Genomic DNA, 115,343 nt, shown 5'->3' with positions numbered 1-115,343 from the left:
ATCCGGCATTATACTAAAAATAGTGACAGGTACAAATTTAACGCGGAGCTCATCGTTTATATGCTTGAAATCATCTATTATACCGGGATCCGGCCGGCAGAGTGCCTGGGGCTTGATAAAGCAGATATCGATCTTGACGGCGGATATATAAACATTGACACCGCACAGGGCAGCACCGCTGAGGAATGGAACACGCAGAAGGCGACAAAGACAAAACAGAGCGTGCGACTGGAGCCGATCGTCCCGCAGCTTGAGCCAATCTTACGACAGCTTATCGGCATACAGCCTAGTGAGCATTTGTTTATGCGCTGCGATGATACAGTATGGTCGATTGATGATGTTGCAAACAAGATCAACTATGTCAGCAAGCGTGTGGGTGTCGATTTTAATGTATACCGGCTGCGGCACAAATTTTCCACTGACCTTGTCACCAACAACGTCGATCCACGCACGATCATGGAGCTCATGGGACATAACAATATCAATCAAACATTGGACTATGCCAGGAGCAACGATCAATTAAAAAAAGAGGCTTTGAAAAATCGCAAATACTCATGAATTACTGCCCGGTTATCCGGGCATTTTTCTTTGAACTGTTTTTGAACGATTATTGAACGATTTTACTTGAATTGCATTAAATCGGATTGATTTAACGCATTGTAAAATAAAATAAAAAAGCCCTTTGTTAAAGGCTTTTCTTAACCACATTGAATTGTGGACTTCCTTAAAATGGTGCACCGAACGGGACTTGAACCCGTACGAATAAATCACACGCCCCTCAAACGTGCGCGTCTGCCGATTCCGCCACCGGTGCATTGCTTAATTATTATAGCAAAGTTCCATTCAAAAAGGAAGAATTTTTATTCACACGTCGCTTTTTCGTGAGCAGGAAGAAACAATGGGAAATCATTCAAAAAAAAACAGAAAAAACCGCGGCTGAATCAGACCGCGATTTCCTGTAATCAATCGGGATTTCCGTTTTTTTCCGGCAGCACCCGGCTGAGCACCACATAAAGCAAATCAATATCAATCGGTTTCGCGACATGCGCAGTCATTCCCGCCGCCATGGACGCTTCCACATCCTCCGCAAACGCGTTGGCCGTCATCGCGACGATCGGAATCTGCCGCGCGTCCGGGCGAGGTAATTGACGGATTGCCCGGGTCGCTTCATAACCGTTCATCACCGGCATCTGGATATCCATTAATATCGCGTCGTAATACCCCTCGGGCTTGTCGCTGAAGTTGCTGACCGCCTGTTTTCCATCACAGCAGACCTCAAACCGGGCGCCGGCCAATTCCAGAATGCCGCTGAGAATTTCCGCATTGATCTGATTATCTTCCACGATCAGAAAACGCCGCCGCGCCAGATTTTGATCCACCTGCGGCTTCACGGTCAAAGTCTTTGACGAATCCGGATTATCCGTTTCTCCGCTGAAATCCTGTTCACATTCCAGTTCGACGATAAACGTAGAGCCGTGTCCGACTTCACTTTCCACTTGGAGACTGCCGCCCATCCGTTCGATCAGACCGCGCGTGATGCTTAATCCCAATCCCGTCCCCTCGATCTGTCCGACTTGCGGACTGCGGGCAAACGGATCGAACAAATGGGCCAGAAACTGCGGCTCGATGCCGATGCCGGTGTCGCGGATTGTAAAACGGTATCTCACCTGTCCCGGAGATGAACCGGCGATTTCCTCCACGATGAAATCCACCTGGCCTCCCTCCGGAGTGAATTTGACGGCGTTGCTTAAAATGTTGATCAGAATCTGATTGATCCGCAGCGCATCGCCAAAGAACCGGGTGTGTTCGATCCGCTCGGCATTGATATTCAGCCGAATCGCTTTGGCTCGCGCCTGCGGTCCCATGATTGCCGACAACTGTTCGATCACCTCCGGCATCCGCAGACCAGCGCGGTTCAATGTAATCTGCGAACGCTCGATCTTGCTCATATCGAGAACGTCGTTGATCAAACTCAGCAGATGTTTGGACGAATAGGTAATTTTTTTCAGACAATCCGCCACCCGCCGGGAATCATCCAGATGGGCTCTCGCCAGCGCGGTCATCCCCATTATCGCGTTCATCGGCGTGCGGATATCATGACTCATCGCCGAAAGGAAATCACTCTTGGCCCGGTTGGCTTCCTCGGCCTGGATCAGCGCATTTTCCAGTGTCTTTTTCGTCTGACGTTCCGCGGCGAGCATCTCCGTAACGTCCGCGCGCACAAGACAGACAGTCTGATGATCGGCGTCCCCCCACAGCACGCTGACTTTTTTTATCCGCTCGCCAGCCTCGCTCTGATAAGGAAACAGGAAATCATAGCCTTGCGGCTCACGCTGCAGGCGCTTTAGCATCGTCGCCAGGGCAAATTGCCGGCTGCTCTCCTCCGCGCTGCCGCTCTGACTGTGGCTGCGGGCAAACTTGTCAATCGCTTCGTCGCAGTTTTCAACGATATACGGCGGCAGATTCTCCACAATAGTCTGGCGTGTATGAATGGTCAGCCGCTGCGAAGCGATATCAATGAACCCGGCCAATTCAAAGGTTACGGCGGCTACCCGCAGCAGTCCCTGCTGCTCGCGCACCGACTCGGTGATGTCGGTCCGGGACAGGCAGATCCGGTTTAACCGCCGGTCCGTGACCGACACAGTGACGTTTTTCATGCGCAATTCGCCGCGCGGATCGCACATTGAGAATGTGAATGTAAACGAGTTTTCTTTCGCCAGCCGGGGTTTCAGGAATTCCGGTTTCAAATTGCCGGCGTAGCGTTCCTTATCCTTGGGCAGCACATGGCTTTCCAGCAGCTGATCAATCCATTGAGAATAGCGGCCATGCGTCCTTGCGGTCAGCGCCGTCTGTTCGTTCTGGGTCAGAATCTTAAATGTATCCGCACCCAGGTCGATATCGGCGACAAAATCATAGTTGATTTTTGACAGCTGCTGCAGAATCAGGTTGGCGATTGTCTTTTCCGTGATGTCCGTGACAGTCAGAATCCCCGTAACGTCCCCGCTGTCCGGCGTCGTTACCATGTTCATTTTAATTTCGACATAGCGGCCTTGCGATTCCCTGGGCAGCTGCACGAAACATTCCTGAATCTGCACAGTTTCTCCGGCCGCGAATTCCCGCCGGGCCGGCTCGTTTAAATAATGATCAAGGAAATACCGGCGCTGATCCGGCTCGACGATCAACGACGCCAATCCTTTAAAGAACACGTCGCGGTCGTAGCCGAAAGTTGCCAGCAATTCGGAATCCGTGTAATCCATGATGTCCAGAATCACGCCCTGAGTGATGTTGCAATGTCCCGCTACCAGTGCATTTTCCCCCGGTGTGCGGTAATGTTCAAGAATCAGTTCGTTATACTGCTGGCGAATCCGCTGCTGTTCCAGCCGTTCCCGGGTGATATCGTGATGCAGCGCATAGACGCGGATTTCCCCTTCCTCACCCGGGATCATCGCCAGCTTGCTGCTGACCCAGATCTGACCTTTGTCTGCCGTCAGCATGCGGAAAACAATTTCGCCCTGTGGTTGGCGGTCGGCGATGAACTGAAGCAGCTGGCGGCGGACTCTTGCCTGATCTTCCGGATGAATGTTCGCGGTAAAATCCTTCCGGATCGCCTGACTTATCGCAGCGTAGCTCATCCCCGCCATTTCGGCAAATCCTTCCGAGATGTATTCCGGAATCAGCTGCCCCTTTGGCGTACATTCGATCACCGTCACGCCGCCCGGCAAATTCTGGACGACCGTCTGAAAATACTGCGCCAGCCGTTCGTTTTCCTTGCGGACGCGGACTTCCTCGGTGATCTCACGAACATGCTTGATATAAGCCCCGATCCCGTTCCAATCCGTTTCACGAAAGCGGGTCGCATAAAAACGGCCGGGCTGATCGACGGACATCTCATGTTCTTCATTATCCGGCGCGTGTGTTTTCAGCGTGCAGAAGGCACAGGGCTGCGACTTGCCAAACAGCACTGCGTAGCATTTCCGGCCGGCATATTGTTGATCATTGGAAAAAATTTTATGGTTATCGTTGACATAATAAAGTTCATAGTTCTGCTTGCCGATCACATAAATCCCATCCGAGGATTCATCGGCGATACTCTGGTACAACCGGGTTTCCGCCGACATGCCGGTAAACACCGCATAGAACTGCGTCGATTCCGACAGGGGACCCATCCGCCGGCCGTTCAGGTGTATCCAGACCAGCGAACCATCGCGGTGAGGACTGCGGTAGGAAACGTCCAGCACCTCGCCGCTGACTAATGCCTGCCACGCCGCTTTCTGCACCCGCTCGCGATCCGGCGGATAGATTGCGTTCATCGCATCCTGATGGACGATAGTCTGAAATTCCTGCTTCCCATAACCGGTCAGCTCTGCGACGCCGGCAGAGAAATACGTCGGGATAAAGACCTTGTTTTCCACTTTATAACTGGCGATTCCGCCGGGAATTGAATTGACCAGATGATTCATCTGGAGCTGCGCTTCCTTGAGATCGGAAATATTGTGGAACACGCAGTGAAGCAGCGGACTGCCGTCCTCCTCACCGATCCAGCTGATCTGTACGCGCACCCAGACGAGGTGACCGTCACGGTGAGCCATGCGGAATTCCAGCGTCGCCGGCTCATGCGTGCGCACGACTTCCACAGCCTGGGCCTCGACGCGGCCGCGGTCTTGATCATAGATCAACTTGCCGGCGTCTGCGGCAGCCTGGGCAGAATATTCTTGAGAAGTATATCCGCTGAGCGCGGGCACGCCATCGGAGAAATAAACGGTCTCCAACTTGTCCGTCACTTTATAAACGGCAACGCCGCCCGGGATTGCGTTGATGATCTGCTGCATTTTCTGATTGGCGGCGTTGAGCTGTGTTTTTAACGCGGCCTGTTCGCTGCCGTCCTGAAACAGGCTTACCAGCACCGTTCCCCATTGAGGCAGCGTGCCCATCGAAGCCTCAATCTGAATTGCACAGTAACATCCCTGCGTTTTATCCCACGCCCGCAAGCTGTGCCGCAATGTTCCGCGCTCTGTTTTCAGCTGTTGCAGCGCCCGCTGCAGTGCTGGCCGATCTTGTGGATGCACGGCAGTCTGCGCCAGAAGTCCCTCTGCAGGTTCGCCGAAGTGCTGCCGAAAAGCAGCGTTGGCATACAATGGCGGCGATGCATTGTCCGCAAGCTGATAAATCACGAATCCGCAGGCAAGCGCGTCCCCCAAATTTTCCAGCATTGTGAAAAATGACGGGACTTCCGGTGTCAGTACCAACAGCGTCGCCGTTTCCTCAGCAATCTTCAACGTCTGAACTTCCGTTGTGTAGCGCGCCTGCGTGCGAGGATTTTGCCAGACAGCTGGATTCTGGTTTTCCCCGATGTTCTCCAGCCAGCCGCTGAAGTCGGGATCCTGACTCCAGCTTTGCGCCGCTTCGTTGGCCGGCTGCCATTTCATCTGTGAACCGCGGACAAACAAGATTGTTTTATGGGAATTCATAACGAACACGCGGTCAGCTCGGCATACATCCCTCTGACCTTCTCAAACTCCTGCCCGATCTTTTCCAGCTTTTCTGGATAATCGCCCCGAACTTCCAAGCGCCGCAAAGGCTCCACGATCTCGCAGACCGCTTCGTACAACGACGTTAATCCCAGATTGCCAGATACGCCCTTGAGCGTGTGAGCCGCCTGAAAAGCAGCTTCCAGATTTTTTTCTTCCACCGCTTTCTGCAGCGCCGGCAAGCTCTCATCCTTGAACAACATGCCTAAAATCCGCACATACATGCGTTCCTGCTGCATAAACCGTTCCATTGTCAGCGCATAATCCACGCCGTAGGCCGTCATAATCATTTTAACGTCTGACATCCGAAAACCTCCTTGTTTCCGATAAATTCATTCAGCGTCCGGATCAGTAAGTCCGGATCAATCGGCTTCGCCAGATGCGCGTTCATCCCGGCCGCCATGCTTTTTGCGATATCGTCGTCAAACGCGTTGGCGGTCATGGCGATGATCGGAATCTGTCCGGCGTCCGCGCGCGGACTGGTGCGGATCCTGGCCGCGGCAGTTAAGCCGTCCATGACCGGCATCCGGATATCCATTAAGATTGCATCGTAGTAATTCAGGGCGGAAGCCTGATAAGTCTGCAGCGCCTGTTCGCCGTTTTGCGCCGTATCGACGCTGAAGCCCCTGTCCTGTAAAAGCATAACCGCGACTTCGGTATTGATGGCGTTGTCTTCGGCCAGTAAAATCCGCCGGCCGGTAAAGTCCAGCGTCTTCAGATCCAGACCCCCGGCGTCCCCGGCGGAAACGATGCCGGCGAAAGTTTCATGGACGCCCGCTGCCAGACCGAGCTTGACCTCAACGATAAATTCCGTACCCCGGCCCTTTTGCGAACGGACGCTGATTCTTCCATCCATCAGATCGACGACGCTTTTGGAAATTGCCAGCCCCAGCCCGCTGCCGCCGGATGTCGCCGTCGTCCCGGTTGATTCCTGAGAGAATGGTTCAAACAGATGCGGCAGAAACTCCGGGCTGATGCCGACGCCCGTATCCCGAATCACAAACCGGACGACGGCGTTGTCTTTCTTTGCCTGAAGCTGGCTGACGTGCATCACCACCTCGCCGCCGGACTCTGTGAATTTCACCGCGTTGCTTAAGATATTGACCAACACCTGCTGCAGCTTCATCGCATCGCCCATATACTCCGCCTGCAGCGAAGGTTCGACGATGCATTGATAACGCACGCCTTTGTTCGCAGCCTGACCGGCGCACAGCGTGCTGACTCCTTCGATCAGTTTCCGCGTGGATAAAGGTCCGTTATTTAAAAGCAGCTTGCCGCTTTCAATCCGGCTCATATCGAGGATATCGTTGATCAGTCCCAGCAGAAACCGCGAAGACAGCTGAATTTTTTCAATACAGTCGCCAATGCGGACCGGATCGTGCAGCGACTGGGCGGCGATTGCGCTCATTCCCAGAATCGCGTTCATCGGGGTGCGAATCTCATGCGACATCCGCGAGAGAAAATCCGTCTTCGCGGCGTTGGCCTGCTGCGCGGCGTTCAGTGCGGAAGCCAGCTCTGCTTTCTGAATCTGTTCCTGACGCACGACCTCGGTCACGTCGCTGCGCGTCACGCACAACCGGTCCAGCCGGCGGTCGAGATAGAAAACTTTATACAGTTTGACACGGGTCTGTCCCTGCTTGTCCTGCATTTCAATGGAAAAGGTATAGGATCCCTTTTCCGCCAGCTGTTGTTTCATAAAAGGCAAATCGAGCTGACGGCGGTATTCCGCTTCAAACTCCGGTTTGACATAACGCCGGGCAAATTGTCCGATCGCTTTTGAAAATTGATCCTCCTTTGGAATCATCGGATCGTTGGAAGCATGAATCCGCAGTTTTCCGGACAGCGCGTCGATTTCCGCGATGATGTCGTAATTCAGACTGACGATCTGATCCAGCAGCTGTTCCTGCAGCTTTTGTTCCGTGATGTCAAGGGTATAGAAAAAGACGATGAGTTCTCCGGTTTCCGGATTCAGGCAGGAATGAAACGTTGTATGACTCCAGAACGCGCCTTCGCGCGTACTGCGCAGAAATTCAAAATGATATTCCGTCTTGCCGACGGCGTAATCGGCCTGGACCTGTTCACGCCGCATTTGCTCTTCAATCCGCAAGCCGGTCAGCGGGTCGATGGAGGAATGCGCAAACTGAGCGATCACCTTGTCATAGCTTTCGCCAATCTGAGCAACGGCGAAGTTGGCCGTCGTCAGATAGCTTTCCAGCACATTGCGGGTCAGATTCAGCCGTCCCTGACCGCTCTGATTGCCACTGGCAGCCTCCACAAAGTAACGCAGTTCCCGTTCGTACAGTTCCTTTTCGCGCCGGTGGAGCTGCTTTTCCTCGGTAATATCAATAAACACACAGTCAAGATACGGTTCGTTGTTTTCCATAAACAGCTGAGCTTTCACCGAGACCCACTTCACGCTGCCATCCTTGCAGCAAATCTGGTTTTCAATGTGGACGGTTTTCGCCTGACGCAGCTGTTCGCGCAATCGTTGGGCGATTTCCTGCAGTTCCTGCGGGGCGATGATCAGCGCCAGCTGATTGCCCAGCTCGGCAAATTCAGCGCGGGTGTAGCCGATGAACTCAAACAGTCCGTCGTTGGCGCTGACAACGGTCAGGCTGGCGTCGTAACGGCAGCGGAAAACCGCGCCGGGAATGTTGTTGTACAGCCGCAGCACTTCCTCCTGCGCCTGAATCTGTGCGGTGATGTCATAGCACACCGACGAAATCGCCGGACGTCCGTCCTCCGCCTGCAGCCGCCGACCCAGATCATGAACCCAGATATAACTGCCGTTCTGCTTCTTCATCCGATATTCCACCGTGTATTCATCGCTGGTTTTCAGCTGATCGGCGACTTCCTCATCAACCCGCTGCCGATCGTCCGGATGCATGCAGTTGATGATCCGGCCCTGGATGTCCGCGACGAATTCCGCTTCGTCCCGATATCCCAGATACGCCAGCATCTGATCATTGATGAAATAAAACGGGAAGCCCTCGGCGATATAGCCGCCCATCATCCCGCCCGGGAGCGTGTCGTTCAGCAGCTCTTCCCGCTGGCGGCGCAGCCGTTCCACAACCACCGTCTGCGGGTAGTGCTCACCCGCCTGCTGACTGCGGCCCGGTTCGGCAAAATGCAGACTGACGATTTTCCAGGTCTCCACCTGCCGCCGCAAGATAAAAAACCCCCGAAGATGCCAGGCATACTGGGAGTTTTGAAGAATCATTTCAGTAAAAACAGAACTCAGATCCGCTTGTAAAAAACGGACTTTCATCACAGGAAAAGCGGCCGAAAACGGTTCGGCCAATTCCTGAATATCCGCGACGATATACGCGCGCATCGCTTCCCGCCCGCTGGCGGCTTCCTGTTCGCCAGTTCCGATAAAATCAAGGTCCTCATCCAGATAGCCGACGGTTTTCTCCACATCCCGTGCTTCAAACCAGGCCTCGCAGAACTGCCGGACTATTTTTTCACAATTTCGCTCCTGATCCCCCATACATTCGCTTCCTCCCATAAACGACAGCGGCTCTGACAGCCGACCTTTGCGCATTTCAACGCGCTGTCCGCGCGGGACAGCACCTCATCCAGCGTTTCACTCAGATCCCACATTGCAATCCCGGCGGAGACTGTCAGCGGCACGTCCTGATTCCACCCGGCCTCGACAAACGCCTGGCCCAGCGCTTCGCCCTTTCGGACAACCGCTTCCTTCCGCGCCGTCTTCTTCATGACCACAATAAACTCATCCTGCCCTAATCGGGCGAAAATATCGCTCTGACGGAAATGTGAGCGCAGCAGACGGCTGAACTGACGAATCCGCTGATCGCCGCAATCATGACCAAGCTGGTCGTTGACTTTTTTCAGATTGTCAAGGTCGAACAGGAACAATGCCAGCGGGGCATCGTCCTGACGCAGCGACTGACAAACCGCGTACAACCCCCGGCGGTTTAACAGATCGGTCAGATAATCACGATAGGCTTCCTCGCGCAGGATTTGTTCCTGCCGCCGCAGAACACTTAATCTCTGCGTGCGCTGGACGCGTTTCCACAGACTCATCGGCGTGTGCGGTTTGCCCGCAAAATCATCCGCTCCGATATTGAACGCCGCTTCCTCCCATCGGTCGTCCCAATATCCACTCGCAATGATCGGAATATCGCGGACTTCGATGCGGTGCTGCAGCGTTTTCAACACTTCGACTCCGTCCGGATTTTTTATATCCATACTTAAAACAATCAGCCGGATCTGGCTGGCATAGAGGTCCAGGCACTGGTAAACACTCTGACCGTCGCCGACGCATTGCACCTGATACTGCTGGCTTAAAACGCTGCGCATTTCTTCGCAATAACGAACGTCTCCATCCGCTAACAAAAGCATCGGCTTCTGCTGATCAGGAAGCGGCTGCACATTGTCCAACGCCTGATTCGCCTTCTGTTCGCACTGTTTCTGAAGCAGTTTTTCAAATTCCTCGCAAGGCATCGGCCGCGCAAAATAATATCCCTGCACATAATCGCAGCCGGTTTCCCGCAGCCGTTCCAGCTGTTCCCGGGTTTCCACACCTTCCGCCACGACGCTTAAATTCATCCACCGCGCCAGACTCATGATGAAGCGCAGAATTCCCTGATTGGTCGGCTTAGCCGTTTCGTTCTGAATAAATTTCATATCCAGCTTTAAAATATCCAGCGGCAGCTGGTTCAGCATGTTTAATGAAGAATAGCCGCTGCCGAAATCATCCATTTCAATGACAAAGCCCAGCGTCCGCAGCTGTTCGACCGTCGCGATGATCTGGCCCGGGTTTTCGGTATAGGCACTTTCTGTAATCTCCAGATGCAGCCGGCTTGGCTGCAGCTCATATTTTTTCAGAATCCGGGTCAGAAAGTCGATCAAATCGCTGTTGTAGATATCCGCCCGGGAGACGTTGACGGAAACCGAGATCGGCGGATAGCCTGCCTGATCCCATTGGTGCAGCTTGGCGCAGGTCTGTTCCCACACATATTGATCCAGCTTGGTGATAAACCCGTTGCGTTCAAACAGTGGAATAAATTCGGCCGGCGACTGAAAGCCCCATTGCGGATGATTCCAGCGCACTAACGCCTCGGCGCCTGCCAGCTGATCGTCTTTAATCTGAAACTTTGGCTGCAGATATATCACAAACTGCCGTTCTTTCAGCGCAGCTTCCATACTGTCGGTAATCGCCTGTTCCCGCAGCAGCTTGTTGCGCAGCGTATCGTCATAGGCAGCGACGTAGTGATTATATTGTCCCTTGATCCGGCGCACCGCCAACAAAGCCCGATCGCACATCTGTTCCACCGACACCTGTTTATCGCGGATGACATAAACGCCCCATTTCACAACGACGTTCTGCATGTTCGCCAGCGTGTTGATCTCGCTGTTGGCGTTGATAAAAGATTCCTGTGGATACGCTTGCGGACGGCGCAGCAGACAGGCGAACTGATCGGCGCTCAACCGGCCGCAGATTCCGCGGTCGCCGATTTTTTCCTGAATCATTTCAGCGACGCTGATCAGCAGCTGATCGCCCGCCGGCACACCCAGAATATCGTTGATCAGTTTAAAATTCTCAATATTGGAGCACAACATGTCATATTCCTGATCCGGATGCGCCTGCAGCTCCTCCCGCACCCGCCGGTAAAAGAATTCCTTACTGTAAAGGCCGGTCAGCCGGTCATAGCGGAACTGATTGATCATCGCGGCGTTTTCGCGCAGGTTAATGATACTGGCGACGCGGTGCAGGATAATCTGCGGCCGGTACGGTTTGGCGACAAAATCCGTCGCGCCGTGGGAAAGCGCCGCAACCTCGTCGGATTCGTTGTCGTTCTGCGTCGCCACAATGACCGGAATGGAAGCAATCGACGGATCGTTTTTCAGAATGGATAAAAACGTATAGCCATCCATCACCGGCATCATAATATCCAGCAGGATCAGGGAAACATTATCCTTCTGATCACCCAGCACTTTTAACGCTTCCAAACCATTCTGCGCTTCCAGAACTTTATACTGCGGCTCTAAAATTCCCCGCAGCATGATCCGGTTGATCTCATTATCTTCCACGATTAAGATTATTTTTTGTGAAGTCATCTTCATTACCCCGCTTCATCCGCCTTGCTTGGACTGTCGCCGGAAATCAAAAACAAGATTTTAATTTTCAGATTTCCAACCAGTTGTCTGAACTGCTTAAAGAATTAGGGGAGTGTTTTTATCTCTGCCTGATATCCATTGAAATAATTTTAGCATAGGGTAAAGGGAACCGCAATCTCTTTCCAGGGTGAAAGTCGTTCGAATATGGTAATAATTTCAGTAAATAAGTTTAATTTCATCCGGTTTTCTTTTGAATGACAAACCTGAACATAGATTAATCCGGATTGAATTCCTGACTGATTATAAAATGGAATTGATCTATCTAACCCTGGATAATTATTTCATTTCCCTAACGATTCCCCCGATCCTGCCCGAAAGGAAAAACAACGAAAAGGGCTGGCGAACGCCAGTCCCTGACTCAAACATCTTTTCATTTCAGGCGAAGCTGGATTTAAAGCTGGATCAGCGGAGCATCAGCCGGCTGCCCTGATGCAGGATATCCGCGATCAGGTTCAGCACCGGATTGTATTGATCCAGAAGGCAAAGACTCATGCCTCCAAAAACAAACATCGTCGTGACAAACCAGCGCAGATTCTTAATCATCATCTTCCGCTTCCTTCTGTTTTTTAATCCACCAAAGCAAGCCTGCCGCCACGCCTAAACTGATGAGCAGCCATCCTGTTTTTTTCTTCATGAAGCCTTTCCTCCTTGATTTCTGGCTTCATTATAAGAAATATTCCCGCCGCTCTCCATCGTTTGAGCTTACAGACAGCTTACAGTTTCGTCACCCGTGTAAAAAACATGATTTTCTGAAGCCTCATTCCAGTAAATCAAGCCTGATCGGCCTGCCCCAGTTTGAAAATCGCAGTTTCCTCATAAAAAAAATAGAAATTCGCTTACCGGGCGCCTTTCTATTTCCATTCCAACAGGAATGATTTTTCTATTGCCAGGGAGTCTGGCTTAACGGGGGAAAGAAATTAATCAAACTTCTCATTTGATTGTCTTCATTATAACCTCCGCTTGTGTGAAAAACATGGTCGAATTGTGAAATATTTGTGTAAGTCAAAAGCAGTTTATTCTTCCTTAATGATAATCCCCAAAACCCGGGCCAGATCCACCGCCTGCGCCGGATTCACAATCACGCCCCTCAGCTCGTCGCCGCACAAGGCAATTCCTTCGATCGAACAGGTGGACAGATCGACGCCGCTGAGATGACTGTGGAAAAACTCACTTTCATCCAGCTTGCAGCGTTGAATTTCAAAGCTGGAAAACTTTCCTTCGCTGAATGAAGACTGCGTGCAGATGCAGTCCGCAAAGCGGCAGCTTTTAAAACTGGAAAACGCGAAATTGGAATAATCGAGCGCACAGTTGAGGAATACCACGTCCTGCAGCACGCAGCGCGACAGATCCGCGCCGGTCATGCGGCAATGATCGAACACAACCCGCCGCAGCGTGCTTTCACTCAGCTGACAGTTGGAAAAATCGCAGTGATCGAAAATCACGTCGACAAAATAATTTTTCTCACTCATCGCCGCCATTGTCACTTTCGTCATCCGGCATTCGCTGAATTCCTTGCCCAGCGCTTTTTCCTCCGGCCACAGATCATCGTTGATTTCCAAGCCGGTCAGTTTTTCCTGCGCCGCCAGCGCGGACGTCAGCACAGCGGGATCCAGCTTCAGGGGCAGGCGCGGGGCCTGCAGTTCTTTTTTGATTTGTTTCATGAACTCATCCTTCCTGATTCTTTTAATCTTATCACAGATCCAGTTTCTTGCAATGAAATCCAATGTTGACAGCCCTTGTCTATCGTGATAGACTCAAGACAGAAGGTGTGTCTATCGCAATAGACAGGAGGTGCTTTATGGAACAGGAACTGAAACTGCATGAAGCGGAATACCGTTTTGCCTGCATTATCTGGGAACACGAACCACTCAGCTCCGGCGAGCTGGCGCAGCTGTGCCGCCAACAGCTGAACTGGCAGCGTACAACGACGTATACCGTGTTGAAAAAGCTTTGCACAAAAGGGTTCTTTAAAAATGAAAATGCCGTCGTAACAGCGCTGATCAAGAAGGAACAGGTGCAGCAGTATGAAAGCCGCAAGGTGCTGGAAAATCTTTTCGACAACTCGCTTCCGGCGTTTCTGACCGCATTTATGGCCGGAAAGAAAATCAGCGAGGATGAGGCTGAAGCGCTGAAAGCGTTGATTGACCGCTGTCAGGAGAATGATGATGAACGCGGCGCTTAATTTTCTGATCGGCAACAGCGTCGCCGTGTGCTTCGTCTTCCTCGTTGTCGTGATTCTGCGATGGCTACTGCGGCATACGCCGAAAATCTACGCCTATGCCTTATGGGCGGCGGTGTTTCTGCGGCTGCTTTTGCCGGTATCGATCAGCGCGCCGGTCAGCTTTGTCCCCGCCGGCGCAATGGCCTTGAGCGAACAGACCGCGCAGGCGCTCTCGCTTCCGCGCAGCGATGCCCCTCGCACGTCCTTAATCCCACCGGAAACAGCACCGGCTTCCGCAGCTGCGGAAACCCGCCCTACGTCCGCTTCCCAACCGGCCGCCGGACTTGGAATGTTCTGGCTGATCGGACTGGCCGTGATCGTCAGCGGCAGTCTGCTCCAATACCGCCGGTTTCTTCGCCGCTGTGTCCGGGGAACTGAAATTCAGCCTGGAATCTGGCGGTGTCCCGACCTGGACTCGCCGGTTCTGATCGGCCTGGTTCATCCCCGGATTCTGCTTCCAGAGGGATTAAATGAAATAGAGGAAACCAGCGTATTGCTTCATGAACAAACGCATTCCCGGCGCAAAGACCCGTGGATCAAACTGGCCGCTTACGCGCTCGTCTGCGTCTATTGGTTTCATCCGCTGGTCTGGGCCGCCTTTGCCCTGATGAGTCAGGACATGGAAATGGCTTGCGATGAAGCGGTAATCCGCCGTCAGGACAGTCCGGGAAAACAAGCCTATTCCCATGCCCTGGTCGAACTGGCTGCCGCCTCTTGGCAGCGCTTCCCGCACCCGCTGAACTTTGCGCGCGGGTCGCTGCGCAGGCGAATTGAGAACATCCTGAATTATAAAAAACTACCGTGCTGGGCTGGCGGTCTGCTGACGATGGGACTGGTCGTCGTGCTGATCGTGGCGCTGTGCAGTCCGCATCAACAAAACGCTTTCGACGCGCAGGCAAAAACGCTGGCTGAACAATTCTGTTCAGCCTTGATCGCGCAGGATGACGCAGAGCTGCGGTCATTGCTGCCAGACCAGAGTGCCGCTGACCGGCAGGAGCTTCTGCGTTTCGCGACTCCGGAATGTCAGGTCTGGTCTGAAAAACCGGCAGTTTACCGGGATCAGATCCGGGTTCAGGCAGACATCGTGATCCAGGACAGCACTCTGTATGCCTCCGGCGATGCAACGCTCAGTCTGATGATGCGCTCGCAGGATAAGGATTTATTTCTGGAACGCGTGCAGGTCGGCGAAGCCGCCCCCTTTGATCTCGATCCCGCGGACGCCGACGCGTTCATGCCGCTGAACGATATCGTCGATCGGCTGCGGGCTTATATCCCGCAGGCGGTGCTGGACGGCATCAACAGCCGGACAATCCCTTCTTCGCATTTCTATCTGCTCGCCAGCTACGATGATCCGCAGACCCGAATCGCTGACAGCTACCGCTATAATCTCCAGATCACCGTTGACGCCGACCGGATGACCTCGCTGCACTTCCGGGATTACGGTGCGGACGCCTCGCAATGGCCGCTTGTCAATCTGACGCAGGCGCAGGGGCAGGCGCTGGCCGAAGCCTTCGCCCAGGATTTCCTCAAGCTGGATCAGAATCCTCCATGGGAACCGGCCGGGATTCAGGAAACGATCGGCGGCGACTACGACAGCTGGAAAGCGGTGCAGGACGGAGTCACCTATACGATCTGCATCGATCGGGAACATGCGTTTGTCGTCTACTATTTCTCCGAAGCCGAATAATCCCAAATACATGATAAAACAGGAAAGATCACGGTCTCTCCTGTTTCTTGTTTATTCTTCTTTCGTTTGAAAATCAGCGCCAGCCTTATAACACAAGCTTTACGACCGCGCGGCCGGCTTTCGGCTGGAACGCAGTAATCGTGATTTCCGCACCCTTGCGCGCCTGCACCAGCCAGCGCAGGGTATGGGTCAGCGGCGCGTGCGCGCCGGTGGTGACTTCACAGGAACGATACTCGGCGTTGACGCCGGAATAGCCTTCCAGATCGCCGATCTCCGTAATTGCCTGACCGGCGATGAAGCTCTCAATCTGCCCCTGCAGCGAAACCTTGACCGGTTTGGCCGTGCCCAAAAGCTTCGCTTCCCGGCTTAAATAAGTCGGCAGATAGCCAACGTTAGAAATTGTAGCGGTTACTTCCGCCAGATCCGCACCCAGCCAGTTCACATTTGTCTTGTCGATCTCCAGCTGCGGCAGCGACTGAGCGTAGCGCAGGCAGAACTTCGTCGTCTTTTCCACTTCCTGCAATAAGAACGCATTCGGACAGTTTTCCTCAGTAAATTTCAGATTCAGTCCGCCGATTTCAACCAATCCCAGCTGCGGATGTTGATACGGCGTCCAGGCTTCCATGCTTTCCGGGGCGTTTTCCGCGCACCACGCCAGCACCTTCGCCATCGTGTCCAGACATTCCGCTTCGCTTTTGGCGTCGCGGCGATCCCAGTCGATCTTGCAGCCGGCCCGTTCCAACAGATTCCACAGTTCCAGCGTATAGGCAGGAATGCCCTGATCCTGGAAGCACCAGTCGTCAAACGCGCCGGAGGAATAATTTTCCTGATCCGTCATGAAGTGATCGAAAATGTTGATCGCCGGATAGCCCATTTCTTCCGTCGCCATCGCCGCGATCTCACGCAGCCGGCGCATATCGTCGGGATCCGCGCTCTTTTCCGGGCGGGTTCCCGGCGGATACAGAATCACGCCGCCGCTGGTATGATGCGTTGCGACCGCGCCGATGTTGTGATGGGCCAGGACAAAATCCACTACCGCTTTGTTTTCCGGATTGCTTAACGGGTAAGCCCCGGCCCCGGCCTGGCGGGATTCATGGAACCAGCCGAACGGATAGTTGCGGTTGAAGTCCAGTCCCCATAAGGTGGGAGCCGGCTGAATCTCATTGCCGTTGGCGCCCTTCAGCACGCCTTCACTGACGACCGTGTAGAACTCGCCCTCGCGCTCGTCCGGCTTGCGTTTTTCCATTAACTGCGGGTGCGTCTTGCTGATCTTCCAGGCGCCGTGCTTGTCCTTGATCCGCATCATCCGGATCACGCCGTCCTGATCCATGTCTTCCGGCACTAAACCCGGCTGCTGCACCGGGGTCAGATACGGCCTATCGGCGGAACGCAGATCATACGGCGAAGTCAGATACACCTCGCTGCCGTCCACGCTGATCCGCGGAATGACGTAGAACGTCAGCATGTCCACCAGCCGTGTCAGCTGGGCGTCCTCGCCATAGTTGGTACACAAGACGTCGAGCGTATGCAGCGCCGCCATCGAACCGGTCACTTCCCCGGCATGCGTATTGGCGTCGATATAGAACGCCGGCTTCGCCAGCGGATCGCCCGTCTGCTTATGGGTCAGCGTCAGCGCCCACACATCGCGGCCCTTTTCACTCTTGCAGATTGATTCCATCGTGAGTAAATCTGGATGGTTTTTAACCAGCGTCTGCAGCGCTTCAGTCAGCTCGGAATAAGTATAGTAATGATCGTACTGAAAGGTTGTTTTCATTGAGGCACCTCCGATTTTAGTTTCGTCTTTACGGCTGCGGGGTATTCCTTTTTTATTTCGGTTTGCCCCAAGCCCTGTCCTGATCCTGTCAGAAACGTCTGTTTCTTAAAGCACTTTGCTCAGGAATTCAATCGTCCGCGGATGCGTCGGGTGATCGAAGATTTCCGCCGGACTGCCCTGTTCGGCAATCACGCCCTCATCCATAAACAGCACGCGGTCACTGACCGACCGGGCAAAACCCATTTCATGCGTGACGATCACACACGTCATGCCGCCTTCCGCCAGCTGCTGGATGACCTCCAGAACATCCTTGACCATTTCCGGATCGAGCGCCGAGGTCGGTTCGTCGAACAACATGACGTCCGGCTCCATCGCCATCGCCCGCACGATCGCCAGCCGCTGCTTCTGACCGCCGGAGAGCTTGCGCGGATATTCGTGCGCCTTATCCTCCAGGCCGACCTGCTTCAACAGCTTCATCGCTTTCTCTTCCGCTTCCTTCTGCGGAACCTTCTTTTCCAGCGTCGGGGTGATCGTGATGTTTTCCAGCACGGTTAAATGCGGGAAAACGTTGAAATGCTGGAACACCATGCCGATCTTCTGACGATGGTGGTCGATATTGATCTTTTTGTCGGCAATGTCCACGCCTTCAAAGATGACCTGACCGCTGGTCGGCTTTTCCAGCAGGTTCAGACACCGCAGAAACGTCGACTTGCCGCTGCCGGAGGGGCCGATGATCGAGACGACCTCGCCCTTATGAATCGTTTCGTTGATTCCTTTTAAAACTTCCAGCGATCCGAAATTCTTTTTCAGATCTTTGACTTCAATTAATTTTTCTCCTGCATTAATCACTGACGCTCATCCTCTTTTCCATATATTGAATGCCCTTCGATAAGACAAAGGTCACGACGAAGTAGATCGCGGCAATGATGATCAGCGGCTGCCAGGCATAGAACTTCGTGCTCATTAACAGCGTCCGCGTATACATCAGCTCGCCGATATAGAAGGTGGAAGCCAGCGAGGTTTCCTTGATCATCGTGACAAACTCGTTGCCCAGCGCCGGCAGGATATTCTTGACCGCCTGCGGCAGAATGATCTTCATCATCATGTGCCGGTTGGACATACCCAGACTCTTGGCCGCTTCGCTCTGGCCTTTGTCGACCGCCTGAATGCCGGAACGGATAATTTCCGCGACATAAGCCGAGCTGTTGAAGACCAGCGCGATGACGACGCAGGCATATTTGGACAGGTTCAGCCATGGGAAGGCCATCGGCAAAAAGAAGCGGAAGATATACAGCTGCACGAGAATCGGCGTGCCGCGCAGCACTTCGACATACACCGCCGTGATGAATTTCAGCAGCGGATTTTTCGACAGCTTGATGATCGCGATCAGCGCCCCGAAGATCGTACCGAAGAAGACCGTGATTGCCGCCAGCTTCAAGGTTTCCCACAAGCCGCTCATGAAGATGCCGGAATTTTCCTGGAAGACCTGGATGACGCCCGGCGACTTCTTTGCGACGCCTTCAGAGCCGTCGAATTCAATGCCCAGCTTGGAAGCCAGCGTCTTGGCTTCGTTTTTCCATTGTTCATACAGCCCCTTTTCGTTGATGTCCGCAATTATGTTGTTGATCGCGGCAATCAGCTCCGTTTCGCCTTTTTTGACGGCAAGTACGTTGCCGGCGTGCTGATCTTCCAACGTCGTATCGAAGCGCGCATCCGCCAAGATCAGCGAATTGTCCTTGGATACATAGCCTTTGGCCACGTCGCAGTCGGAAGCCAGCGCATCCACCTTGTTGGTAGTTAAGCTCAGGATACCGATGTCCATCGACGTAATCGTTTCCAGCGTCGCCTGCGGCAGCTGGGTCTGCACATAGTTTTCCTGCAATGAGCCGGCCTGCGCGGCAATCAGTTTCCCATCGAAGCTGGCCAGATCCGGATACTTCTCCGCATCCGCACGGCGGATCATCAGCCCCTGACAGGCCGCTTCTCCGGTTTTGTTAAACCCGTCGGATAATTCAAAGGAATCCTCGCGGTCTTCCTTCCAGCCGAAACCGCTGATCGCCATGTCGCTTTCGCCCAGATCGACTGAGCTGAGCACCATCGCGAAGTCCATCGCCTGAATTTCCAGCTCGACGCCCAGCTGATCAGCGATGTACTGCGCCATCATGATGTCGGAGCCGACATACTGGTCCTGTCCTTTCCTGGAATCGTCGATAAACTCCTGCGGCGCAAAGTCCGGCGACGTCGCGACGATCAGTTTGCCCCGCTGCAGGATTTCCTCCAGCCGGTTGGCGGGATTGCCCTGAGCCGGCTGTTCCTCCTCAGCCGCCAGCGACAATCCGGTTGTGATCCACAGGCAGAAAATCATAACGGCCAGGATCAGCGTGTTCTTCATCTTTCTCATATTACCCCTCTTTTCCAAACAAAAAAGCCGTTCCTCTAATCTAGGAACGACTCACATCGCGGTACCACCCTAGTTGCCGGAAAAAAACATCCGACCCCCTCGTTCGTTAACGCAGACTCACGTTTCAGACTACTGCTTTCATCTGAACTTCTCCCAGGTGCGCTTCGCTTTTGACAGTGCCGCCAAACTTTCACTCTGTTTTGGCTCGCTGATGGATATCTCAAGCTACTCTCCTGTTCGCTGAATTTTGAATATGGATTCAGTTTAAGCGAAACTGAGACGGTTGTCAAGACGGAAATGAACTGCTTCGCGATAAAAAGAGAAATTTTACATCAATCCATGTAACTTCTTACATTCTTTTTTTATTTGTCCGGCTGCGTTTATTTATCATAGATATGGGTGATGTTTTTCAACAGGATGGAAAGACTGCCGTCAGGATTAGTGATGAATTCCACATGGCTCTGATCGTGCATATAATCAATCGGCAAAACGATCGAAATCCCGCTGTCGGTCACCAGCTTCTGCTTTTTCAGCTTGGCGTCGTAGGCGGAGCTGGTCACAACCATCCGCTGCTGATCCAGACCACGGTCCTGCAGCTTCGCCTTCGCTTCAAACAGCGTCGAAGGATCGTCGACGTAGATTTCCTCAAAGACTTCCTCAAGATTGACTTCTTCCTTTTCCTGCAGCGATTCTGCGACTTTCTGCTTGAACTCGACACGGCGGTTCATTTCGGTCAGATCGTCGCTGGGATGAATTTCCTGCACGATTTTCTGCGCCGCCTTGATCTTCTCCTTCGGCGTCATATCAAATTGTTGATTCAGCAGCAGTTCCGAAAGCGGCGTAAAGCCTTTTTCCTTCTTTTCAATCAGCTGCGTCAGCCCGGTGAACAGATCGGTGCAGAACTCAAAGCTCACCCCGGCCGACGCGCTGGGCAGCGTCGTCTGGTATTCGACTAACTCCAGCCGGGTCTGGCGTTCATCCTGGCTGAGATGGTGAATCAGCGAGCTGCGGTAATCCAGAATTCCGACATATAAGCTTAAATGCCGGTCGATCTCCAACAGCGCAAACAGAACATCCGCGCTCTGGCCGCCGTTGCTTTGGCGGTAGTTGAACAGCTTTTCCAGCAGCTGCAGCGTAAACTGGTAAAACGCCTGCCAGTCCGAGGCTTTCAGCACCTCATCCAGCTGGACCCCGCCGATGCTGGCCGTCGTGCTTGTGCGGCAGTGTTCGCTGCCCGTCAGACGCTGCAGCCGTTTTTCCAGATAGGTATTTAAAAAGTCCGTCGGTTCCAATTCCACCTGCGAAACCACAGGCATCCCCAGATTCATATCCAGGCTGTGCAGAATCGCGGTTTTTAATTCGATCGTTTCCACGAGCGATTCCTCCTTTATCCTGGGCTTAGTTTACCTTTTTTTCCGCAAAAAGAAAAGACATCTCGTTTCTGAAATGTCCTGCTTCCCCGTTTTACAGCTGCGTCATACCGCCGACGGCAGCGATGATTTCCTCGGTGTCCAGCGTGCTGAACCGGCTGCGGTTAAACCGGATCGTCTTCGACTGCATATCGACGATGACCGACAGATCCACGTTCATATAGAAACCCTTGACCAGACACGTGCGGATCGAATCCTTGGCCAGATCATGCTTGACGATCGCCAGACTTTCCACATCAGTATAGACTGGAATTCCCCGATCTTCCGAATACATCTGAAGTTCTTCCAGACGGATATAATCGACGACGAATGCGTCTAAATTCGCAATCCGGTCGGCGTACTCCAATAACTGTAAGGTCGCGTTTTCCTCCGCCATCAGCGGCACGGCATATTCTTCCACCAGCGTGTTGCCGATGATTTGTGTTTGTTTCTTATTCATCCTGCTCACCCATCCTGCTCCTTTACTTATCATCATTATACTATGTTTTAGGAAAAGTGAATATGCTGAATTGAATAATATCCTTATTTTTTTAATTTCGACAATGTTCGACATAGAAATGATCACAGCGCTTACATTTCCGTTATTTTCCTGCTTATTTAATTATGCTGAAAACAGTGCCTTTTTCATGCCCGCAGCGATTTAAAAAGTCTGGAATCAAACTCGTTCCAGACCGGTTATCCTGATGAAAGTGACCGAAATCGAGATTGGAAATTTAATTCTATCCTTCCAATCCGTCGATGAACGCCAGTACCTGCGCGACGTCCTGATCCGGCTTTACTTTGTCAAAACGCTTTAAGATGTTTCCCTGCTCGTCGATCACAAACGTCGTACGCGCCACGCCCATCACCTTTTTGCCATACATCATCTTTTCCTGCCAGACGCCATAAGCTTCGATCGCGATCCGTTCAGGATCGGAAAGCAGCGTAAAATTCAGGCTCTGCCTGGCGATGAATTTCTGATGAGACGCCGCGGAGTCTTTGGAGATGCCGATCACCTTGAGATTCCGCGCGGCCAGTTCGGCAAAATGATCGCGATAGCTGCAAGCTTGCTTTGTGCAGCCCGGCGTGCTGTCCTTGGGATAAAAATAGACGACGACCTTCTGCCCCAGGAAGTCATGCAGCGCTACTTCGTTGCCCTCGCTGTCGTTCAGTTTGAAATTATATGCTTTTTCCATGATTGTTCGTCCTTTCTTTGTTTTTTTATTTTTGTCAGCTTTATCATACCCGTTTTTCCGGTTTCTGCCTACTCTGACGCCCGGATTTTCTGATTTATTATTCAAAACAAGTTAACTTTAATCAACGGGAATAAGAAAGCTGCAGCCTGTCTGAATATAAAAGTTTGAGAAGAATTGAAAAATGATATAATCAGAAGAGAGCATATAAAATTCAAAAGAAATGAGGGGATGTTGTCATGCTTCGTCTGGAAACAAGAAGAATGATCCTGCGGGATTATACGGTCGGGGATGAAACAGCGATTCTGAAACTGAAGAGTAATCCTGAAACGATGTTTTATCTGCCTGGAATGCGCTTAAATTCATTGGAAGAAGCAAAGGCAGACCTTTGTCAATGTCTGTTGGATCAGACAGCTGCGAAACGTCACACCGTTTTTTTTCACATGGAGTCAAAAACAACCGTTGAGGTTATTGGAAGCATCGGCTACACGATTAAGCAAAATACGCCGTTAGGCAAACTTGCGGACGTCGGTTATTTTCTGCTGCCCCAGTTCTGGAATCAAGGATATGCAAGTGAAGCTTTAATGCGCGTAATCGAATTTGCCTTTCTTGAGGACAATGTGATACGACTTTCAGCAGGATGTATCAAAGAAAATGTCGGATCAGAAAAAGTAATGCAAAAATGCGGTATGATCAAAGAAGCGGAGCATATCAACTGCACTTGGCATGCGGGTCATCTTCAGACCCGCGTTGAATATCGTTTATTAAAAAACGAATGGTGTACTGATACAATCTCATTAAAGTAAACAGGCGAAATACGGAAAGCAAACTAGAAAAAGAGGCAAATTCATGAAAAAAATCATCGTGGCTGCGGATTCCTTCAAAGGTTGTATGTCCAGCAGCGAGATCGGAGCGCACATTCAGACTGTGACGCATGAACTTCTTCCGGCGGCTGAAGTCACAGTTCTGCCGATCAGCGACGGAGGCGAAGGCTTAGTTGAAGCTGTCGTTAAAAACGGCGGCTTTCTCCGTCAGGAAGGGATGTTCTGCGATCCTCTGCGCCAGCCATGGAGCGCAGTCTGGGCCAGGAAGGGCTCGGAAGCCGTGGTTGAACTGGCTCAATGCAGCGGGCTGGGTTTATGCCAGCCCCGCAATCCTGCTCTGGCTTCAACCTACGGCACAGGTCTGCAAATCAAAGCGGCTTTAAACGCCGGATGCAAAACGATTTATCTGGGTCTGGGCGGCAGCGGCACGCATGATGGGGGATGCGGAATCGCGGCGGCTCTGGGCGTGCGTTTTTTCCATCAGGGAAAAACCTTTCTGCCTACCGGTTTGACATTGGATCAAATCGAAGCGATCGACGTTTCCGGCTGTGAACTGCGAAACTTTGGCGCACAGCTGATCTGCCTGTGCGACGTCACAAATCCATTGTTCGGCAGTACCGGGGCAGCCCGGGTGTTCGCCCGGCAGAAAGGCGCAGATGAACGGCTGATCGGCCAGCTGGATCGCAGCACGGAAGCGCTGACGCGCAAAGTGGAAGCCTGGCAGGCCTGTTCCCTGGCAAATCTGCCGGGATTGGGCGCGGCCGGGGCCTGCGGTCTGATGTTGAAAGGGTTGTTCAACTGTGAAATCCGCAGCGGACTAAAACAGCTTTTACAATGGATGCGGCTGGACGAACAGCTGGCGGAAGCGGATCTGATCGTTACCGGCGAAGGCCGGATCGACGCGCAAAGTTTACAAGGCAAGGTCCCGCTGGGCATCCTTCGTCATGCTCAGCAGGCAAACGTACCGGTTCTGGCGGTATGCGGTCAGCTCGGTATGGCGAAAACAACGCTGCTGGAAGCTGGATTTTGCGATGTGCTCGTATTGCAGCAGCCGTCCATGAGCGAGCAGGAAAGTATCCTGCACGCCCCACAGCGGCTGCAGGAAGAATGGAGACACTGGCTGAAACAGAATTTACCGCGGCAGGAACTGGCTGAAAAATCCGTCAGTGTGTCATAAGCGCAGTCAAGAACATTTTCCCGGACATTGGATTATGATAGAATAAGAAAAAGAGCCAAAAGAGGTATACCATGAAAATCCGTCATTACCCTGCCGCTCAGCGACAGAAAATTCAAGCGCTTTTAGACTTCAGCCGGCGGATGCTGCGCACCCAGAGGCAGACCTGCGTTAAAGCGTGCAGCTGGGACGTATCGGAAATTGTCCCCAATAAACCCTTGCCGCCATGGGAAATTTTTGCCGCGGAGGAGGATGACGGTCAGATCATCGGAGCTTTGGCGCTGGATCCTACCCGCTGGCAAATTGATTTGTTAGCGGTCCTGCAGCACCATCAGGGCGAAGGCTTATCCAGCGAACTGCTGCATCAGGCCCGCCGGTTCGCGAAAAAACATCATCATTTTGAGCTGCAGGTGATCGTCCTGATGCCCTCGCTGCCATTCTTTTTGAAAGAAGAATTTACGCTGATGTCCAGCGATCATCATCCGGTCCAGTTGCAGGAACGGTTCTTCATGCGGCAAACGTTGCGGCCGCGGCTGGTGCTGGCGGCGGAGCCCTTTGACGACGGCTGGGACGCCCGGGCGTTTAATGAGAGCCTGCAGGCGCTCGTACCGATTTCTCAATGCCAGTCGGTTTCCTGCAATCTAAGCGATGGACAACAGGGATATGTCGACGCGCTGATTGGCCAGTCGGTCTGCCAGCGGGTGACCCTGCCCGTTGATCCGGCTTTCCCTGCCCGAAAAATCAGTTATGCCGTGCGGGGCAACAACGCGATTCTGGAACTTTCCGCGCTCGCTGATGAAACCAGTACCCGGCTTGGCGGTCACCTGATCCTTCATGCCCTCAACCAGGGCTGCCGCCGATTTTATCTGGTGCTCAGCAACGCCATACCGCAGGATGGCGGTTTGGGGATGCTGGAAGCGCTGGGCATGAAGTTTGTTTACGACGATCTGGGTGAAATCGTCCGGGCAGACGATCAGGAATTGAAGAAAACGCTGCGCGGATTGACGTTCATCGCGCTGTGCGATCCCAAGGATTTATACCGCAATGCCCTACCTGCTTCGCCGCTCATTCGCTGGCTGCAGCAAACTTCGTCCGCCGCCGAACCGGGTGCAGGCGCAGGTTATGGGCTGGGCTATACGATTCAGGTGCTGCTGCGCGGGAAATGTCAGGACGGCGTCGCTGCCTTGATGTCGACGATCGGTTTTCGAGAACGGCTGCGCCATGCGGACGCCTTGCTTTGCTTCCGCCAGAAATTCCTGTCGCCTTCCTCCTCCAGTTCCCTGCCTCAGGCTGCGGCGATCGCGCATCATGAAGACATGACGACCATCTTAGTGACGCCGGCAAAGACAAACGCCGCTCAGGCTGAAATTCTGGGCTTTGATCATGTTGTCAATCTGCCGGAAGGACCGTTAAGCGATCAGGATGTTCAAAAGACATTAAGCCGGATTCTTAACGAGCTGAACGGTTTGTAGCCGGAATAGCGGTTCAATTTCATGAAATCTCCTTTCATCATGAAGGTGCTGCCCGAAAAACCGGGCATGGGATTCACTGACAATGCAATGACGTGGATCAGCCTGACTCTGGATCATATCGCTGCGTGAAATTTCCGGCAGACTGCGCTCTGTCTCGTTTCGTCACAGATCGGAAAAGTCGGAAGGTGTCAGGTCCACGACGATGATCCCCCCGTTTTCAACAGCCCCTTTGCCAGCCAGAATGTCTGGTTCGGTCAGAATCATCAGAATTCAAACGGTGCCTTCGTTCAACGCTGCTTCGAAGAACTGGTCATAATCGCTGCGGAATCGCCGGGATCGTCCAGATGGACAATCAACAACGCGTGCCCAGGGTAGGAATGTTCTTCGCTTGAAGCGCGGTTGGAAGCCGCGCGGCAAAACCTCGGGGTCACACTCCTGCCTCAGCCGCTGGCCCATCAGAAGATCGAAACCCGGCACTTCACCCCCGTGATCGTCAGTGATTTCCGTTTTGAAAATTCTCTGTCGCAGCTTTGTCATAAACAAAAATACAAAACCCCGGCGATGCTCAAACGCATAAGACTGGCGGAAACGACGGCGCAGGACTGACGCAGGATGAAGGCTGAGAACAACGCCGGGATCCGTGCTTTTCTATTTCATGGATGCCTTTGTTTTTGTGCATCCCTTTGATAAAGGAACGGGATAAAAACAGATAAAAGCCCCGCGGCTTTCGTTTCTGAAAGAACGGGGCTTTTCATTTTGATTTTCTTGATCCGTACCGGTTCTCGTTACAGGGAATACCAACGGATTCTAAATTCCTGCTTACTTGTTCGCTGCTGCGTTAGCGCCCGCAATCCGGCCGAAGACCATGATATCCGCGATCGCGTCAGAGCCTAAACGGTTGGTGCCGTGGATGCCGCCGGTCACTTCGCCAGCCGCATACAGATTTTCAATGACGTTGCCGTCAACATTGACCACCTGAGCTTCCGGATTGATCTTGATGCCGCCCATCGTGTGGTGGATTGCCGGGATCGACTTCATGATATAGTAAGGACCTTCGCCGAAGGCGATCAGATCGCCGCGCTTGTTGAATTCCTCATCCTTGCCCTTTTCGCAGTATTCGTTATACTTCGCGACAGTGGCCTTCAGGTTTTCCGCGTCGATGCCAAAATGAGCCGCCGCTTCTTCGATCGAGTCGGCTTTTACCAACATGCCGCGTTCGATCAGATCATCATATTCGTTTTGATGCTGCTCGCGGACGCCGGAAGCGACCATCGAAGCTTCGTCCCAGAACAGATACGAGAAGCCGTCGGTGGTTTCCGTAACCGCTTTGGAGATGACGTCGCGGCGTTCCAGTTCCTCAACGAACCGCTTGCCTTCCAGGTTGACTAAGATCGCACGGCCGTCCAGACGGACGTCGCCGACATACAGTAAGCGTCCAGTTTCCGCATCGCAGGTCGGATAGGTCTGGATCCATTCCATGTCGACCAGCTTCGCGCCGATCGCTTCCGCCATCGTGATGCCGTCGCCAGTCGATCCGACGCTGTTGGTGGACAGGATTTTTTCATCCATCATCGGGTTGTACTGCTTGCGCATTTCCAGATTGGAGCCAAAGCCGCCGGTCGCGATGATCACGCCGTTGTGAGCGGTGTAGGTCAGAGTCTGGCCGTCATGCTGGGCTTCGACGCCGATCACTTTGCCTGCTTCGTCCTGGATCAGTTTGGTTGCCGGCGTATCGGTCTGGATTTCGATGCCCAGCTCGTCGCATTTAGCCTTTAACTTCTGAATCGGTTCTACGCCGCTGGCGTTCAGCGGAACCAGACTGCGCTTGACAGAATGACCGCCGAAGAATAACATATTATCCTCAAACTGAACATGCACGTCGTCGCGCAGCCATTCCGCAGCGCTCAGGGCATTTTCAGCCAGAACCCGGACCACTTCCGGATCCGCGATATTGTCGCCGCCCTTCATGATGTCTTCATAGAACAGATCGACGGAATCCTCGATCCCTTCCTTTTCCTGCAGCCAGTTGCCCGGAGCGGCCATTTCCGCACCGGAGATCAGCGTGTTGCCGCCGACCATCGGCATTTTTTCCAGCACGAGAACGCTCGCGCCGTTTTCCTTTGCGGTGATCGCCGCCGCCATACCGGCTCCGCCTGCGCCTAAGACGATTACGTCCGCTTCGGTATTGACGTCCGCAGTTTTCGGCTCGTCGCTGGTCTTCGGCTGTTCCGCAGGCTTCTGCGAACAGGCTGTCAGGCTCAGCGCCATGACGCCCGCTAACGCCAGAAGAGTTACTTTCTTCATTTCTTTTTCCTCCCTTTGACAACATCACTTATTTGTGATTACATTAGCATTATAGCCCGGCAGGACTTGTTTGTATTTGCACAAATTTTCGAAAATTTGTACTTTATCAACCTGAGGTGATCCCCATGAAATTTAAAACCCGAATGATCGTGACATTCAGCGCGCTGATCACCGCCGCCTTTGCGGTTTTGATGAGCCTTGTATACCTGACCGTTTCCCATGCCAATCAACAGCTGGTCTCCTCCACCAGCGTCCAGCTGTTCGACGCCAAAGCCCGCGAAGCCGGCGACTGGCTGGCCCAGCGTGTCAGCGAACTGGAAATCATCGCGCTCAGCCCGGCGGTGCAGTCGATGGATTTTGACCGCATCCGGCCGTTTGTCGAAACGCTCAACGCCGACGTCGGACAGCGCTATGGCAATCAATGGGGCACCTTCGCCATCGGCATGCGCGATGGGATCGGCTGGGTGGCCCAGGATAAGACGATCGACGTATCCGGCCGCGATTATTTTGAACGTGCAATGACCGGTGATGAACCATTTATTCTGAGCGAACCGGTCACCTCCAAGACCGACAACGCCCCGATTGCCCTGATCTGTTATCCGCTGCGCAAAGACGGTGTTCCGTATGGTTTCATCAACGGCGCGATCGCGCTCAACCGGCTGACGGAGCTGGCGCAGGGGATTGACTTCTATGACGGGGTATCGTGGATTATGGACAGCGAGGGACGCAACTACACCGTGCTGCCGGAAGCGCTGAGCAGCGCGAAGCTGGCGCAGTTCGCCGAGCATCTGAAAGTGGATCCGCCGACATCCACCCGTTATGTCTCGGACGGCAGTTCGTTTTTCTACTTTACGCCGATCCCGATGACGGAGGATTGGTTTTTATGTACGCAGGTGCCGCGTTCCGTCTTGATGCAGAACACCTATTCTTTATTGGGAACGCTGGCGATGGTATGGATCGTCTTGTTAGGCGTGACGATCTTCGCGGCGATCCTGCTTTCCCGCACGATCAGCCGGCCGCTGGCTCAGCTGTGCGCGACGATGGATCAGGCCGGGACCGGCGATCTGAGCATCCGGGCCGCGGAACAGGGCGGTGATGAAATCGCAACGCTGGCCCGCTCCTTCAACAAGCTGACGGCCCAGATCCAGCGACTGATGAACCAGCTGATCGATCAGGAAAAAGCAAAACGGCGGGCCGAGCTGCGGATCTTGCAAGCTCAGATCAACCCGCACTTTCTCTACAACACGCTCGATATGCTGCATTGGATGGCTTATGATCACAACGATGAAGACATGCTTCAGCTGATCAGCACGTTATCCAGCTTTTACCGGATTTCCCTGAGCCGCGGCGACGAGTTCATTCCTCTGCCGCGCGAGCTGGATCATGTCCGGTATTATCTGGAAATTCAGAAAATGCGGTTTGCGGATCAGTTTGATTTCACGATTGAAGCTTCGCCTGAAACGCAATCGTTGTTAATGCTGAAGCTGCTGCTGCAGCCGCTGGCGGAAAACGCGGTTGCGCATGGCATCAAGCCGTGCCCGCATCCGTGTACGCTGTCGATTCAGGCGCGCCGCATCGGCAAAGATGTGGAGATGAAGGTCAGCGACAACGGTGTGGGAATGGACTCCGAAACGCTCGGCCAGCTGCGCCGGGCGTTCGACACGGGAAAAAGCAGTCTGGGCTTCGGCCTGGTCAACGTCCACCAGCGGATTCGTTTAACCTATGGCAAGGACTACGGACTGACACTGGACAGCGTAAGCGGACAGGGCACGGTGGTTACGGTGCGGATTCCGGCGATTGAGGAGGAATATGATGTGGAAAGTATTGATTTGTGACGATGAAGCGATGACCCGGCGGGGCTTGACCAAGATGATCGGCCACTGCCGAAAGGATATGGAAGTGGTGGGCGCCGCGGCCCAGGGAGAAGAAGCGTGTGCGATGATCGAACAGCTGCGGCCGTCGATCGTCTTCATGGATATCAACATGCCGTTAGTCAGCGGTCTGGAAGTCATTGAGCGCTACCACGAGGATCCGCGGCTGCGATTTGTGATCATCTCCGGCTACAGCGACTTTGAGTACGCGCAGAAAGCATGCCGCTACCATGTCGTCGATTACTTGTTGAAGCCGGTCACTGAGGAACAGCTCAGCGCCGTGCTGGATCGCTGCGCGGCGATGCTCCAGCAGGAGATCACAACCTCCCGGATCGTGGTCCCGCAGCATCAGGACCGCCGGATGATCACGCAGGTGCTGCAGGAAATTGATCGCCGGGCGACGGACAGCGAGTTTTCGCTCAATCAGCTCTCTGAACAATTTCATGTTTCCGCTTCCTATCTGTCGCGGATCATCAAAGAAGAGGTCAACTGTACGTTCAGCGAACTGATCAACGAAAAACGGCTGACGAAGGCGCGGACGATGCTGCTGAGTCCAGAGCCGTATCTGATGTGGGAAATCGCCGAACAGTGCGGCTTCACGTCGCAGCATTATTTCTGCCGGGTATTCAAAAACCGCTTCGGTCTCAGTCCCCAGCAATGCCGCCAGATGATGAAGGAAGAAAAACAAACGTCGGAGGATTCCCGTCATGAATGATCTTGAAAAAGCTCATGTTTTCTCCGTGCATTACAAAGCGCAGTGACTCCAGGATCAGCGCTGCGGATGTTTCTAATGTCCTGCCATTTTCGATCCCCGGAAAATCACGGAGTGGATCGACGATCCGGCAGGGACGGCCGTTTGTCCTTATTGCGGCATGGATTCCGTCATCGGCGAGTCCTCCGGTTATCCGATTACCCGCAAGTTTTTACAAAGAATGCAGAAATATTATTTCTGAGATCCGGGCTTAATTCTTACGATTCGCAAAATGATAAAGGGAACGAACATTCAAGATCCTTCATCCGATCGTTGACTTCCGTTCCCTTTTTTCATTACTTCATCGTTTCTTATTTCAATATTATTTCCTTGCAAAGCCTGACTTGGAAAACTTCATTTTAAACTTATTCCTGAAATTTGATCCGCCGGACAGCCGCTCAGTCGTTTTGATGCAGCGCCTGAGGGTTCAGCGTGACGTGAAAATCTTCGGCCAGCGCAATGAAATCCTCCGTTGTGATCGTCTGCCGCTTATGCGGAGTGACGGAAAGCACCTTGATCAAAATCTCGGCAGACTTCTCAATCGTGTGCATCAAGCCGAACGTTTCATCAAAATCTGTTCCTGAACAGAACAATCCATGATGCGCCCAGACGACGGCGTTCACCTGTTCCATCTGCACACTCGTCACCTCGGCGATCGCCCGGCCGCCCGGCACCATCCATTTCACCACGCCGACCCCCTCTGGAAACACGACCGGACATTCCGTCGCCATTTCCCACAGCTCCCGCGTAAAGACCGCAGGTTCCAAAGGCAGGATAAACGTCAGGGCGATCAGGTTGGCTGGATGGGCATGATAGATCACACGGTGCTTCCCCTGCGTGACGCGTTTTTTCACCTCATGATTCATAAGATGCGTCGGCAGCTCGCTGGTCGGTCTTCCGCCTTCGGTCAAGCCCCAGACAATCCGGTACTGCGTGCCGTCGGCGCTGATCTCGATGATCGCCAGATTGGCGGCCGGATTCAGCTCGACGTTGCGCATATATTTGCCGCTTCCCGTCACGGCGAAGAACTCGCCGGCCAACCCCGGCACCTTGGCCGTGATCGGCTGCCAGGGCTGGCCAAAATCCAGCTGATTGTGAATCGTCTCAAGCTCGGTCTGCGGGATGCGGTACGACAGATTGCCGCCGTTGCGCTCGTGCCATCCTTGCCGGAAGCCGTCGCCGCACATCCGAATCATTCCCTGCATCCAGGGTGTTTCCAAACATTTCATCCTTGTTCCTCTTCCTCCCGTTTTGCCAGAACACGACGTTCATAGTCCTGTACGACTCTCAGCCATTCCTGCTCGCCCGGTACGCCCTGACGTTGACAGAAAGTCTCCCAAACCGCCCCCAGCGGCGCCATTTTCAGCTGTTCCTGCAGCGCCATCAGTTCGGTGAAACGGCGCTGTCTTTGCAGCTCAGCCAACGTTGCCTGCGGCATTAACAGGGCGTTGAGCAGCGCTTTGCGGACACTGCGCACGCCGATTGCCCACGCCGCGATCCGGTTGATGCTGGCGTCAAAATAATCGGTTGCGATGCGGATCCGGCGGACGTCATTGCGGATGATTTCCTGAGCAATCTGCCGCGTTTCATCGTCGTACAGCACGACGTGATCGCTGTCCCAGCGCACCGGCCGGCTGATGTGCAGCGCCAGCTCATCACTGAACAACAACATCGACGAAATTTTATCGCTGATCATTTCCGTTGGATGGTAATGCCCGGAATCCAACAGACAAAGCAGCTGATTCTGTGCGGCATAATTCATGTAAAATTCGTGCGAGCCGACGGTGTAGCTTTCGATCCCGATGCCGAACACCTTCGATTCCACGGCAATCTTCACCTTCGAGCGGTCATAATCCAGCGCCAGAATCTGATCGAGCGAAGCTTTTAACCGGGCGCGCGGAGAAGTCCGGTCGGCTGGAATATCCTTTAATCCGTCGGGAATCCAGATGTTGACCAGACTTGTGTCTTCCAGTTGATCCGCGAAAGCTTCAGCGATTTTGATGCAGGTTTGACAATGGCGGATCCAGAACTGCCGGATTGCTTCATCTTCGCTGGAAAGCGTCGCAGCCTCCGCCAGCGGATGTCCGAACAGCGTCGGATTGAAGTCCAGCGCCAGTCCGTTTTCCTTCGCGAAAGCGATCCACGGCTGGAAATGCTCCGGCTTCAGCTGATCGCGGTCCACTTTTTGGCCAGGCTCAAATACGGCATAGCTGGCATGCAGATTCAGCCGATGCTTTCCAGGGAGCAAGTGCAGCGCCGTTTCAATATCCTGCTTCAGCTGTGCGAAATTCCGCGCGCGGCCGGGATAATTGCCGGTTGCCTGAATCCCGCCGGAGACCGCCCCGGCCCCGTCGAAGCCGATCACATCGTCGCCTTGCCAACAATGAATCGAGATGGGAATTCCGGCAAGCGTGTTCAGCGCCGCTTCCACGTCAACTCCCAGAAGCGCGTAATCCGCAGCGGCCAGCCGGAATTTTTCTGATGAAACCGTCATGTTTTTTCCCTCCTTATGAAGAATATCGAGATCTGCCATCAGGACGTTGCGTCATGATCTGATCCTCTCCTTATTCCTGTTATTTCAAATAGAACACCGGGATTAAGTCCACGCTGACCGGGCTGTTGTCCGGGTTGGTTTCCATCAACTCCGCCATCGAATCCCACCACTTCCGGCAGATTTCCGTTTGCGCCGAAGCCGCCCAGCGCTCCTCGTCCTCAATCTCTAACACCGCGAACAACGTCAGCGTTTTGGGATCGAGAAAGATCGAATATTCATGCCCGCCATAGTCGTGGATCATCTGCTTCATCTGCGGCCACAGCTGATCATGCCGCCGTTTGTATTCTGCTTCCTTGCCGGGGTACAACTTCATTTTAAACGCTTTGCGAATCATTTTGACTGCCCCTTTCCGCGCCTCTTCCTCCGCTTTCTTTTCCAGTTTCAGTATAGCAGAAATCAAGCGGGAAAAGTAAAAAGCTTCGCTGTTTTTTCAGGAAAAGCAGCGAAGCGATAAGAAGTACAGTATTGACAGGACAGGAATTTCCGTTATTCCTCAGTCCAGCATTCTTCAGCCAGCCGCATACCGGCCTGAATGACCTGATTGATGTAGCGTTTTCTGACCTCGGCGAAGTTCACGCTGCCCCAGCGCCAGCCGCCGGCTTTGGTCTCAGGCAGCGGATGACCGTCCGACGCCAACAACATCGCCGCGGCCGGGATGCCGTAAACCGCGCAGACCTGAAGCAGGGCGGCGGCTTCCATGTCGACCCCGGCGCAGCCCAGCGCACGCCAGGCCGCCTCCTTGTTCATCGTCTGGCGATACACCGCATCGGTGGTCACGGTATCCAGAGACTTGACCGGCAGCGTCTTCGCCATCGCCTGATTCAGAAAAGCGCGCAGCGCAGGATCGGCCCCCGCCCATTCGCAGTTTTCAGCATAATGTCTGGACGTGCCTTCCTCACTGTAAATCCGCGCCGGAATCAGAACGTCCCCCACCTGCGCCCGGGGATCGAAAACGCCGCACAAGCCAGCGACGATCACCTTCTTTACGCCGAGCGCCACCACGGTTTCCAGCGTATCGACCGCCGCCGGCGCGCCATAGCCGCCTTTCGTAAAGCAGACACGCGGAGCATTCCGCAATCTCAGACACGGCGGATTATCCAGAAAACAGGGCAGATGTTCACTGATCACCTCACAGGGATAATCCTGACGCAGCTGATCGAGCGCCCGCCCCATTTCAAACAGCACGCACACCTCCGGCAGAACTGGCGGCGCTGAGGTACCGTGACTGCTTTTCACATGCCGCTGGGCCGTGATCACCGCTTCGCTGCGGTCTTCCGGATCAAACCAACGCATCTGGATCCTCCGATTCCCGCGCGGCCAGAATCACCGGAATCATCATTTCCTCCACACCCAGTCCCGCGTGCTGGCCCTTAAACGGCGGCTTCCCGTTTTCCCACAGACCAAGGCAGCTGGAACCGATCGCAACCGCGAAAACATCGCCGAGGAATTCCCGCGTCCGCGGATGGATCGGACCCGGACCGAACAGTCCTTCGTCCAGCCAGGTTTGCGAGGGTTTCAATACGAACCGGTCGCCATATTTCCGTTCAAACTTTTCCATGAACTCCGCCAGCCGTCCATCCTTCACAAAGAACGCTGTGCCGCGCGGCTCCACCGTCGGACCAAAGCGCAGACAGTCCAGCAGCTCAGGATCCTCTTTCAGGTTGATGTTGTCGACGTCGACCTGTCCATGATCAGCGATGATGATCAGGCCCGTCCGCGGATCCAGCTCGCTGGCCAACCTGCGGCAGCGCGCGTCGATCTGCTTCAATTCCTCCGTACACGCCGGATCCGAGGGACCTTTCACATGCATCAGGGAATCGAAATGATCCCAATAGGCATAGATGAACTGCGCGTCCTGAGCCTGGCTGTGCGTGGCGATTTGATCGCACAATTCATCGAAGCTGTGCGCCCCGCCTTCGCGGAAAGCGGGATACAGCTCCAGCGCCGTTTTCCCCTGCCGGATCAGCTCTTCCTTCTGATTCAGAAACGGGATATGCGTATACGAGTAATCGAGATAGCTTCGCTCTCCGTAATAGCTGCGGTTCATGAACAGAATCAAGGAATCATCCAGTTCCTTAAAATATTGATGCCAGCCGATCCAGCCGTTTTCCGCCGGGGATTTCCCGCTGAGCACGCTGGTCGTCGCGGCCGAGGTGGTTGAAGGATAGACCGTCGTCACTTCCTTGAGCTGATGCGTCCGCAGAAAGCTGTCCTTTTCCAGTTTGGTTTCCAACAGCCGGGCGCCCATCCCGTCGATCAACAGCACGACGATCTGATTCCACTGATGGTCAGCCAGCCAGGCGCTCACCTGCGGATCCGCCGGGTGATGGACGCTCAATCCAAGCTGCTGCCGCCAGGCGTTGATCACGCTCAAGATTCCTTTGCGGTAATCGGGTTTTATCAATTCCATAGACTTAAACCTCCTTTTTTCTCAAATGCAAGCCGCCGTTCTGCGCTTGGCGAACAGAACTTGAAAACTCTGCCGCCGCAATCTCAACCGGCTTCTCTGATCTTCATTTTACTCAATCCCAAGGGAAAGAACAAAGGTTTTGCGATGAAAATTATCTGTTCCCGATAACTTTTACTTTTCGATTCCCCTGCGCCGAGGTAAAATAGATCGGTGAGGGATTAGAATTATGGAATTATTAAATGAGATTTTCAGTCAGTTCAACGCGGTACTGTGGGGGCCGCCGTTGATTCTTCTGCTTTTGGGCACGCATCTGTGGATGACCGTCCGCACCCGCGGCGTGCAGCGCTGGGTCTTCAAGGGAATCAAATTATCGGTCACGCCGGATAAAACCGAGGGGGATATCAGTCCGTTCGCGGCGCTGACGACAGCGCTGGCGTCCACGATCGGCACCGGCAACATCATCGGCGTGGCGACCGCAATCGTTTCCGGCGGGCCGGGCGCAGTGCTGTGGACATGGCTGACCGGGTTGTTCGGCATCGCCACTAAGTATGCGGAAAGTCTGATCGCCGTCAAATACCGCCGCAAAACGGAAGACGGCACCTATCTGGGCGGCGCGATGGTCGTGCTGGAAAAAATCGGCCATCCCAAACTGGGCGTGGCGTTCGCGCTGTTAACCGGGCTGGCGGCGTTTGGCATCGGCTGCAGCGTCCAATCCAATGCGATTGCCGACGCGCTGGTTACCAATTTTCATTTCAACGCTTCGCTGGTCGGTCTGGTGCTGGCGGCCGTGACGTTCTTAGTCATCTTCGGCGGCGTCAAGTCGATCGCCAACGTGTGCGAGAAGCTGGTTCCGTTCATGTCGTTATTTTATACGCTGGGCTGCTTCTACATTCTGTATTATAACCGGGCGTATCTGCTTCCGGCGATCGAGCTGATTCTGCAGGCGGCATTTACGCCCCGGGCGATGGCCGGCGGGTTTATCGGCAGCACGATCATGACGGCCTGCCGGTATGGCTGCGCACGCGGTTTGTTCTCCAATGAATCCGGGATGGGGTCGGCGCCGATCGTCGCCGCCGCAGCCCAGTCGCGCAATCCGGTCCGTCAGGCATTGATCTCCTCGACCGGCACGTTCTGGGACACTGTCGTCGTCTGCCTGATCACCGGCCTGGTGCTCGTTTCCAGCATCCTCGCCAACCCGGCGATCTCCACGATCGGCCTGGAGGGCGGCGAACTGACAACGCTGTGCTTCGCGCAGATTCCCGTCATCGGCACGCCGCTGTTGATCTTCGGCATCCTGACGTTCGCCTACTCGACGATTCTGGGATGGAGTTATTATGGCGAACGATGCATGGAGTATTTATTTGGTAAGAAGATCTTGAAGCCGTACCGTGTTTTGTGGATCGTCGTGCTGTATCTGGGCTGCACGATGAAGCTTGATCTGGTGTGGACGATCGCGGACACACTGAATGGCCTGATGGCGATTCCGAATCTGATCGCCGTGCTGCTTCTGACCCAGGTCATCGTCAAAGATACGCGGTATTATCTGGATGAAGGCCATCTGGACGAAACCGATCCGGATATGGAATGATCTGAACAAGACACAATTAAACCAGACCCCATGAGGAACGAAACGTTATAATCCTGCAGGATTGCGGCGTTTCGTTTTTTTTTCAGGTTTCTGCCGCGGGTTCGAAACAACAAAAGCTCTTTTTCCTCAGGCAGAAGAAAAAGAGCTTTTCGTGTCAATCATTTCATTATTAAGTATCGTTAATGAAGGAGGATCGCTTTCGCAATTTATGAGTCTGTCGTTTTCAGCCGGGCCTGGACAACGAAGCGATGCGTCGGTTCGATCGCCGAGCTGCAGGTGATGAGCGTCAGCTGACCCGTCCCATCGCTCAGCAGCACAGAATTGTCCTGCGGCGTTACGGTCAGGGTTTGATAGACCTCATAAACCACCGAACTGCTGCCTTGTTGAAGGATGATTTCAGCGCCGATTGCGATTGAAGGCAGATCGTGAAAGAAACCACCCACGACATTGCGGTGACCGGCGATCACGCAGTTGCCCGGACCGCCCGGTTCCCCGGTATTTTCCATGTGACCCAGACTTATCCTCAGTGTTTGCGCCGCGGTGCCTTCGCACACCGCTTCCTCCAGATCCAGCGACGGAATCCGCAGCAGCGCCGGGCCGTCCGCGAACGAGAATCGGGCATCGTCATCCATGAATTCTGTTGTCTGCGCTTCTTCGTGAATCCCCTGAGTCCTGCGGGTCTGCGCAATCAGCGCTTCCCGTTGCTTCAGTTCCAGAATCCGGCTGCCTACCGTCGTGGAAACCAGAAGAATCCCGGCGCCCAACAGGATCAGTCCGAAAATTTTCGCTTTCATCCGTGGCGGCGCTTTTTCAATGTCAGCGCCAGTCCCGCGGCAATCAGAATGAAGCCGCCGGCCAGTGCCAGCACAAACTCCCGATCTCCGGTATAAGGCAGAACGGCTGCCGGGGCCGAAGACGCCGGCGTTTCAGATTCTGGTTGTTCTGGAGCTGGCGGGGCCGGATGTTTCTGATTGATCACAGCGTGAATTTCCAAACCGCTTTCCTGACCTCTCAGCGCACTGGCAACACCGTCGGCGTCGACCGTAACCTCAAACAATTCGTCCGTTTTCTCATACCCCTGCGGAGCGCTCAGCTCTGCGATCACATAGGTCTGGCCCAGTTCCAGATCCGTGAAATGAACCTGGCCGTGATCGTCGCTGGCAGCCTGGGAAAGCTGCGTCGTTTCATCAAAGCTGCCGCTTTCCGTTTTATAAATCGCAAAGAGCGCGCCGGAGACCGGCTTGCCATACTGATCTTGTTTCAGGAAGACAACCTCCCCACGCAGCCGCGCATCGCTGACCTTCAAAAGCTGAATCGTCCCCGCTTTCGCGGTGATTGTCACTGGATATTCCGTAGTATCGAGCACAAATCCCTGCGGTGCGTTCAATTCCTTCACTACATATTCGTTCTCGCCCGCCTTTGTTTTCAGCGCGGTAAACAGCGCTTTGCCCTCGCTGTTGGTGACGACCTTCTGCATCAGGTAGGTTTCGCCCGCGGCATTTTTTGCGTACAGACCATATTCGGCCCCCGTGACCGGCGTATTGTCATCCGCTGCGGTTTTCGTCAGCTCCAGACTGGCGCGTCCGGGGATCCGCATCGCCGAACCGGCGGAATATTTCGACTGGAACTGGATTGCATCGCTGTTGGCCAAACCGCTGCTCTGATCTCCCATCCCGGCCAGGTTGGACAGCGCAAACTCACCTTTGGCGGCGACGTTGACAAAGGCCGAATAGTGCAGCACATAGGAACCGTTGAGATCCAGCGCGGCAGGCAGCATAAACACCGCCTGATTGCCATTGACCTGAACGGCTGTTCCTTCAATCGTATCCGTTTCCTTGAAATCGCCGTTGGCTTGAATTTCAGCTTGCTTTAAAACAACGCTGTCGGGATCCAGAAGTAATTCCTCACTCATTGTATCGGTGATGACAAGACCGTCCGGGCAGACCGTACTGAGATCTGCCCCGGCCTGGTTGATTTTGATCGTATAGTCGACGGTGTATTGATCGCTGTGAACGACGCTCGATTTGTCAAATGCCGTATTGGCGATCTCAAGCTTGGTCCCGTGGCTGACTGGCTCGCCTTCCTGCTTTTCCAGAACAGCGGTGTTCGTCAGCTTTAACAAAGCGTTCGCGTCGCTGGATGTATTGGATTGATCAAACCGGAACCCCTCGGGCAGATTCGTCGCATTCACGTCCAACACCGTGTTAAAAGTCAGTGTGACCTGTTCATGCAGCGTGCCCAGATCGATCTGAAGCTCGTTATTCACAATCACCGGCGTCATCGGAACATCTTTGTTTTGTGAAGCATACCGGACAGTCAGACTGTTTTCCACATACCGCAGATACTCCGGCAGCGCATCCTTAACCCGAACATCTGTCAGCTCGGTACCGTTTTGATTGACGACAATCTTCCAGCGAAGTTCATGAGTTTGATAATCATAACCTTCCACGCTCTTCTGAAGCACTGTGCTGGAAAACTGTGGCTGGCCGGAGGCGGTCAACGTCGGAATGGCATCGGAACCGAAGGCCACCTTGTTATGAAATTTCATTTTCGCATTATCCGCATAGAACAGCGGATCGGTCGCTTCGGTTTCATACTGGAACACAATCATTTCGTTAAAGGTATTCGTCTGACCGTCAGCGTTGGCGATCAGAATCTCATAATCCTGTGTCGTCTCAGTTGTCTTATCAGCCAGCGGATTGATTGTGATCGTATACCCTGTTTTCGGCGTGATCACCTGAGCGTTGCCGATATATTTCTGATTGGCCGTGGTCAAGGTATCAATAATCGTTCCATCCTGAACATCCAGAAGATTCTTATTCAGCGTCACTGTCCAGGTAATCCGGCGGGTCGCGGCATTGTAGCTCGCGGATTTTTCAACAACGCTGGTCGGCAGCTTGTGGTTTTTTTCAATGACCGGCGTGCCGTAATCGCGGGCTGGTTCCGGACCGGCGCCGTCCGGATCCCAGTTCATCTGCAGCCACGCCTTGTTGTTCAGATTTGTATTGACGTTCTGCGCTGTCAGATCGAGATCAAAGTGCGTGAGATAGGTGATCACGTATTCGGCTTCCTGCGGATGATTGATCGTCAGCAGTTTCTGATCACCGCCGCTTCGCCCATCAAAGGCAGGATTTAACAAAACCTCAGAGGGAACGGAATTTCCGTTCACCGTAACGTTGGCGTCCGCTGCGCTGAAGCTCAAGCGATCTTCCAATTCGTCGTAAAGGGTAATCGTGTTAAAAGGCAGCGACTGGGTATGCACGACGAGCTTCCAGGTCATCGTCTTGTTGACAAGATCATAACTTTCGCCGGTTTTCATCAGCCAGCTGTCGCCCTTGACCCGCACCTCCCCCTGCGCCTCGGACAGTTTTGCCGAGCCGTCCGGCTGCCAGAGCTGGGCCGTATTGGTCACGGTCATCCCTTTGGAAGGATCTGCCAGCTGACCATCGTCACCGATAAACACCGCGGGGGATGGTATGGTCTTGTATGTGATCACTGCATCCTGACTTAATGGCTGGTCAAGTGTGACCCGCAGCGTCTGCCCGTCGACCTGAACTGCAGGATGCGTCTGCTGCGAACCGACTTTCAGTGTCAGCGAATTGTCGACATAGGTCTGCTTCGCTGTCAGTTCATCGCAAAACAGAAATCCCGTCGTATATTGCGGAGCATTCTGTTCCTCATCAAACGGCGCGATTTGCCTGCTTAACGAAACTGTCCAGACAATCGTCCCGGAATTCTCATAGACGCCGCTTTTTGCGGTAACGGCCGGATCCTTGAGGGCATTGTCTGCAATGGTCAGGCGAATGGAGCGGTCTGTCCCTAAACTCATTTCCACATCCTGCCGGCCGCCGATTTCATCCATGTCCAATCTGGCGCTGAATTCAAAATTCATTGCATAAATTGGCAGGACGCCCAGATCTTCTTCGAAGACAAGCTTGATCTGATCCTTCTGCGCCCCGGCAGTGACGTGCGCTACCGTCTGCCCGTCAATCTTGATTTCCTGATTCAGATTCGGATGACTGTTTTCGATATATTCCGGGATTGCGATGTCCCACTCGCTGCCCGGCAGATTCATGGATTCCTCCAGTGGTTTCAGCGTGTAGCGTAAAATTAACGCGTCTTCTGCGGCGACGCTGTCTCCGTTATTTAACGCGGAATCTCCGCATAAAAGTTCAACCTTTTCGATTAACTTTGCGCCATCCCCTGCGGCCTCTGCGGATACTGTGGGCGGCATCATCGCTTCCAGAGGCAGCACGCAAAGTCCGATGCAGCATAAAAACTGGAATAACTTCCTCATATTTCTCTCCTCAATCATTATTAAGCATGCGCTTAACAATGAGTTTATCATAGCGAAAGAACCAATTTATGACAAAATACAGTTTTTAATCGCATTTTTCAGTAAAATCATCTATACTAAAACCATGAGAAAACAAACGATAGACGCAGGACAGATTTTGGAAATTACAATCGCCCAAGCCGCCCGGGAAGGACTGGTGAACTTGTCCACACGCAGAATTGCAAAGGAATGCGGAATCAGCGAGGGCAGCATCTTTCATTACTTTCACAGCAAACCGGAGCTGTTAACAGCGTGTTTTTATCATGTTGACAGACAGGTTGACGAGCAGCTGAAACAGGCAGACGTCAAGTTGTTTTCCCTGCGCCGGAGCATCCGCGAGTTGTGGTTTTTGTATTTCGGTTATTTCGCGTCGCATGGCGATCACGCCAAATTCTACTCACAATTCCGCCATTCCTCCTTCTATACTCACGACGTCATGCGCGGCCAGACTGAATCCTTCGCTTTTTTTACCAATTTTGTCGAGTTAAACAAAAGCGCAATTTTAATCCGGTCCGAGGTTTTCTGGGAGTTTGTCATCGACACCACGCTGAACCTGGCCGTCAATGTTGCCGACGGTAAATTTCCGGACAGTCCCAAGGACCGTGAGCGGTATTTTACCTTGATCGCCAAAGGTCTGGGCGGCGTTCTGTCGCCGGGAAAGTCGTGGGCTGAAAAATAACTTCTCATTTCATTTCGCAAATGAAATGTCTTATTCACCTCAGAAAAAACCGGTTTCCCTTCGTTCCGCTCAATTTGCGGAACGAAGGGAAACCGGTTTTATTTGGCTTTCAGGTAATCTCAGGCTTATGCTTTCTTTAAGAATGCGACATAAGCGCGGTAGGCTTCATAGACGTCCGCTTTGGATACGACTTCCCATGGGGCGTGCATATTCTGCACGGCGATGCCGGCGTCAATGACTTCCATGTTGTAATTCGCCAGGATATAGGCGATCGTTCCCCCGCCGCCCTGATCGACGCGGCCCAGCTCAGCGGTCTGGAACATGACGTCTTCCTCGTCCATGATCCGGCGCAGCTCGGCGATGAATTCCGGATTGGCGTCGTTGCATCCGCTCTTGCCGCGGGATCCGGTGTATTTGTTGAAGACGATGCCCTTGCCCAAGAACGCCGTATTCTTCATTTCATTGACCGACGGATAATTCGGATCATAGCCGGCGCTGACGTCGCTGCTTAACATCTTACTGTTCTGCAGAGCGCGGCGGACTTTCAGCTCGCTGTAATCGCCCATTGCGTTGAGAATCTCCGCGACAATGTTCTCAAAGAAATGGGAATGCATGCCGCTGGCGCCATTGCTTCCGACTTCTTCCTTGTCAACCAACAGGCAGACGCTGGTGCGCTGCGGATTTTCCATCGCAAAGGTTGCCAGTGCTGAGGTATAGGCGCAGACGCGGTCGTCATGGCCATAGCCTAAAATCAGACCGCGGTCCAGACCGTAATCGCGCGCTTTGCCCGCGGGAACGACTTCGATTTCCGCAGACAGGAAATCTTCTTCCTCCATGTTGTATTTTTCTTTTAACAGAGCCAGAATCGCTTTCTTGACCGGCTCTTTTTCGTCTTCGCCGCCCTCGGCCGGGATGCTTCCGACCAATACGTTTAAGTCTTCGCCTTCGACGACCTTCGCCCCGGTCTTCTGCATCTGATCAGCGGAAAGATGCACTAACAGATCGCTGATGCCGACAACCGGATCGTTTTCATCCTCGCCGATGTTCAATTCAATCCGCGTGCCGTCTTTCTTGAAGACGACGCCGTGCAGCGCCATCGGATGGGCGACCCATTGGTATTTTTTGATTCCGCCATAGTAATGCGTATCCAGCAGCGTCAGTCCCTGATCTTCATAGATCGGATGCTGCTTCAGATCCAGACGCGGGGAGTCGATGTGCGCCCCGACGATATTCATGCCCGCTTCCAGCGGTTCACTGCCGATCACAAACAGTGCGATATCCTTATCTTTATTGACGGCATAGAGCTTATCGCCGGCCTGGATTTTAGCGTTTGCCGCCAGAACCTCGTTCAGATCCCGGTAGCCGTTTTCCTTTGCCAGCCGGACCGTTTCCCGCACGCATTCCCGTTCCGTTTTGCATACGGAAATAAAGTGCTTATACGCTTCGTTGAAGGCAAACAGGGCTTCGCGCTGTTCACCCTGCGTTTTATTCCATACTGTTTTCATTCGATTACAATCCTCCTGTGTATTATTATAAACAAACTCCCGCAGGACACAAGCGGAAAACCGGGTTTTCTTACATTGACATTTGTAAATATAGCTGTTACGATATTCTAAACTCAGAGATCTGAACAAATCTTTCCCCGGGGATCGAAAGAAAGCTGGGTAATCTCTGATCCGAATCAGACGGAATGGGGGAAAAATTGGAAATGCGGCGATTACATCTATATCAGTTGGGTCCGCGGGCCTATGCGCTTTCGCGGAAAAAAGAAATCTTCAAGCGGAATTTTCAGGATCAGATGCATCGAATTCACTTTGCCCAAACGTACAGCGAAGCGTGCCTGCCGGTCGTCGTCAACCGGCATAATTCGCTGATCCGACGAAAGCTGGGCGAGGTTGATCAGCAGCTGCAGGAAAACAAGGCGGTAAATCTGGCTCTGGCTGCGCCCAGACTCACACATTTACTGATCCGACCCGGCGAAACGTTTTCGTTCTGGCATTGCGTCGGAGAGTGCACGGCGGAAAAAGGATATCGGGAAGGATTGACGATCTCCGGCAATCATCCGTCCTCCGGCATCGGCGGCGGCATGTGCCAGATGACCAATCTGATTCACTGGATGGTACTGCACAGCTCCCTGACGATTACCGAGCATCATCACCACGGCCGGTTTGATCTGTTTCCGGATTTCGGCCGGCAGGTGCCGTTTGGAACGGGGACTTCTATCGTTTATAACTATCTAGATTACCGGGTCGAAAACCGAACGTCCGATACATTTCAGCTTGTGATCGAAACAAACGAGCGCTATCTGTGCGGCGAGCTGCGCTGCGATCATCCGCAGCCGCTGAAATATCATATCTACGAACAGGACAGCGGTTTCACCTGGGAAAAAGACGGCGCTTACCGGCATAATATCGTGCGGCGCAAGGCGATCAACAAAGCCAGCGGGGAAGTGGCGTTTGATCAGGAACTGATTGTCAACCATGCCAAGGTGATGTACGATCCCAAGCTGATCGACCCTGCATTATTCCGCGAATCCGGCTTCTGGAATCGTCAAAAATAAGCAGAAAAAACGCGTTTCAGGAAAATTATGCCTGATTTAAGCGCGTTTTTAAGTTTATAAGACAGAGTGTAACAACCTCTGTTTCGATTTAATGAAAAGAAGAGAAAGAAACTATTCCCAAGCAGTTCCCGGGAAATTTTTTTGAGAAGAACCTATACTTATGATAACTCCATTAGAGATTTCTGAATAATGACAACTTCTTCTGTCCTGTGTAATTCTTCAAGCAAATCCAATAATTCCGTAAATAACAGGAAACAATCATCACGATTTGCCTTTTTCTCTACCTTATGCAGCATGGTATACAAATAGCTTACAGTCTCTTCTTTTGTATGATCTAAGGCATATTCTATATAACTGAATTCTTCATATAGAATATTTTTTTTATTTACTCTTGTTTTACCTTTCTCAATATATTCAATAATGAGATCTTTGCTTTTACGCAATTTATAATAGGCGAAGGCAATATTGAAATATAAATCTCCATCATCAATATATTGCATTGCTTTCTCCGCCATAGGATAAACATCTTCATATTTTTTTTCACATATTTTACACCAAGATAGATTATAGTAGCTAATCCCCATAAGATTTTCTTTATTCAAAATTCGGGCTAATTTAATTGCTTCGTAAAAATAAGATTCAGCTAATTTATATGCCCCTTTTCTTGAAGAATAAACTCCAAAATGACAAATACATTTTGTTATTCCGATAAAGTTATTTTCCAATTTAAATTGATCTAACGCTTTAGTCAGAAAAGAATAGGCCAAGTCGTTTTCATTATTTTGAGTATAATTAGTGAATAAATAGTAATAGATTATTCCTAATAATTTATTATCATTACTATTTAAACAACTGTTTAAAATAGAAATTGCTTCGTTATACTTATACTCCCTGCTTTTTCGCAAAGACAAAAATATTCCACATAACTGTTGCTCAATCGGTAAAAAACCACCTTTAACCTTAACGATGATGGATTCAAGGCTTAGAAATTTATCGTCATTTTGTCGACTAATTACACCATCAAAATATTTTAAACATACCCATTTGTAATAATTGATCGAGCATTCATAATCAGATTCCAATTCGTAAGCCTGTTTCATAAGGATTTCATTATCCAGCTTTAATCCATAGATATAATTATCGACATATTGATCAAATATCATATTAAGATAAGAATCTTTTTGTGAAAAATGCTTCTTGTCAATAAGTAGTTCATCAAATAATATAGCTATTTCATAATTATTTAAAACGCTCTGGCCATTTTCGATACGAAATAATTGAGAGAGATTGATGCCTGTTCTTGCTGATAATTCCGCTCTTTCCAAGCCTTGTTCCATGCGCGATATTTTAATAAGCAATCCAATTTTATCTCTTGGATATTTACTTACATCCATATTCCTCCCACCTCTTTCAATTAAATATAACAAAGAAGGCTTAACTTAGCTAGTACGATAAAGCTGTATTTTAAATTGTTTTCGCCTGAAAATCTTTAATGTTCGCACAAAATATAACCGGATCTCATTCCAGAAGTCACGTCCGAATCATTCAAACATTTCCCCAATTCAGTACCTTCATTGCGTGTAAAGCACCAGTCTTCATGTTCATTTATTTCATTATCCGCAGAAATAGAAGCCCCCCCTTATGCACAAAGATACTGTCAGTACAATTATCCTCATCCTTATGATCTAATTTCAACTGAATTTCTTCACAGTTCAAGAGAGAAATTCGGATTTAGTTTACGCGCCAATAAATAATAAATTCTTTGATTAAAACCAACTGATATTCTTCATAAAAAATGGTTTCTTTTCAAGAAACCATCTTTAAATCTACTCGAATACAATGACATCTGAATATTGAGAAAAATCAATTCCTTCAATATATGGATTTTCCGGATTTACAAAAACATAATATCCATCTTTTTTTATTTTAGCTTCACTTTCCAACCGTTCGATCGGCGCTCCATCACTGGAATATCCCATAAGATTATCTTGTATATAGTATGTTACAATTAACTCATGACCGCCATCGTTTCTCTCATAGCTAACTTGTATTTCGATTCCATCTTCATATTCGTTATTCTCAATAACAATGTGTTCTGGCAATGGATTTTTTACATAATATTCAAATACTCCGTTAAAAAGGGATTCAGTTTTATATCCGGATTTCTTAGTGGCAGTTGGAGCAGCTTCCGGTTCTTTCGCAGGCTCTACTGTAGTCTGAATGCCTGGTTCAGAAGTTGGCTTTGTTGTTGATGCTGCTTGCGGTGAAACTGCTGGTTCCCCATTATTTTCTTTAGCAGAACATCCGGCAATCAAGATAAGCAAACAAAATACAGAGATCAATCGCTTAATAGTAGACATGAATCGCTTCAATATACCAATCAACCATAAACTCTTCCATCGTTCCGTAAGGCAACGAACCTGATTTGGTAATATAGTGATCGTATATATCCTTTCCCTTTTCCAAGTATGTTTCATAACCGTTGCAAACTATAGAGTGTGTATCAGAAAGTCCTGTTCCATGCTTAACTCTATGTCCCTTAACAATTACAGCATTACCTGATTCAAATTGCTCCCTGATTGCCTTTAAACCTTCTGCTTCAAGATACTGAAGAGCAAAACTCTTGGATTGATGTGTTCTCCCAACCTTGTTTGTTACTACACCCCATAACATATCGCAGCTACCGTCAAATGCGCCAGATCCCAGATTTGCAGCTAGTTCTGCAGGATTTCTTACTTGCCGTTTATTAAGAACATCGGCAGTAGCAGTCGTTGCATCATTGGGATCTGGTGGATTAGGATTTTCAGGACCGTTAGCTGCCGAAACCGGAGTAATTGTCATTGCCAGCATTAACCCCAGCAAAAATGCAAAGCATTTCTTCATTTTTCTCTCCTCTTTTCTATTCTCATTTTAGATCATTCTAACTTGTCCATTGCTATCACCTCTAAGAATATACTTATGATTTCTAATTAAAGAATAATCGAAACTCATGAATAATAAAAGTATCGAAAGTTCAAATTTCCTTATCTTATAAATGTTTTATAATTATCATATAATTATTTATATCATGATCATAATTTATTGTTTGATCACTCGAAATCAAAGGCTGTTATCTATCCTGTGATCAATAACAATAAAAGTAGATCCACAAATTATATATCTGCTTTTTCCTTCATGACTGCCAGAAATTATAAAAAGTCCAAAATTCAGTTGGTTCATCAGTTATATGGCGAAGTATCAGTAATTTCTGAAAACAGGTCTATATCAAATTTGAATCGCTGCTTTGAAATCAGACAAATCCTTATTTAACCAAACTCTTCTTAATAATGGCCAAAAAGTTTTTTACCTCCCATACTTAAAGTCTGAAAACTCCCATTTTCTCCTTAATTCTCAATATTATCCCCTAGTATTTTAATCATTTACCGATTTGACCGAATCTTTGAGAGAGTATGTTTTTACTTTCCAGCAATGATAAAAAAGTTTGGCTTTGAGGAATGCGGCAAAATAAGAAAGCCTCAGATTATCCGTTTTTCCGGAATCTCTGAGGTCTTTTTAATATGCATGCGCTTCAGCGCTCTCATTCTTCATTAACTTTCCTGATAAATCAAGCTCATGTTCAACCGTTTTTTACAGCCCCTCGCTCCGGCGCAGCGCTTCAGCCTTGAAGAACTGCATCTTCGCTTCCAGATCTTCCCGCAGGCGCCGCAGATCCTGACGGACCAGCTGTTTATGCTTCACCGTCTGCACGCCGTTGACCCAGACTGAATCCACATTGCCCGCATGAGCGCTGTAAACCAGAGCCGAGAATGGATCGTAGATCGGGAACATGTTGGCGGACTGCGTTTCCACCAGCACAAGATCCGCTTTTTTCCCCGGCATTAACGAACCGATCTTATCGTCCAGATTCAATACCCGGGCCCCGCCGATCGTCGCCAGCGGCAGAATTTCCTTCGCCGGAAACAACGCCCGGTCATGATTGGCCGTCTTGTGCGCTTTGCCGATTAACGGCAGCTGCGCGAACAAATCCAGCGTGTTGCCGCTGGAAGCACCGTCCGTTCCCAATCCAACCGGGATGTGATGCGCAATCATCTTCTTCAAGGGTGCAATCCCTTTGCCCGCTTTCATATTCGAACCGATGCAGTGCGCTATCCGGCAGCCATACTTCGCCATCAGCGCCAGATCCTGATCGTTGACATGAATGCAGTGCGCCGCAACCAGATGCGGGCTTAACAAACCGATCGACTCCAGATATTCAACCGGCGTCTGATTCCGCTCTTTGCGGAAGGTTTCCATCTCATAATCCATTTCCGCCGTATGCAGCGAAAGCAGCACATCGCAGTGCTCCGCGATGGCCTGAGCTTGCTTTAAGACTTCAGCGCTGTTGGTATTGGTCGCGTGCGGACCGATCGCCGGCGTGATCAGCGGATGCCGGCCTTTCCATTCCCGAATAAACCGCTCGCCGATCGCCAGTCCGCCATAAGGGACGTCGCTGTCGCAGTTGGCAAAGTCGACAATCGTCTCCGCCAGCACCGCGCGCATGTTCATCTCGACCATGGCTTCTGCCAGCGCGTCCTCAAAATAATACATGTCGAACACCGTCGTCACGCCGCCCAGCATCATTTCCGCCGCTGCGTAGCGGGCCGAAGCCTGCGCCAGCTCGCGCGTCATCGCCGCGTTTTCCAACGGAAACAGAAACCGCCGCAGCCGGTCCGGGCAATCGTCGCCCAGCGAACGAAACGGGATCATCCCCAGATGACAATGCGTATTCACCATTCCCGGCAGAAGCAGGCCCCCCTGCCCGTCGATCACTTCGTCTACATGCACGCTGAAATCATTCAGCGCCAAAATGGTATCATCTTCCCAGACCAGACAGCCGTTTTCAAAGACACGATTGGCCTCATCTGTCGTGACCAACGTCACATTCTCGATCCGGACTCTCATGCGTGTTCCTCTTTGATCAGCGGAATGAATTCCAGCGTTTTGCCGATCAACAATCCTTTATCCGTCAGCTTGACCTCCGGCGATACCGGCAAGGACAGCGTCGCAAACGACATCACTGCGTTGTGATGGACATACCCCAGCTGATCCTCCATCGCCGCGCGCACCGCCTCGATCTGTCCGGCCAGTTCCGCCAGCGGCTGATCGGAAACAATGCCCCCGACCTGCAATGAAGCGCAAGCTATGATTTTCTCATCAACGCAGACACAGTAGCCGCCCTGGATTGCAAGCAGATGATTGGCCGCCGCGATCATATCCGGAACATTGGAGCCCATGACCATCAGATTGTGATGATCATGCGCCCAGGAGGACGCAACCGCGCCGTTTTTCTGAATTCCTCCAGTCGTAAACGCCAGCGCGATCTGTCCGCCCTTGCCATAACGCTCGATGCAGGCCATTAACGCCAACCCGTGGTCCTGCCACTGAACAACGCCGTTTTTCACCGGCAGTTCCGCAGTTATCAGCCGCGTAAATGTCGCCCGCGGATTAATTTCGATGACCTGGGCGGTCACGGACTTCGCCGACGGGGAAACCCGGACGAGTAAATCGTCTTCCGTCAAGGGCCGGTGATGCAGCGAATGGTAAAATTCCGGCGGGAAGGAAACCGGCTTTTCCGCAATCGCGTAGCCGCTTTGCGGTTCGCTGACCAGAACGCCGTTTTTATAAACCTGATGTACGGTCCAGTCTTCCAGACTGTCCAGCAGCACGAAATCCGCGATTTTCCCCGGAGCGATCACGCCGCGATCGTCCAGACGCATCCGCCGGGCAGAGGTGAAGGTACTGCAGTAAATGGCCTTTTCCATCGGCAGGCCGCAGTGCACAGCGGAAAGCAAAACCTGATTGAGATGGCCGTGCAGAAAATGATCCGGCATCACATCATCGGTCACCAGACTGAAATATTCGTAGAACTGATGCTCCATCAATGTGCGGATGGTATCTTCATGGATCGATTTGCCCTGCATTTCCAAGAACATTCCGTTGGTGATTTTCTCAACGATGCTTTCCGGAGTTTGCTGAGTATGATCGGCATTGACGCCGGAAGCGATAAACTTCGCCAGATCCGCCCCGCTGATCTTCGGGCAATGCCCCTCTAACGGCAGCAGCGGCCGTTTCTTTTTGCACAGCGCGATAATCTGGCGGATCAGCGTGTCTTCCTCACTGACCAGCTCCTTGAAGTTCATGACCTCGCCCAGGCAGCGGATTTGCGGATTGTCCAGCAGCTTGTCCACTTCTTCTAGACCGATCACGCCGCCGGTCGTTTCGCAATCCGGATTGGTCGACGGAACAGAAGAGGGGATTCCATAGAAAATATCCATGACCGGCTCGCTGGCCATGAACGCTTCGATGCCTGACAGCCCGAACACGTTGGCGATCTCATGCGGATCGGCGACCACCGTCGTGACGCCGAAGGACAGCGCCTGCCGGGAAAATTCGGTCGGGATGGTCATCGAGCTTTCAACATGCATGTGGATGTCGATCAAGCCGGGAATCATCCAGCGTCCCTGAGCGTCGATTTCCTGATCGGCGGGCCGGCGTTGTTCCTCTTCGGTTTCCTGCAGCTGCGCGAACTGTCCGTCACGGATCAGCACGCTTTTTTCCTCAAATGTCTGCGTATAGCTGTTGAACACGCGGACGTTGCGGATTCTCATTGTACTCATGCGGTTTTCTCCTTTCGCCTCTGATTTGAAACAGGGCAGGATCCGTGTTGGACCCTGCCTTGTCGTTGCTTCCTGATCCTTCAGGAAGATTTCCAGATGTTAGTTGTTGATCGTGCGGTTCCACTGATCCGTCCACTGCGCCATCAGCGGGTTGACAAACGAATAGTCGATCGACTTCGCACGCTCCGCCACGTCGCCGTAAGTCATGTTCGCGGACTGTTCCGGCGTCAGTTCCACGTTCTTGTTAACCGGGCCTTCGTTCAGCGTGACCGCGGTGACGGACTGCAGTTCCTGGGAAATGCGCCAGTTGATATACATGTAAGCCAGATCTTTGTTTTTGGAGTTCTTATTGATATCAATCGTATTGAAGTTCGCGTAGGTGTAATCGGCTGGGACGACGAATTCCACATTCGGAGCCGCATTCTTGATGACCGGCACGCCGAAGTCGCCGACGACCGCAACCGCGATTTCCCCGGCCGCAAACATATTTGCCAAATCGCTTGACTTGGAATAGGTTCTGACGATATTGGATTTCAGCTCGTTCAGCGCTTCAAATGCCGCTGCCCCGTCATCCGTTGTGATATCGACGCCCTTGTAGTCGGAAGCCAGGTAAACCATCGCCGGACCAAAGGTCGTCGACAGCTCCGGAATCGACAGCTTGCCGGCCAGTTCCGGCTTCCACAAATCAGCCCAGCTGGTAATTTCAAAGCCGACAGCTTCCTTATCATAAATGATGCCAATGCTGTTGAGCGTATAAGCCGGACCGTATCCCTGGGCCACCGTCGATTTCGCGCCGTCAATGATGTTGTCCAGATTCGGAATCTGGGTGGTGTCGATCTTTTCAAACAGGTCGGCGACATAGCCGTTGGCCGCCGCAGCCTGCGACAGCTCGATGACGTCGACGGTGGAATCCGGGTTGGTGGACAACTTGGTATAACGATTGGCCGTCGTATCGGTTTCCAGGATGACCTTACAGTTGCACAGTTCCTCAAACGGGCCATACACATCCTCAACGAGCACGTCTTCGCTTAACCCCCAGGTCGAAACGGTCAGCGTGCGCTGGCCTTCGATCTGGCCTTCGCCTTCCGGCTTGCTGGAACAGCCGCTCACAGCCGCAATCATGGCCAGAGCGCAGAGCGAAATCATCAGCTTTCTCATTTTCTTTCCTCCTTAAAATGTCAGCTAGTTCTTCTATGGAAATTCCAAACGGAAGTCCGGCGGATTTTCCAGATGTTTCTCAGAAAACCCGACGGTTTCTGCTCGGAAGCAGAGTGCGTCATTCTTCCTGCCGCCTCATCCCGCAGGATGGCCGCGGCAGGAAATTAGATTAAACCAGTACGATCTTGGCGGCCGGCAGCTGGATTTTGATCGTGTCGCCAGCTTTGTAAAGCGCGCCGGAGCCGTCGTTAACGACTAACCGCCCGATCGGTGTGCTCAGCTCATATTGATAGCTCTTGCCCAAATAGGTGCGGACCTCAATTTTAGCTGTGACGGTGTTGCCAGCGGCCTCCTCATTCGTGACGATCTGGATATCGTCCGGACGGATCGTGCCCAGACATTCGCTTTTCCCACAATCCATCTTGGCGGTGAAGAGAGAACCGTCGTTGGCCCGATAGGTATTTGCTTGAGTCCTGCGCAGCTGGATGAAATTTTCAAAGCCGATAAACCGAGCGACAAACTCCGTTTTCGGCCGGGAGTAGATTTCCTCCGGTGTGCCGAACTGTTCGATCACGCCGCCGTTCATGACCGCGACTTTATCCGAAATCGAGAAGCATTCTTCCTGATCGTGAGTGACAAATACCGTCGTGATGCCCAGCTTCTTCTGCAGCCGCTTGATCTCGACGCGCATGTTCAGACGCAGCTTCGCGTCCAGATTGGACAACGGTTCGTCCAATAACAGTAAGCGCGGCTCAATGACCAGCGCCCGGGCCAGTGCGACACGCTGCCGCTGCCCGCCGGAGAGCTGCTTCGGAAAGCGCTGGGCGTACTCCGTCAGATCGCAGACCTCCAGAATTTCCTTGATCTTGCGGTCCATTTCTGCTTTTTCCATCTTTCTCAGCTTTAAGCCGAACGCAACGTTTTCATAGACGCTTAAATGTGGAAACAGCGCGTAGCTCTGGAAGACCAGACCGAAGTTGCGCTTGTGCACCGGTACTTTCGTCATTTCTTCCGTATCGACAAACAGCTGACCGCTGCTGGGAATGATGAATCCGGCGATGACCCGCAGTGTCGTCGTCTTGCCGCAGCCGGAAGGTCCTAACAGGGACACCAGCTCGCCTTCGCCGATCTCTAAATTCAGGCCCTTGAGGATCTGGGTTTTGCCGTCATAGCTGACGTTGATATCGTTTAAGGTTACCTTTGACATGCTTTTCCTCCTACTTCGTCAGGGCCCCGATGCCCAGTGTCTTTTCGACCACAAACATGATCGCGATCGTCGCCGCCATCAGCAGCACGCTGACCGCCGAGACGGTCGGATCATAGAAATATTCGATGTAATTCATCAATGCCGTCGGCAGCGTCCGCACGCCCGGCCCGCTTAAGAACATCGAAACCGGAATGTTGTTGAAGGAATTGATGAACGCCAGCATAAACGCCGCGACAATTCCTGAAGAAATATTCGGCAGCACGACCTTGAAGAACGCCTGCGCCTTGCCGCAGCCCAGCGTCCAGGCCATTTCCTCAATCGAAAAATCAAATTGTTCCAGCGCAGAGCCGACAACCCGGATGACATAAGGCAGCACAACCAGGAAGTGACCGATCAGTAAGCCCTGCATGACCGGCAGCTTCAGCTTCAGAACGATGAACTGATATAACGAATAACCGACGACGATGCCCGGAATGATCGTCGGAGACAAGAAGAAGCTTTTCAGCAGTTTTTTGCCTCTGACGCTGTTGCGGCTGAGCGCATAAGCGGCCGGGACTCCGACCAGCAGCGCGATCAGCGTCGCCACGATCGCCAGCATGAAGCTGAGCTGGAAGCCGCTGAGGAAGGATTTCGTCGCGAAGACGTTGGCAAACCATTTGAAGGTAAAGCCGGAGATCGGAAAACTGATCGTCGACGCCGTGTTGAACGCCGTCACCGCAATGATCGCCAGCGGCAGAAACAGAAAGCCGAACACCAGACAGGCATAGAAGGTCAGAAATTTATTTTTACGCATCAGTTTTCACCCCGCTTATCCAGCCGGCCGGCAATGGCATTAAGTCCCTTCATAACGATCAGCGTCGTCACGATCATCACTAACGCCACCACGCTCGCGCCGGTCCAGTCGTTGAGCGTCATCGCTCGCTGATAGATCAGCGTCGACAGCAGCATGTTTTTCGGGCCGCCTAATAACTGCGGCGTCGTGTACGCCGTCATCGCGCCGGTAAACACCAGCACCGCCCCGGTGATAATGCCCGGAATCGACATCGGCAGAATGACCTTAAAGAATGAAAGCAGCCGGCTGGCGCCCAGACTTTCCGCCGCTTCCATCATATCGTTGTCAATGTTTTCCATGACGCCGACCAGCGTGATGATCATTAGCGGCAGAAACAGATAGATCGTACCAACGAGAACGGAGAATTCGGTGTACAGCATCGACAGCGGCTGATCGACCAGATGCAGCGCGGAAAGAATCTGATTTACGATGCCGTTCTTGCCGAGAATGTTGATCCAGGCAAAGGCCCGGATGACCGAGTTTGTCAGCATCGGAAACAGTGCGACGGACATCAGAATACCGCGCCATTTCTTTGAGACCCGGGAAATAAAATACGCCGTCGGAATCCCCAGAATCATGCAGACCAGCGTGCAGACTAACGCGATCCGCAGCGTCCGGATAAAGATTTTGATGTAATAGGGATCCTGGAAAAAGGCGATGTAGCGGCCTAACGTCACCGCCCCGCCTTCAAACACGGTTGGTAACAGAACCGCCAGAAGCGGAAGGATCAGCACGACCACAAGCAGGATCGTGATCGGCGCGATCAGCAGGATTGTTGACTGTTTTTTCATGAGTTCTCCTTCCTGATTTCAAATAAAAAACTTCTACCGATTCGATAGAAGTCACAGACAGAATTGTCCCTTGAATTCTATCGTAGTCCAATATATAGCCATTGGGTAGAAACTCTTCACGCTGTTCCCTGTGAAGATATACGATAAGACTCAATGATTATAGCATAGAAATGTTTTTTGCAAAGTTGAAAATCAGCTTTCATTTGTATTTTTTCGTTCTTTTCTTAAAAAAAAGCCTTCATAAAGGGGGATTACCGAATTTTTCCTTCCTTTAAACATATGAAATTCCCCAATTCTTTCCATTCTTAATTTTCACTTCTATTCTGTATGTAAGGCAGGCTGAGCCTGCCTTGTCTGTTTATGGATCGATCACCGTCGGGGTTCGTCCGATGCCGACGACTTCCGCCGCAATTCTTCTCCAGGTCTGACAGCCGGCGATACCGTCTGCGCCCAAACCGTTATCGCGCTGATACTGAATCAGCGCTGTGCGGGTCGCGTTGCCGAATTTGCCATCCAGCCAGCGCGTCGAATAGCCCAGGGCATTCAGTGCGTCCTGCAGCACCAGCGTGTAGCAGCCCACCGAACCTTCACGCAGCGTCGGGAATCCCGATGTGCCGCCGCAGGCGCCGCGGGCATAACGGCGGTCGAAGTGAACCCAGGTCGGGGTCATCGACAGGGGTTCGACATAACCCCAGACGCCGAGGTTGTTCGCTGTCCGCCAGATCTGATTACGCTGACTTTGCGACAGCCGCTGGCCGACGTCAAAGGAGACGCCGACGTAATGCTGTGACTGCAGGCCGTGGCCGCCTTCCCAGATCCGCTTAAACGCGTAACCGACCGGAATCGCCGCGCCGTAGGTCCGCCGGGTGGCGTTCCAGGCTTCCATCGCCGTCGTCGTCGTCCAGAAAACCGTGGACCGGCTGGAACCACGGAATTCCCGGACTAATAACGTCCTGCCGTAGGAATACGGCATCGGGTCGTTTTCTGCCCGCCATTCCGTATAAATCTGATTGGTGTCCGGATCATAAACCATAATTTTTGCCATTGATCTCACCTCCTCATTCATGTCTATGCAGGAAAAGAAAAACGGCGTGGATAAACGCCGATCTTGATGAAAGTTTATAGCGTATGAACAGCGGCATTCGAGACAATCAGCTTATTCAGGCATCTAAAAAGGAGAAATCGGCGTCGAATAAGGAAAGTAGTTCTTTCAGTGCAGATTCGGATAGCGAATCTTCCCCTGTCAGCTGCACAAAAATCACACGGTTTTCCCGCCGCAGGAAAAAACAGGTGTCCTGTGTGCCAGGAATCTGCGCCTGCCGGATCTGTCGGATTGCCGCCTGTGGATCCTTCAGGACCTGACTTTCTTCAAACGTCAGCGATGCAAGCCAAGTTTCGTCAAGTTCCTCCGGCAGCCGCAGACAGCTGGTTTTACAACGTGTCTGCGCATTTCGCTGGCCTTTCAGATAGCCGCGCAGATCCTGCTTCATCAAATTCATAAGCTGCAAAGGCCGTGCCGACTCGATCAGCGATACGCTTGCCTTCAAAAGACTGCCTGCGTCCTCACAGCGCAGCTGTACCGTGTAATTGAGTTCCCCCAGAGCATCGCGATGCGCATCCTGACCGCTGGCTGTGAAATGATCGCAGCCGAAAGGTTTCAGCGACAACAAGACCGGCGATACTCTTTCCTGGTGTTTGAAATATAGAAAAGCGCCCAGGGCAACGACAAGTACACTCAGCAGACACCGGTTTCGCCATTTCCGATGTTTTCGGCTGCGCTCCCATGCGTATTTCAATTCATCCCCCAGCGACGTTGAATTTTCATTTTTGACCATCTTCAGTTTCCTCCAAGCTGAACAGCCTTAAGCTTACCTTGGGAATATCTTGTTTTCTCCTTGTATATTTCAATTTTTTACTTGAAAAGTCTAATCTTCGCAGCGGAAAAAGAAATTCATATTGTTTTATTGTTCTATGATAAACGATAGATCCGCATTAAGAAAGGTCCGCAATTCTTCAACACCTTCCTTTGTCAGTAATTCCTCTGAACTCATCGTGATCGCCGCTGCCCGGCCGTCTCTGCACAGAATGAAGAACAACGCTTCTGTACCTTCCGGCTGAAAGGCTTCAATTTGTGTCTTGAGTTGCTGTAACGGCTGATGTAGCCCCGCTTCTGTCAAGCTCATCGCAGCCACTTGTTCTTGCGTTACCTTGTTTGGCATCACGTCTTCCGCATGTCCGCGCACTACATTCTCGAAATAAGTACTCAATTCCGATCGAATTCGTTGATCCAGCCAATCGGTTTCGTCAGAACGGAACAGCGAAGCACGCAGAGTCATTCCCACTTTTCCATATTTCTTACAGTTCATTTCGATTTGATAACGCTGATTGCCCGCTTGTGCGCTGGCTGTCTTCCTTGTAATTTCATAGGTTTCGCAGCCAAACGGCTTCATCGAGATCAGCGCCGTTTCCGCAACTTGTTGATTGCGCGCAAACAGCCAGGAACAGCAGCCCAGACCGATAAGAAAATATATTTTCCAACACACCTGCTTGTTCGCTGTTTTCATAATACGTCTTATTTCATTCATATCTTCTTTAAACATAAATTATCCCTTTCAACCAGCCTCTATGTTTCCATTGTAATCTTTTTTACGGCTTTTGCCTATCAACTTCACTTGTTTATAAAGACAAAAAAACACGGAACTTCCCAGGAAATCCCGTGTGATATAGCTTATCGTTTTGATCCCGCTTGAAACTGGAAGCAGGAAACCTGACGGCCGTTGATGATCGAAGGCTGCGGTTTGGCTTTAGCGCATTCCTCGGTCGCATACGGACAGCGGGTGCGGAAAGCACAGCCTGACGGCGGATCCAGCGGGCTTGGCAGCTCGCCCTGCAGGACGATCCGCTTCTTGGACTTGCCGATTTCCGGATCCGGAATCGGAACAGCCGATAACAGCGCTTTGGTGTAAGGATGCATCGGGTTGTGATACAGATCGCTGCTTTCGCCGATCTCTACCATGTTGCCCAGATACATGACGCCGATTCGGTCAGAAATATGTTTGACCATGCTCAGATCATGAGCCACAAACAGATAGGAAATGCCCAATTCCTTCTGAATGTTCTTCAACAGATTGATAATCTGTGCCTGAATGGAAACGTCCAGTGCGGAAATTGGTTCGTCGCAGATGATGAAATCCGGATTCAGCGCCAACGTTCTGGCGATCGAAATGCGCTGCCGCTGGCCGCCGGAGAATTCATGCGGATAGCGGCGAATATGGTCCGGTTTCAATCCGACGATTTTCAACAGCTCCACGACCCGGTCTTCACGTTCTTTTGAACTGTTGTAAATATTGTGGATATCCATCGGTTCCCGGATGATTTCGCCAACGGTCATCCGCGGGTTCAGCGATGCATACGGATCCTGGAAAATCATCTGAACCGATTTCCGGAATTCTTTTAACTCCTTGCCTTTCAGCTTGGTGATATCCTGCCCTTTGTATTCAATCGTGCCGGCTGTCGGTTCGTATAATTTCACGATCGTGCGGCCCAGCGTGGATTTTCCACAGCCGGATTCACCGACTAATCCAAAGGTTTCGCCTTTATGAATTTCAAAGCTGACGCCGTCGACAGCCTTGACAATCTGCTTCTTCGAAAACATGCCCTTGGTGACGTCGAAATGGGTCTTCAGGTCGGTAACTTTTAAAATGACTTCGCTGTTCATTTTTTACCCTCCCTTTTCTTCAATTCATTAAGCCAGCAGGCGCATTCGTGCGTTTTGGAGAAAGCCGTGGCGGAAGGCATCTGTTCCTTACAGATCCGCATGGCCTTTTCACAGCGGTCGACAAACGGACAACCCTTCGGCGGATTTAATAAATCCGGCGGAGAGCCCGGGATCGGCTGAAGATCTTTGTCGTCGTCCTCCGGATTGTTGATGCAGTTCAACAGCCCCTGAGTATAAGGATGCTTCGGTTCATAGAAAATTTCTTTGTCCGTGCCGATTTCAACTATCTTGCCGCCGTACATAATCGCGATCCGGTTGCACAAACTGGCGACAACGCCCAGATCGTGGGTAATCATGATAACGGAGGAACCAAGCTTTTCTTTCATATCCTGGATCAGTTCCAGCACCTGCGCCTGGATTGTTACGTCCAGCGCGGTTGTCGGTTCGTCCGCAATGATCAGCTTTGGATTGCAGGCCAGCGCCATCGCGATGATAATCCGCTGCCGCATGCCGCCGGAAAACTCGTAAGGGTATTGATTCATCCGCTTTTCCGGAGAAGGTATGCCAACCTGACGCATCAGCTCAATCGCTTTCTGTTCGCATTCTTTCTTCGACATCTTCGTATGATTCTGCAACGGTTCGATCAGCTGTGTGCCGATTTTCAAAACCGGATTCAAAAACGTCATCGGATCCTGGAAAATCATCGCCATGTCGTTGCCGCGGATATGCTGCATCGTCTTTTCATATTCCGTATGATTCTTAAATGCGGATTCATGGATTTTCCTGCCGTCAAACAAAATATCTTCCGCAGTGATCTTACCGTTATCCGCCAATAAACCCATGACGGAATACATCGTCTGGCTCTTGCCGGAACCGGATTCGCCGACGATGCCGAGCACTTCCTGCGGATAAACGCAGAACGAGACGTCGCGGACCGCGTGCACCGTGCCCTGATCGGTGGAGAAATCCACGGTCAGATGATCAACTTTCAACAGTTCATTCATGGTTTTCTCCTCCTTATCTCTTCTTCGGGTCCAGCGCTTCGCCGAAACCATCGCCAATGAAGTTCAGCGACAACATCGTCAGACAGATCGCCGCGACCGGCCAGATAATCTGAATTGGATAGCTCTGCACCAGACCGCGGGCTTCCGAAGCCAAAGTGCCCCAGCTTGCCTGCGGCGCGCTGATGCCGATGCCGATGAAGCTCAGGAACGCTTCGGTAAAGATCGCGTTCGGCACCATTAAGGTTGCGGAAACGATGATCGGTCCCATACAGTTGATAATCAGATGTTTAAACAGGATCCTTTTCTTACTGGCGCCGATGACAAACGCCGCCATCGAGAATTCCTGCTGCTTCAGTGTCTGGATCTGCGAGCGGACCTGCCGGGCCATGCCGACCCAGGAGGAAATGGAAATGCCTAACAAGACCGAAAACATATTCGATCCGAAAATCATCATGATCAGGATGACGTACAGCATCGACGGAATCGCATAGATGCAGTCGACGATCCGCATCATGACCATATCAACCTTGCCGCCGACAAAGCCGCTGATCCCGCCGTAAATAACGCCGATGATCAGATTCAGAAACGCGGCGACAAACCCGATCGTCAGGGAAATCCGCGCGCCGTACATAACGCGCACCATGATATCGCGGCCCAGCTTGTCCGTGCCCATCAGATGCACCATATTCGGCAAAGCATTGCGGTTGGCCAGATCCTGACCATCATAGGTAAACGGAGAAACCATCGGAATGATGATCGCCGCCAGAGTGATTAAAATCAAAAAGATCAATCCGAACAGAGCCAGCTTATTCTTTTTGAAACGCCGCCAAGCATCCTGGAGATAAGTTTTGCTTTCAATGGCAATAAATTCGTTGTTTTTTTCGCTGCTGTCCAGCGGTTCAAACAGACTGTCATCCAGCACGAGTTCTTTTTCTTCCATCGCTAGCTCCCTTCTAGCTGTCCAGCTTGATCCGCGGATCAACGACAGCGTTCAAAATATCGGTGATGATATTGGCGATGATGATAAAAGCGCCGAAGAAAATCGTCAGGCCCATAATCATCGTATAGTCACGGTTGGAAATACTTGTCACGTATTCCGCACCGATCCCTGGTACCGAAAACAGACTTTCAATAACGAACGAGCCTGTCATCAGCGTGGCGATCAGCGGTCCGGCATAAGTGATGACTGGAATCATCGCGTTTTTCAAACCATGTTTCACAATAACCTTCAGCTGAGAGGAACCCTTGGACCGGGCTAAAACCATATAATCCTGACGCATGACTTCCATCATGCTGGAACGGGTCAGCCGGGCGATCATCGCGATCGGCGAAAGCGCCAGAGATACTGCCGGCAGCACATAGTGCTTCCAGCTTGACAAGCCGACGATCGGGAACATGTGCAGCCAGACCCCGAACACAATCATCAACAACAGCGCCAACAGGAATCCCGGAATACTGACGCCGGCAGTCGCGATTGCAATGACGAGGTTGTCGATCCATTTATGTTTGGTAAAGGCTGCGATCGTGCCCAGCGTAATGCCGACCACCATCGCGATCACAAACGAGACAAAGCCCAGCTTCGCCGTGACCGGCATGCCAATCGCAATAATTTCGTTAACACTGCGGCCTTTACGGAAGGTCGACACGCCGAAATCTCCCTGGACAGCGCTTTTCATATAAATGACATACTGTTCCAGAACCGGTTTGTCCAGATTGTACTTCGCCATCAGCTTTTCCTGAACGGAAGCCGGAATTTTCGTGTTTTCACCAGCAAACGGAGAACCCGGTATAATCTTCATCAAAAAAAAGGTTACGGTCGCCAGAATGAACAACGTCAAAATTCCGACGCCAATCCGTTTTAATACATACTTAAACATTAAAATGCCCCCTTTCCTGCAAAAACTGTCGATTCAAGCATGACCGGACAGACTGAATCCAAAGTTTTTGTAATGGTTTTATTCTATCTTCTTTTAGGCTTCTTGTCAATTTGTTTCACAATGTTTTCTGAAACATTTTCCATTGCTTTTTTACATCTTTTCTTTTCCCCCGACAGGGGAAGAGGTCTGGACAGCCAGACCTCTGAAGAGTCGTTACTTTTCGATCGTGCAATAGCCGTAGAATGGCGTTGCTCCGACATGCGTCGTGTTTTTAACGTAGGTTTTCTTTAACATCGGATCGCCGTAATTGAACAGCGGAATGAGATAAACCTGTTCCTGAACCAAATAATGTTCGATATCATGGAGCGCTTCCATATATTCTGTATAATCGACAATGTAGGTTGCGGCGTCCATCATCTTGTCATATTCCGGATCATCCACCGCCGGTGTCTGCTGCTGCGTTGTCGTCCACAACGTCAGAAACTGAGATGGATCGTCACTGGCTGTATAACCATAACGGGCAATTTCAAAGTCGCCGTTGAAGATCTGATTGTAATAAACGCCGGATTCAACAACTTCTAAATCACATTCAACGCCGATCGCTTTCCACATTCCCTGCAGAACGGCAGCAACGTCAGCATGCAGCGTCGTCTGGGAATACTTATAAGTAATCTTCAGCGGATTTGTTTCGTCGTAACCTGCTTCTTTCAGCAGTCTCCTGGCTTCTTCCGGGTCGTATTGCAGGAATTTTTCTTTCTCGTCGCTTTCCGTACGGAAATCCTTTTCCGCCCCTTTCAAACCGTTTGGCACATAGCCGTCTAACGGAACGTAATAGGAAGGGTCGCCAACCGCGGTAACCATCGCTTCTTTATCAATCGCTAAAGCCAGTGCGCGGCGGACACGGACATCTTTCATCCATTCCGGACCTGTCGGACCGCTGTTGATAACCAGGAAATAGTTGGACGGACTTTCAACTTTCCACAATTCTTCTTTATTTTCGTAAGTTAACGGCAAAGAAGAATTGACGCGCAGCGCGATGTCGATATCATTGTTCTTAAACGCCAGCGCCTGAGCATCCATGTCCGTCATGACCTGGAATGTAATCTTATCCAGCGTGATCTCATCAGCACGGTAATAGTTTTCATTCTTTGTAACGACAATCTTGTCGTTTTCATTGCATTCTTCCAGAATGTACGGACCGACGCTCGGATAGCCCGGCGCGAAGGACCAGGTGGAATCATGCTGCGGCGCGAAATCAGCGCGGACCGGCATAAAGGCATATGAGTTCAGCAGGGCTTTGAAGAAAGCGCATGGTTTAGTCAGCTGGAATACCAGCGTCGTATCGTCAACGGCCTGAACCCCCGGAATCTGCAAGGTTTCCGCATCCTGAGTATCGTCGCTTTCATAAGCGGCGGCACCGTCCAGATAAGTGACCAGATTGTAAATCGACCAGGCGTTTTCAGCGCCATAGGTCAGCGCGCGGACAATTCCATAACGGAAATGCTCGGCGGTTAATGGAACCCCATCGCTCCATTGAATACCTTCTTTCAATTTAACGGTGTAGGTCAGACCATCTTCGCTGATATCACAGCTTTCCGCTAAATCCTCAATCAGGTTATTGTCCTCGTCCTTGGTGAACAAAGTACTGTAAGTATGCTGCATAACATACCCGTTGATGAGTTCGGAATTCAACGCCGGATCCAACGTTGTAAACTGCGCGCCGACCGCTACGGTCAGCTCGTTGGTTTCTGCCGGATCGTTGGTCGGCGTCTGACCGGAACCTGCGGTTCCCTCTTCCTTTGTACTGCAGCCCGCAAGCAGAAGCATACAGGAACAAACTAAGGCTATCCACTTTCTCATATAGAATCCCCCATTCTCTTTCTGGATTGTTCTTAATTTTACACCCGTGAGAATAAATGTCAACACTTTCATGAAATATTTTATGAATTTTCATGAAAATATTTTCAATCATTTTTCAAAGACTTGGGAGAGGTTCCGTTTTCTTTTCCGATTCTGACTGACCTTATACGAAAAACTGAACTTCAAGGATGCGATTTTAGATCAGCCGCTTATCCTGTCCTGCAATACTACCTTCAGTTTCAGCCGCAGGTTGACCAACGGTTAAAAAGAAGAAGGATGGAGCTCTCCATCCTCGCTTCTTTTTGGATTACTCAGCCGCAGCTTCGACAGTTACGCTGCCAAAATACGGATTCAATCCCCACATCTGAACGCCCTTGACGTTTGTTTTTAACAGACACGGAGTGTTGTAGTTAAACAGCGGAATAACGTAAACCATTTCCTGAACCAGATAATGCTCAGCGGCATGCAGGGCATTCATGTATTCCGTGTGATCGACCAGATAGCCCGCTTCATCGACCATCTTGTCATACGTCGGATCGTCAACGGCCGCAACGACCTGCTGACCAGTTGTCCACAAGCTCAGATACTGCGACGGATCATCGCCCGCGCTGTAGCCATAACGGCAGATCTCAAAGTCGCCGTTATCAATCTGATCGTAGAAGACGCCGGATTCAACAACGGTCAGTTCGCAATCGATGCCCACGTTCTGCCACATCTGCTGCAGGATCTGCGCAACATCGGCATGCAGCTGGGTTTGCGAATATTTGTAGGTTAACTTCAGCGGATTGCTTTCATCATAACCAGCTTTGGCTAACAGGGCTTTCGCTTCTTCCGGATCATATTCCAGATATTTTTCCTTTGCGTCTTCTTCCAGACGGAAATCCCCTTCTGCTCCGGCTAAACCTTCCGGAATATAGCCGTTAAGAACTTTGTAATATTCAGAACTGCCGACAGCGCTGACCAGCGCGTCTTTATCAATCGCCAGGGCTAATGCGCGGCGAACATCGACATTCTGCATTGTTTCCGGACCGGTAGAGCCGGAATTGATCGCCAGGAAGTAGTTGGAAACATCTGGTTTATTCCAGATTTCGCCCGGATTGGAATAAGTTTCTGCCAATGTCGGAGTGATAGAAAGGGCAATATCAATCTCATTGTTCTTGAACGCCAGCGCCTGCGCGTCGGTATCGCTCATGACCAGGAATGTGATCTGCGGCATCGTTACGGAATCCGCATCGTAGTATTTATCGTTTTTCACAACGATTGCTTTTTCATTTTCATTGCATTCTTTCAAAACATAAGCGCCGACAGATGGATAACCCGGTTTCAATGCCCATAAGGAGTCATGCTGGGTTGCAAAATCAGCGCGCAGCGGCTTCCACACGTTATTGGTCAGCATCTGCGGGAACCAGGCGCACGGTTTCTTCAAGTTCAGAACCAGCGTCTGATCATCCGGCGTTTCAATGCCTTCGATTGTGTCGTTTTCAGGATCAAAGGTGTCGTCGGCCAGAATTTCTTCCGCGCCTTTCAAATAAGAGCTCGGGTAGTAGACTGCCCATGAATTCTCCGCTCCGTAAGTCAGATTGCGCAGAATGGCATATTCAAAATCTTTTGACGACAGCGGCTGATCGTCGCTCCAGACAACGCCTTCCTTTAATTTGAAGGTGTACGTCAGACCGTCGTCGGAAACGGTATAACTGTCGCACAAATCGTTGACGATGTTATTTTCCTCATCCTGACGGAACAGACCTGCCGTCGTATGACGCAGAACGTAGTTGTTGACTGTTTCGGTACTCAAACCTGGGTCCAAGGTCGTAATCTGGCCGCCGATTGCAACTTTCAGATTCTCCGGATCGGCGCCTGTGCTTGTCGTTGCCGAACCGCCGCCGTTGCCGCTGGAGCATGCGCTGACCAGCATCAGCATAGCCGCACAGAGAATAATTCCTAGCTTCTTCATTTACTTTCCCTTCCTTTTCTGGTTTAACCGCGGAGTTGATCTCCGCTGGAGCAGGGTATGCTGATAACTGCCGCAATAGACTGAATCTGTGATCATAAAAAAATCGTTTCCAAATGTCTAGAAACGATTGATCGCGGTACCATTCTAGTTGCCGGCTTCAACAGCCAACCCCCTCAATCCTTAACGCGGAAACACGTGAATTCCTATTTTATTCAGAATTCCATCTCCCAGATGCGCTTCATCATGCGTTAGCCGCGAACCTTCCACCCTCGTTCGCTCGCTTTCGGCCACATTCATGACTACTCTTCTGTTCATTGATTTTGATTAACCTCAGTTTACAGCGCAGAGAACGGGTTGTCAAGCAAAAAACAAAACATTTTCATTTTCTGTAAACTTTTTCATTTTTATTCATAATGAATAGACAGATATCAACGACAACGGATTTCTGCCTTTTTATTCCGAGTTTTACCATTTTGAAACATTGCTGATCCCATCTCCGCTTTTACTTCTTACCCTGATTTTTCCTGCTCAGGAAGAAAAAAGTATGAAATATTTTTTCATAAATTGTAAATTTCCAAAACCATTTCATTTCCGTAATCTTGTTTCCTCATTCTTTTATTCAGACAAGACGATTGAGATCTCCTTTTCATTTTATTCCAGCGGCTCAGTTAAATGCAAAACCGCAATCAGATTGTATCTTTTTCTCAGCGCCCCGTGCGGATTTTTCACTGGTATCCAGGCAGGGTGTTTCCCCGCTTTAAACGGCAGAACTCTTAAAATCCGCTGAGTTTCTGAATCTTCTTTTTGTTCTCAAGATTATTTTGGAACTTCTTGTCGAAGCCGGAATACACTGATACTGAACAAGGGAGGATTAGCCTATGGAACAACTCAACATTAAAGTGCATCAGCGAAAGGAAAGAACACAGCCGCGGATTCTATTCGACGACAACGGCTGGGATACGCCGGAAGATCAGATCCAGGCAGAAAACGAAGTCGTATATCATTGTTGCGAAGACGACTGCGACGATGGCTGCCGATGCGACAATGGCAACTGCGGAGGGAATCAGGGCTGCGGCTGCGGAAATCAGGGTTGCGGCTGCGGCTGCGGATGTGATTGTGATAAGGGATGCGGCGACGATGATAACGGCGGTGGGAATGATTGTGACTGCGACTGTGACTGTGATTGCGACTGTGATTGCGACTGTGATTGCGATTGCGACTGTGATTGTGGTAATGACTGCGATTGCGGTAATGACTGCGATTGCGGTAACGACTGTGATTGCGGTAACGACTGTGATTGTGGCGACGGCGGAGATTCCTGCCCGGATGATTGTGATTCCACCTGCCGTCCAAGAACGATTATCTTTCAAAAACGCAAAGAGTGTATTGAACGGACACAGCCGACCGGATGTAATGACGAAACCGGATCATATCGCAAATGTTCCGTCACCATTAAAATTATTAAACGCTATTAAAAGCGAGCTGGGCTCGCTTTTAATTCGTTCTGTTTCAAAATCGGGTACATTCTTCATTGTTCTTCAGGCAGCGATCTTTCCGCCTCCGCTCCATTCAGATTAGCAGCGGCCAGCGCAGTTTTTCCCGCCAGCTGAGCAAACCAGTCGAGATACGGCCGCCACAACGGCGTATCAAATGTCTGTGCATCCTGCGGATTCGCAAATTTAATTCGATACTGATCTTTCATCCGGCTGTCAATAACCGCGGTTCGCAGCATTTTAAACGAAAATTCATTGACCGCCATTTTCTCACCCTGCAGCGTATAAAACAAATCGTTTGGGTCCTTCAGCGGATCGGTATACCATCGCCGGCCGGCTTCCAGAATCTGATCGTCAGCGTCCAGCTTCTCGAAAACGGGTTCGTCGTTGATCCAGCCTTCATACTGGCTTGCCCACATCTTCGGCAATACCAGACTGTCGCCCTGTCTTTCAAACGGAATTTCGTAATGTGCGCCCACTGCGTATTTTTCGCGTACCGGCTCTGCGCCCTGATCAAAAATTGCCTTTGCTTTCGCATTGACCAGCGTGGTATCAGCTTTGCAGGCCCAGTTTACAACCGCGGCGCATTCATTGACATAATGATATTGAATCCCCGCTTCGATCCCTTCCCCCGCAAAATAGTCTGACTTGGGCAAAGGACTGATCAATGTCAACGTTTCCGCGTAATTCTTCTGTTCCTCCTTCTGATTTATGGTGAACATGACCGCTCCGTTAAACTCAAGCTGTTCTTCCCCGGTTTGTTGAAACTGACGGGATATTGTGCCGATGTTAACACGAAGTTCATTATCGTCCGGGTCTTTGTCCAGTTCATAATCAACCCGGGCCCGCATGATCGCCGTTTCATCGTTCAGCGTAAACGGAATTCTGATCGTCTGTTCCGGCAGCGCCGGCAGCTGTTGTTCAAAAATCACCTCATCCTGCAGCCAGACGGTCACCGTCTGCTGCTTTTGGGGATTGCAGCCATCGCAAAGAGCATGCAGCATTGCGTATTCAGTTTCATCTGGATGCGCTGCGGGAACAAACAACTGGCCGGCCACCGAGTCACCTTCGTTAAGCTGAAAGTAACCGGAAACGGAGGTCCCCTCATTGCCTGCCCGATCGACGAGTTCCACGACAATTTTGCATTTTCCCGCCATTGTCAGTTCGATTGTCTGCGGAGTATCGTGATCAAACCAGGATGAGGTTTTAATATAGGATTGACCTTCGTCATAGGTGAGGCGGTAACGCCAGCGCTTAACACCGCTCAAATCGTCCTGCGGCGTAATCAAAACAGCTATTTTATCTTCCTCGGTTTCAGCTTCTGGCGGATCAAACAAGGCCCATGGGGATTGCTTGTCAATATTGCCGACCGGAATAGCGACCGTCGTGCTATTTCCCGCATGATCTTCCGAGGATACGGAATAAGTACCATTTTCACTGACGGTAAACTGAGCGGCAGGCCCATCTCCAGTTTTCTGCGGAACGCTCAGGTGCTTCACTCCGCTCAGCTCATCCTTCGCCTGAACCTGAACCAAAACATCTGTATTCGTCCAGTCCTGCGGCGTCAGCGTCCAGCTGATCGCAGGGCCGTGCAGATCCGCGCGCCATTCCAATTCTGCCAGCCCGGCGCAGTTATCCGCATAATCGCAGGCGGTCAGCGTCAGCGTCTGACGTCCTTCTTTGTCGTTGGCCAACGGCGCCGACCAGATTTCGTCCTGCTCAGTCAATGCAATTTCACCTTGCGAAGTTGCGGCTTGTACCGTTTGAACACCGCTGTTAAACACCGCGGGCCGATCTTCGACTTTACCGGTATGGACTGTAAGTCGGGCCGTTCCATTAACCCAGTTTGAATATACCTGATCCCCATCCGCAAGAATCGTTCCCGCTTCGTCTTCAATCCAGCTGCGCTCACTCTGGGGCGGCAGGCGATCAATTTTGTACAGATCCGAAAGGGTTACACTGCGGTTGCCCGCAAAGTCTTCAACTTCCACTTTGATCCTGTTCAGACCATTTTCTCCCAGCGTCAGCGTCGCTGGCTGCGCCTGCAGCCATTCGCTGCAGCGGCCGTAATGCAGACCGCCGTCAACGGATAAAGCCCAGCGCCAGCGTTTTACGCCGGAATGTTCATCATAAGGGGAAACCTCAACCGCCACCGGCTGGTTATGCCACGTTTCATCACCCTGGGGATCCAAGTGTGCGGATGGCGCGGTATTGTCAATCAGAAAAACGTTTGACGTCACAGTCGCCCTGTTTCCAGCTTCATCCTGTAACTGCGCTTCGATCTGCCACTGGCCGGACTGATCCAGCGAATAGAAAAACGCAGAACCATCCCCGTTTCCCAAATCCTGCCGCTGTTGGGTAAGAACATTCAGCAGCGTGTACCGGGCATCCGCAATCCAGTGTTCTTGCGGATCATACAGATTTTTATAGGTAACGACGGTGACGTCGTATGAATTCAGCCGGGCATTGGTACTGTGTCCTTCATACTTGTAACACGGCGTGCTGCGGCTGCCGGTTGTATGCTGACACCAGCCGGCGTCATCGCTCGACCAGATCTGATGCGGCAAATTTCCCTGCTGAGCCCAATATACCGGATTCGCTGCATACTGAACGCCCCAGCCAGGACTGGTTTCAATCCAGGGCCAGGCTTTTCCTTTTGAGCCGTATGAGTAATAGCGGTAACGAAAACCGCCGCCCTGTTCTTCAGTATACCAGCCGCTGATCTGGCTGGAGTAGCTGTCGAGCCCTTTTACGACCTCCGGATTGGCGTAGGCTGGAATGGATCCCCCGCGGCCATAGTCGTAGAAATCAGATTGATTCTGAATTTCCGCTTCCTGCCGTGCGAGCAATGAGGTCGACGGGGTAAAAATACCGGCACTCTCTTTTTTCCATATCCCCTGTGTACCATCAGGCTCGAAAGTTCCGCCGTCCAGACAAACCGTGACCTGACGAATATCTGTATTTTCAATTTTTTCCGGCGTCCAGCGAACATGTTCCTGCACGGCGTAATCCTGAATCTGAAAATAGTTTAACTCATAGTGACACTGCGGCCCGCTGTCGTTAAACATGACATAAAGATTGCTTACCTCACGGTCTTCCAGATTTAAGGCAATCCGCTTCTCTTTCGTGCTCAGCACCTCTTCGCCAGCCGTCAGCTCCGCCCGGCCGTCAACCCAGTTCATTTCTGCGTTGATCCAGACTGTCTTTTCCATGACTTCGCCCCTGCCGTTCCATCCCTGAACCTCAAGCTGCAAGTCGCCGATCTTTATTGGCCGCCCGAAATGGGCTGAGATAAAATTGGGATCGTCCGGATTTTCATTTCCGCTGACAGTCAGCGTTTTTAATCCGGCCAGCACTTCCCAGCTTGTTCGCTTGGGATAGGAAAAAGTCCCCAGCGCGTTAAACTGCGCCGTAATTTGTTGGGAATTGATCGTCATCTGTTGATCGGCAGTAAATTCGCTGTCCCAGAAATCCTGATGGGCGACCCAATCCTTTACGGAATAAAATAACATGACTGTACAATCCGCCCGGATGGCTGCCATACTTAAAACCAGATTGATCAGCATCAGCAAGCACAAACATCTCCGCGTTTTCAATAGATCACCCGCTTCGTTGTTTTTGACGCCTTCAGCTCGGTTTTCAAACCGATCAGGGCGATTTCAATCTGAAGCTTCCCCGTTACTTTGTAGGTACACCGCTCATTCTGCGGCTGTCTTTCCGTTTCCACCGTCACTTCCGGAACCCGCTGCTTCCAAACTTCAATTTCCTGTTTGGCCGGTTCTGTAAGACCCTCGTGGACTTCAATGATTTCCACCATTGAGCTTGTCAGCTCATTGATCGTTTTATAGCCGACGGCAAAAGCCAGCATCTGCGGAATTAACAACACGCAGAATGTGAACACAAATAAGCCGCCGAAAATTTCCACGCCCTTACCCATATTTCTCCTCCTTTTTGTTTAGAAAAACCGGATCGAAGCGATCATATTCAAAATCACAAAGCCCAGCCACAGAAACAGAACGTAAGGAATCATATTCTGTTTTTCAATCCGGCGCTGCAGCTCAATGCGGCGTGCACCCTGGATCTTTTCATTCGCGATTTTAGAAAACGCCGTTAAGATCAGCTCACGATTCTCGGAAGTGATCGACAGACTGAACAACGTCCGCATAATCCGTCCGATATCGTCAATTTGAGAAAACCGCTGGGCAAACTTCAAATAGGGCTTCAGATCAGATCCCTGGGTATGGATTTCCCGCGCCAAAACCCGCAGATCTTCCTGAAAGATCGCCGGCGCTTCACGGATTGATTTTTCAATCGCGTTGGGCACCGGATTGTTTTGAATCAGGATCGCCAGATGATTCAAATAGTAAGGAAATTCTTTTTTAGCCTGTCCCAGCAGTTGGATATAGATCATCTTTAACCGCAGGCGATCGCCAAGGTAGACGGCGGCGGCCGCCAGAACGGCGCAGATCAGTGAAAATGTATCCAGCGCGCCTTTCTTGATCGCCAGCATGAACAATCCGGCGGCAAACGCGTACAATATCCGTTTAAGCATGCGGGCGCGCGGTTGTCCCTTTCCTGTTTTTTCACAATAAAATGCGTAGTCGGATTCCATCCAACGGTCTAATAACGCCGCTGTTTCCGCAGCGAACGGACCTGCTTGATAGCCCCACAGGCCCCACAAGCTCAGGGCACTCAGCTGCATCAGTGCCAACATCAATCCCATAAACTCACCTCTATTCCAGCTTGTCGTTGCGGCTGCACCAGAATTCATACAGAAACAGCGTCGCAGCGTTCAGCAGGTAAAACAGAAAAATGCAGAAGCGAAAGGACTCCGTCGCCAGATTGACATACATGGAGGAATGAAACATCTTTTTCATGACCAGCGCCGCCAGCAGATTCAAAATCATCATAAAGTAAAATACCGAACGTCCGGCAGCTTTCTTCTGCCGGTAATCGTTGATCAGCAGTTCACTTTCCTCGGTGTTGTCAAACAGATAATCGACAAGCTGTTCGTTGCGTCCGCCTTCAATCTTTTTGCCTTTTAACAATAAATGAAGATTACGGACCTGCGAATATTCGTACTTCTTTTCCAAATCATCCAGCGCCTGGGCAAAATCCGAATTGGCTTCGATCTGCCTCACGCAAAGCTCAAGATCCTTTTTTAACGGCGCTTCCACCAACGCCGCGCAGTCTTTCAGAATCCGCAGACTGTTTTTATCTTCCCGGATGTAAAGAATCGCGGTCGATACATACGTCAACATTTCCTTTTCTTCTTTTTCCTGGGCTAAGCGCTTCAGATTCATATAGAAAAATGAAGGCAGAAAGAAGATCGCCAGGGACGCGATGATCGCCGAATAGACCCAGTGCTCTGTCGTGGCGTAGCAAAGCAAGCCGCACAGAATTCCTAAAATTGCCGCCTGACTTGCATACTGACCAGCCGGATAATGTCCGCCCAGGATTTCAATCCGACGGACTAATCCAAAATAGGAAATATCGTTCAGCTTCCGCATCACCCGGCTGTCCAAAACAGCCTGCCAGTCATGGCGGTCCAGTTTGAATGCGAGGGCACTGTAACAAAAGCCCAGCGTCAGAAACAGAATTTTCATTCCGCGCATGATTTCTTCTCCCTGCTTTCCGTCATTCCCAGACGGCGCTGCAATTCGGGTGAACAGCGGTTCAGCCGGCCGGTGCGGGCCCGGTAGAGAACATGCTGGGTACATTGCCGGGTTTTTGGGTCATAGAGATATTCGATGATTTCGTCGACGCTGCGGACAATTCCGTCCTTACCCGTTTCCTTTTTCAGATGAACGACCAGATCGACCAGGGAATACACGCGCATTTCAAGCGAGCTCATCGACTCTGCGTCGTTTTTCATCATCTGCTTGATGCGGGTGGTAACGGTATCCGCTCCGCGGGTATGCATCGTTGTCAGCACGGTATGTCCGGTCGACATCGCGTCCAGCAAATCGTCGACTTCTTTTCCGCGGGCTTCCTGAAGCAGAATCCAGTTGACGTTCTGACGCAGCGCCATCGCGATGATCGCTGAATAATCAAAGCCCGGACGCACCCGGAACGCGCTGCATGAAGCTTCAGGATGAATTTCCTTAATATTGAATTCCAGCGAATCTTCAATCGTCACAATTCTCTGATCGACGGGAATATAGGTCGCCAGAAATTTTAAGAATTCAGTTTTGCCGCTGCCGGTTTCACCGACAAAAATGATGTTGCACCGATAGCGGATACAGCGGATCAGAAACTGCAATGCCGAACGGGTGATAAAGCCGCTTTCCACTAAATAGTCCTCGCTCAGAATACTGGCGCGGGATACCTTTCGCAGCGCCAACGTCACGCCGCTGACCGAAAGTTCCTCATGAATCGCGCTGACGCGCAAATCGAGATCGGCGTCATGAATATCGCCTTCCAGACAGGGGCTGCCGGGGTTGAATTCTTTTTCCATCTTATTGGCAACCTGGTTGGCAATGCGGTTGATCTCCGTTTCCTGAATCGATCGGTCCCTCAGACGGTAATGCCCATGATGATTGGAAGTCACCCAGATTTCGTTGTGATTCAGACAGTTGATATCGCGGATATCTTCCTGAATTAGAAGATCGCTGAGCACACCGAAGTCAATTTTGTCAAAGATCCGCGCATCATTCATCCTCCCTCACCTCTTTGACCAGACTGACGTCAATCGTTTTCTGATAAAGCAGTTCACGCATTTTCGCAATGTCATAGAAATCCTCAGCCTGACTTTCCGGATTCAGCGATCCATAGGTTACCATCGGCAGCACCGTGCCGAAAAACTTTGCCCGCTGGACCAGATCTGCGTCTTCGTACGAGAGGGCGACAACGATGACGCTGGTGGCCTTATCCGACTGGGCGTCGATATTCTTACCCGTACTGTCGCGAACCGCGATCACCCGCGCCTGCGATACCAGCTGCCCATACAGCACGCGTTTTTCCGATTCGTCTGCCTGTGTCGCGTAGCCCTGAAAATAAAGATCAATCTGATGTCCCGGCAGGATGGAATTGGCGTAAGATGTCTTGATGTCCGCGTCGATCGTCACCGCCGCTTCATTCTCCAGCAGCGGAAACGCCGACACATCATGAAGCTCATCTTTCGCTATCAACAGTTCTTCATAGAACAAGGCGCCTTCCGCAACCGAATTATAGGTGTCGACTGCCTGACCGATTAATTGTTCCGGATCTTTTTCAACGCCTTCCAGCACTACCGGCCGCGGAACCTCGATCATCTGAATATCCTCCCGTTGAATCACCGTGCCGGATTTCAGATATCGCGCCGCTACGGGAACCAGAATCGGATCAATGGCCGCCTGTACGGTCGTTTCATACACTTTATAACCGCATAAGCCCACCGCCAACGTCAGAATCAGCGTTAAAAGCAGCCGGTAGCGCTGAAGAAAAGAAGGGGAAAGCTTTATTTTTTTCATTCTGTCTCCTCGTTTCTTTCAACGATCACCACGTTGTCATATTGCGAATCCATCTGTGCGCTCATCGCTGCTTTCCCCGATTCCCGCACCGCCACGGCAATCGCGGCCGGATCTTCATGAATATCGACAAAGCGGACTTCCAGCTGCGACAGCGTGCTGTGATTCTGCGCGATCTTTGCATTCCACAACCTCATCACCCGGTTTTTATTCACTGACAAACGGTTGTTTACGATCAGGTCTCCGCGGTTCAGCGCTTCGTCCATCACGGATAACTGCGTCGTCCGCACACTCTCAAACAGCGAATCTTCCATAATCAGCTTGCGATCAAAATCCAGAAACAATAACAGACAGATACAGGCCAGGAAAATCAGGCCGTAAATCTTGACGGATTGACTCATTCATATTCCTCCTTCACATTGATGAAAAGAAAGGAAAGCGCGGCCGCTTTCCTTCTGTCGGTTACGATACCGACGGTGTGTAGTGCTGCCCTAAATCCAGCAAGTTCCCGACGGTCTTACTGATGCCGCTGGTCAGCTGCGCCGCGAATCCAGTGTCGGCCATTGTGATGTAAGCTATCAACAGGCCGACCAGAATTACCGCGATGATTAATCCTCCGTATTCTTGAAATATCTCTTTCATAAACACTCTCCTTTCGCTTACATTAGTAATATTGCGGTATTTTTAAAAAAGCCCCGCGAAAAATCAAAATATTTTTACTTTTTTCCGTTTTTTTTAGAATTTTTATGAAAATCTCTGTTTATTTTCATAAATCTGCCTTTTTTTATGTTTTTTGCCTTCACAATGTGATAAACAAGGATTAATTCACATTTCTGCATTGATCTGTTCTGCCAGACCGCGGCAAAATTTTTTTTATTTTTTTTAAATTCAGGACTTCATTTTTTTCAAATTATGCTATAATAAATGAGCACTTGGAAATCAGAATGCGCGGGTGTAGTTCAATGGCAGAACACAACCTTCCCAAGGTTGCTACGGGAGTTCGATTCTCCTCACCCGCTCCACAAGTTGTGCAGATGTAGTTCAATGGTAGAACGCGACCTTGCCAAGGTCGACACGGCGGTTCAATTCCGCTCATCTGCTCCATTACGATTTAAGCCCTTAATTTAAAGGGCTTTTTTAATGTTCATACATAAAAAGACGAAAAAAAGACGAAAATTTGACTGTTTGATTAAACGAAGATCGTTGTGTATTATAGAATCAGGGGGGTGAATTTATGGCTGTAAAGAACATTGGGAAAAGTAACTGGGAAGCTCGCGGAAAATATAAAATGCCTGATGGAACATATAAAGACTATCGACGAAAAGGATTCAAAACAAAGGCGTCTGCCGAAGAGTTTGAGAGAAATTTAAAGGATCAAGGGAGGTTAGGCGTTGCCGTTGCAAAATCTCAAATAACGTTCAGTGCGCTCACTGAAATGTATTTAAAAAGTAAAAGAGGTAAAAAGAAGACAAGCTCTATCATTGATGATGAAACTGTATTTAAAAAAATAAACACAGATATTGGAGATGAAAAAATAATAGGATTAAACCGGATTAAACTAGAAAGATATTTTTTATCACTAGATGAAAAAGGCTATTCCATCAATTATATAGATAAAATCTATTTCTGTATCAAGAAGGTCCTGACCTATGCAAAAAAAGAACACCTGGTTTCTTATAATGTTATGGATGACATAGAAAGAATTAAAAGGTTAGATGAAGTTAAAGAGGAAATAAAATTCTGGACTCCAAACGATTTAAAGCAATTCTTAACCGTCGTCAATAACGCTACTCTTAAAGATTTCTATGAATTCTTGTATTGGACAGGATTGCGGCGCGGAGAAGCGCTTGGCATTACCTGGGAAAAAGTTAACTTTGAAGAACGTACGCTGCGAATTAACCAGCAGATCAGCGTGAAGCTTGGCGAGGATGTTATTACCTCTCCAAAAACAAAAAACAGCATTCGTACTCTTAAAATGCCAGAAGTCATTTATAATATGATGAAACGAAGGTACGAAGAAGCGAGAATTCTAAACGGATTTAATGAGAAATTCTTTGTCTTTGGGAATGACGTTCCTTTGAAAAGAAATTACATCCAGAAAAATCTTGATAAGTACATTATCAAATCCGGAGTTAAAACAAGAATCACCATACATGGATTTCGGCACAGCTGCGCATCCTATCTTATTAATAGCGGATGCAATATCCTTGCTGTAGCAAAATATCTCGGCGATACCGTTGATACATTAACCAGCACTTACGCTCACCTATTTACAAATACCCAAGATGAGTTAATCGCAGTGATTGATCAAAATAATAAAAAAGAGGACTAACCGTTATAGGAAAGTCCTCTTTGCTTTATTTTTGTTGCAAATGCTCATCCAATCTGTGATGAGCTGATTTTGTTGATTGCTCTATAATCACGACTTTTTTGCCCAGATCGTTAACCTCATCTTGCAGTTCACTGACGTCAGTTTTCACTCCGGTGATTATGTCCAGTTTAGCGTTTATCTCACCCCTCCATTCTGCATCTCCGCTGATCTTTTTCTCGCGGCCCGATAACCACCCAGCCAAGCCTACAAAGCAGCCGACAAGGCTGACCATCAGGCTGATCGCAATCGTTGTCGATCCATCCATAGTTAATCCTCGTCTTTATGATTGATTTGGCTCAGCGGTTTAAAATAAGACCACTTACCTTCTACCGCTTTATAAAATACATCAGCACCAATAAAGCCCACATGGCCAACAAGGACAATATAAACGATATCCCAGATGGTCATCGGTGTCATATCGCAAAGCACGTAACACCAAGCAAAAGCAAATCCGACATTGAGCATCCAGCTGGTCAAAACCAGCTTTGATTTTGTCGGCGCGATCGCTTCCTTGATCTTCTGGATCAGCAGCGACGCAAACACGCCGACGATGAGTGCGATTAAGCACATGTAGAGTAATGTTTGAGTATTTGGCATAATATAGCCCTCCTTCTTATATATGGAAAAGGAAGAGAATCATTTCCCTTCCTTCATTCCCATTTCTTCAATCATTTTTCTAATCCTTTTTAATTCTGCTTGATATTCTTCTTCGGTCATTTCTAGCACCCTGCCACTCATTCCGAAAGTCCCTGCGTCAATCTCCCCATTGCGTTCTTCAGCATCTTCTCCGTTCGGATTATCATCCGATTCGATAATCTTTTTGATTGCGTCTAGCGTTCCGTATTTTTCATAAATTTCTCTATTCAAAATTGATTTTGAATTCTCTATTGGGATTTCATCACTGGTGGCAAGATTCTTTGTTAGCTTTTTTTCAAAAAATGATTTATACGCAGCCATCTGTGGGACGCCCATCTCAATCATTTGATGATAAAAGCCTGTTTGTTTCTCGCTTAAGGTTCTATAGTCTTCTTTAGCAAAAGCACGGCCTTCTTTCGTTGCTCCTGATCCAAATAACATTCCAGCAGCAAAGTTAAATGGATCTTTCGTGTCAATCGGATATTTAAGTTTTCCGGCACTGTCATAAGATCCGGTACTTCCTCGCTCCATCGCTTTAAACCACTCAGAAGGTTTTTTACCAAAGTTAAGATTAAAGTCAGGTACTACTTTTGCATCTTCTAAAAACTTGTAGGTTCTTTCCAGTTGTTTGCCGCCGAACGGTGTTACAAAATTACCAACAAAATTTTGCCAGTCCACATCTTGACCTGTTAAGCCTTTTACCAAAGGTCTGCTAAGTGCGCTTAAGCCAACATTTCCCACCCCGTACCGAGTAGGATCAGCTTCTCCAAAAAACTTCTCGGAATCCTTGTCAGAGAGTCCTAAGAAAGCGATAGATTGAGCACCAAACGGAGCGTTAGAAGCAATTTCACCACCTAAACGACCAACAAGATTCGCTTTATTGTTGATAACATCATCCATAGCATCAATTAAATCCATGCCTACGCGATTACCAGTTAGTTTCTCATTTAGATTATTCATAAACCAAGTTGTAATAAAAATTGCCAACAAAGGTACGAATTTTTTATCAAATCCCATTTGTTTCATCATTTGCCAGGCATTATTTACTTCAACCTGGAATGGAGCGACAAGTTTAACAATTTCGCTTTTTTGCGTGAGCGGGATTTCACCGACACCACGTCCGGCTACAGCCCGGCGAACGACATCATCAGCGTAAGTCACAGGATTATCAACATTCAGACGTTGCCCCTGCTCATAGGCAGCGAACCACATGGATTCCGCTACTGCTTGATCGCCGAATTGGAGCGTCCAAGCAGAAAAGTCCTTGAGTTTGTTCAATGTCCCTTCGTCAAATTTTGAGAAAATATCGTCCATAAATCGTTCCTGAAGGAACGTGCTTTGGTTTATAGGTGATGATTCAAAATCCGTCTGCTGATTAAAATACTTACTGCTTAACTTTTGTGTAACGTAAGCAGTATAATCCTTCATTCCCTTGACGATATCCGAAGAAGCTTTTACACCGCCACGATCAGTTAAAATTCCTAGCGCATTAGGTAGATTATAGAACTGTGATACAGCACTGTTTAAGTTTCCCATTACTGCATTGCCTTTGACTTTACCGTTAATCTTTTTCATTACCTTCAATGTTTTTCGACCGTTATTCGTATTGGCTAATACTCGGTCGATATAATTGGTTTTGCCAGCAAGATCATTTGTGTAGTTTGACAGCCAGTTTATAAACCTTGTGTTCTCAACTCCAAGATCGTCAGAAGCTTTAACTAACTGCTGAATATCGCCACGATACTTCGCAACAACAGGATCGAAGGCAATCTTATGTTCCGCAATCGGAATGTAGTTAAGCATACCTGCGACCGCATCTTCAGTATAATGCGAATTTCCGTCGCGACGCTGCATGAAGGAAGCCCATCTTGATTTTGGTTTTGTAAATTCGCTGATTCCTGCCAGCTGATTTGAAACGCCCTGATCATTTTCTGAATTGAAGATATCAAGTAAGCTGTCCGCCATTGATAATTCTTGAAAATGCCTGTAATAATCCTTTCTTGGTTTTAACCGCTTGTTTTTATAAACGTTATCTGAAATCTTCGCAAATTGGTTTTCGCTCGCGCGAATCATCGCGTTTGCTTTCGACACTTCCGCGATCGCTGATGCGATATCTTCCGGTTTTGCGTCATTTGCCTTTAACTGCGCGACTTTCTCATTCAGAGCTTTTAACATTGTTTTTTGATAATTGATCTTTGCCATGAGTTCGTTCTGCTTATCTTTTACTTGCTGCTTTAAGGATTCCTCGGTGTAAATTTTTTCGAGAGTTGCGTTCATTCTTCCGACATATTCATCATACATTCCTCTGAAAATCCGATCCGCTTTTACAATGTCTTGCCACTTATTCGGGAAATCTTTTTGTAAATCTGAAAGTGAGTAAGGTTCAATTCTGTAAATGTCCTGCTCTCTAGCTAGGATTCCTTTTCCAACTTTTTCACTACCCACTTTGATCTGGCGCTGGCCTTCACCGTACCATTGCACGGCCGCTGATTCTTTTGATCCTTTTTTGATCCCTAATTCTTTCACGACTTTTGTATATAGTTTATTAACATTGTATTGTTTCCATTTTACAAAGCCTTTTTTCGCAATTTCCATAGGCTTTTCAAATACATCATACAGCTTTCTTCGCACCTCTTTGTTGCCGTCAGCTACGATATCCAAATTCTGTTGGGTTGTCTTATTTGGCGATCCGTAGTTTTTAATCATTCCAGCTAAGCCTTTAGCGTCAAATTGCTCTGTTATTTGATCCCCAGCTTCGGCTTCGCTCAGCACTTCTTTCGTTGCGTCTTCATAGGCTTTGCTTGTAGGTCTTCCGGATGCTAAATCCTTAGAGTATTGCTTTTTAGCCACTTTATCATAGTAAGATTTATCTGATCGATAAATGATTTCACTTTCAAAGTCTTGAAGAATTTCATTCAAGTCCGCCCGAAGATCATCTTTTGTATAGCCATAAGCATCGCTGATGTGATGGGTTTCTGGCTTTAAGCTCTCAACCAGATCAGCAATTGCTCTCACTTGATCGCCAGCGTGTGAAACATCTTCCAGCTGCGGATAAAGTGTTTTCAGTTCCTGATATCGTTGATCTATATTTATTCCTTCTTTTTCGCTGAAGCTTACAATATTCTTGAGTGATTTAACGATTTCTTTGTGATCCGGGATTTCTGATGCTAACAATCTACGATTGACTTTTATCTTTGATCCTCTTAGTTCATTTAGAAGTTGTTGATAATCCGCGTCCATTTCCGAATCCGGAACATACGAGTTTGACCAAATTTCATTGAACAGCCGATCTTTTGTTTCGTCGGAAATTTTCGAATCCTTTAAAACGTCTATGGCTGCCGAATCAATTAAGCTGTCTATGTTCGAACTATTGGTTTCTGTGCTGAAATCTTTGAACAGTTTTGATTTCAAATTTCTTTTGTAGTTATTATATGAAACTATATTTTTACTTAATTCTTCTGGTTTAACCTCTGTTTTTTCGATTATATCGGAATTCTTACCGAGCGACATTTTTTTATTGTCATTCGTTTCCCCATTAGCTATAATATTGTTGAACCCTGAATCACCGACCGTTTCGGACGTTCTAGCTTCGGCATCAATAGATGCATTAGCGTTGGTGGTAGGGGTTCTTTTTTTTATATATTGTGGCGCGTACATTGTTTTCAAAGTTAATCTATGCTTTTTGTTTGAAATCAGTTCAACACACGCAAGATTATCTTCACCAATTTTTTTAAATAATGTTAATGCATGGTTACCACTTTTTTTATCAATGCCAAAGTCAGAATAATCAAAATTATTAATTATATCTGTCATATATTTAAAATCATCTTTACTTAAAGTTCGACTATTTCCTTTGCTAATTTCTTTCTTTAAATCATATCCGTGCTGATTAATAGAATGTAAAACTTCGCTTGAATTCATTGTTATGCTAAAACCGGAAATATCATAGTTATACAATTGTTTGATTTTTTCTGCTAGGCTTTCTTTGACTTTGCCTATGTATAAATAACGCTGATCATTATTATATTTCCCAGTTAAACTGTTCTCAATGTATTCATCAAATTCTATATCTTTGCCAAGAATCAAAATTTTTTTGTTTTTTTCTAACTGAGACAGTTCCTCTTGAGAATACATATCAACATTTTTTTCATTAATTGGGTCAAGACTATATATCGTTTCATTTTTTTCTGTATTTTTTGATAATCTGCCTTTTGTTTCAGGAAGTTTATTTATTCTTTCCGAAGATGCCAAATTTCTTCGATTCGATGCATCTCTTGCTTCCACTTCCCCTAAATTATCCATATATTCTTCAATGTAATTAGAATCGTTCTTTTCATTGAGCAGATTTTCATATTCTTTCAGCGCGTTATCACCATATTTTTCTGCAATTGATTTACGCAAAGAAGATGTATACTTATCAAATTCGGCAAAAGAACTAAATTTTCCGTTTGTAAGTTTTTGTACGACTTCCGCTTCCTGCGGAGTTCCCCAGCTATTTAATGCTTCGCCCCAACCTTTTGTAGAGCTTTCAAAGTTTTTATACGCTTCATCAATTCCCGCATTTTGAGATAAGAATTTTCCTAATTTAGCTTTTTTCGCTTCTTCTTTTCTTAATGCCGAATCTTTGGCTTTTTTTATGTTTGAACCTGATTCGAAACCTTCTTGCTCTTGAATTGCATGTTGAATTTCATGAATTAAAGTTGATTCAAAGTTTCCTTCTCTCAAAGTATTAGCATTAATTCTAATTTTCTTCTGTTGCGAATTAAATCCACCATTTATATTATTTGGTGCGCCTTCAAGCAATTCGACAGTGTAACTTTTTAAGGATGGGTAATGTTTGTACAATGTCGGATGTGCCATGACATCTTCTAAATCTACCTCTCCAAATAACTTAAGCAAAGCTGTATTAAATTGCGCTTTGCTATCATCAATTTCAAAGCGCCATTTCCCATCAGCTTTTTTTACCCAACCTGTTTTTTTCCACGTTGTTTCTGTGTCTTCTGTGCTGTTTTGTGCTTCTTCGTATCCATCTGGTATTTCTTTAGCGTTAAGGCCACCAAACATATATTGTGCATCTAAATTATTATCTGCCTTTGCATCTTCAATTGCTCTGCGGTAAAGTTTTTCACATTCTCGCAGCTGGTCAGTGTAGGATTTAGCTTCTGACGACTGGCTACCGAATAATTTAGACAACGTTTCTCTGATCCAGTCCAAAATTTTCTGCGCCAAATTCCGATTTTTAGTCGCCAATAGCCTTATGGATTTTTCATCTTTAAAAAGATATTCTTCTGCAATTCGCGCATTAAGTTCCTTAATCGCATCAGTTTCATCGAGCTGCACTTTTCCTTCGGACACTTTCTCATATTGGTTAATGATATTTTCTTTCATTTTCGCCAAATCCCAGTGATTCGCTTTCGCTATTGCTTGAACAGCTACGCTAAACTGATCATACATGCCGCTGTTTTCGATGTGATGCGTCATTTCATGGACAAGGACGCATTTAGCTGGATTCTTCGTTCCTTTTGAAATGAAGATCGTACCGTTTTTATACATTCCATTAGCACCATATTCCAACGATTCTACAAACTGAACAGGAACGCCAGTTGCGTTTGATATTTCTGCTATTGTTTCAATTTCAGTTTGATTAAATCCGCCGATTTTCTTGGCTGATTCAAAGATCGCTTTTTTATTTAACCGCTGGGCCTGAAATCTGATTGCTGTATTTTTACTTTTTAAACTGTCTATTTTAAACTGAGTAGTTTGAGGGATTGCTTCAGAATCAACTGGTTGATTTACGTTGTTGTCAATTGCCTGCAATTGCGAACTATTGTTTTCAATTGTCTGCGACTGAATATTATTGATATCATTTGAAATCAATTGTCTGTTAGGCTGTACACGAGCTTCGTTTGCGTTCTCGATCGCTGAAATGGCGTCAGTAACATCAGCACCCAGATTTTCAGCGTTTAATCCTATACTTTCTTGCGGCTGTATTACTGCGTTATTTACAACGCGTTCTTCAGTTACAGTTTCAGCTGGAATTTCAATTGTAGGTTTTGTTTTTTCATCTTCTCCATCTTTAACATCGTTTTGAGATGACTTAGATTCTTCAATTCCTTCGTTCCATGTTGGAGTATAAGTTAAAGGATTTTTCCCCGTTGCCACTTGTACGCCCATTTCTCCAGCATTCATAACAGCAGATGTTAATGATCCTAAAAAAGCAGCCTGTAAAGCATCAGGAGCTACATTTTTTAAACGTTCCTCAAGTGTTTGACCTTTTTTTGCGTCTGTGTAAATATCAACTAAAAATTCACCGGCAATTTCAGAGACAGCTTCTTCAACACCTTCTCCGAAAATATTAATAAGTTTTGAAGCTATCGCTTTGCCAACCTCGCTTTTTAAAGTCTTATCTATGAGTTCATCTACAATTTTCTCTACGCCTTTCCCCAAAAAGCCCTCTTTATTCAACCCCGGAATGCCACCAAACATTTTTTCAGTAGCAATTTCCACTGCTCCAGACGCCATACCATAAGTGATGGCATTTTCTAAGTTTGCACCATCCTGCATTGCTTCGTGCGTCGCTCCGCCCATCGCACCAATCCCCATCAAAGGTAGGCCAGAACCCGGAGCAAATACGTTAGCAGCAATTGTAGGTATCATATTCCCTATACTATGCGCAACTTCTCCACCGATAGCCCAAGCGCCTTTTGCGGTTCTCTGGTCTCTTGGGGCAAGATCAAATAGTTCGTTTACCTTCGCTTGCTTTTGCATACCTTCGTTTTTGTTTACTTGTAGCTGTCCGATAAACTGTTCTCCGCCAATCTGATTGGCAACTTTAGCCATGTCATCCTGCCGCTGCTGATAACGATAAGCGCCTTGGTTATAAAAGTTTCTAAAGAAATCTTCGATCCCTTCAATGCCTTTATTTATATGGTAAGGCAACGCATTATTCCAAGATACTTCTTCACCTGGTGCTCCATACAAATCTAAATCATGTAAGCGCTGTTGAGCTTGCCGGAATGTCTTTTGATCGGAAAACTTCGTGTCTTTCATAATTTGTTTCAAACGTTCGCGATCTGTGCTAGCACTAATTTCGGCGGCTAAAGGTACTTTTGAATAAGTTCCTTCTTCCAGATCAACAGTGCCATTTTTTGTATCAAAAATTAAAACAGGTTTCCCGGCTGCACGTTTGGCAGCCAGGGATTCCTGTTCTTTTGCTTTTTCTTCTTCTTCCATTTCTTTTGGTATATAAACAGTAGGTCTTGGGATCGCTATGTTTGTTTGTCTTCTGCTTCCGTTATAATCATTATTTCCTTGATCATTTCCATTCCCCGAAAATCCAACTGCGGATTTAGGGATAAATACTGTAGGCATACACTACCTCCTGTTATCTATACTCTGTTCCGAACCCGTATCGCTCTGCAAGAATCTTCGCGTCAGCGGAAGAGATGATACCTTGTTTTACGGCATTACTGATATATTTAGCGATCGTCGCATCGTCAGCTCCTGACATCTGAAGACTCTGGAAATAGCTTTTTCCCGCAGATGATAACCCTGTCGCCGAAGATGCTTCGCCTGTATTTTTACCGATTTCTGTATTGATTCCTGTTCCGGAAGCTACACTCTTGGCCCTCGATTGGGCTTGTGATTGCTTCGCTTGCATCTGCTCCTGAAGCATAGCGATGTTGTTTCGCAGCGCTTCTACGGATGCTGACGACTGTGCGTTGGCGATCTGTAAATCGCCTTGTGACCTTACATCAGCAATTGCCCGCCGGATCGCGTCAGCTTCGGCTTGCTCTTGCAGGTTGATCTGATTTAAGCGGTTGCTATAATTGGTAGACATATCAAGGCTCTCTTGCCGCCCTGCGCCGCTGTCCAGTGCACCGCGATTTGCTTGTGTTTCTCGCAGCGCTCGCATTGCTTTATAGCGCTCAACCTCAGACTGATTTTTAAGTGGCTGATAAGTACCTGGCAGCGCGTCCAGCTGACCTTGGTACTTATTTGTTGCCTGCTCGACCTGGCTGCGGATCGCGGCGATATTGGCTTCCATTTGCTGGCGCTGCATCTCTGCGATCATCGCTTGGAGCTGACCGTAATAATCTGGGGCGGAGTAGCCATAACCGCCTCCGCCGCCTCCACCTGAATTTACTTTTGGTTTAGATTGTGCAGGAGCTTTATCGTAATATGAAGCTCCTGGCAAAAACATGTAATCGCCAGCCATGATTTACGCCTTCTTTCTGAATAATTTTTCGGTTACTTCCTCATATTCTTCCTGCGGTTGTGGCTGCGGTGCGGAATCAATCAGCTGAATATAATCCGGATCAGCCTGCACGTAAACAATGATATTGCCGATCCGCACCATAGCCCACGTATAGCCGTCCTGAGCAGGTTTTTCCGTGACAGCCAGTAAAGGGTATTCCTTACCCTTTTCGAGCCACAGGCTGTCTGGTTGAAGCGCGCCCATGACATTGTCGCGGGTGCGATATTTGTCACCGACGGTACCCTTTGTACAGCGAGCAATGCATGTAGTTTTGTTGACCATTTTGATTTCCTCCTTCGCTTCTACAAACGCCAAAGCGTTTGGAATCCCTCTTTCGTGGCCGTCAGATGGATTGTTGACGATCGTCCGCTTACCAGATGCGTCTTCGATCACCATTTCCGACGATCCGGAACTGTCGAGCGCAAAGCAATAGGATACTTGCTTGGACAATGCGTATTCCTGCGCCTGACGCAGTGTGATACCTTTTGAACCTGCGATCTCATCGACGATCACAAACTCTGCCGCATTATCCCAGTGAATCATCAGCAGCGTCTGAGCGTCTACTTTGTCCAGTCTATCCCAGCTTTCAGCTGACATCTGTTCGACAGCTTCACCGTTGCTGACGATGCAGCCGGCAACGGAAATTCCGACGGTCACGCCGTGTTCCTTACGCCAATCCCAGCTGTTCATGTCTCCGTAATGTAACTGCCCATTTTCGAGAAGTACGAGGTCAACCCAGCCGTCAATGTTTGTCGCTTCGTCTCGGCGCTCGCCCTGATCCCGACCGATGATCTGGCCTTGATCCGGGCCTGCTTCCAGTTTGAAATAGCTGCAATTAATAAGACAGTTAACCTTGATCGACTTGTCTTGTGGGTAAATCTTTGACAGTGGTAAGAGCTGCTTTGGATCGTTTTGCAGCAGCATAAGCTTCTCGCCCGGCTGCTGCCTGCGCGAATAAATCCGGCTGTTGTAGAGATACTCTTGAGCTACATGTTCCATAGGTTCCTCCTTCCGCGGCGTTCCGCGCCACGGATAACTATCTTTATAGTCGTTTGTTTTGACGATCTGTACGTCATCCGGAACAAACAGAACGTCGTAGATGTGCTGCTTACCGCCAGTTGACAGCATGCTATAGTTGCCATTGCCGACATCATACCAATAAGCACCCGTCAGATGCCCGCGAGCAAAGACAGCGTGGACGTGTGAAGCAAACTTACCATCTTTCCACGATCCTCGACCGCCTTCGCGGTAAAAAGCTTCGCCTTGCCGAATCACTGCACCAACATAACAATTTGGCATCATATCAGAGTCATCACAATGCGCAAAACGGCCGCAGACGTAATCCGTAAACGTTGGCGTTTCCACCTTTTCCAACGACTCAAAAAAGACAGTATTTGCGACTCTGCTGATCTGTTTGATCTTTAAATCAAAGGGAGCAAAGACTAAGTCCTTGCCCCCATCCGATCCTCCGAAATCAAGGGCGTAGGTGCCCTTGTGTGTCGTGTAATCCTCTCCGGCCGTGCACCGGAGAATATCCATGAAAAAAAGTGCTTTTTGCACTTTATCCCTCCTTTCTTATTTTTCCATCCACATGTCATAAATGTACAATGTCGCATAGTGAATTCTGAACAGATTGTTTTGATCGATCACACTTTTATCAGCTTCCATAACTATAGTGTTGTATCCCTGCCTGAATTGGCCGCTGAGCAAGTTGTAGTTATTTATGCCACCGTGGCCAGTTCCCGAAGATAATGCCGCACGAACACAGAGTCTACCGTAACCGACTTGATCAAATTTACTCTGTAGCCCGAAAAGAGAATTGTTGTTACCGTCTGGCGACCGAAGCTCATACCATCCTGATCCTTTAACGACAGACGCCGATCCCCCGCCGTTGGATGTGATTTTAAATGCATTATCGGTCACAAATGCACCGTTTTTTACGATATAGAATTTATCTCCAGGTGCGCGAACTTGAGCAACAAACGTCAGCTGATATCCGATACCATTACCGCCAACCGATCCACTTGTCATGTAAAATTTGATTGATTTAATTTTATCGTTAACTGTGATTACTGCATTTGCACCGCCAACCACTTTACTGTTTGTCACTGAGTAGATCGTTTTGCTTGTATCATCTTCGAGCGTAATCGTTACGGTTACGGTGGCTACATAGTCAGAGAAGCTACGAAACCATGACAAATAAACTTTATCAACGTAAACAGGTTTGTCGAACGTCTTTGATCCGCTAACGCTTCCCGGGGATTGTCTGGCATCAAAAAGGTTGATGACTTCGTAATCTTGTTTTTTATTAACGTTATCTCCAAACAACATTTTTACTCACCGACCTTCTCGAGCCAATCAATGACGCCACCGCCCTGATAATGTGCATCTGGTGCATATCCTACGCCCTGACCATAGAAATGCAGCCTTACACCTACACATTCTTTTAATTGTGTTCTATTTTGCTGTCCGCCGCCGCTGTATCTTGCGTAACTCTTAGGTCCTGTACATGCTTCAACTGTTCCATCCTCGTAAATAAATGCCATTTCCGTTATTCCTGCCCAGTTATTACAATAGGTATAGCATTCAAGCACTACTAGTGGCTTAGGAAATTTGATATACCAAGGGTATTCCGCCGGATTAGTAATGGAACTTGCATTGTTGAAATTGACATTCTGCCCCATGTTGAAATAAGCGTCAGGCAAATTCGTTTCCCAGCCTGGCTGGTCTTTATATCTGGCAAAAAAGTCCTTCGCATAGTTTCCACGAAACCGTTGATATTTTTCAATCCCACCAGATTTCTTACTGGATTTTTTACCGCCGAACAACATGTTCGACACCTCTTTTCCAGTAACGCTTAACACTTTGACAAAGTGGGTAAAGCGGGTAGACAAAATGGTTTTGAGCGCTTTTAAGCGCCCCCCCCCCCCCCCCGACTCTTCTGAGTCCTATGGCAGTAAACGAATTAAAATGTGGGTCACGACTATTCGGGCTGAAGTAAATGCTAAAAGATGTTTTGTTTTTTAGCGCTTCAGGCGTTTCAAACAAAGAAATGTCTAAAATTAAATCTTGAATTGTGTAACCTGGACTGTACCCATAATCATCGGCATACAAACTGCCAATCCGGTGACCGTTACCTGCGGAGTCGCGGTAATAGATGCTCTCATTAGACCTGTCGAATTGTTGATAGGAATAAGATATTTTAAATTGGTAATACCCTTTCGGGAAAGTAACAACTACTCCACTATTTTTATTATTTTTTACCGAGCAACTAACCGGTTCAGTTTCCAGTGGATTTCCGCCTGTTTTTTTTGATCCTCCGAATAGCATTATCCCAACTCCTTCCAAACGACGTTATTCAACACCACGTCAACACTTGGCTGTGCGCTTGCATAAAATCTGATCTTCCCTGCCATCGTGTTACCTCTCTCTATGATGTCATCCGATCCCGGTTCGGTTTCATAGTCTGCCTTACAGGTTTCGGTCATGCCGGCCACGGCATAGTCAGAACAGAATCCATAGAAACTTGCGTAGCTGTCCGTATTAGCCACAAACGACGCAGCTGTTAAAGTAACGTTACGAATTAAATGCTCATCACTTAATCCATTGAGCTTTTTAACCATTGCCGGTGACATAACGCCAGCGGCTGATTCAGTCGCTACATTTGGCATTGGATGGCTGTGTGGCGGGATTAAATTACTCATTGCATCCATATCTTATCCTCCCTTCGTGATCCTGATAAGCGGGATCGTTATTGTCGCTGTCGGCTTTGTTTTTGCATAGATCGCGATCGCATTTGCTGCAATCGCGCCTACACAAAAATTCATGCTGGCAACATCAGAATCTGAAAATTTTAAATATGCCTGATCCGCTGTCGTGATCCCTGACACAGTCAGGTTTGCTTTAAAGCTATACCCTGATTTTTCAGACGATGCCGACCACGCTGTAGTTGCTATCGTCAAATTTGTTTTATTGACTGCCTTATTATTAAAACCATCAATGATCTCATTTATCTTTGCGATCACCTGCGACGGTTTTAATGATTGAGTGATCTTAGCTATTGCCATAGGATCACCCCGCTACACTAACTCGATATAGCCCGCAAATTTATCTGCGTTGTAAATAACGATATTAGATGCTTGGCAGTCGACATCAACAAGCACCTCATAATTGCTCGATCCGTCAGTCTTATAAACTCCGCCAACAAGCGATTTGCCACTATGAGGGATCGTTAATGGGTAAAGACCGTTTGATATTGCACCCCATTTTGCGTCCGAAGTGGTAAAGCTCACTTTGGTTTTGGTTGCTTGTCCGCTGGCTGCTGCTGCCGCATCCCAGCTTGTGATCTTAGCTGCATTAATCCCATCCAAGGCGGATTTATTGTTGTGAGAATGCCGTGCGTTTGTATTGGCGGTGATCTCATCTTGCACCGCCTGAAGCAGCATTGCCTTAGTCACGCTGCCAGTCTTAATGACCGCAGAAATTTTGTGATCCGCTGACATCGTGAGGTCAATGGTTGCCGTATCAGTAACACCATACTCATTGATAAATGCCGACATCGGAATCGGGTAACTTGTGCCGTCATCTAAAGTTAAAATAAGTTGCTGATTCGTGGAGTCATAAGTAAAATTCGTGACTACTTTTTCCAATTTTGTATCAACAGTAATCTTTGTTCCATCCAACTTGGTAAAAGTAAAAACGCCTGTACCTTCTGCATAGCTAACTCCGCTAACCAGCGGATTAAATCGATCCGCATGAGCATCTGCCGCTGTATTGTGACTTGTAAGCGCGGTCTTATCCGCCTTGTTGGTGTATAAAACTGTAAAGTTATCCGCGATCGCCTTAACAAAGTCCTTAAATCGCTGGCCTAACTTTATTGTTGATTGAGCTATGTTTCCGCCTCCTCCACTTGTATTCTGCCTGAAAAGGGCAGCTCCGAATAAATGATCACATCTCCATTGATCATGATGTCATAGCTGACAATTACGTCGTGCAGATTGTTATCGTCATCTCTTGATACGATGCTCTTTACAATCGCCTGTGTGCCCAGCCCGTGTAGTTCAGCGGGCAGGATCAGGCGCTTATAATTCAGATCATCTTCCCAATCTGCGGTCATGAAATCGTAATTGTAATAAGCCTTAGACAGCGTATTGATATTAAGCCCGGTGTAATCAAGGCGGCCAATTAGTTTCTCGTTCATACGCTACCTCCTGAGGTTACCGATATCGTTGACTCAATGATTACAAAGCGCTTGCCGTTTGTTTCCAACGTTACGGAGTAGTTATAATCTCCGACAGCCAACATCTCGGTTTCCGCTGCGGTGATCGTCAGATCGCCGATTAAATACTTGCTCATTACTGTGCCACCGGTTGCGTCTGTAACCCTGAAGATTAAAGAATCCGAAGATGAAGGAACATACTCATTGCCGATCTCATCGGTGATCTGGATGGCCTTGCTATAATCAGTTCCCTTGATCAAATTAATTTTGTTGGTGTCGCCGTCCATCCAAGGCGCTACACGGTCTATTTTGATTGTTTTGATGGCAATATCCTCTGTTGGGATTTTGTCCAAGACAACCTTTAGATAGCCGTCCTCCGTCGCGCAATGGCCTTGATACTTAAGCGCTGGCTGATCAAAGATGACTGAAGCAAAATCTGTCGCTTTTAGTCCTACAATCCTGACCTGGGCGCTGATCACGTCGCCTGAACTGACGAACTTAGATTTAGGGATTGTGACATCCTCAATATAGTAACCATAGCTTGATCCGCCTGATCCTCCGCCGCCAGAACCAAAGGTCTTGACTACGATCATCTGGCCATTATCACTCACTTCAGCATTTAAAAACTGGAGTTTTTTTCTCTTTGGGAAAACAGTTCCAGTTTCATCCACCACTTGAGTAGACATCAGCAGCTCAGTCCAAACTTTGTTATCATCCGATTTTTCCAGATTTCCGTCCGCAGACATGCGTAAGTATCGGATATCATCTGATATCACGCGATTACGGTCTAAAGCGGCGATTTGATCTGCGATGCTGGTCGCTGGTGTACCGTCAGGTTTAACCATTGTTCTGGATTCAGTAGCACCGTTCATATCCGACGACGCTCCATTTTCCAGATTTCCGATCAGATTATTGATAAACTCTTTCGTCTGCTTATGCAAACTGTAAATCTGCTCGCGGGCTTCCGTTTCATTTTCAGGATCAGGATATTCTGCGGAATTTAAGAAGCCATCTTCCGGATTAAATTTTAATTTTTCCATCTGTACCTCCTTCCTATTTAATTTTTTTAACAGGAACGTACATAAATCTCAGTGCTGAGATCGACATATCCCGGTTGTACTCGTTATTTCCAAACCACACGCTTAAAAGCTGTATTTTTTTAAGTGAACAGTTACGGGTGAAGGTTTTTCCGAAATTGATTACAGTCCAGCCAAAAGATGACCACGCAAACTTACTCCACATGTGACTGTAAACTTGGATGTCCTCGACTTCTTCCTCGCCGTCCCGGCTGTCCTCGGTAATATATCGAATTTTGATTCGGGTTGGCGTATCGCCGCGAACCATAACAAACATTTTTTTGACGGTTTTAAGATAATCAAAAAGTCCGAATTGCATAAACGGAGTCTGGTAATAGCTATTGATCGGATCACCAAAATCATTAAATTTTGGAGTCAGCCCAACCAGCCTATTACCGCGAGCGTGAAACAGGTCTTTGTCATCCACAACCCAGTCATTGACCCTGAAATTGTCAAACAAGAACCAAGCCAGCGACTGCGCATCGAAATCCGGATTGCCACTGTACTTATATGGGCTTGTCGTGTAATCCCACAGATAAACCTTTCCGTTGATTGCTACCCAGTATTTTCCGTCAAAATTCACTGTTCTGGCCTTTGGTAAATCCACCTCCTGCAATAAACCGGGAGATCGGAATCCTCCATTGATATTACGGCTGATCACCTGTACATTTCGTTCACCTTCAATGAGCGTCGAAACGAGCGTACAAGCGCCGTAAACCGTAGACAGCCAGGTCAGTTTGTTGTCCAAATACTGGATGCTATAAGGGCAGTCACAGCCCATCTTTGAGTTAAGCAGCGTGCTGTCAAAGCGCGCTTTGCCATCAGTGGTATTGACATACTTAAGCGTAAACATTTCAGACGGTTTAAAGACAATCAGCGTGTCATACTGCTCGCCAAAGCCGACGATGTCCTGCTCGCCGTTCCCCAGAGAATTGTAGTTATTTTCCGGGAAGTACGAAGCGTCAAAAACGTCGGAATAGTAGCAAATACTGTTACCATTTCCAGCCACAAACATACGACTATTGTTGCTTCCGCCGTAGGCCGTCATAAACTTACACTTAAGGATGGAATCAATATACTCCTGCTCCGTTTTGTAAGCTGTGATTACGACGTTGTTCTGTCCTTTCTCTGGCGCTGTTGCAAAGGTGACTTTACCGGCTTCGTAATCTACAGTAAAGCCTTCAGTGACCTCTTTGCCGCCGATTTCTATCTTGACCGCTGGATCAGTGTCCAGCTTATCCTGCGTCAGCTTGTACTCTTTACTCGTGCCATCGCCATTGAAGGTGTTCTTCCAGCCTTTGCCCAGCCGGTTATAGTTATCAATGAGATCAGAGTAATCGCCTGCCGGCGTGCGGTTGATAACCACATCCGGGATAAACGGATCAACAGGTTTAACCTCTTTGTTGTCATAAACGACAAATTCATGACCGTTCAAATAATAGATATTTTTGTTGAAGTTCAGAAACTGTCCGGCGGACTCCGTCAGCCCGTCATACAGTTCTGTGATTGCACGCGTTAACTTATCATAAGCACAAATTTTTGTACCAGCATGAATGATGACCTTATCCCGATACGATCCCAAAGCATAAATCTCACCCGGGAAGGCCTCGCTGATCCACTCCTGTCCATACCTCTTGCCAAAGCTGCCATTACGCATCATACGATTGAGCATGGCTGGGCTTTGATTGCTGGTCAGGTTGTACTCCAAATCCTGAATATTAAGGCCACCTGAACCGGGGTTAGGAATCTCATAGGTCTTATACGACTGCGGTTTGAATGACGGCTGCTGGATCATGAGTAGACATCCTTAATCTTGCGTGGGATGTACTTAGTTACCGTTATCTTGGCGTTCGTGTACTTGGTATTAAAAATCGAAAATTTGCTGAGGTCATCATCAATGAAAAAGGCAGCCGCTAAACCATAAGGCAGCACCTCACGGCATACAGCATCCTCATAAGGCAGCTCGTCTTCTTTACTCGTTACGACTGGGCAGATCAGTAAAGGTTCTTTGCCACGGAACTCGCGGACGTGATTGTTGAGATCGAAGTTTTCCGACAACAGGACGTTGATGTTATCCATGTAGTAATTGTCATAGTCCTTTGAGGTCGGCTTTTCAAACATGAGGTTTTTAGTCAATTTATATAATTCTTGAACTGTCATACTCTCACCTCTTTAAAAGTGGAAAGAGGGGAAATCAATCCCCTCTTATGCTGTGGCTTCAGATACGACGACATCCGACGGAAAGCCATCGTAATACTTATCATTACGCTCTTTGTAGGCATAGAATTTGATCGTCTTTTTCGTGACATCGCCCAGCGGCGCCGTGTAGATTTTAGCTGACGCAGAATAGCGCGGGTCAGAATCATCGTCTGTATATTTGACTGTAAAGTTATTTGTCGTGATTGTGCCAGTTGCTGCTGCGATCGTCGGAGCAGTCGCCATCTTAGAAGCCAGTACGCAGGTGTAAACGCCCAGCGCCTTCTCGCCAATAACAAAGCCATCACCGATGAAACGGCCTTCCATCAGGTGGCCGCTGATGCCCGGAGGGTTCTGATGAATGTTTGTGTCCCAGATTTTTTTCGGAAACAGCAGGCATTCCTTTTTGGCGATCATGAACTGCACGCCTTCCGGTAAATCTTGATCGGCAACTTCAATGATCGGGAAGTTTGACAGCTTGCCAACCATACCGTTAACAAGCACTTTTGTTCCCAGCTTTTCCAAGTTTAAGAACTCAGGGCAAGTTACCAAAATGGACATCATTGAGGTTGGGATGTACAGATAGACATTGTTAAACGGAATATGGTTGTTAACAAAGTGGCTTTTTGCCTTGTTGATCTCGCCGATAAATGTCGACTTCGTCAGTGCGTTGGCTACGCCTACGATCTTTCCAGCTCCCGTCGCCCAGGCATGACCGACTAACTGGTCAAAGTAAGGGATAACCTGTTCTTCCAGTTCTCTACGCACTACCTTGCCAGCATTTTTGATCATGTCCTGCTCTGTGTTATTACCTTTGTCAATCGTCATGCTGAACGACTTATCTGTGCGCATGGTTAAGCGCTGCGCTGCGTCCTGCACTTCTTTCGGCGTACCATAGCGGCTCATGCCACCATTGCGATCGTAATCGTTCAAAGACTGCGTGCGAATGCTGGAAATTAAGATATCCTTAACTCCATCAAAGTTATAATCGGATGATGCCTTGTCCGCAAAGATTGATCTGCGTGTCCATGTTTCCGCGACCTTATTTGCCCATTTCTCTCTTAAAAAGATAGCCATTTTTTATTCCTCCTTTTTTAGCTATCAAAGCCAAGTAAAAAAGCGTCCTCGTCGTCTTGCGGTTTACCCTTGACGTTGCCCAACGCTTTTTGACTGTTGTCTTTGTTTTTGATCAGTGCAGCATAATCAGCCTTCAGTTTTTTTAGCTCATAGGCTCTATAAGCGCTCAGCATCGTTTCCCCTGCCGCCATTGACTGCATAACGTCATCCGGCAATTTCGTAGGATCGACGTCTGGGTACTCACTGACAAATGCCTGGTACTGAGCCGCAAAAGCTTCTTTTTGTGCCTTCTCTGCCTGCTGCTGTTGGGTTAGTTTGGCTTGCTTTTCCTGTTCCTGACGCTGCGTTAGCTGCGTCTTAGCCAGCTCCTGCAACACGGCTTCGTCTGTGTTCGGGTACTGCTTTTTTAGTTCCTCCACATACTGAGCTGTCGCCTGATTCTGGTTAAACTGGGAAAGTGCCTTGATATAACCGGCACGATCCATGCCCATCTCTGCCGCCATCTGATCCAGCATGGTCAGTTCTTCGGAATTCTTTAGTCCGTCGTATTGCTGACGCAGATGGTCATAGTCCATGCCTTTCTGTGCTAATGCCCGGGCTTCTTCCTCGCTCAGTTCCTTTTCTACTCCCAAGTGCTTCACGGTCAAAATGGGTTTCTTTTGATTTTCTGCATTGGTTTCTGGCTTCTGAGTTTCGGTATCTTCCGGCTGCTGTTGGGTTTCGTCCTCGCTTGATTCTTCCTCCGTAAGTTGGTTTCCCTCATCGTCATCTAAATCAAAGAGATCGTCTAAATCGATGTCGGAATGGGTGTCTTCCGGCGTTGCTGTGGTGTCCATTGTCTGATTGGTTTCCTCAAACATTGGGTTCTCCTTTCTTGCGCTTCGCGCATTGATAAATGGTGGACTTTGCAGGGCTTGAACCTGCAACCTGTCGCTTATGGGGCGATTGCTCTACCAATTAAGCTAAAAGTCCATATAAAAAGCGCGATCGCTCGCGCATGTGTTATTCCTCAATTTCGCTGACTTCTGGTGACATCATCGGACGTTCAAATCCATGATCCGCTGTCGCCAGTAAAAATCCGAGGTACTCCCAGATTTTATTGCCGATCCGCTCCATGCAAACGGAGCAGCCAACACTTTGGTCATAGTTGCTCTTATCAACGCAGGTTGAGGTTTCATTGATTTCAAAGCCATTAACTAAACGGCATCGTACAAGCGTTGTCTTACCTCTCAACGTTGTCGGATCGACATCAGAAATAAACCGGTCGACCATGTCCTGACTTACTGATACATCTGATTTTGTCAGCTTGGGATTTGGGATAATCGGCAGGTAACGACGGTCAAACACCTTTTTAGGCACAAAATGCTTATACCCAGACTTGCAGGTTACCAGCATTCCTTTTTCTCCTTCAGTAATCTTCTCTGTGCTATGGCTGGCTTTTGTTGGTTCTGCTTCAACAATTTCAATGTGAATGTACTTCATTTTCTTTTCTCTCCTTTTTATATCAGTCCAGCGTCAGCTGGTGACTGCTGCATTGCTTCCGGATCAATTCCGGCTTGCGCCAAGGCCATTGCTTGGGCTTGCTGTTCCTGTTCGATCTGCTTCTTTTTAATGCTGTCGATCAGTTTTTGCTTATTTTTAACCATGTGATCCGGGATATTTTCCAGATATGTCACTGCGTCCTGAATTACGCCTTTGGTTAATAGATTGTCCATCGTCTGAGCCTGAACCAACTCCGACCAATAACTGCTTGTTCCGATATCTACGTTCAGGTCATAGTTCATTTCGCGCAGCGCCGAAAAGTCAAGATCAATAATGCCGCCTTGCATATCATCTTCGCTTTCAATTTTTGCCTGACGGGTGCCGTAATAGGCTGCCATCATGTCCACCATGATCCGAACACTATCCTCGACAAAATCAAAAAAGTTCAGCCGCTGATTTTCGAGCGGAATCGCTGTTGCCTGTTGTGTCGCAATGATTGCTGATGTATTGTCAGGCTTAACATTACCCAGCGCTGCGTCTGAAGCGCCCATAAAGTCGCGGGTATAATTGATGCAGGTGTCGATCAGCTGAAGGATTTGATTGCTGAAATCTGGCGTTTGCGTGTATCTGAGCAAATCGCCAGCCAAGTCCATCCGTTCGATTGCGATTGCGTCATTAACTGCATTTGTGATCTCAGCAACTTTGCCAGAATCATAAAGCAGCTTAGGGAAGCCATTGTTTATGACAAAGACCATACACATTGCAAACAGCTTATTAACAAAGATTTGGTTTGGGATCAGCCCTGTTATCGGTGACTGTCCGTGATAGCAATTCTTTTGCTCCTCCCAGTTCATATAGGCGATCGGGTACAATGTCATCCCAGTGTCGACTTCTTCTTTTAGGATGATGTCACCGACCGTTTTCAGGAACTTTACAGCTTTGACTTCTTTTTTTATCGGAAGCCCGGTATATTCATCGGCTTCTTCCACTGTTTTGTTTTCTTTATACAGCTTGATGATGACTGTACAGAGTTTATCAGTGTCGTCATCATTTACCTGCGTGCTGTCATTGTCTGGCTTGATACTGTCGATCTGTTCAGCATTCAGCCCATTTTCTTCGGCTTCCAACTTGACTGATTCGATGCTGCGGCGTTGGCTGATCAGAATGTAGGGTTGCGCCTGAACTTCAGTTGAATACGGATTGCCGAACATAATATTGACAGCGTCGATCTGATCGACTTGGATAATGCCTTTCACTTTCTGCCCAGTTTCTGCGCTCGGATCAAACCAAAAGTAAAAGCAGCCGTCGCCTGTGATTGCTGCTTCTTTCAGAATCTTCCGGGTCTTTGCCTTGAATTTGCTCTTTTCCAAGGCGCGGTCGATCTCTTTTGCGATCACTTTGGACAGTGCCTGCTGATTCTGATCATCCTCGTTGAACGGCGTGATCGATACGCCAATATCATCCGAAACCAGCATAGCAATCTGATAGCCGATAACACGCTTGATAAAGTTCATCACTGGTTTGTCCAAATCAGGTGCATACACGCCTTCCCACTGTTTTCCAATGTAGAAATTGTGATTCTTTTTGACGTTGTCATATAACTCTATTTTGGTGTTAAAGCTGACAGCGTCATCGTACTCTCGCTTAATCCCCTTTGGGTCTTTACTGATCTTCATTCATTCTCCTTCCGGATCGGCGGCTGCTTCGTGCCGTCGAACTTCATAAGATTTTCAAACTGCTTCACCTTCACTCGTTCATCAGGTGACAGTTTTGTTTTAGGTCTTTCGCTTCCAGCTGATATTTTCTTCCGCTCACGACGATCATCCCGGACGATTACCGTAACACATAAAGCAATGATCGCCAGAAAAAGCAAAAAAACAAAAATCAGTGCGATCAATACCGCTAATAGAAAATTAACCATTCCTTCCAAAATTCAGGAAGCTGTCATAGCTCCCTGTTCTCCTTTCTTTTTCTTCTTTTGGTTTTTCGTAAACCATTTTTTGTTGTGACCTGATCTGATGGGCGATTGCTAACCCCATAACCAGATCGTCGTGTTCCCCTTCAGCTGCTTCCGGGCGGCCTTTGTCGTTTTTGACAAAGACCAGCATTTCGCGCAGCGTGTCCAGGTCGTTGACCAGCTCCGGCGACTCTCTCATGATCGTCACAAGGTTGGCCACGATGACCGGGCGCGTGGCGCTGTTGGTATTAAAGCCGTACTTATCGGCGTAGTCCTTGGTGATCTTGTCAACAGACTCTCTGACGTATTGTTTAGGATATCGCAACCGCTGAAGCTCTTTAACCGGGTAGGTGCTAAAGTTGACCTCTAATCCAATAAGGGCTGTGTTATACCACTTACCAAGGCAATACATCTGAGCTGTATATAAACCCTCATCCGTCTTCTGCTCGCGATATCGCGCTACCTGTGCGCCTGTCGTGTTGTCAAGAACGTGCCCCGTAAAGTAGTCTGATCCGTCGCCTGCCGTATCACCGCCAAGCACATAAGGGCAAAGCGAGATCGGCGATTGATAGATTGCGATCTCACCGCGTGGATCGCCGACAAATTTAATGCTGCTATCGTCAATCAGCTCGCCGAAGCGAGGATTGATATAGGTCTTATACTCAAATCTTCCGGTCCTCTCGGGTTTGCGATCTGTCAATTCGCGGATGCGCGCCATGACCTTTGTGTTATCAAATACTGGGCGTCCAGTCATCAGGAAAGCTTCTTCTGGGCAGGATGGATATTCCTGCCGAAATAAATCGACATCGCCAGAGCAGTTTGTCTTGATGCACCAGCGCCGCCAGGTCAGCTGATCCAGAGTCAGGTTATAAGCGGCTTGCAGCTGCTTTTCTTCGTCCGTCAACGTAAATCCGTCATAAGGCATCGAATATTCCGGCATATCAAACCACGGGAAGAAAAGTGGAGTAAAGCCTGACTCTCCCGCTACTGCCTGATCCCATAACTCTTTAAAATGGTCAAAGCCATTCGCCGTCGACTCAATCGCAACAAAGGTCTTCGGCTCATTCGGCACAGCCTGCAAGATTCCTGTCAGCACTTCTTTTTTTGTGTTGGCAGGCCAGAAGGCGTATTCGGATATATGCACGTTTCGTATCGTCGAGCCACGCCCTACGCCGTCCGATCCAGCAGTCGACACCTTAATATAGCTGCCAAGTCCCGGATTTTGTAGTTTCTCAATTGGGTCTTGCGTCGGATTTTCAAATGTAATTTCCCGTGCATTTTGATTGCGCGTCATGGGTCTGATCTGAACCGGTATGTTATCTAAAAACGTTTTGAACATGCCGTACAGATTGGTCGTAGACTCTGTTATATGCGCTATGATCAGCGATCCCGTGTAATGCTGATTTGCAGTCAAATAAAATAAAAAGGCTTCTGTCAGTGTGCTAAAGCCCATCTGACGAGCCTTTAAGATAATATAGCGCATTGGCTTACCTGCCTGAAAATCCCGCTTAATCGCAGCATAATATTTCTCCTGCGCAGGATTCAGCTTCAGCGGTTCTAATGTACCTTTCTTTGTTTTTATTTTAAGAAATTTTTCTATATAATCGTGTGCTGATATCACATTTTTATACCCTCTTTATCTGATTGTAAAAAAGATTCAACAGAGCCTGTAATTTCCATGGAAGTCTTATTCACAGTTTCGATCCGGTCTGTCCAGCCGAAGTTTTTGATTCCGAAAATATCCCCTGAATTTCCACGCTCAATTAAGCGATCTTCATACTGTGATTCTACTCTTAACTTTGCCATTTTGACCGAGTATGAAAATTCTTCGCGGTTTTCGTAATCCTTCAACATGTCTTTTGTAAAACCTATGTAAATGCACATATCGGTTATTTTAAACGGTTTTCCATTTGCTTCAGCCGTATCAAAATAATTGTTCATCGCCGCTTGTAAGGCTTCGGGACTTTCGTATTTTAAAGGCCTTCCGACAGGTGCCTTCTTTCTTGGCCTTCCAGTTTTCTTTTTCAGTTTCCTTATTTCTTCACTTTTTTTAGCTGATTTCTTCTTTGCTGGAGCTTTCATTTTCTTTTCTTCCGGCATTTTCGTCACCAGCCTTTCCGATCGTGTTCCCGCAGCGGCATTCATACCAAAAGACCTTGCCATCTTCTGTTTTCCGTTGCATGTCTTTTCTGCATTTTGGACATTTCATCATTATTTCCTCCTTTTGGGTAAAAGAAAAGCATGCCCGGGATTGGCATGCTTTAAGGGGTGCAGCGTCAGGGGAAACGCTGCTAACAAACGAAAGATTTATCGTTTTTGTGTGGCCTACCCATCAAGACCACATTAACATAATAGCACATAAATCCTACCGACCGCGGTCGGAATTTATTTTTTTACTTTCTTTTTCAATCTACACTATTTTTAGTGTAATAATCATTGACATTACACCCATAATAGTGTAATATGATAATAGGAAATAAAAAGGAGTGAACGATCATGAGTTATCAAAGAAATCTTATGAAAATTTACAGCAAGTACGTCGCAATGAAGCCGTTACTTACAGACTTAGGTATATCTTCGTCTAATTATTACGCCTATATGGCAGGTGAAGATACACGTCTTTCGGAAGAAGTGTGCGGAAAAATCATTCGGGCTTTACAGCAAAGACCTATTAATTATCAACCTGAACCATATCCAATCCAAATAAATGATTGGACAGAAGAAAAATTCAACGCAAAAAAAGAAGAACTTATGATGTCGTTTGTCGAAAAAAAAGAAGACTGCGGAAATGTCGTCTTAACTGAAAATATGTTTAAGGAAATATTTCTTCTTTATCCAAACAGCTTTGATGAAGCTTATCTTCTTTTCGACATTAACGAAGAAGAGATGCATGGTAAGGATGAAGAATTCAAAAAAATCCTATGGACTGCATATAGTCCGTATGAATCAAACCTCAACCCTGAATCTGATAGGGAAAAGGATGAATACAGAGGGATATTAAAGTATCTTTCCTTCACCCTCGATCAGGCATTGATATACAGCGAAGCAAAAGAGCTTGGATATTCCAATATATCCATTTCAAATTTCATGGAAAAAAAAGAAAATGAATGGGTAACTATCGGCACACTTCGTACTCTGATTGACGATATTAGGAGGAAATCGTTATGAAAATGTCATATACTCTGAATTATATAAACTCTGACAAAGTACGGCAGGATGACATATATCTATTGCCGATTTCGAAAAAAGAGGTTGTCAATTGTGATCTAAAGCGAATGATAGAGAATTTTAAAAACCTTGAGAGGACAGGGAAAAGAGGAAAAGGAACAGTAGTTCTGTTCTTCGAGGGTTATGACAATGACCCTCGCGAAGTATATGAAATCAAAGAGTGCCGGCTATACGCGAAGCAGCTTATAGTCGCAGTCCCATGGGCATTTTACTATTTGATGTTTGATCCAACAGCTTTATTTCCATTTCTTTTGTGTTTGTCAGACACAGGAGAAGGGATTGAAGAAGACATTGTAGAACTCATAGATAAGTCAATCGAATATTATGCAGATTTAATCGGAGATCGTGAAATACCCAATGTAAAAGAATTAATATTAAGAAGCACATCCAGTTAACAGAAGGGAATTGAAATGTTTTTTGCAAAAATTGATTATCAATACACCGATTCTCAGGGCGTAATATCACCGGAACATGAGCTTGAGTTTTTGGTAGATGCAAAAACCAAGAAGAAGCTGAGAAACTAATTCGTGATGATATGATTTTAAATCATCCTTACGGAATTGAATTTTTAAGCGAAGAATACAAAGTGGCCGATTATGTACCGCCCAACATACGTGATCAAGTAGAATTAGAAAAAATAGCAATTGTAGTTTGGCTGCACGAAGAACTTAATTAACAACAAAAAAAGCCTTGAATCAAAGGCTTTTTATTATTTTAACCATTTTGCGAAGAACTGAATCTACACGATCAATGACAACAGATTTTGAAATAAACAATTCTTTTGCAATATCGCTGTACGATTTCTCGTAAAAAAATTTTTCTCTAATTAGTTCTTTGTCAGAATCCGATAATTTCTGTAATACGTTATCAATCTGACTTGTAATTTTGTAAGCTACACTGTCGATCATATCTTTTTCAATTTTTTCTTTTTCCGTGATTAGAGCATTTTTCTTATCATGGTACGCTCTTGTCGACGCCCTTCCACCTTTATTGTCTTGATGTTTTTGGCATAAGCCTTCAAGTTCACACATGATGTCCACTATTTTATTGGTGTACGATATTTTAATTTTTCTCTTGAAAAACTCATAACTGTAAAGGTTACGTTTAAGCTGTTCAATCTCATCTACATTATTCTTTTTTGTTTTTGATTTCATTGTACCGTCCTTTCTTAGTTTCTTGATTATTTCAAGATATTTTCCTACGCCTGCTTCATCCAAATACCTTATTGTGTTCTTAGTCACAGGAGTATCATAGGTTATTTCGATATCGTCATCATACTTATATAGTGTGGCTAAATCGTAGGGTAGATTTTTATTGTAGCCAGCCCCTGAAGCACCTTTATATCTAATTACGGATGCCCCATAATTGTTTGGAAACACAAACCACCAACGATCGTATGAATGAAACTCCGTTTCTTTATGTTCTTCTTCAAAAAGAAATTTTTTGTATTTATCAAACATCGTTTTCCATAAATCCTTCCATAAAATCTCGCTCAGCAATTTCTTTTTCAAGTTCTTTGATTTTTCCTTGTAGCTCTGTGTTTTTCGATTCTTCTTTTTCCAAATCAAAATCCAACCTGCGCATAGCTCGAAGTAATGCACAGATCGTCGCTGTTTTTTCATGCAATGCTTTAGCCGCCTTTTCATTTTCATTTGTGAGCAGATCGATCTCACGGATCAATCGCTTCCGTGTTTTAAGCCATTGTTGCATTGGATATCCCTCCTTTAACCTTGCAATATTAGTGATATATTATCTTGCATGTACTCAATCATCATTTAACGCTTTCTGAATAAGGACAACTGATCGCTTTCTTCCGCTGGATACTTTTTGGTTTTTTCAAGGACTTCCTGATCCCAACATAAGCGGCAAATTTGATCAATTGTTTTGCCTTCTCTTAATTCTGTCTTACATAAATCTTTTACGGCTATATTATATTGCCACGGACATCCATCACAACCTCCCGGAGATTTATTATCAACAGCTCGTGGAAAGATACTGACTAATAAATTTCTAGCTTTCATGCGTAATATTCGACCTCCAAATGCTCACAAAGTAGCCACATAGCAAAGCACAAAATCGTTTGCACCAGATAAACTTATGTTTTAGATTGCAAAATGTGTCACCCCGTTCCGTGTACGAGAACGCACAGTTCCTGCAATGTTTATAACAACGTGGTAATTTCATTCTTCAACCTGCCTTTTATAGAATCTTCCAGACTCAAATTCAAATTCGAAATCAGCAATTAGACGGTACGCGTTGTACTTCTTATCCCACACCCACATCCCAAGTTCAATTTCATCAAGTTTTAATGGCGGGTTGTCAAAGTGTTCTTTTATCAATGACTTAAAAATAAGAACTTTATCACAATAGGTATTATCAAAAGACTGAAACGCACAGCCAAGCGCTTCTTTTCCGTATTTGCTAATATGATTTTTATGGCAAAGTTGGCAAATTTCATCAACTGCGTTTTCGCATTCTTCTATGGTTATATTCTTTTTATAAATCACAGTTTATCCCTCAATTCTATAAATTTTCTTATTTTGTCAACTGATTCATCTTCAATTTCGCTTATCATCTTCATAGATTTTGATAACTTATCAGATCGTTTACGTTCTAATAAATGCTTAAGAAAGAATAAATCATTCCATATTTTCTGTGTTAAATCTCTTATTTTTATATTTTTTTGTAGTTCGTTAAATTCTTCAATAGTTAATTTATTCATTCTTCTACCTGATTTCTGTAAAAACGACCTTTTTCAAAATCCATGTAATATCCTTCAGCAGAATGTTCAATAATTCTTTCAGCGTATCTTAATCCTTTTATTGGTTCCCAGTCTAAAGGCTTAAATAGATATAGCCAGCATTTGTTTTTGTTATCCCATATCCACATGTTTTTCTTTAGTTCTTTAAATTTTAATGGAGGATTGTCAAAGTGTTCTTTTAATTGCTTGCGTAATTCTATATTTTCACGTTCCAGCCTATTGATTTCACGCAAGCAATCTTTCGCCATATTTACGAAATTTACTTCAAAGGTAAAAAAATTTTTATCTTTATATTTTTCGATTAATACCTCAAGATCATGTTTAACATTCATTATCTAAGTACCTCTTTCATTTCTTTTAGAACCTGTTCTCTGTTCGCTTCGGCTTCTTCCTTTGTGCGGAAAAGCCAGCCACATTTTAATAAAGCTACACAGTATGAATAACTGAAACTAAATACAAAAGGATAAACACAATCACCATAATCGCAGACCCACCATGCAGTTTCACCGTCTTTTGGTTTCCACGGTAATTTTTCGATTTCATACATGAATAATTCATTAATATTAACCTCAATAATCTCAGATTCTTGCCAACCATTAAATAATTTATCGAACCATAGTAATTTACCGCCTTCAAATTTGAATTTATCCTTACATGCATTATTTGTAAGCAAGAATTCTTCTCCTTCATCAACGCCGAAGGCTTCCAGAAGTTTTTCATAGTTAATTTTCATTTTTTCCCTTTCCTTTCCACATAATCGTCAATTTTTACGGGTTCATCATCATCCCAATTTATTAAATTAAATAAACTGTTAAACATGTAAAATCCTAAATTGGCAGAACCACACCATACACAATGATTATTATCTTTGCTTGGCATTGAGTTATATACATATAAATCGCCATCACAATCCCTTGCAATGAAATTATAATTTATGCTAATTGATTTCATGATCGCAAGTTCATTGTTACTGAATTGTTTCTTTTCTGGCTTTGCTTCTTCATCAAGCCATTTCAAAAATCTTCCAAGGCAACCACTGCAATCTCCATCGCAATATGCATTGTATTCTTTGATATAACATTGGCAACATAGTATTTTAATCTGCTCCGCAAACTTTTCTTTATTTTTCATTCTTTTCCACCGTACACCGCTCTGTAATGTGCTTCGTCCTTTCTTTTTAAATTATCATTTTGCTGGCGTAATCCGAGATTTTCACGTTCAAGTTTTTCGAGATCAATTTCAAGGCGAGCGATAATAGCAGTTAAATCATCCGCTTTGTCCACTCTATTCGACACCCTTGTTACCGCTTTATAAAAAAGCTCAGCTTCTTGTTTAATGTTCATTGCATTATCACCTTCCCCAGCCCTTTTTAGGACTTCAAATGTTGTAAATCATCGTTTTGCTTTATTTTCTCCAATATCCAAGACGAGCTGCCGTTTCTTCAAACTCGTCAATGTTTATCAATTCCGGATCAATTCCGTTATTCTCTGCAATTCTTTTCGCTGCTGTCAATGGCAGAATCATTTTCTTTTCCCACCCGCAGAAGACCGTTCGATCTTTTGCTGCAATTTTTTCTGATTTCTTAAATTTGATCATTTTTCATTTTCCTCACAAATCTAAGCATACCGGTACATCCGATAACATTTTCTCTTTAGCCGCTCTGTAAAATTCTTTCTTGATCTCAAACCCATAGCAATTACGATTTAGTTCAGCGCACGCTCTTAATGTGCTTCCGCTTCCGGCCACCGGATCGATTACAACATCGCCCGGATCGGTGTAAATCTCAATCAGCCTTTTCAAAACCGGTATTGGTTTCTGCGTTGGATGAATTTTCGGATATTTACCCGACTTATCCCATTCAAACCAATCAAGAACCATCTTCCCGCCGTTGTTGAATTTTGGAAGTTTGTCACGATACAAGACAAGCGCTGTTTCCGTTGCACCACAGATTCGCATGTTGGCTTTCAGTACCTGCGAAGATGATTTCTTAATGAAGAACAGAGGTTGTGTGTGATTGAAGCCAAACTGTTTGGCATAATCTGTGATCTCGTTCAGTTGCTGCCAGCTGCAGAAGACAATCATGCACGGCGCTTTTCCTCTTTCCTTCGGCTCCGGCCTGAGAAGCCGCGTGCAGAACTGGAAGAAGTTATAAATCTTGAAATCCTTATCCGTGTCAAAGAATTCCTTTCCCGCCTTATCGCTTTCGCCGTTCTTGTTGTCGCCGCCGATATACCAATCAGACCGGCTTCCGTAGGCGTTGATTCCGATGTTGTACGGTATATCCGCGATGATCAGCTGCGCCCGCGGTATTTGATACCGTTTAGCGTTCTCAAAGTGATCGTTGTATAATTCGATTTTCATTATTTGACTATCTCCAAGATAAAGCCCTTCCCTTCGCTTTCATTTCTGAAATGGCAGTTAAACCCGTAAGCTTTCATTACATCTGTTACTTTTTTCTTGCCGCCTAACTGTTTCACTCTCATCGGATTCATATACACATTTCCAAATTTCGCGAGGTGGGAAATAACATATTCATTTAAAAATATTTCGTTTTTACTCATTTTTGGAGGAATGCAGTCACATATTTTTTGATCATATTCAACTGGCAGATTCACAGCAGCCTTTACTTTTCGCCATGTCAAAATCGTACCGTTAAACCGTCCCGATGCAATTTGCGCGAATGTATTGTAGTTAATTCCGCACATTCTGGCGAATTCTGCATGATTCATTCCTCGCTCTCTTTCATACTCATAAACAAGTTTGATATTCTTTTCATACTGCTCTTTTTTTATCGTATATGCCGATGAAGCCATCAGTATTTCATCCTCTCTATCGCTTTCCGCTGCTCAAGCAGCGTACTCTGTGCATAAATCTGTGTTGTGTCCAGTTTGCTATGCCCCAAGATCGTCTTAAGGTCAAAATAATTGCCACCCGCAGCCAGGTATTGTTTCGCGAACATGTGCCTGAAGGCGTGCGGATGAGCGGAATCCAGCGACACCTTAGCCATCCCGGCCAGCTTCTGAATCCGGCGCCAAATCGTCGAGTCAGCGTACATCTTGCCAGTGTCAGGGTTATAGATGATCGGGCCCGACATGATTTTATTTTTCCGACAGTACGCTTTTAACTCTCGAAATAGCTCCTGCCGGATCGGCACGTCGCGGGTTTTACCCTTATTGGTCACCCGGATCGCTTTGTTGTGATTAGTGCAGCGTTCCAAATTTTCAACGGTAAAATATCGCAGCTCCGATATTCGGATGCCTGTATTCCCGAAAATTTTCATCGCCATATAGGTGTCCTGCTGCCCGATAAGCTTCGCACGCCGAAGCAGCCGCTCATAGTCGACAGGACTGATCGCATCGTCAAACGATGTGGATTGTATCTTGAGCTGCCCGACACACAGATCAGGGCTTCCGAGCCAGCACAGATATTTGTTGGCAACGACCACAAAGCTGTTGATCGACGATTTTTCGTAGCCTGACGCCACGAGATAATCCCGATAATCCAGCATTTTTGTCTTGGTCAGCTCATCGGCCGGATCGAGATAATCAATCAGCTTTTGGATGTCACGGCGATACTTGTCTAACGTTCTTTTGGTCAGTTCATCCTCACTCCGTACCGCCGTTAAAAATTCGTCGAGCCGTTCTGCGAGATCGTTTTTTTTCAAAACGGCATCACCGGCCAAAAATACGCGCCGTCATAATAGGCGACATTGTTATTGACCATGTCCTTGATTGCGTCCTGTACCGACTGTGTCGGCCACTGAAGGACTTTACTTAGGCTCTCGACTGTCCTATACCCTTCGCGCATTTTAGTCAGGATCGCAGGATTACGATCCTCGCAGTCCTTGTACCGCTGCTCATATACTTCATTCGGATCAATGCGTTCAAAGTTAAATCGCATAACCACAACGCCATCCTCTGGATCATAGTGATCGTCTACAAGGTCTTGCGTTAACTTCATGGCGCATTCGTTGCATAGCACCAGTTTGCCTTGATACGTTTTACACACATGCCATTCGCCACATAAATCACAAGGCAATTTATATTTCTTGCTTGTCATGACTGTTCCTCCTCTTCAAGAGGTGGCAATCCTGCTTTCTCACGCTCCATGTAGGCTGGCAGTTCATCCACGCGAATTTGCTGATCTCGGTAATTTCTGAAATTCTTGGCGCTGAATAACGTTGATGGTTGGAGATAGCGATTCATAGTGTTCGAGTTTTCCCACTCAGCGACTTTTTTCTTGACGATTGTAAAAAAGTCTTGTGGATCGAAACCTTCTTGTAATCGTTCCTGTGCATATTGCGTGCAAACGGGATCAGTTGGCGAGAAATTCTTCTTTGCCTTGAAGTTGAGATAGAAAATCACATCTCTGACAAATTCTTCAATCGTCCGGCCGGACATCTGTTCTCCGAAGAACACGTATCGAATTTCGAATTCCGCATTTCGAATTCCGCATTTCGAATTACGAATTCCGAATTCCGGTGACTTTTGTAATCCGTTGATTTCATCTGATTTCAACTCTTTATTTGTTATTTCCGTCCGATCACCGCACAAACTTTCATTGATTTCATCTGATTTCAAATGATTGTTTTCTTCATTCACTTGATTTCTTCTGGCTTCATCTTCTTGATTTTGTTTTTTTATGATTTCTTCTTGTTGTGCTTCCGGTTTTTTGTCCGGATAAACGTCCGTGATCGGCTGCGGAAATTTAGGTTTTTTGCTGCGAATCTGTTGATGATTAGCCCATGTTACAACGCGCAAATACTCCCGATCCTTAACTGTGTAAAACTCAATCAGACCCGCTGCTTCCAACTCTCCGATATTGTTGTAAAATTCTTCGTTGCTGATGTTCGCCGCAATCAGCGGAAAGCAGGTATTTTTAATGATTTGACGGCTGCCATAATAGCAACCGTAATCATCGCATTTAACGATAATCCGATAAAACAAGCGCTCCGCTTCGGCGCTTAGTGCCGCGAGCGTTTCGCTTGTGCAAATGCTTTCTTTTATAATTCTACTGGGCATAGGTCACCCTCCTATCTTTGCGTTGCCATAAACTGCTTTATTTAACTTGTTGATCACCGCTTTGTACTCGCTGATTGACAAACTTTCCTTTTTCATGATGTCGAAGACCTTTTTAACGATCTTATTCGTTTTGTCTTCTAAATCAATTTGAGCGCTGACAGGTTCTTGCTTTGGCATGGCGTTTCCCCTTTCCGATAAATCACCGACTCTTCTGTCCAATCTGGATCGTAGAATTTTAAGTAACTGATCGCAAAGCGAATCATGTCCGCTCGATCGCTTGTCTGATCCGCTCGTCTGTGGCACTCACGGCATGCACAGACGATATTGTTTGCAACACCAAGTCCACCTTTGGATCGCGGCACCACGTGCATTTCCGGAAGTCCAGGAGCGCCGCAGAAGATGCAAGTGCCATGATCGCGATCATAGACAATCTTCTTGACTTTAGAGCTGATGCTGACGGCCTTTGCGCGCGCGCTGGACGGCGTTTTGCGCAGCGGGGTCTGTTGCCTGTACTCTCTCAATGGACAACCAGCGCACACCGTTCCGGCTTCTTCCAGCGGAATTTCTATGCGCTGCTTGGCGCAATAGAAATATTTTTTGCCTTTCCGGCTGCGCAGCTTGCGGCAGATCATATTATTCATTCCTCAATCACCTCCTGGATGTTGTCCATTGCTTGTTGCAAGGATTCTAAGGCTTCCTCCAACATGTTCACAGCGTCATCCGCTTTTTCATAGCGTTCGCTGCCCTGAAGATTTTCCGGCATGTTATCCCGATATTCTTCTTCCTGATCTTTGCAGCTTTCCAGGTCTTCGTAGACGCTTGTGATCAAGTCGTTGATTTGATTAAGTGTGGTGCGGCGCTGTTTATTCATCTCTAAAGCCCTCCATGATTTCTAATATCGTTTCTGTGTCATCGCTTGCAGACCAACGTTCAGACTGCTGAACGACGGTTGTAAGTCCGTTGGTGTAGTAATCAGCCATCAGGTTAAACATGGCTGTAAGGCCATCTCTGGGCGTTGCGTAGCGGCAATATCGTTGGCCACATTTAATGCCTGCGGGATTGTTATAATTGATCCACAGATCAGATTTGCCCCATCCGGTTTCTAACGCAAACCGCGCGGCGGCGTAGGCGGAGGATATGCCAGCATCCTCAGCCATTTGATCAAAGACTTCCGTCGGGATACCTGTGCGATCCTCAAATCGTTTACCTGTCCCCGGAAAGGGATGGTAGCTGACCACAAAGTCAGCGGTATAGGCAGGATCGGTACTTGGTAAGTCGGCAATGTAGATAGCTCGCGGTGACATCGAATACTCAGTTTCTGCCATTGAGCGATTGCTTATTGGATAAGCTGAGATCAGGGTTAAGCACATCGCTGTAGTCATCAAACTACGCAGCTTTTTCATCGATCCACCAACTTTCCGAGGACAGCTTTGCGAACGTGATAATAACGGTTCAAATTAATCAACAAGTCAACCAGTTCTTGTGCTCTGGATATTTCATTGTTAAAATAAGCTCCATCACAAGCGAAAATGGTGCATAGATAGCATTGACAACTTGGATCAGATTTACTTCTAGCCAAGATTCTAACTATGTCTTTTTCAATCGTGACTTCCGCAAGAAGATCGGAGTTTAAACTCTCCAATTTTTTAAGCAAATTCATCAAAGAATTGAATCTTTCTTTTAAATAATCAGCATACGCTTTACTGATCGTCATTTCATTTTCCTTTCCCGGTATATCTTCTTTTCCCTATACCGTAATAATCGACGAAGCACTCCGTCGGAATACTGGATACGACTGGCAGCTTGTTAGGATCAACGTCGTAAACTTTTTTCAAATTCCTTATGATCGAGCAAGCCGTAGCGTTTGAAACATCCAGAATTCTTTCAACGTGTTTTGACCTCAAGAATGGCTTTTTGAGCAATTCTTCGGTTGTCATTTCTGAGTCTTTTTTCAGACGAATGATCTTTTCTTCTGTCATGTTTTCCCCTTTCACCAGAGTAAGAGTTTACTTCTCCTTTCTTTTTTCTGATGACTGTGCAGCACATGCAGCCATAAAATTTGACATCGCTTCAAGCAGCTTTGGAATGTCGGTCGGAATCTGTGATGCGGTGTTTTTTGCAAATTCTTCAGCCTGAGCCTTGGTCTTTTCGATTTGTACTGTCATTTGATGTTCACCTCCTTGTTATCTTTGATTACATTATAGTAATCTATGAATTACTTGTCAATAATTTTTGTTATCTTTGATAACTTTTGCAATTGCCTTTATCTTTCGTTAGTGCTATTCTTTTTATGGGAGGTATCAAAAATGAACGAGCGAGTTAAATTATTAAGAAAAAAACTAGGGTTAACCCTAGAAAAATTCGGCGGTGAGTTAGGCGTTACCAAAGTCGCTATTTCCAATATAGAAAGTGGCAATCGCAATTTAACTGAGCAAATGATGAAAGCAATATGTAGAACTTGGAACGTTAACTATTTTTGGCTCAGAGATGGTTCAGGTGAAATGTTTATGGAAGCTCCTGAAACAATTGTAGATGAACTTGCTGATGAATATAAACTTTCTGAAGTTGGTAAAGCGCTGGTGAAGTTTTACGTTAACCTCGATCCTGCGCTGCGCGATCTATTTGAAGCCGAATTACAAAAAACATTCCAAATAAAAAAGTGAGGATTTTGCTTTCCTCACTTTTTTATGAATTCTCGTATAGTCTTCCAATACAGCCTTTCCAAAAATTCTTGATTGTCGATCCGCTGAATCATTTCTATTATGTATTTTTTTACTTCGTCCAGCTTCATTTGCGTTCCCTTTCTAATTTATTTACCCCAAGAATATCATAAAAGCCGAAATTTGTAATAAAATCACATAATTTGTCCGTGTACACGGACAAATGCAGAAATTCAACAATTTTATTTGATTTTTCGCATACTTTGTGATTATTATTATAAATTATGATATTATAATTTTGAGGTGTATAACATGAAAGATTTTATATTCTGTGCGGTTTGTTTCTTGATTATTTTATCCATTATCTACAAGCCTAAAAACGAATATGAAGTAGCTTGCCAAGTGCCAGATGAATACCAAAAAGGATGGTATACAATTGATCGAGACTGCTATGAGCAAAAAGGAAAAGAATTTAACCATCAATTCTCATACAATCCCAAAACAGGCGAATATACCTTCTTGGTTGAAGATGGTGTTTGGGGATACTACGGTTATCAATATGTAGAATTGAATAATGGAAAAGAAGTTCGTTATGAGTTCTATGATAATGATACAGAATATCATTGTTCAATCGAGACTTGCCCAAGAGAAGTTGACATTATGGTTTCTGTTATGAAAGATTGCGCTGATAATTTAATGATTCTTGAAGAGTGATTATGAAGAAGATAATTACTCTTATTATAATACTTTTTGTATTTAGTACTGCACCCGTTTTAGCACACCCAGGAAAAACCGACGGTAACGGATGCCATACGTGTCGAACTGACTGTGAAAAATGGGGCTTAGAATATGGCGAATATCATTGTCACAATGATGGTGATACTAGCTCCTACTCGGTTCCTAGCACGCAAAACAATAGTAGTTATAGTAACAACTCATCAAGTAGTAGTTCCAACTCATATAGTTATTCAAAAGATTCTGATCCTGTTTATAACCACAAAGATAATACTAATTCAGAAAAAGTAAGTCCTGAATACTTTGATGCAAAGAAACAAGGCGTTATATTCAATACCAAAACTGATTTTTTCATTGCAATAACCATTTATACCGCTATTGTCGGTTTTATTTTGCTTATATTATTTGATAGACATTATGCAGCTTATGAAAAAAATTGTAACACCGAACTGAAGAACGAAAAGCAAAAGCTGTTAAATGAATATAACAATAAAGTTCAGAATCACGATAAATCCTACAACCTCAAAATTAAAAATCTCAACCAGGTTATAAAAGAATCCGCAGATCAGAAAGTTCTTGAGTATTTGTTTTCTCGCTATAAAGGACAGAAAAATCCTTATACAGGTAAAATCATCGAATCTGTAGATGATATAAAAGATTATCTTGAAAGGTATAAAGAAAATCACAAGGATGATTTTATCTTATAAAGAGATTCTACTTTTACATCTAATATATTAGCGATCCTTTCCAATTCATTGAGTGTTGGGGATCGCTTTTCGTTTTCTATATCGTTGAGTCTAGTTTTACTTATGCCCGTTAACTCAGACAATTTTCTCAGTGATAGACCTTCTTTTGTTCGTGCCTCGTAAACTAATATTTTTATCACTCGGTTATTATAGCAAGACACACCATAATTTTCCTTCATATGTGGCAATGGTAAATTCCTTATATTTCCATGCAGACAGACGAAAAAAGACGAAAATGTTCTTTAAACTATGCAAATAAAACAAAAAAACAACTAAAAAACGCTTTATTTTTGAAAATTTTTAATATTTTTTAGGCTTCTTATATTCCGCTCATCTGCTCCATTGTTATTTAAGCCCTTAACAAAGGGCTTTTTTATTTCGTGGCACGATTGTGGCATGATATTTCTAACCTTATTATATATAGGCAAAACAAAAATCCCCCACCCTCCGGCATTGGAAGGTGGGGTGTTTGCTATTTAAGAGGAAGCTGTTTAACTTTTTCCAGCGCTGTTTTAACCGTGCCATTACCGCCGAGAGCCTTATAAGGCTTATTGAGCTCCTCAAGCTCATCAAGGTCATCTGTTGTCACATATCCACGCTGGATGATGTAGGTACACTTTTGTATAAGCCTATCATGGAGCACGGCTTGGACACCAAATTTCATATTTTGGTTATCAGCCAATACTTTTTTAAAATTTTTTTGGATCGTCTTATAGAGCATTGCGAGGATGCCAACGATACAAGTCCATCCGAGCTCCATGATGTGTGTAGAGATAAACTCAAGCATTAGGCTTACTCCTTATCAGGCTTGTCCTGCTTGGCAAAATAAAAGGTTACGATCATCGTAACCAACGGCACAAACTGCTCTGCAGATACCATCTTACCAAAAAAGCCGGCTACCATTGCGGCCACCATGATGATAGAGATGATCGACTTTAAATCGATCAGCTTTGAGATACGTTTCTTGATGTCTTCCATTTTAATTTCCTCCTCTAGTCCTTCAGGACTTCAATTCCGTAATCGATTGCACAGTCATGTTCAATC

At 48.0% G+C, this 115,343-nt stretch carries 111 protein-coding genes, 4 tRNA genes, 1 pseudogene, 1 riboswitch and 2 other annotated features (1 of these 119 running past the window's edge); of the genes and pseudogenes, 21 read left to right on the top strand and 95 right to left on the bottom strand.

Annotation, left to right across the window (positions count from 1 at the left end; all coding sequences use genetic code 11):
• Positions 1-558, top strand: the end of a protein-coding gene (locus tag I2D94_RS08680; protein ID WP_195396358.1) for a site-specific integrase. The gene continues 612 nt to the left of window position 1, outside the view; 558 of the gene's 1,170 nt are visible here — the last part of the coding sequence; the start codon falls outside the window, past its left edge; the stop codon is at positions 556-558.
• Positions 559-730: 172 nt separating this feature from the next.
• On the opposite strand, the gene I2D94_RS08675 is transcribed toward I2D94_RS08680, so the two are convergent.
• The 7 genes from I2D94_RS08675 to I2D94_RS08645 form a co-directional block, all read right to left on the bottom strand.
• Positions 731-814: transfer RNA gene (locus I2D94_RS08675), tRNA-Leu, on the bottom strand.
• A gap of 148 nt (positions 815-962) precedes the next feature.
• Positions 963-5,468 (bottom strand): PAS domain-containing protein, encoded by a 4,506-nt coding sequence (locus I2D94_RS08670; RefSeq protein ID WP_195396357.1) that lies wholly within the window; start codon positions 5,466-5,468, stop codon positions 963-965.
• Positions 5,465-5,833 carry an Hpt domain-containing protein gene (locus I2D94_RS08665; RefSeq protein WP_072682844.1) on the bottom strand — a complete coding sequence of 123 codons (369 nt, stop codon included), beginning with the start codon at positions 5,831-5,833 and terminating at the stop codon, positions 5,465-5,467. Before I2D94_RS08665 ends, I2D94_RS08670 begins: the two co-directional genes overlap by 4 nt.
• A complete protein-coding gene (locus I2D94_RS08660; protein ID WP_195396355.1) occupies positions 5,815-9,018 on the bottom strand; it encodes a PAS domain-containing protein in 3,204 nt (1,067 codons plus the stop codon). The genes I2D94_RS08665 and I2D94_RS08660 overlap by 19 nt, the downstream gene beginning before the upstream one ends.
• Positions 8,985-11,612, bottom strand: coding sequence for an EAL domain-containing protein (locus tag I2D94_RS08655; protein WP_195396353.1), 2,628 nt, complete (start codon positions 11,610-11,612; stop codon positions 8,985-8,987). The genes I2D94_RS08660 and I2D94_RS08655 overlap by 34 nt, the downstream gene beginning before the upstream one ends.
• A gap of 462 nt (positions 11,613-12,074) precedes the next feature.
• Complete coding sequence (locus I2D94_RS08650) at positions 12,075-12,218, bottom strand: hypothetical protein (RefSeq protein ID WP_159432732.1); 144 nt, start codon at positions 12,216-12,218, stop codon at positions 12,075-12,077.
• Positions 12,219-12,685: 467 nt separating this feature from the next.
• Positions 12,686-13,333, bottom strand: coding sequence for a pentapeptide repeat-containing protein (locus I2D94_RS08645; RefSeq protein ID WP_195396351.1), 648 nt, complete (start codon positions 13,331-13,333; stop codon positions 12,686-12,688).
• Positions 13,334-13,470: 137 nt separating this feature from the next.
• Between I2D94_RS08645 and I2D94_RS08640 the strand changes: the two genes are divergently transcribed.
• Together I2D94_RS08640 and I2D94_RS08635 are read left to right on the top strand one after the other, a co-directional pair.
• Positions 13,471-13,854 (top strand): BlaI/MecI/CopY family transcriptional regulator, encoded by a 384-nt coding sequence (locus tag I2D94_RS08640; protein ID WP_072682847.1) that lies wholly within the window; start codon positions 13,471-13,473, stop codon positions 13,852-13,854.
• Entirely contained in the window at positions 13,838-15,580 is a 1,743-nt protein-coding gene (locus I2D94_RS08635) for a M56 family metallopeptidase (protein ID WP_195396349.1), read from the top strand. The genes I2D94_RS08640 and I2D94_RS08635 overlap by 17 nt, the downstream gene beginning before the upstream one ends.
• Before the next feature lie 85 nt (positions 15,581-15,665).
• Here the strand turns inward: I2D94_RS08635 and I2D94_RS08630 are convergent, their stop codons facing one another.
• The 6 genes from I2D94_RS08630 to bcp all read right to left on the bottom strand — a co-directional run bounded on the left by I2D94_RS08630 (position 15,666) and on the right by bcp (position 22,360).
• Positions 15,666-17,354: a M14 family metallopeptidase gene (locus tag I2D94_RS08630; RefSeq protein WP_195396347.1), complete on the bottom strand. Its 1,689-nt coding sequence runs from the start codon at positions 17,352-17,354 to the stop codon at positions 15,666-15,668.
• A 105-nt stretch (positions 17,355-17,459) separates the two neighbouring features.
• The gene (locus tag I2D94_RS08625) at positions 17,460-18,203 is read right to left on the bottom strand and encodes an amino acid ABC transporter ATP-binding protein (protein ID WP_370544611.1); all 744 of its coding nucleotides are present in this window, start codon (positions 18,201-18,203) and stop codon (positions 17,460-17,462) included.
• Entirely contained in the window at positions 18,196-19,755 is a 1,560-nt protein-coding gene (locus I2D94_RS08620) for an ABC transporter substrate-binding protein/permease (protein WP_195396345.1), read from the bottom strand. Before I2D94_RS08620 ends, I2D94_RS08625 begins: the two co-directional genes overlap by 8 nt.
• Before the next feature lie 39 nt (positions 19,756-19,794).
• Positions 19,795-20,005, bottom strand: a binding site (T-box leader).
• Between the two features lie 130 nt (positions 20,006-20,135).
• The gene (locus I2D94_RS08615) at positions 20,136-21,128 is read right to left on the bottom strand and encodes a nucleoid-associated protein (RefSeq protein WP_195396343.1); all 993 of its coding nucleotides are present in this window, start codon (positions 21,126-21,128) and stop codon (positions 20,136-20,138) included.
• Positions 21,129-21,219: 91 nt separating this feature from the next.
• Entirely contained in the window at positions 21,220-21,624 is a 405-nt protein-coding gene (locus tag I2D94_RS08610) for a hypothetical protein (protein WP_072682853.1), read from the bottom strand.
• 280 nt (positions 21,625-21,904) lie between these two features.
• Positions 21,905-22,360 carry a thioredoxin-dependent thiol peroxidase gene (gene bcp / locus I2D94_RS08605; protein WP_195396342.1) on the bottom strand — a complete coding sequence of 152 codons (456 nt, stop codon included), beginning with the start codon at positions 22,358-22,360 and terminating at the stop codon, positions 21,905-21,907.
• Positions 22,361-22,596: 236 nt separating this feature from the next.
• On the opposite strand from bcp, the gene I2D94_RS08600 reads away from it, so the two are divergent.
• The 4 genes and pseudogenes from I2D94_RS08600 to I2D94_RS08585 form a co-directional block, all read left to right on the top strand.
• Entirely contained in the window at positions 22,597-23,163 is a 567-nt protein-coding gene (locus tag I2D94_RS08600) for a GNAT family N-acetyltransferase (protein WP_195396340.1), read from the top strand.
• Between the two features lie 43 nt (positions 23,164-23,206).
• A complete protein-coding gene (locus I2D94_RS08595) occupies positions 23,207-24,358 on the top strand; it encodes a glycerate kinase (protein ID WP_195396338.1) in 1,152 nt (383 codons plus the stop codon).
• 71 nt (positions 24,359-24,429) lie between these two features.
• Complete coding sequence (locus tag I2D94_RS08590) at positions 24,430-25,827, top strand: GNAT family N-acetyltransferase (protein WP_195396337.1); 1,398 nt, start codon at positions 24,430-24,432, stop codon at positions 25,825-25,827.
• Between the two features lie 387 nt (positions 25,828-26,214).
• Positions 26,215-26,433, top strand: a pseudogene (locus I2D94_RS08585) (hypothetical protein); the annotation flags it as partial.
• A 213-nt stretch (positions 26,434-26,646) separates the two neighbouring features.
• Here I2D94_RS08585 and I2D94_RS08580 read toward each other — a convergent pair.
• Positions 26,647-28,131 (bottom strand): flavocytochrome c, encoded by a 1,485-nt coding sequence (locus I2D94_RS08580; protein WP_195396333.1) that lies wholly within the window; start codon positions 28,129-28,131, stop codon positions 26,647-26,649.
• A 125-nt stretch (positions 28,132-28,256) separates the two neighbouring features.
• On the opposite strand from I2D94_RS08580, the gene I2D94_RS08575 reads away from it, so the two are divergent.
• Positions 28,257-29,966: a sensor histidine kinase gene (locus I2D94_RS08575; protein WP_195396331.1), complete on the top strand. Its 1,710-nt coding sequence runs from the start codon at positions 28,257-28,259 to the stop codon at positions 29,964-29,966.
• Complete coding sequence (locus tag I2D94_RS08570; RefSeq protein WP_195396329.1) at positions 29,944-30,717, top strand: response regulator; 774 nt, start codon at positions 29,944-29,946, stop codon at positions 30,715-30,717. Before I2D94_RS08575 ends, I2D94_RS08570 begins: the two co-directional genes overlap by 23 nt.
• Before the next feature lie 434 nt (positions 30,718-31,151).
• Here the strand turns inward: I2D94_RS08570 and rhaD are convergent, their stop codons facing one another.
• The 5 genes from rhaD to I2D94_RS08545 form a co-directional block, all read right to left on the bottom strand.
• A complete protein-coding gene (gene rhaD / locus I2D94_RS08565) occupies positions 31,152-31,982 on the bottom strand; it encodes a rhamnulose-1-phosphate aldolase (protein WP_195396327.1) in 831 nt (276 codons plus the stop codon).
• Positions 31,979-33,247, bottom strand: coding sequence for an L-rhamnose isomerase (locus I2D94_RS08560; protein WP_195396325.1), 1,269 nt, complete (start codon positions 33,245-33,247; stop codon positions 31,979-31,981). Before I2D94_RS08560 ends, rhaD begins: the two co-directional genes overlap by 4 nt.
• Positions 33,248-33,326: 79 nt before the next feature.
• Positions 33,327-33,641 carry an L-rhamnose mutarotase gene (gene rhaM, locus I2D94_RS08555; RefSeq protein WP_195396323.1) on the bottom strand — a complete coding sequence of 105 codons (315 nt, stop codon included), beginning with the start codon at positions 33,639-33,641 and terminating at the stop codon, positions 33,327-33,329.
• Between the two features lie 152 nt (positions 33,642-33,793).
• The gene (locus I2D94_RS08550) at positions 33,794-34,600 is read right to left on the bottom strand and encodes a nucleoside phosphorylase (RefSeq protein ID WP_195396321.1); all 807 of its coding nucleotides are present in this window, start codon (positions 34,598-34,600) and stop codon (positions 33,794-33,796) included.
• The gene (locus I2D94_RS08545) at positions 34,587-35,717 is read right to left on the bottom strand and encodes an alkaline phosphatase family protein (RefSeq protein WP_195396319.1); all 1,131 of its coding nucleotides are present in this window, start codon (positions 35,715-35,717) and stop codon (positions 34,587-34,589) included. The genes I2D94_RS08550 and I2D94_RS08545 overlap by 14 nt, the downstream gene beginning before the upstream one ends.
• Positions 35,718-35,943: 226 nt before the next feature.
• Between I2D94_RS08545 and I2D94_RS08540 the strand changes: the two genes are divergently transcribed.
• Positions 35,944-37,305, top strand: a complete 1,362-nt coding sequence (locus I2D94_RS08540; RefSeq protein ID WP_072682867.1) for a sodium:alanine symporter family protein — start codon at positions 35,944-35,946, stop codon at positions 37,303-37,305.
• Between the two features lie 206 nt (positions 37,306-37,511).
• Here the strand turns inward: I2D94_RS08540 and I2D94_RS08535 are convergent, their stop codons facing one another.
• Both I2D94_RS08535 and I2D94_RS18575 read right to left on the bottom strand, forming a co-directional pair.
• The gene (locus I2D94_RS08535; protein WP_072682868.1) at positions 37,512-38,099 is read right to left on the bottom strand and encodes a class D sortase; all 588 of its coding nucleotides are present in this window, start codon (positions 38,097-38,099) and stop codon (positions 37,512-37,514) included.
• Entirely contained in the window at positions 38,096-41,602 is a 3,507-nt protein-coding gene (locus tag I2D94_RS18575) for an LPXTG cell wall anchor domain-containing protein (RefSeq protein WP_195396318.1), read from the bottom strand. The genes I2D94_RS08535 and I2D94_RS18575 overlap by 4 nt, the downstream gene beginning before the upstream one ends.
• A 157-nt stretch (positions 41,603-41,759) precedes the next feature.
• Between I2D94_RS18575 and I2D94_RS08525 the strand changes: the two genes are divergently transcribed.
• Positions 41,760-42,320 carry a TetR/AcrR family transcriptional regulator gene (locus I2D94_RS08525; RefSeq protein ID WP_195396317.1) on the top strand — a complete coding sequence of 187 codons (561 nt, stop codon included), beginning with the start codon at positions 41,760-41,762 and terminating at the stop codon, positions 42,318-42,320.
• Positions 42,321-42,445: 125 nt separating this feature from the next.
• Here I2D94_RS08525 and I2D94_RS08520 read toward each other — a convergent pair whose 3' ends face one another.
• Entirely contained in the window at positions 42,446-43,825 is a 1,380-nt protein-coding gene (locus I2D94_RS08520; RefSeq protein WP_195396316.1) for an aminopeptidase, read from the bottom strand.
• A gap of 203 nt (positions 43,826-44,028) precedes the next feature.
• On the opposite strand from I2D94_RS08520, the gene I2D94_RS08515 reads away from it, so the two are divergent.
• On the top strand, positions 44,029-44,880 hold the full coding sequence (locus tag I2D94_RS08515) for a VanW family protein (RefSeq protein ID WP_195396315.1): 852 nt from the start codon (positions 44,029-44,031) through the stop codon (positions 44,878-44,880).
• A 158-nt stretch (positions 44,881-45,038) separates the two neighbouring features.
• On the opposite strand, the gene I2D94_RS08510 is transcribed toward I2D94_RS08515, so the two are convergent.
• The 18 genes from I2D94_RS08510 to I2D94_RS08425 all read right to left on the bottom strand — a co-directional run bounded on the left by I2D94_RS08510 (position 45,039) and on the right by I2D94_RS08425 (position 65,937).
• Positions 45,039-46,274 carry a helix-turn-helix domain-containing protein gene (locus I2D94_RS08510; RefSeq protein WP_195396314.1) on the bottom strand — a complete coding sequence of 412 codons (1,236 nt, stop codon included), beginning with the start codon at positions 46,272-46,274 and terminating at the stop codon, positions 45,039-45,041.
• 432 nt (positions 46,275-46,706) lie between these two features.
• The gene (locus I2D94_RS08505) at positions 46,707-47,240 is read right to left on the bottom strand and encodes a hypothetical protein (protein WP_072682873.1); all 534 of its coding nucleotides are present in this window, start codon (positions 47,238-47,240) and stop codon (positions 46,707-46,709) included.
• The gene (locus I2D94_RS08500; RefSeq protein WP_072682874.1) at positions 47,227-47,763 is read right to left on the bottom strand and encodes a hypothetical protein; all 537 of its coding nucleotides are present in this window, start codon (positions 47,761-47,763) and stop codon (positions 47,227-47,229) included. The genes I2D94_RS08505 and I2D94_RS08500 overlap by 14 nt, the downstream gene beginning before the upstream one ends.
• A 744-nt stretch (positions 47,764-48,507) precedes the next feature.
• A complete protein-coding gene (locus tag I2D94_RS08495; protein WP_072682875.1) occupies positions 48,508-49,821 on the bottom strand; it encodes an amidohydrolase in 1,314 nt (437 codons plus the stop codon).
• Positions 49,818-51,536, bottom strand: a complete 1,719-nt coding sequence (locus tag I2D94_RS08490; protein ID WP_229056813.1) for an adenine deaminase C-terminal domain-containing protein — start codon at positions 51,534-51,536, stop codon at positions 49,818-49,820. Before I2D94_RS08490 ends, I2D94_RS08495 begins: the two co-directional genes overlap by 4 nt.
• A gap of 99 nt (positions 51,537-51,635) precedes the next feature.
• Positions 51,636-52,694, bottom strand: coding sequence for an ABC transporter substrate-binding protein (locus I2D94_RS08485; protein WP_195396313.1), 1,059 nt, complete (start codon positions 52,692-52,694; stop codon positions 51,636-51,638).
• A 169-nt stretch (positions 52,695-52,863) separates the two neighbouring features.
• Positions 52,864-53,901 (bottom strand): ABC transporter ATP-binding protein, encoded by a 1,038-nt coding sequence (locus tag I2D94_RS08480; protein ID WP_195396312.1) that lies wholly within the window; start codon positions 53,899-53,901, stop codon positions 52,864-52,866.
• Positions 53,902-53,911: 10 nt separating this feature from the next.
• Positions 53,912-54,694 (bottom strand): ABC transporter permease, encoded by a 783-nt coding sequence (locus I2D94_RS08475; protein WP_195396311.1) that lies wholly within the window; start codon positions 54,692-54,694, stop codon positions 53,912-53,914.
• The gene (locus tag I2D94_RS08470; protein WP_195396310.1) at positions 54,694-55,524 is read right to left on the bottom strand and encodes an ABC transporter permease; all 831 of its coding nucleotides are present in this window, start codon (positions 55,522-55,524) and stop codon (positions 54,694-54,696) included. The genes I2D94_RS08475 and I2D94_RS08470 overlap by 1 nt, the downstream gene beginning before the upstream one ends.
• 63 nt (positions 55,525-55,587) lie before the next feature.
• Positions 55,588-55,688, bottom strand: a riboswitch (purine riboswitch).
• Positions 55,689-55,882: 194 nt separating this feature from the next.
• Entirely contained in the window at positions 55,883-56,569 is a 687-nt protein-coding gene (locus I2D94_RS08465; RefSeq protein ID WP_072682881.1) for a peptidoglycan-binding protein, read from the bottom strand.
• A 115-nt stretch (positions 56,570-56,684) separates the two neighbouring features.
• On the bottom strand, positions 56,685-57,359 hold the full coding sequence (locus I2D94_RS08460; RefSeq protein ID WP_072682882.1) for a hypothetical protein: 675 nt from the start codon (positions 57,357-57,359) through the stop codon (positions 56,685-56,687).
• A gap of 126 nt (positions 57,360-57,485) precedes the next feature.
• Positions 57,486-58,088 (bottom strand): hypothetical protein, encoded by a 603-nt coding sequence (locus I2D94_RS08455; protein WP_139248516.1) that lies wholly within the window; start codon positions 58,086-58,088, stop codon positions 57,486-57,488.
• 164 nt (positions 58,089-58,252) lie between these two features.
• Entirely contained in the window at positions 58,253-59,242 is a 990-nt protein-coding gene (locus I2D94_RS08450; protein ID WP_072682884.1) for an ABC transporter ATP-binding protein, read from the bottom strand.
• A complete protein-coding gene (locus tag I2D94_RS08445; RefSeq protein ID WP_072682885.1) occupies positions 59,239-60,246 on the bottom strand; it encodes an ABC transporter ATP-binding protein in 1,008 nt (335 codons plus the stop codon). The genes I2D94_RS08450 and I2D94_RS08445 overlap by 4 nt, the downstream gene beginning before the upstream one ends.
• A gap of 13 nt (positions 60,247-60,259) precedes the next feature.
• Entirely contained in the window at positions 60,260-61,186 is a 927-nt protein-coding gene (locus I2D94_RS08440) for an ABC transporter permease (RefSeq protein ID WP_072682886.1), read from the bottom strand.
• A gap of 13 nt (positions 61,187-61,199) precedes the next feature.
• Positions 61,200-62,123, bottom strand: a complete 924-nt coding sequence (locus tag I2D94_RS08435; protein ID WP_195396309.1) for an ABC transporter permease — start codon at positions 62,121-62,123, stop codon at positions 61,200-61,202.
• 213 nt (positions 62,124-62,336) lie between these two features.
• Positions 62,337-63,983, bottom strand: coding sequence for a peptide ABC transporter substrate-binding protein (locus I2D94_RS08430; RefSeq protein ID WP_229056812.1), 1,647 nt, complete (start codon positions 63,981-63,983; stop codon positions 62,337-62,339).
• Between the two features lie 307 nt (positions 63,984-64,290).
• On the bottom strand, positions 64,291-65,937 hold the full coding sequence (locus I2D94_RS08425) for a peptide ABC transporter substrate-binding protein (RefSeq protein WP_195396307.1): 1,647 nt from the start codon (positions 65,935-65,937) through the stop codon (positions 64,291-64,293).
• Between the two features lie 116 nt (positions 65,938-66,053).
• Positions 66,054-66,261 (bottom strand) — a binding site (T-box leader).
• Between the two features lie 554 nt (positions 66,262-66,815).
• Here I2D94_RS08425 and I2D94_RS08420 point away from each other — a divergent pair.
• Positions 66,816-67,412 (top strand): hypothetical protein, encoded by a 597-nt coding sequence (locus I2D94_RS08420; RefSeq protein WP_195396305.1) that lies wholly within the window; start codon positions 66,816-66,818, stop codon positions 67,410-67,412.
• Between the two features lie 53 nt (positions 67,413-67,465).
• Here the strand turns inward: I2D94_RS08420 and I2D94_RS08415 are convergent, their stop codons facing one another.
• From I2D94_RS08415 to I2D94_RS08380, 8 genes are all read right to left on the bottom strand, one after another.
• Complete coding sequence (locus tag I2D94_RS08415; protein WP_195396303.1) at positions 67,466-71,002, bottom strand: hypothetical protein; 3,537 nt, start codon at positions 71,000-71,002, stop codon at positions 67,466-67,468.
• A 20-nt stretch (positions 71,003-71,022) separates the two neighbouring features.
• Positions 71,023-71,367 carry a hypothetical protein gene (locus I2D94_RS08410; protein WP_072682892.1) on the bottom strand — a complete coding sequence of 115 codons (345 nt, stop codon included), beginning with the start codon at positions 71,365-71,367 and terminating at the stop codon, positions 71,023-71,025.
• Positions 71,368-71,385: 18 nt separating this feature from the next.
• Positions 71,386-72,153, bottom strand: a complete 768-nt coding sequence (locus tag I2D94_RS08405; RefSeq protein ID WP_195396301.1) for a hypothetical protein — start codon at positions 72,151-72,153, stop codon at positions 71,386-71,388.
• Between the two features lie 10 nt (positions 72,154-72,163).
• Entirely contained in the window at positions 72,164-73,045 is an 882-nt protein-coding gene (locus tag I2D94_RS08400) for a type II secretion system F family protein (protein WP_195396299.1), read from the bottom strand.
• Entirely contained in the window at positions 73,033-74,088 is a 1,056-nt protein-coding gene (locus I2D94_RS08395; protein WP_195396298.1) for a CpaF/VirB11 family protein, read from the bottom strand. The genes I2D94_RS08400 and I2D94_RS08395 overlap by 13 nt, the downstream gene beginning before the upstream one ends.
• A complete protein-coding gene (locus tag I2D94_RS08390) occupies positions 74,081-74,881 on the bottom strand; it encodes an RcpC/CpaB family pilus assembly protein (protein ID WP_195396296.1) in 801 nt (266 codons plus the stop codon). The genes I2D94_RS08395 and I2D94_RS08390 overlap by 8 nt, the downstream gene beginning before the upstream one ends.
• Positions 74,878-75,279, bottom strand: coding sequence for a DUF5411 family protein (locus tag I2D94_RS08385; RefSeq protein ID WP_072682897.1), 402 nt, complete (start codon positions 75,277-75,279; stop codon positions 74,878-74,880). The genes I2D94_RS08390 and I2D94_RS08385 overlap by 4 nt, the downstream gene beginning before the upstream one ends.
• A 61-nt stretch (positions 75,280-75,340) precedes the next feature.
• Entirely contained in the window at positions 75,341-75,520 is a 180-nt protein-coding gene (locus tag I2D94_RS08380; RefSeq protein ID WP_072682898.1) for a hypothetical protein, read from the bottom strand.
• A 306-nt stretch (positions 75,521-75,826) separates the two neighbouring features.
• Between I2D94_RS08380 and I2D94_RS08375 the strand changes: the two genes are divergently transcribed.
• The 3 genes from I2D94_RS08375 to I2D94_RS08365 all read left to right on the top strand — a co-directional run bounded on the left by I2D94_RS08375 (position 75,827) and on the right by I2D94_RS08365 (position 77,210).
• Positions 75,827-75,900, top strand: a tRNA-Gly gene (locus I2D94_RS08375).
• Between the two features lie 8 nt (positions 75,901-75,908).
• Positions 75,909-75,982 (top strand) — tRNA-Gly (locus I2D94_RS08370).
• A gap of 130 nt (positions 75,983-76,112) precedes the next feature.
• Positions 76,113-77,210: a site-specific integrase gene (locus I2D94_RS08365; RefSeq protein WP_195396294.1), complete on the top strand. Its 1,098-nt coding sequence runs from the start codon at positions 76,113-76,115 to the stop codon at positions 77,208-77,210.
• A gap of 25 nt (positions 77,211-77,235) precedes the next feature.
• Here I2D94_RS08365 and I2D94_RS08360 read toward each other — a convergent pair whose 3' ends face one another.
• The 22 genes from I2D94_RS08360 to I2D94_RS08255 all read right to left on the bottom strand — a co-directional run bounded on the left by I2D94_RS08360 (position 77,236) and on the right by I2D94_RS08255 (position 101,311).
• The gene (locus I2D94_RS08360) at positions 77,236-77,514 is read right to left on the bottom strand and encodes a hypothetical protein (protein ID WP_072682900.1); all 279 of its coding nucleotides are present in this window, start codon (positions 77,512-77,514) and stop codon (positions 77,236-77,238) included.
• Positions 77,515-77,516: 2 nt separating this feature from the next.
• The gene (locus I2D94_RS08355; RefSeq protein WP_072682901.1) at positions 77,517-77,846 is read right to left on the bottom strand and encodes a hypothetical protein; all 330 of its coding nucleotides are present in this window, start codon (positions 77,844-77,846) and stop codon (positions 77,517-77,519) included.
• A 39-nt stretch (positions 77,847-77,885) separates the two neighbouring features.
• The gene (locus tag I2D94_RS08350) at positions 77,886-85,256 is read right to left on the bottom strand and encodes an LPD23 domain-containing protein (RefSeq protein ID WP_195396292.1); all 7,371 of its coding nucleotides are present in this window, start codon (positions 85,254-85,256) and stop codon (positions 77,886-77,888) included.
• Between the two features lie 13 nt (positions 85,257-85,269).
• Entirely contained in the window at positions 85,270-86,103 is an 834-nt protein-coding gene (locus I2D94_RS08345) for a hypothetical protein (RefSeq protein ID WP_072682903.1), read from the bottom strand.
• Between the two features lie 3 nt (positions 86,104-86,106).
• Entirely contained in the window at positions 86,107-87,681 is a 1,575-nt protein-coding gene (locus tag I2D94_RS08340) for a phosphodiester glycosidase family protein (RefSeq protein WP_195396291.1), read from the bottom strand.
• A gap of 36 nt (positions 87,682-87,717) precedes the next feature.
• Positions 87,718-88,473 (bottom strand): hypothetical protein, encoded by a 756-nt coding sequence (locus I2D94_RS08335; protein WP_195396289.1) that lies wholly within the window; start codon positions 88,471-88,473, stop codon positions 87,718-87,720.
• A 2-nt stretch (positions 88,474-88,475) separates the two neighbouring features.
• The gene (locus I2D94_RS08330) at positions 88,476-88,973 is read right to left on the bottom strand and encodes a hypothetical protein (RefSeq protein ID WP_195396287.1); all 498 of its coding nucleotides are present in this window, start codon (positions 88,971-88,973) and stop codon (positions 88,476-88,478) included.
• The gene (locus I2D94_RS08325) at positions 88,957-89,472 is read right to left on the bottom strand and encodes a hypothetical protein (RefSeq protein WP_195396285.1); all 516 of its coding nucleotides are present in this window, start codon (positions 89,470-89,472) and stop codon (positions 88,957-88,959) included. Before I2D94_RS08325 ends, I2D94_RS08330 begins: the two co-directional genes overlap by 17 nt.
• The gene (locus tag I2D94_RS08320) at positions 89,472-89,855 is read right to left on the bottom strand and encodes a hypothetical protein (protein ID WP_195396283.1); all 384 of its coding nucleotides are present in this window, start codon (positions 89,853-89,855) and stop codon (positions 89,472-89,474) included. Before I2D94_RS08320 ends, I2D94_RS08325 begins: the two co-directional genes overlap by 1 nt.
• 3 nt (positions 89,856-89,858) lie before the next feature.
• Positions 89,859-90,209 (bottom strand): hypothetical protein, encoded by a 351-nt coding sequence (locus I2D94_RS08315; protein WP_195396281.1) that lies wholly within the window; start codon positions 90,207-90,209, stop codon positions 89,859-89,861.
• 12 nt (positions 90,210-90,221) lie between these two features.
• Positions 90,222-90,791, bottom strand: coding sequence for a hypothetical protein (locus tag I2D94_RS08310; RefSeq protein ID WP_195396279.1), 570 nt, complete (start codon positions 90,789-90,791; stop codon positions 90,222-90,224).
• 239 nt (positions 90,792-91,030) lie between these two features.
• On the bottom strand, positions 91,031-91,342 hold the full coding sequence (locus I2D94_RS08305) for a hypothetical protein (protein ID WP_195396277.1): 312 nt from the start codon (positions 91,340-91,342) through the stop codon (positions 91,031-91,033).
• The gene (locus I2D94_RS08300) at positions 91,339-92,400 is read right to left on the bottom strand and encodes a hypothetical protein (protein WP_195396275.1); all 1,062 of its coding nucleotides are present in this window, start codon (positions 92,398-92,400) and stop codon (positions 91,339-91,341) included. The genes I2D94_RS08305 and I2D94_RS08300 overlap by 4 nt, the downstream gene beginning before the upstream one ends.
• 13 nt (positions 92,401-92,413) lie before the next feature.
• Positions 92,414-94,231, bottom strand: coding sequence for a hypothetical protein (locus I2D94_RS08295; protein ID WP_195396273.1), 1,818 nt, complete (start codon positions 94,229-94,231; stop codon positions 92,414-92,416).
• Positions 94,228-94,596: a hypothetical protein gene (locus I2D94_RS08290; protein WP_195396271.1), complete on the bottom strand. Its 369-nt coding sequence runs from the start codon at positions 94,594-94,596 to the stop codon at positions 94,228-94,230. The genes I2D94_RS08295 and I2D94_RS08290 overlap by 4 nt, the downstream gene beginning before the upstream one ends.
• A gap of 45 nt (positions 94,597-94,641) precedes the next feature.
• On the bottom strand, positions 94,642-95,709 hold the full coding sequence (locus I2D94_RS08285; RefSeq protein ID WP_195396269.1) for a hypothetical protein: 1,068 nt from the start codon (positions 95,707-95,709) through the stop codon (positions 94,642-94,644).
• A gap of 17 nt (positions 95,710-95,726) precedes the next feature.
• The gene (locus I2D94_RS08280) at positions 95,727-96,569 is read right to left on the bottom strand and encodes a hypothetical protein (RefSeq protein ID WP_072682916.1); all 843 of its coding nucleotides are present in this window, start codon (positions 96,567-96,569) and stop codon (positions 95,727-95,729) included.
• Between the two features lie 36 nt (positions 96,570-96,605).
• Positions 96,606-96,681, bottom strand: a tRNA-Met gene (locus I2D94_RS08275).
• A 30-nt stretch (positions 96,682-96,711) separates the two neighbouring features.
• Complete coding sequence (locus tag I2D94_RS08270) at positions 96,712-97,191, bottom strand: Gp49 family protein (protein WP_195396267.1); 480 nt, start codon at positions 97,189-97,191, stop codon at positions 96,712-96,714.
• Positions 97,192-97,208: 17 nt separating this feature from the next.
• Positions 97,209-98,867 (bottom strand): hypothetical protein, encoded by a 1,659-nt coding sequence (locus I2D94_RS08265; RefSeq protein ID WP_195396265.1) that lies wholly within the window; start codon positions 98,865-98,867, stop codon positions 97,209-97,211.
• 237 nt (positions 98,868-99,104) lie between these two features.
• Positions 99,105-100,769, bottom strand: coding sequence for a DNA packaging protein (locus I2D94_RS08260; RefSeq protein WP_195396263.1), 1,665 nt, complete (start codon positions 100,767-100,769; stop codon positions 99,105-99,107).
• Complete coding sequence (locus I2D94_RS08255) at positions 100,766-101,311, bottom strand: terminase small subunit (RefSeq protein ID WP_195396261.1); 546 nt, start codon at positions 101,309-101,311, stop codon at positions 100,766-100,768. Before I2D94_RS08255 ends, I2D94_RS08260 begins: the two co-directional genes overlap by 4 nt.
• A 333-nt stretch (positions 101,312-101,644) precedes the next feature.
• Between I2D94_RS08255 and I2D94_RS08250 the strand changes: the two genes are divergently transcribed.
• A complete protein-coding gene (locus I2D94_RS08250) occupies positions 101,645-102,316 on the top strand; it encodes a hypothetical protein (protein ID WP_195396260.1) in 672 nt (223 codons plus the stop codon).
• Positions 102,313-102,771 carry a hypothetical protein gene (locus I2D94_RS08245; protein ID WP_195396257.1) on the top strand — a complete coding sequence of 153 codons (459 nt, stop codon included), beginning with the start codon at positions 102,313-102,315 and terminating at the stop codon, positions 102,769-102,771. The genes I2D94_RS08250 and I2D94_RS08245 overlap by 4 nt, the downstream gene beginning before the upstream one ends.
• Positions 102,772-103,071: 300 nt before the next feature.
• On the opposite strand, the gene I2D94_RS08240 is transcribed toward I2D94_RS08245, so the two are convergent.
• From I2D94_RS08240 to I2D94_RS08135, 22 genes are all read right to left on the bottom strand, one after another.
• Positions 103,072-103,836 carry a sigma-70 family RNA polymerase sigma factor gene (locus tag I2D94_RS08240; protein ID WP_195396255.1) on the bottom strand — a complete coding sequence of 255 codons (765 nt, stop codon included), beginning with the start codon at positions 103,834-103,836 and terminating at the stop codon, positions 103,072-103,074.
• Positions 103,829-104,086 carry a hypothetical protein gene (locus I2D94_RS08235; RefSeq protein ID WP_195396253.1) on the bottom strand — a complete coding sequence of 86 codons (258 nt, stop codon included), beginning with the start codon at positions 104,084-104,086 and terminating at the stop codon, positions 103,829-103,831. The genes I2D94_RS08240 and I2D94_RS08235 overlap by 8 nt, the downstream gene beginning before the upstream one ends.
• 65 nt (positions 104,087-104,151) lie before the next feature.
• Positions 104,152-104,397, bottom strand: coding sequence for a hypothetical protein (locus I2D94_RS08230; RefSeq protein WP_139248520.1), 246 nt, complete (start codon positions 104,395-104,397; stop codon positions 104,152-104,154).
• Between the two features lie 159 nt (positions 104,398-104,556).
• On the bottom strand, positions 104,557-104,883 hold the full coding sequence (locus tag I2D94_RS08225; protein WP_195396251.1) for a hypothetical protein: 327 nt from the start codon (positions 104,881-104,883) through the stop codon (positions 104,557-104,559).
• Positions 104,880-105,098, bottom strand: a complete 219-nt coding sequence (locus tag I2D94_RS08220) for a hypothetical protein (RefSeq protein ID WP_195396250.1) — start codon at positions 105,096-105,098, stop codon at positions 104,880-104,882. The genes I2D94_RS08225 and I2D94_RS08220 overlap by 4 nt, the downstream gene beginning before the upstream one ends.
• A complete protein-coding gene (locus I2D94_RS08215; protein ID WP_195396248.1) occupies positions 105,095-105,469 on the bottom strand; it encodes a hypothetical protein in 375 nt (124 codons plus the stop codon). Before I2D94_RS08215 ends, I2D94_RS08220 begins: the two co-directional genes overlap by 4 nt.
• Complete coding sequence (locus I2D94_RS08210; protein ID WP_195396246.1) at positions 105,469-105,870, bottom strand: hypothetical protein; 402 nt, start codon at positions 105,868-105,870, stop codon at positions 105,469-105,471. The genes I2D94_RS08215 and I2D94_RS08210 overlap by 1 nt, the downstream gene beginning before the upstream one ends.
• On the bottom strand, positions 105,867-106,268 hold the full coding sequence (locus I2D94_RS08205; RefSeq protein WP_072682928.1) for a hypothetical protein: 402 nt from the start codon (positions 106,266-106,268) through the stop codon (positions 105,867-105,869). The genes I2D94_RS08210 and I2D94_RS08205 overlap by 4 nt, the downstream gene beginning before the upstream one ends.
• A complete protein-coding gene (locus I2D94_RS08200; RefSeq protein WP_072682929.1) occupies positions 106,265-106,480 on the bottom strand; it encodes a hypothetical protein in 216 nt (71 codons plus the stop codon). The genes I2D94_RS08205 and I2D94_RS08200 overlap by 4 nt, the downstream gene beginning before the upstream one ends.
• A gap of 61 nt (positions 106,481-106,541) precedes the next feature.
• The gene (locus I2D94_RS08195) at positions 106,542-106,733 is read right to left on the bottom strand and encodes a hypothetical protein (protein ID WP_195396244.1); all 192 of its coding nucleotides are present in this window, start codon (positions 106,731-106,733) and stop codon (positions 106,542-106,544) included.
• Positions 106,734-106,745: 12 nt separating this feature from the next.
• Positions 106,746-107,498 (bottom strand): site-specific DNA-methyltransferase, encoded by a 753-nt coding sequence (locus tag I2D94_RS08190; protein ID WP_195396242.1) that lies wholly within the window; start codon positions 107,496-107,498, stop codon positions 106,746-106,748.
• The gene (locus I2D94_RS08185) at positions 107,498-107,950 is read right to left on the bottom strand and encodes a helix-turn-helix transcriptional regulator (RefSeq protein WP_195396240.1); all 453 of its coding nucleotides are present in this window, start codon (positions 107,948-107,950) and stop codon (positions 107,498-107,500) included. The genes I2D94_RS08190 and I2D94_RS08185 overlap by 1 nt, the downstream gene beginning before the upstream one ends.
• Complete coding sequence (locus I2D94_RS08180) at positions 107,950-108,801, bottom strand: tyrosine-type recombinase/integrase (RefSeq protein WP_195396238.1); 852 nt, start codon at positions 108,799-108,801, stop codon at positions 107,950-107,952. The genes I2D94_RS08185 and I2D94_RS08180 overlap by 1 nt, the downstream gene beginning before the upstream one ends.
• Entirely contained in the window at positions 108,798-109,196 is a 399-nt protein-coding gene (locus tag I2D94_RS08175; RefSeq protein ID WP_195396236.1) for a hypothetical protein, read from the bottom strand. The genes I2D94_RS08180 and I2D94_RS08175 overlap by 4 nt, the downstream gene beginning before the upstream one ends.
• Positions 109,193-110,158, bottom strand: coding sequence for a conserved phage C-terminal domain-containing protein (locus tag I2D94_RS08170; protein ID WP_195396235.1), 966 nt, complete (start codon positions 110,156-110,158; stop codon positions 109,193-109,195). Before I2D94_RS08170 ends, I2D94_RS08175 begins: the two co-directional genes overlap by 4 nt.
• 3 nt (positions 110,159-110,161) lie before the next feature.
• A complete protein-coding gene (locus tag I2D94_RS08165) occupies positions 110,162-110,335 on the bottom strand; it encodes a hypothetical protein (RefSeq protein WP_159432737.1) in 174 nt (57 codons plus the stop codon).
• Positions 110,296-110,799, bottom strand: coding sequence for an HNH endonuclease (locus I2D94_RS08160; RefSeq protein ID WP_195396234.1), 504 nt, complete (start codon positions 110,797-110,799; stop codon positions 110,296-110,298). Before I2D94_RS08160 ends, I2D94_RS08165 begins: the two co-directional genes overlap by 40 nt.
• Complete coding sequence (locus I2D94_RS08155; protein ID WP_195396233.1) at positions 110,796-111,029, bottom strand: hypothetical protein; 234 nt, start codon at positions 111,027-111,029, stop codon at positions 110,796-110,798. Before I2D94_RS08155 ends, I2D94_RS08160 begins: the two co-directional genes overlap by 4 nt.
• Complete coding sequence (locus I2D94_RS08150) at positions 111,022-111,561, bottom strand: glucosaminidase domain-containing protein (protein ID WP_195396232.1); 540 nt, start codon at positions 111,559-111,561, stop codon at positions 111,022-111,024. Before I2D94_RS08150 ends, I2D94_RS08155 begins: the two co-directional genes overlap by 8 nt.
• The gene (locus I2D94_RS08145) at positions 111,558-111,872 is read right to left on the bottom strand and encodes a hypothetical protein (RefSeq protein WP_195396231.1); all 315 of its coding nucleotides are present in this window, start codon (positions 111,870-111,872) and stop codon (positions 111,558-111,560) included. The genes I2D94_RS08150 and I2D94_RS08145 overlap by 4 nt, the downstream gene beginning before the upstream one ends.
• A 1-nt stretch (position 111,873) precedes the next feature.
• Positions 111,874-112,137 carry a hypothetical protein gene (locus I2D94_RS08140; RefSeq protein ID WP_195396230.1) on the bottom strand — a complete coding sequence of 88 codons (264 nt, stop codon included), beginning with the start codon at positions 112,135-112,137 and terminating at the stop codon, positions 111,874-111,876.
• A gap of 27 nt (positions 112,138-112,164) precedes the next feature.
• Positions 112,165-112,323: a hypothetical protein gene (locus tag I2D94_RS08135; protein ID WP_195396229.1), complete on the bottom strand. Its 159-nt coding sequence runs from the start codon at positions 112,321-112,323 to the stop codon at positions 112,165-112,167.
• A gap of 141 nt (positions 112,324-112,464) precedes the next feature.
• Here I2D94_RS08135 and I2D94_RS08130 point away from each other — a divergent pair, with 141 nt between their 5' ends.
• The 3 genes from I2D94_RS08130 to I2D94_RS08120 all read left to right on the top strand — a co-directional run bounded on the left by I2D94_RS08130 (position 112,465) and on the right by I2D94_RS08120 (position 114,260).
• A complete protein-coding gene (locus I2D94_RS08130; protein ID WP_072682939.1) occupies positions 112,465-112,821 on the top strand; it encodes a helix-turn-helix domain-containing protein in 357 nt (118 codons plus the stop codon).
• A 309-nt stretch (positions 112,822-113,130) separates the two neighbouring features.
• On the top strand, positions 113,131-113,532 hold the full coding sequence (locus tag I2D94_RS08125; RefSeq protein ID WP_072682940.1) for a hypothetical protein: 402 nt from the start codon (positions 113,131-113,133) through the stop codon (positions 113,530-113,532).
• A gap of 2 nt (positions 113,533-113,534) precedes the next feature.
• On the top strand, positions 113,535-114,260 hold the full coding sequence (locus I2D94_RS08120; protein ID WP_072682941.1) for a YHYH domain-containing protein: 726 nt from the start codon (positions 113,535-113,537) through the stop codon (positions 114,258-114,260).
• Here the strand turns inward: I2D94_RS08120 and I2D94_RS18675 are convergent.
• From I2D94_RS18675 to I2D94_RS08105, 3 genes are all read right to left on the bottom strand, one after another.
• Positions 114,236-114,478 (bottom strand): helix-turn-helix domain-containing protein, encoded by a 243-nt coding sequence (locus tag I2D94_RS18675; protein WP_369802522.1) that lies wholly within the window; start codon positions 114,476-114,478, stop codon positions 114,236-114,238. The genes I2D94_RS08120 and I2D94_RS18675 overlap by 25 nt on opposite strands.
• Before the next feature lie 293 nt (positions 114,479-114,771).
• Positions 114,772-115,086: a hypothetical protein gene (locus tag I2D94_RS08110; protein WP_195396228.1), complete on the bottom strand. Its 315-nt coding sequence runs from the start codon at positions 115,084-115,086 to the stop codon at positions 114,772-114,774.
• 5 nt (positions 115,087-115,091) lie between these two features.
• Positions 115,092-115,277 (bottom strand): hypothetical protein, encoded by a 186-nt coding sequence (locus tag I2D94_RS08105; protein WP_154240532.1) that lies wholly within the window; start codon positions 115,275-115,277, stop codon positions 115,092-115,094.
• Between the last annotated feature and the right edge of the window lie 66 nt (positions 115,278-115,343).

Origin of the sequence: Holdemania sp. 1001302B_160321_E10, assembly GCF_015552275.1 — a bacterium.
Lineage (GTDB): Bacteria > Bacillota_I > Bacilli_A > Erysipelotrichales > Erysipelotrichaceae > Holdemania.
This window is presented reverse-complemented; position numbering and strand designations above follow the sequence as displayed.

What these genes read in the sequence shown, in the direction of transcription:
- I2D94_RS08575 (WP_195396331.1), top strand. Translation starts at nt 28,257, where the DNA reads ATGAAATTTAAAACCCGAATGATCGTGACATTCAGCGCGCTGATCACC.
- I2D94_RS08125 (WP_072682940.1), top strand. Translation starts at nt 113,131, where the DNA reads ATGAAAGATTTTATATTCTGTGCGGTTTGTTTCTTGATTATTTTATCC.
- I2D94_RS08215 (WP_195396248.1), bottom strand. Translation starts at nt 105,469, where the DNA reads ATGAATGTTAAACATGATCTTGAGGTATTAATCGAAAAATATAAAGAT.
- I2D94_RS08435 (WP_195396309.1), bottom strand. Translation starts at nt 62,123, where the DNA reads ATGTTTAAGTATGTATTAAAACGGATTGGCGTCGGAATTTTGACGTTG.
- I2D94_RS08455 (WP_139248516.1), bottom strand. Translation starts at nt 58,088, where the DNA reads ATGAAAACAGCGAACAAGCAGGTGTGTTGGAAAATATATTTTCTTATC.
- I2D94_RS08665 (WP_072682844.1), bottom strand. Translation starts at nt 5,833, where the DNA reads ATGTCAGACGTTAAAATGATTATGACGGCCTACGGCGTGGATTATGCG.
- I2D94_RS08635 (WP_195396349.1), top strand. Translation starts at nt 13,838, where the DNA reads ATGAACGCGGCGCTTAATTTTCTGATCGGCAACAGCGTCGCCGTGTGC.
- I2D94_RS08480 (WP_195396312.1), bottom strand. Translation starts at nt 53,901, where the DNA reads ATGTCAAAGGTAACCTTAAACGATATCAACGTCAGCTATGACGGCAAA.
- I2D94_RS08600 (WP_195396340.1), top strand. Translation starts at nt 22,597, where the DNA reads ATGCTTCGTCTGGAAACAAGAAGAATGATCCTGCGGGATTATACGGTC.
- I2D94_RS08200 (WP_072682929.1), bottom strand. Translation starts at nt 106,480, where the DNA reads ATGAACATTAAACAAGAAGCTGAGCTTTTTTATAAAGCGGTAACAAGG.
- I2D94_RS08160 (WP_195396234.1), bottom strand. Translation starts at nt 110,799, where the DNA reads ATGAATAATATGATCTGCCGCAAGCTGCGCAGCCGGAAAGGCAAAAAA.
- I2D94_RS08230 (WP_139248520.1), bottom strand. Translation starts at nt 104,397, where the DNA reads ATGAAAGCTAGAAATTTATTAGTCAGTATCTTTCCACGAGCTGTTGAT.
- I2D94_RS08245 (WP_195396257.1), top strand. Translation starts at nt 102,313, where the DNA reads ATGAAAATGTCATATACTCTGAATTATATAAACTCTGACAAAGTACGG.
- I2D94_RS08485 (WP_195396313.1), bottom strand. Translation starts at nt 52,694, where the DNA reads ATGAGAAAGCTGATGATTTCGCTCTGCGCTCTGGCCATGATTGCGGCT.
- I2D94_RS08445 (WP_072682885.1), bottom strand. Translation starts at nt 60,246, where the DNA reads ATGAATGAACTGTTGAAAGTTGATCATCTGACCGTGGATTTCTCCACC.
- I2D94_RS08450 (WP_072682884.1), bottom strand. Translation starts at nt 59,242, where the DNA reads ATGAACAGCGAAGTCATTTTAAAAGTTACCGACCTGAAGACCCATTTC.
- I2D94_RS08220 (WP_195396250.1), bottom strand. Translation starts at nt 105,098, where the DNA reads ATGAATAAATTAACTATTGAAGAATTTAACGAACTACAAAAAAATATA.
- I2D94_RS08540 (WP_072682867.1), top strand. Translation starts at nt 35,944, where the DNA reads ATGGAATTATTAAATGAGATTTTCAGTCAGTTCAACGCGGTACTGTGG.
- I2D94_RS08590 (WP_195396337.1), top strand. Translation starts at nt 24,430, where the DNA reads ATGAAAATCCGTCATTACCCTGCCGCTCAGCGACAGAAAATTCAAGCG.
- I2D94_RS08570 (WP_195396329.1), top strand. Translation starts at nt 29,944, where the DNA reads ATGTGGAAAGTATTGATTTGTGACGATGAAGCGATGACCCGGCGGGGC.
- I2D94_RS08610 (WP_072682853.1), bottom strand. Translation starts at nt 21,624, where the DNA reads ATGAATAAGAAACAAACACAAATCATCGGCAACACGCTGGTGGAAGAA.
- I2D94_RS08360 (WP_072682900.1), bottom strand. Translation starts at nt 77,514, where the DNA reads ATGGATGGATCGACAACGATTGCGATCAGCCTGATGGTCAGCCTTGTC.
- I2D94_RS08390 (WP_195396296.1), bottom strand. Translation starts at nt 74,881, where the DNA reads ATGAAAAAAATAAAGCTTTCCCCTTCTTTTCTTCAGCGCTACCGGCTG.
- I2D94_RS08460 (WP_072682882.1), bottom strand. Translation starts at nt 57,359, where the DNA reads ATGGTCAAAAATGAAAATTCAACGTCGCTGGGGGATGAATTGAAATAC.
- I2D94_RS08240 (WP_195396255.1), bottom strand. Translation starts at nt 103,836, where the DNA reads ATGTTTGATAAATACAAAAAATTTCTTTTTGAAGAAGAACATAAAGAA.
- I2D94_RS18575 (WP_195396318.1), bottom strand. Translation starts at nt 41,602, where the DNA reads ATGAGGAAGTTATTCCAGTTTTTATGCTGCATCGGACTTTGCGTGCTG.
- I2D94_RS08660 (WP_195396355.1), bottom strand. Translation starts at nt 9,018, where the DNA reads ATGGGGGATCAGGAGCGAAATTGTGAAAAAATAGTCCGGCAGTTCTGC.
- I2D94_RS08345 (WP_072682903.1), bottom strand. Translation starts at nt 86,103, where the DNA reads ATGGCTGGCGATTACATGTTTTTGCCAGGAGCTTCATATTACGATAAA.
- I2D94_RS08475 (WP_195396311.1), bottom strand. Translation starts at nt 54,694, where the DNA reads ATGCGTAAAAATAAATTTCTGACCTTCTATGCCTGTCTGGTGTTCGGC.
- I2D94_RS18675 (WP_369802522.1), bottom strand. Translation starts at nt 114,478, where the DNA reads ATGAAGGAAAATTATGGTGTGTCTTGCTATAATAACCGAGTGATAAAA.
- I2D94_RS08190 (WP_195396242.1), bottom strand. Translation starts at nt 107,498, where the DNA reads ATGAAAATCGAATTATACAACGATCACTTTGAGAACGCTAAACGGTAT.
- I2D94_RS08110 (WP_195396228.1), bottom strand. Translation starts at nt 115,086, where the DNA reads ATGCTTGAGTTTATCTCTACACACATCATGGAGCTCGGATGGACTTGT.
- rhaM (WP_195396323.1), bottom strand. Translation starts at nt 33,641, where the DNA reads ATGATTCGCAAAGCGTTTAAAATGAAGTTGTACCCCGGCAAGGAAGCA.
- I2D94_RS08365 (WP_195396294.1), top strand. Translation starts at nt 76,113, where the DNA reads ATGGCTGTAAAGAACATTGGGAAAAGTAACTGGGAAGCTCGCGGAAAA.
- I2D94_RS08265 (WP_195396265.1), bottom strand. Translation starts at nt 98,867, where the DNA reads ATGAAGATCAGTAAAGACCCAAAGGGGATTAAGCGAGAGTACGATGAC.
- I2D94_RS08235 (WP_195396253.1), bottom strand. Translation starts at nt 104,086, where the DNA reads ATGCAACAATGGCTTAAAACACGGAAGCGATTGATCCGTGAGATCGAT.
- I2D94_RS08205 (WP_072682928.1), bottom strand. Translation starts at nt 106,268, where the DNA reads ATGAAAAATAAAGAAAAGTTTGCGGAGCAGATTAAAATACTATGTTGC.
- I2D94_RS08500 (WP_072682874.1), bottom strand. Translation starts at nt 47,763, where the DNA reads ATGAAGAAATGCTTTGCATTTTTGCTGGGGTTAATGCTGGCAATGACA.
- I2D94_RS08170 (WP_195396235.1), bottom strand. Translation starts at nt 110,158, where the DNA reads ATGCCCAGTAGAATTATAAAAGAAAGCATTTGCACAAGCGAAACGCTC.
- I2D94_RS08630 (WP_195396347.1), bottom strand. Translation starts at nt 17,354, where the DNA reads ATGAAAACAACCTTTCAGTACGATCATTACTATACTTATTCCGAGCTG.
- I2D94_RS08490 (WP_229056813.1), bottom strand. Translation starts at nt 51,536, where the DNA reads ATGAGTACAATGAGAATCCGCAACGTCCGCGTGTTCAACAGCTATACG.
- I2D94_RS08295 (WP_195396273.1), bottom strand. Translation starts at nt 94,231, where the DNA reads ATGATCCAGCAGCCGTCATTCAAACCGCAGTCGTATAAGACCTATGAG.
- I2D94_RS08300 (WP_195396275.1), bottom strand. Translation starts at nt 92,400, where the DNA reads ATGGAAAAATTAAAATTTAATCCGGAAGATGGCTTCTTAAATTCCGCA.
- I2D94_RS08650 (WP_159432732.1), bottom strand. Translation starts at nt 12,218, where the DNA reads ATGATGATTAAGAATCTGCGCTGGTTTGTCACGACGATGTTTGTTTTT.
- I2D94_RS08405 (WP_195396301.1), bottom strand. Translation starts at nt 72,153, where the DNA reads ATGGGATTGATGTTGGCACTGATGCAGCTGAGTGCCCTGAGCTTGTGG.
- I2D94_RS08355 (WP_072682901.1), bottom strand. Translation starts at nt 77,846, where the DNA reads ATGCCAAATACTCAAACATTACTCTACATGTGCTTAATCGCACTCATC.
- I2D94_RS08340 (WP_195396291.1), bottom strand. Translation starts at nt 87,681, where the DNA reads ATGGATATTCTCCGGTGCACGGCCGGAGAGGATTACACGACACACAAG.
- I2D94_RS08320 (WP_195396283.1), bottom strand. Translation starts at nt 89,855, where the DNA reads ATGGATGCAATGAGTAATTTAATCCCGCCACACAGCCATCCAATGCCA.
- I2D94_RS08440 (WP_072682886.1), bottom strand. Translation starts at nt 61,186, where the DNA reads ATGGAAGAAAAAGAACTCGTGCTGGATGACAGTCTGTTTGAACCGCTG.
- I2D94_RS08495 (WP_072682875.1), bottom strand. Translation starts at nt 49,821, where the DNA reads ATGAGAGTCCGGATCGAGAATGTGACGTTGGTCACGACAGATGAGGCC.
- I2D94_RS08325 (WP_195396285.1), bottom strand. Translation starts at nt 89,472, where the DNA reads ATGCTATTCGGAGGATCAAAAAAAACAGGCGGAAATCCACTGGAAACT.
- I2D94_RS08155 (WP_195396233.1), bottom strand. Translation starts at nt 111,029, where the DNA reads ATGAATAAACAGCGCCGCACCACACTTAATCAAATCAACGACTTGATC.
- I2D94_RS08645 (WP_195396351.1), bottom strand. Translation starts at nt 13,333, where the DNA reads ATGAAACAAATCAAAAAAGAACTGCAGGCCCCGCGCCTGCCCCTGAAG.
- I2D94_RS08130 (WP_072682939.1), top strand. Translation starts at nt 112,465, where the DNA reads ATGAACGAGCGAGTTAAATTATTAAGAAAAAAACTAGGGTTAACCCTA.
- I2D94_RS08335 (WP_195396289.1), bottom strand. Translation starts at nt 88,473, where the DNA reads ATGTTGTTTGGAGATAACGTTAATAAAAAACAAGATTACGAAGTCATC.
- I2D94_RS08255 (WP_195396261.1), bottom strand. Translation starts at nt 101,311, where the DNA reads ATGGCAAGGTCTTTTGGTATGAATGCCGCTGCGGGAACACGATCGGAA.
- I2D94_RS08395 (WP_195396298.1), bottom strand. Translation starts at nt 74,088, where the DNA reads ATGAATGATGCGCGGATCTTTGACAAAATTGACTTCGGTGTGCTCAGC.
- I2D94_RS08470 (WP_195396310.1), bottom strand. Translation starts at nt 55,524, where the DNA reads ATGAAAAAACAGTCAACAATCCTGCTGATCGCGCCGATCACGATCCTG.
- I2D94_RS08285 (WP_195396269.1), bottom strand. Translation starts at nt 95,709, where the DNA reads ATGGCTATCTTTTTAAGAGAGAAATGGGCAAATAAGGTCGCGGAAACA.
- I2D94_RS08515 (WP_195396315.1), top strand. Translation starts at nt 44,029, where the DNA reads ATGCGGCGATTACATCTATATCAGTTGGGTCCGCGGGCCTATGCGCTT.
- I2D94_RS08410 (WP_072682892.1), bottom strand. Translation starts at nt 71,367, where the DNA reads ATGGGTAAGGGCGTGGAAATTTTCGGCGGCTTATTTGTGTTCACATTC.
- I2D94_RS08305 (WP_195396277.1), bottom strand. Translation starts at nt 91,342, where the DNA reads ATGAACGAGAAACTAATTGGCCGCCTTGATTACACCGGGCTTAATATC.
- I2D94_RS08420 (WP_195396305.1), top strand. Translation starts at nt 66,816, where the DNA reads ATGGAACAACTCAACATTAAAGTGCATCAGCGAAAGGAAAGAACACAG.
- I2D94_RS08105 (WP_154240532.1), bottom strand. Translation starts at nt 115,277, where the DNA reads ATGGAAGACATCAAGAAACGTATCTCAAAGCTGATCGATTTAAAGTCG.
- I2D94_RS08185 (WP_195396240.1), bottom strand. Translation starts at nt 107,950, where the DNA reads ATGGCTTCATCGGCATATACGATAAAAAAAGAGCAGTATGAAAAGAAT.
- I2D94_RS08465 (WP_072682881.1), bottom strand. Translation starts at nt 56,569, where the DNA reads ATGGCAAAAATTATGGTTTATGATCCGGACACCAATCAGATTTATACG.
- I2D94_RS08145 (WP_195396231.1), bottom strand. Translation starts at nt 111,872, where the DNA reads ATGACGATCAGTAAAGCGTATGCTGATTATTTAAAAGAAAGATTCAAT.
- I2D94_RS08120 (WP_072682941.1), top strand. Translation starts at nt 113,535, where the DNA reads ATGAAGAAGATAATTACTCTTATTATAATACTTTTTGTATTTAGTACT.
- I2D94_RS08580 (WP_195396333.1), bottom strand. Translation starts at nt 28,131, where the DNA reads ATGAAGAAAGTAACTCTTCTGGCGTTAGCGGGCGTCATGGCGCTGAGC.
- I2D94_RS08315 (WP_195396281.1), bottom strand. Translation starts at nt 90,209, where the DNA reads ATGGCAATAGCTAAGATCACTCAATCATTAAAACCGTCGCAGGTGATC.
- I2D94_RS08270 (WP_195396267.1), bottom strand. Translation starts at nt 97,191, where the DNA reads ATGAAGTACATTCACATTGAAATTGTTGAAGCAGAACCAACAAAAGCC.
- I2D94_RS08595 (WP_195396338.1), top strand. Translation starts at nt 23,207, where the DNA reads ATGAAAAAAATCATCGTGGCTGCGGATTCCTTCAAAGGTTGTATGTCC.
- I2D94_RS08655 (WP_195396353.1), bottom strand. Translation starts at nt 11,612, where the DNA reads ATGACTTCACAAAAAATAATCTTAATCGTGGAAGATAATGAGATCAAC.
- I2D94_RS08195 (WP_195396244.1), bottom strand. Translation starts at nt 106,733, where the DNA reads ATGATCAAATTTAAGAAATCAGAAAAAATTGCAGCAAAAGATCGAACG.
- I2D94_RS08550 (WP_195396321.1), bottom strand. Translation starts at nt 34,600, where the DNA reads ATGCGTTGGTTTGATCCGGAAGACCGCAGCGAAGCGGTGATCACGGCC.
- bcp (WP_195396342.1), bottom strand. Translation starts at nt 22,360, where the DNA reads ATGGAAAAAGCATATAATTTCAAACTGAACGACAGCGAGGGCAACGAA.
- I2D94_RS08535 (WP_072682868.1), bottom strand. Translation starts at nt 38,099, where the DNA reads ATGAAAGCGAAAATTTTCGGACTGATCCTGTTGGGCGCCGGGATTCTT.
- I2D94_RS08620 (WP_195396345.1), bottom strand. Translation starts at nt 19,755, where the DNA reads ATGAGAAAGATGAAGAACACGCTGATCCTGGCCGTTATGATTTTCTGC.
- I2D94_RS08385 (WP_072682897.1), bottom strand. Translation starts at nt 75,279, where the DNA reads ATGAGTCAATCCGTCAAGATTTACGGCCTGATTTTCCTGGCCTGTATC.
- rhaD (WP_195396327.1), bottom strand. Translation starts at nt 31,982, where the DNA reads ATGAAATGTTTGGAAACACCCTGGATGCAGGGAATGATTCGGATGTGC.
- I2D94_RS08210 (WP_195396246.1), bottom strand. Translation starts at nt 105,870, where the DNA reads ATGAAAATTAACTATGAAAAACTTCTGGAAGCCTTCGGCGTTGATGAA.
- I2D94_RS08560 (WP_195396325.1), bottom strand. Translation starts at nt 33,247, where the DNA reads ATGACGGTTTCATCAGAAAAATTCCGGCTGGCCGCTGCGGATTACGCG.
- I2D94_RS08250 (WP_195396260.1), top strand. Translation starts at nt 101,645, where the DNA reads ATGAGTTATCAAAGAAATCTTATGAAAATTTACAGCAAGTACGTCGCA.
- I2D94_RS08510 (WP_195396314.1), bottom strand. Translation starts at nt 46,274, where the DNA reads ATGGATGTAAGTAAATATCCAAGAGATAAAATTGGATTGCTTATTAAA.
- I2D94_RS08545 (WP_195396319.1), bottom strand. Translation starts at nt 35,717, where the DNA reads ATGGAATTGATAAAACCCGATTACCGCAAAGGAATCTTGAGCGTGATC.
- I2D94_RS08400 (WP_195396299.1), bottom strand. Translation starts at nt 73,045, where the DNA reads ATGCGCGGAATGAAAATTCTGTTTCTGACGCTGGGCTTTTGTTACAGT.
- I2D94_RS08640 (WP_072682847.1), top strand. Translation starts at nt 13,471, where the DNA reads ATGGAACAGGAACTGAAACTGCATGAAGCGGAATACCGTTTTGCCTGC.
- I2D94_RS08140 (WP_195396230.1), bottom strand. Translation starts at nt 112,137, where the DNA reads ATGACAGAAGAAAAGATCATTCGTCTGAAAAAAGACTCAGAAATGACA.
- I2D94_RS08150 (WP_195396232.1), bottom strand. Translation starts at nt 111,561, where the DNA reads ATGAAAAAGCTGCGTAGTTTGATGACTACAGCGATGTGCTTAACCCTG.
- I2D94_RS08330 (WP_195396287.1), bottom strand. Translation starts at nt 88,973, where the DNA reads ATGTTGTTCGGCGGTAAAAAATCCAGTAAGAAATCTGGTGGGATTGAA.
- I2D94_RS08165 (WP_159432737.1), bottom strand. Translation starts at nt 110,335, where the DNA reads ATGCCAAAGCAAGAACCTGTCAGCGCTCAAATTGATTTAGAAGACAAA.
- I2D94_RS08280 (WP_072682916.1), bottom strand. Translation starts at nt 96,569, where the DNA reads ATGTTTGAGGAAACCAATCAGACAATGGACACCACAGCAACGCCGGAA.
- I2D94_RS08135 (WP_195396229.1), bottom strand. Translation starts at nt 112,323, where the DNA reads ATGACAGTACAAATCGAAAAGACCAAGGCTCAGGCTGAAGAATTTGCA.
- I2D94_RS08430 (WP_229056812.1), bottom strand. Translation starts at nt 63,983, where the DNA reads ATGAGAAAGTGGATAGCCTTAGTTTGTTCCTGTATGCTTCTGCTTGCG.
- I2D94_RS08505 (WP_072682873.1), bottom strand. Translation starts at nt 47,240, where the DNA reads ATGTCTACTATTAAGCGATTGATCTCTGTATTTTGTTTGCTTATCTTG.
- I2D94_RS08670 (WP_195396357.1), bottom strand. Translation starts at nt 5,468, where the DNA reads ATGAATTCCCATAAAACAATCTTGTTTGTCCGCGGTTCACAGATGAAA.
- I2D94_RS08290 (WP_195396271.1), bottom strand. Translation starts at nt 94,596, where the DNA reads ATGACAGTTCAAGAATTATATAAATTGACTAAAAACCTCATGTTTGAA.
- I2D94_RS08425 (WP_195396307.1), bottom strand. Translation starts at nt 65,937, where the DNA reads ATGAAGAAGCTAGGAATTATTCTCTGTGCGGCTATGCTGATGCTGGTC.
- I2D94_RS08520 (WP_195396316.1), bottom strand. Translation starts at nt 43,825, where the DNA reads ATGAAAACAGTATGGAATAAAACGCAGGGTGAACAGCGCGAAGCCCTG.
- I2D94_RS08380 (WP_072682898.1), bottom strand. Translation starts at nt 75,520, where the DNA reads ATGAAAGAGATATTTCAAGAATACGGAGGATTAATCATCGCGGTAATT.
- I2D94_RS08350 (WP_195396292.1), bottom strand. Translation starts at nt 85,256, where the DNA reads ATGCCTACAGTATTTATCCCTAAATCCGCAGTTGGATTTTCGGGGAAT.
- I2D94_RS08175 (WP_195396236.1), bottom strand. Translation starts at nt 109,196, where the DNA reads ATGACAAGCAAGAAATATAAATTGCCTTGTGATTTATGTGGCGAATGG.